Consider the following 115,343-nt stretch of genomic DNA (forward strand, 5'->3'; position numbering starts at 1 on the left):
TGGCACCTATCACACGCTTTTCAGACACATCCACCACATACTTGCCTTTTAGCCAGTTACGGCCGATCAGCAGCTTGTAATCCATGTGACCTCTGTCTCTGAGGTTTACCTTGACCTTGCGGGTCTCACCGGCAAAACCGACGTGCATCTCCACCATGTAACGGGTCTCAGTACCCTGAGAGTTGCTGACGGTGGAGGTTTTAACTATCTTGGCACTCAAACGCTTACGCTCACCGGCAACATTTTCTGTGGTAAACCAGATGGTCTTACCCACATTGTCAGCCATCTTCTTGGCGCTGCCCCCTTGGATCTCAAGGTCGAAGGCATGCAAGGAGGTATTACCTGCGCCGGTATCGATACGGGCTTGATAGACGAGCCCGGCTTCATCGACCGTCATCATGGCAGTCTGGCCAATAACGGCTTTATCGTCGCCATAGGCTGGCGCCAGCAGAAATAGTGCCACTAACGTTAATGCTTTGGTCAACGCTTTAGGGCTCAATGTTCTCAAGGTCAACATTCTCAAGGTCAACATTCTAATCATAAAAAAGATCCTAAACCCAATGAAACGAAGCCGACTGAGTGTCGGCCTATCTACAATCTTAATCCGGCAAACTCTCACCCAGCCAGCGCAGCGCCTCATCCGCCGCTTGCCGGGCAAATACCTTCACCGGACAGGGCGCCATATAGGCCATCACTTTGGCAGTATTGGCCACCCACTCACTATCTGTGATGATGGCGACTCTGGAAAAGTCCGTCAAATGAAAGAATCCTAATTTGGCATCATCCCACAAGGTTTCAACAGAAACCCCTTCAAATTCTTCACTAAATTCATACCAGAGCTTAATGGTTGAGTGATCTTGCAACTTGGTCTCTATCGCCGGAACCAAGGTCTGGTCATAGTCGGCCCGAGAGAGCACGCCTCTGGCTTTAACCGCCACGGTATCATGATGAAATCCCGACAGTAGTTCTATCATCAACCACTCCTTTTGAACTAATAAACAAAATGATAGACGAAGAGACAAAATAGCGTACAGGTACAGACACAGTGCACCAGGTGCTCGCTGATGTTGGGTCCTAATCGTATGTATCTGTAATGGCGTACAAACTGTACCCCCAGCCAGACCAAGATGAAGGGCACAAAGGGCAAGGAGATGACAAACGGAATGAACCCCCAGCCAAACGCCAAGGCGTTAGCACTAAAGATCTGAAATATGACCCAAAACAACACGAGTACCGCATAGATAACAAAATGTTGTTTACTGATAGAGGTTGCAGACATGCACACAAACTTCCCAATTTCGCACTTATGCTAACAGTAGGAATAAAGGCTGACATTCTCAAGCAGTGAGTTGTAAACACCTGTTTCGGATTGCAAAACCTAAGCTTGCATCTTGGCAATTTCTTGATCAAACAGATTTTTGATCAGTCCCGAAAACTCGGTAATAAACAGGGTCTGCTCTTGGGTGGCATTGTGGTTAGCCACCTTGGCTAAGATCTCTTCTAAGTCATAGACGATAGCGTCGACTTCGCGAATCACCATGTTGCGTTCGGCAAAGGTTAAGGAAGGATTTTGACCACACACCATGATGATCTGCGCCGCCAACTGCTCTTCGAACAACTCCATGACGGTGTCACCCGCTACCCCACCTGCTTCGGAGGCCTCAAACAGGCCTAGATGCTCGGTAAGATATTGTATTAGATGTATGTATCCGTCTTTATCAGTAACCATTTTTTACCCTAAACACACGACTTATATATGAGCATGGTATAGCCCATGCTCAATATCCAGTTTCTACCGCCATTATGATATAAATCGAGTATCCAATCTTGTTGTTAGTGCACGTTTTTCTATCGCATTAAGGTTAACACGAAAGAAACCGGTACCGCCTTGCTGATGGCTGGCAGACCGGCTATTTCTCTGAGCTTCTCAACCCCAGGTGTCAGGCCAAAGTCACCAGCATTGACCACCAGTGGCGCCTCACTGGCCACCATCAACTTATCACCGGCCACCTTGGCTACACTCACCATCACAGGTAGAGTCTGGGTCTTACCATGCAGGCTCACCTTAGCATCAACACTCATCGACATTATGGTGCCGACACTGGCTTTGTCGATCGCCTGTCCGTCGAGACTGGCAGTTAATTCGACGCTCGGATACTGAGCGGTTTCGAACAGTATCTCTTTCATGCGCTGGTCGCGGATCTCCACATTGGTGACCACGCTGTTAAGGGGAATAGACAGGCTAAAGGCGCCGGCGTCGCTAAGCTGGCCCGAGACTTGGGTAAAGTGATGCACCTCTGCGATATCGCCCTTCTTGATTGAGATAAAGTTAATCCGTGAGCCCTGGTTACTCACCAGCCAATCGGCCGAATAGGCGTTTAAGCTTAAGATCCCAAGTCCTGCTGCCATGATCAGTGTTTTCATTTTACGCTCCATTTATAACCCTAAGTCCGTCGAAACCTCTGCGATGAAACCCAGCTAGTTTAATGATTAGCAAGGTAATCTTATCTATATTAGCCTAATACAACAGATTATGAACCACTAATATTTATCCCAATAAAAAAGCCCTAACTCAGTTAGGGCTCTTGCTAGATAAATGACATGCTGTCAGTTAGGCTTTCTTCTTCGCCTTTGGCTTAGCCTTGGCTTCGCTTACCCACTTACCGCCGACAAACTTGGCCGTCCAACCGGTCGCCTTACCATCGATTTCGGTTGCCACATACTGCTCCTTGGTCTTACGGCTAAAGCGCACAACCGCCTTATTACCGTCTTCATCCGCTACAGGGGCATCGGCTAAATATTGATACTTGGGCCATAAGAGCTCACGGTACTTCACCAGCTCTTCCACCAGAGGCGCGCGGGTTTCACGGGATTTAGGGAAGGTGCTCGCGGCCAGGAAGATGCCTGCGGCGCCGTCTCTGAGCACGAAATAGCCATCAGACTTGGTGCATTTCAGCTCTGGCAGGTGGATCGGATCTTCCTTCGGCGGAGCCACTTCACCATTTTTCAACAGTTTACGCGTATTCTTACACTCACTGTTGGTACAACCAAAATACTTACCGAAACGGCCATTCTTCAGCTCCATATCGTTGCCACAGCGGTCGCATTCGATAATCGGCCCTTCGTAACCCTTGATCTTAAACTGCCCTTGCTCGACTTCGTAGCCGCCGCAGATGGGGTTATTACCACACACATGCAGCTTGCGCTTCTCATCGATAAGATAGCTATCCATGGCCGTGCCGCAAACATCACATCTGTGCTTGGCGCGCAGTGCATCGGTTTCGGCATCTTCGCTGTTCTCGCTGACGGCCTCTTCGCCCGGCGTCAGGTTCATGGTCGTCTTACAGCGCTCTTTCGGTGGCAAGGCATAACCTGAACAGCCCAGGAACACGCCGGTAGTACCGGTGCGAATGCCCATTGGGCGTCCACAGGTGGGACAGGCGATATCGGTCAGCACCATCTCGTTAGGGCGCATGCCGCCCTCTTCTGGCGGTAGCTCGGCCTTTTCAAGCTGAGCGGTCAAGCCTTTATAGAAGTTATCCAGCACCTTCTTCCATTCGAGCTGGCCCTGAGCCACGTTATCTAGGGTCTGCTCCATGCCGGCGGTAAAGTCGTAACTCATCAGCTCTTCGAAGCTGCCGATGAGGCTCTCGCTAACGATCTCACCCATCTTCTCGGCGTAGAACCGACGATTCTCAACCTTCACATAGCCACGGTCTTGAATGGTCGAGATGATGGTCGCATAGGTCGATGGACGACCAATGCCACGCTTCTCAAGCTCTTTCACCAGTGATGCTTCGCTATAACGCGCGGGCGGTTTAGTGAAGTGCTGCTTAGGTAACAACTCTTCTAATGCCAGCACATCGCCTTCGGCAACCATCGGCAGCGTGTTGTCTTCCTCGTTTTTCTTCTTAAGCGCGGTCTGAACCCGAGTCCAACCGTCAAACTTAAGGGTACGGCCACTGGCCTTGAGTTCGTAATCCCCTGCGGTCACGGTCAAACGCGTCGCATCATATTTGGCTGGGGTCATCTGACAGGCAACAAACTGGCGCCAGATCAACTCATAGAGACGCTGGGCATCTCTTTCCATATCGCTAAGGCTGGTGGCACTAACGTTCACATCGGACGGACGAATCGCTTCGTGAGCTTCCTGTGCTCCCTCTTTGCTGCCATAACGGATCGGCGCATCGGGCAGATACTTATCGCCATACTCCTTGCCGATCATGTCACGCACACTGTCGAGGGCTTCCTGACTCAGATTGGTCGAGTCGGTACGCATATAGGTGATATGACCCGCCTCATAGAGACGCTGGGCCATCATCATGGTCTTCTTCACGCCAAAGCCGAGACGGGTACTGGCCGCCTGCTGAAGCGTCGAGGTAATGAAGGGCGCCGAGGGCTTACTAGAAGTCGCTTTGACTTCACGGCTAGAAACCTGGTACTTGCTGTCTTTTAGTGCGTTTACCGCAACCATGGCCTGCGCTTCGTTTACAGGGTTAAAGTTATCCCCCTTAAACTTAGCCACCTGCATCTTGAGCCCTTCGTTACCTAGGGTAGTCAGCTCGGCATGAATGTCCCAGAACTCTTCAGGTACGAACGCCTTGATCTCGCCTTCGCGCTCGACCACAAGACGCGTTGCTACCGATTGCACACGCCCTGCAGAGAGGCCACGGGCCACTTTTTTCCACAGCAGAGGTGACACCATGAAACCCACTACGCGATCGAGAAAACGTCTCGCCTGCTGGGCATTGACCATATTGGTGTTGAGCTGAGACGGATGGCTGAACGCCTCTTGAATTGCGCTCTTGGTGATCTCGTTAAAGACCACACGCTGATAGCGCTCCGGATCCCCACCAATCACTTCTTGAAGATGCCATGCAATTGCCTCCCCCTCTCTATCCAAATCGGTTGCGAGGAAGATATGATCTGCATTTTCAGCAAGTGACTGTAATTCTTTGACAACTTTCTCTTTGCCCGGAAGCGTCTGATACTTGGCTTTCCAGCCTCGCTCTGGGTCGACGCCCATACGCGCAACCAGGGCTTTCTTCGCTTTGTCAGCCTTATATTTAGCCTTCTCTTCGGTGGACATCTTGCGCACTTCGGCGGGCGATTTAGTCGACGAACTGGCGTCACTGGAGGATGAGGTAGGAAGATCACGGATGTGACCCACACTCGATTTTACGATGTAATCTTTGCCGAGATATTTGTTAATAGTCTTGGCTTTGGCCGGTGATTCGACAATAACTAGCGATTTACCCATAGAATGATCTGCGCCAAAAAGTCTCAAAATTCTGTAAATTGGCTCCATATATAGAGGGTTGTATCAATAGTTTCAAGCTAATCCCTGTTTTATTTGTTACGGCGAGCCAATTTTTAACCGTTTTTGAAAAAAATGTGAAAAATAATATTGCGTAATTAAAAACTAATATTTCATTATTCCCCAACTAGCAAGTAATACTTATGCATTTCTGAGCCAATATCACAGATAAGGCACCATTCCCCTAGCTTGTTATGCCCCAAAGCTCAAGTATACTGGAGCACAAATTCAACGAATTACGGCGCCACCTCAGCCCTGTGTTGACGCCCTATTAAAGCAATAATAACTTGAAGGATATGCAATGAAGCATTACGAAGCGAATTTTGATGGACTCGTCGGACCGACTCATAATTATGCGGGCCTGTCATACGGTAATGTGGCTTCTTTAAATAACGCCGCCGCAATATCCAGCCCTAAGGCGGCTGCGAAACAAGGCCTCAAGAAAGCCAAGGCCCTCGCCGATTTAGGCTTGGCCCAAGGGATGCTTGCCCCTCAGGAGCGCCCAGATCTTCACACACTGCGTCGAATTGGTTTTTCTGGTACAGATGCCGAAGTATTAAATAAAGCCGCCAAACAAGCCCCTGCGCTCCTTAGAGCCTGTTGCAGCGCCTCAAGTATGTGGACGGCCAATGCGGCAACTGTATCACCAAGCGCCGATACCCATGATGGCAAGATCCATTTCACCCCGGCAAACCTGGTAGACAAACTCCATCGCAGCATTGAGCCGGTGACCACAGGTAACATACTGGCCGCCACCTTTAATAATTCGCGTTACTTCCACCACCATCAACACCTGCCTGAACACGTGAGCTTCGGCGACGAAGGTGCGGCTAACCATACGCGTCTTTGCAGCGAATACGGTCATGCTGGTATCGAACTCTTCGTCTACGGTCAGGAGGCTACCAACCCTAACGCACCAAAGCCAAAGAAATACCCGGCGAGACAGACTCTCGAAGCCTCACAAGCCATCGCCCGTCTGCATCAGCTCGATGATGAGAGCAGCGTCTTTATCCAGCAAAACCCAGATGTCATCGACCAAGGCGTGTTCCACAACGATGTGATTGCCGTGGGTAACCAGAATGTGCTCTTCTACCACGAGCAGGCCTTTGTCGATACACAAAAGAAACTGGCCGAAATCCAAGATAAATTCAACGGTAAAGAGCTTCACTTTATTGAAGTCCCTACCGCCAAAGTCGGCATTCAGGATGCAGTAAAGAGCTATCTATTCAACACCCAGATAGTCACCCTACCAAACGGTGAGATGGCAATTATTGCGCCGACAAACTGTCAGGAAAATGAGGCGGTATATGCCTACCTTAACGAACTCGTCACCTTGGGCACACCGATCAAGCAGGTGCACTATTTCGATGTGAAGCAGAGCATGCAAAATGGTGGTGGCCCCGCCTGTCTGCGCCTGCGCGTCGCCATGAACGAGACCGAGCTTGCTGCCGTCAACCCCAACACCTTGATGAATGATGAGCTGTTTAACAGGCTGAACCTCTGGGTAGAGAAACACTATCGTGATGAGCTCGCCATCGACGATCTCGCCGATCCACAGCTCATCGTCGAATCGCGCACCGCGCTGGACGAACTGACACAGATCATGAAGCTCGGCAGCGTGTATCAGTTCCAGAAATAGCGATTAATTACTAAGTTAAAACTGAAAAGCCATCTGAAAAGATGGCTTTTTCACTTAATGCTAATATCAGGTGCTTACAATCCCTTGTCTAAATTTCTCCCATAGTGACGTAATTCTAGCCCAACATCTCACATAAGAGTTTAAATCAATATAATCAATAAGTTAGCCGATTTCGACCCATGATTTTTATAGTTAAAGCACCTTCTATAACTTACCATCAAATTATATTTTTACTTCAGACGATTTCTATTTTTAAATCAACTCTTTGGGATGTAAAAATCCACCTGCATAGCAGGTGGATTTGCTTTTGAGGTACTCAATAAGGGTGCCATAGAGATTTTAGTGTTCTCTATGACCTACTTTCGTCTTCAGCAACATTATTTTAGTTTTCACTCTTCCTCAATCATTCCACCACAGGCAATACCTAAACCAGAATAATCACAAAATTATTCAAACACTTAACAACAAAGATGTTTTGAGTAAATAGGGAAAGATTGAAAATACGAGAGATACTGTCTAGGAGAAAGTACGGGCATAGCCCAGAAGGAACGATCACCACCTCCATAGGAGGTGGTTTCAGATTGCCCAAAAAAAAGCGCACAGTAAACTGCGCGCTTCTATAAATAACCAAATTCAATTTAGTGAATCGTGATTGGAATTTTTGCCAATTCACTAATATCACCCTTAGGCGTTGTTGCTTCAATTATAAGCGTACCCGCATCTGGTTGATCGGCACCTTTAATAGTCACACTATAAGGTTCCGCTCTATTAACATTGGTTGATGTAACCGTATAGCTTCCCTTACTTGCCAAGCTACCTGCTGATGGAGTAAAAGTTATTACTGTTCCCTGTGGCAGTGGTTGGTTGTGAAGATCACCGACAATGATCGACACACCACCCGTTGACTTGCCCAGGATATCGATCGTTTGGTTTCCATTAAGACCTTTACAAGGATCGTCAGTAAGTGACGCATCTTCAGTACAGCTATCCACAATAATAGGAGTGGACGCTACGGCAGTGCTTCCTGACATAACTAAAACCAAAGAGGCTCTTACGTCTAACGATTTCTTCACCGAAGAACACCCCGCGTGCGGCGCACCAGTTTCATCTAAGGCGCACAAACTACCATTATATAGACCATCAGCTACATCAAACTCTTTGTTATTATTAAAATCAACAAAAGTTTCGGCATCACCACCAGCTTCGCCATCGAACTTTGGATTGTATAATCCATCTTCATTATGGTCGACGAAAGCTTCATCTAAATCATAAGGGTTACCCGATACGTCCTGTTTAGTTTTAAAGTCTTCAAATTCAACTAAATCGAAACGACCATTTCCGTTAAGATCGGGGAAAGACTCTTCACCGATTGCTCTCGCCAAAATAGTCACGCGTCCGCCATACGGTTGCCCAATGTCGGCTCCCAGCGTAGGTTCTTGGCCAAGTTCAAAAAGTGTCTTACCAGTAGGTCTTGGGTTTTGGCTCTTCCACTTCACCGAACATACACCATCCTGTGTCGTACACGATGAATCAATTACGCCACCCTCTGTTGTAAAGGAGACCGCAGTGCCATCAGGTACAGGGTTATTAAATGCGTCCGCCAAACGCGCAGTTATGTTAACTTCGACACCATCATAATCCCAACCTTCGGGGTTAAGAATATCAGCAGAAAGCGAAAAACTATCCTGATCCGGTAAACCTGTCGATATAACCAATAAATTAGATTGACTTGAAATCTCAGGTGAACTGCCGTCAACAACCGCAGTTACTCTAACAGATGTAGCAACGGTACCAGAGTTAACCACTGTTTGCGCTATACCTTGGCTGTTAGTCGTTGCAGTTGTCGGATCAAGTACAATATCACCAGTATCCGAGTTAAGCGAAAAATTCACCCTTTGATTGCTGACAGGATTACCATTCTTATCCATCACCTGGAATTTAACTGTTGATGATTCAGCGCCTCCAGTTCCCTTTAATCGAATAAGTTCAGGTATTGCTTCAACAAACTTAATACTTCCTACACTAGCCGACAAAACGTTGAGTGTAGCCTTGGCTGACAACGATTTACTACCAACGACTGCATTCACATTAATAGCATCGTCACCCACACACCCCTTTGCAAGGTAAGTTGTGGTCGCTACACCATTTACGGCTACAACAGGAGAACTGATTTCTGCTTCTGCTGGTGTTTTATTTGCACAAACAGATGAAAACTTAACTTCAACCGGCTCGCTAAAAAGATTACCGGCATCATCTTGAAGCGTAACAGAGATACTCGCCGTACCGCCTGCAGAGACAACAGCAGGCGAAACAGCGGCTACTTCAGATTGGAACGGATCACCACTTCCCATCAACACATTTGTCGCCCCAACTTTAAAGACTAATTCAGCCTTTTCCCCCGTTACAAGTGTTGCAGTGGCAATGCCCGCACCAGGCTGAGAACCAGCTAATATCTGTACATAAGCTTTACCATCTTCTGTGGCAGCGGTCTCAATAGGTAGTTCGCCAATATCACTAGTGAACTTAACAATCGTTGCTTTGGAAATTCCCGTTACTGTAGCGACCAAATAACCTGGCGATAATGAGGATATAGTGCTAATCGGAGTCATAGTGGCTAAATCGTCAACTAATATCAGAGCAACTTGCGCACCACCTGTTGCTGCGCCGCCATCACCTTGAGTATTAAAAGAAACGGAAGCTTCTACTGTCGTACCGCCTATAGTTTCATAGGATGCGGTTATCTTACCTGACCCCAACTTATCTCCAGGAAGTACATCTATCGAGACTTTACCATCAGCATCACTAACACCACTATCAGGAGTAAGCACCCCTTCCCCTTGAAGTGAAAAAACTATTCTGCCTCCAGATAAAGGAGAACTATTTTTAGTTAGGGTTGCATATAACTTCCCAGGTTGAGCATTGGAAATGTCAGTAGTTGGTTCACCACTTCCATTAACTAACGCAAGCGACAAACTATAAGAGTCCTCACCTGGAGTCGGCGTACCGCCACCACCATCTGTGACATTTCCCCCGCCGCTACAGGCGACAATAAAAAGCAAAAATAAATATGAGGTAAAAACTTTAAACGCTGACTTCATTGTCAGACTCCCTGTTACTCAGATTATCATTAAAAGCATCTGCTTATTACTTATAGGCTAACATTACACAATTTTCCCATAACTTTTCCATCACTAATCGCAATTAAGGGCGTAAAAGTGACAAAAACTTTAACTATTTAGCCGTTTCATCACCTAGGGTTTCTTGCTAGGCTTTAGGTGCAAATTGAAAAGCATAAAAATAATACAGGAAGCACTATGGCTGGCACGCAAAACAAAAAATTAGGCCTCACCGGAAAAATACTCATTGGTATGGCCGGAGGCATTTTAACCGGGCTACTGCTACGCAGTTTTTTCCCCGGTAGTGAGTTTATCGAAGAGTATATTACTAACGGCTTATTGAACGTGGTCGGCAGTATTTTTATCTCAAGTTTACAGATGTTGGTCGTCCCTCTGGTCTTCATCTCTCTGGTATGTGGTACCTGCTCGCTAAGTGACCCATCATCCCTTGGCAGGCTAGGCGGAAAAACCATCGCTTTTTATCTGTTTACCACGGCGATTGCTCTTTCTATGGCCATTTTGGTCGCGCTGCTCGTTCATCCAGGTAATGCCTCGCTAGCGGCAGAGAACATGCAGTACAGCGTTAAAGAGGCCCCTAGCCTTTCGGACGTATTGATCAACCTGGTTCCCCGCAACCCGATACAGGCAATGACAGAGGGGAATATGCTGCAGATCATCATCTTTGCAGTGATCTTTGGCTTTGCCATTTCCCATATTGGCGAGCGCGGCAAACGTGTATCGGCACTATTTAATGACTTAAATGAAGTGATCATGCGTGTGGTTACCCTCATCATGCAGCTAGCCCCCTACGGTATATTTGCCCTCATGGGTAAACTCGCCTTAACCTTAGGTCTCGAGACATTTGAAAGCGTCGTTAAATATTTCATGGTAGTACTGGCGGTGTTATTAGTGCACGCCTTCGTGAGCTACCCTGTGCTATTAAAACTCTTCTCCGGACTCAGTCCCTTTACCTTTATTCGTAAGATGCGTGATGTGCAGCTGTTCGCCTTTAGTACGGCCAGTTCAAATGCCACGCTGCCAGTGACACTAGAGACCTCTGAGCACCGTCTAGGGGTGGATAATAAGGTTGCCTCTTTCACTCTGCCGCTGGGCGCCACCATTAACATGGACGGTACGGCGATTATGCAGGGTGTCGCCACAGTCTTTATCGCCCAGGTATTTGGTATCGATCTCACCATCACCGACTACGCCATGGTGGTTGTCACAGCAACCCTCGCCTCTATCGGCACGGCGGGCGTTCCAGGCGTCGGTCTTATTATGCTGGCAATGGTACTTAATCAGGTGGGTCTGCCTGTTGAGGGTATCGCCCTTATCATGGGGGTCGACAGACTGCTGGATATGGTGCGCACCGCGGTCAACGTGACTGGCGACTCGGTGGCGACTGTGATCATCGCCAAATCGGAAAATGCCTTTAACCAGGCAACCTTCGATGATCCTCAAGCAGGTAAGACGGCGGGCAGCTTCGTCGATCAGGTAAACGCCGAGCTCAAAGAATAAAAATGCTAGATATCATCAATCTGTAAAAAGGAAAAAGGCGTCCAATGGACGCCTTTTATATTTGTATACGGTAGAACTAGAATTAGCTTAAACAAGCCTTTCTAAAACTGCATAAGCCTGTTTCAAACTGCCAAAGCCTATCTTTCCCAGTAGGCTTCTTCCAGGCTGTCTTCCCGTTCAGGCAGGCCGCGAGACAGACGTGGACTGTGCTGCGCCAACACCTCGTAGGCTACACGGTTGGCATACTTACAGATCTGCGAGAAAGAGGAGTAACACAGGCCGTCGCGCTTATGCTTGCTCGAACCCGGCACATTGGCCTTATGATAGGTGTTAGAGGCAAGGTCGTGCAGCAGCGCCGCCAGCGCTCCATCACCCGCGCCATTGGTGTTACGTATGATCTCAGGACCGCCCATGTATGGCGAGATATGCGCAAATACCTTAATAGGGGTCTGACAGTCACGCTTTAGCTTAGGTCTTGAGAACTCATAGCGGTTAAACTCTGGAATTGCGCCAGGTAGCAGCGTATGACTGGTTTCGCGCTTCTCTGAGTCCTCGGTATAACCCGCTGTGTAGAGCCCCAGCGGGCCTGCCGTGGTGAGCACCATATCACACCACTCAAGCGCCGCGTTGCTGGCACTCAAGGGGTCTTTAAATCCTGTCAGGGCTTCGCCCTCATCTTCGTTCATTGCCAGTATGGTGACATTTTCCTTAATGAAATCGATCCACCACTGTGGATCTTCCTCAATAAGGAAGCGTGTTCCCAGGGTCAGTACCACAGGCACATCTGCCGCCTTGGCGTACTCTATGGCTTTTAACGCCGCATCTGTGATCTTATCGCCACCGCTTGCGCGCATCAAATAAGCGGTAAGCACTAGCGCCGACGAGGTCTGCACTATCTCTTGGTCGATATATTCCGGCGTAAGCTTATCCATCGAGCCCTTGCTGATGGCAAAGGTACGTTCACCGCACTCTGAGATCAGGGTGAAACAACGACCGATAGGCCCATCGACCGGCTGCAGAAAATTAAGATCTACCTTAGAAGAGGTGTTGCACAGATAACGATAGGCGTAGCTGCCCACCTCGATGTGGTTGCTCATCACCCCAAACAGCACTGAGCGATCGTCGGCGAGAATAGAGTAGTTGTGTACCGTGTTACCTATGGTGCCACCGGCAAATTCATCGCTGATCAGCTCAGAAGACTTCAGTTCGGTGTAAAGCTGGTGCGCCTTCTCGTCATCGATCAGCGTCGAGTTTCCTTTCGGCAGGGCGTAACGGCTAAGCAGATCGTCCCCCACTTTGGCCTCGATGTCGACCAACGTCTGATCAATCCCGCTGATATGGGTGGAAATATGCTGCGGCTGCAGGGTTAACTGCGCCAATAATGGATCGCGATTCTTAACTGGAAAGTAATGTTTCGACTTACGTTGACCGGGAAACTTCATACAGAACTCACTCTAATGCATCCATGCAGAATCAAATAAGAATAAACAGCACACTAGACCCCCTTAGTCTGCTGTCTACCAGGCCGCGTTATGGTTAATGCCACGCGGACGCCATCGCCTCAAAAAAACGGCGGCAGATCGTACCATATAAAATAGCATCGGGCAGTGATTTATGCCGTTTACCTAAGATTCTTTGCTTAAGATTTAAGCCAGCCCGCCGCCTGTTGATCGACCAAGTCCGCGAGCAGCTGCATATGCGCTTCATCCTCGTTCAAACAAGGGATGAAATGATAGTCCTCACCGCCGGCCTCGATAAAGCTCTCCTTGCCGCCAATGGAGATCTCTTCAAGCGTCTCCAAACAATCCACGGCAAAGGCCGGACAGAGAATATCCACGCGCTTAACCCCCTTACCCGGCAAACTCTCGAGCAGCGCATCCGTTGCCGGCGTCAGCCACTCCTCCTTACCAAATTTCGATTGAAAACACAGGCGCCACTGAGACTCTGTAAGCCCCAAGGCCGCGGCCAGCAGCTCGGCAGTACGTTGACACTGACGCTGATAGGGGTCACCCTCGGTCACATAACGCAGGGGCACGCCATGAAAGGACATCAAGAGGCAATCGCCCTGGCCCTTATCTTGCCAATGACGCCGCACAGAACCTGCCAGCGCCGCGATATAGGCCGGGTGCTCGAAATACTCTTTACTGAAGCGGGTCTCAGGATAGTTGCGTCTGCCCTTATAGTCACTGGCGATGGCATCGAATACCGGTGCCACGGTGGAGCAGGAATACTGAGGATATAGCGGCAGCACCACCAGGCGCTCAACACCCTGAGCCACCAGCTTGTCTATCCCCGACGACAGTGAGGGATTGCCATAACTCATCCCCAACTCCACCGGAATATCGCTACCATGACGCGCTTTTAGAATCGCACTCAGCGCTTCACGTTGGCGCTCACTGATCACCATCAGAGGCGAGCCCTCGGGCCACCAGATAGACTCATAGAGCTTGGCTACGGCCTTGGGGCGCGTATTTAATATGATGCCATTGAGTATGGGTTTCCAGATCCAGGGATTTAGATCGACCACGCGCGGGTCGCTGAGAAACTGTTTTAAGAACTGCTTTACATCTTTAGGCGTTGGTGTATCGGGTGTGCCGAGATTAACCAGCAAGACACCAAGCTTAGCGGGAGATAAGTTGTCGACTTTATTCAAGAATTACTCTACTCATATTCTCTGGCAAGGATAGCGCTAGGCTAGCACCCACCCTTGCATAAAAAAAGCCCACCTAGGTGGGCTTTTTCAAATATGAGAAGCAGCTCATATAGCGCTTCACTTTATAGCAGCGGAATTAGCCAATCGCCTTAACGATAGCTTCGCTCACAGCGCCAACACTCTGGGTGCCGTCGAACTTGTTGTAGGTCAGCTTGCCTTGTTCGGCGACTTTACCATAGTACTCAACCAGCGGCTTAGTCTGCTCATGGTAGATGCCTAGACGCTTACGCACTGTGCTCTCTTCGTCATCGGGACGAATAGCCAGATCTTCACCGGTCACGTCGTCTTTACCTTCCACCTTAGGTGGGTTGTAAACGATGTGGTAAACACGGCCAGAACCTGGGTGTACACGACGACCGCTCATGCGCTTAACTATCTCTTCGTCTGGCACGTCAATTTCGATCACGTGATCGATATCGATACCGCTAGCCGCCATGGCATCTGCCTGAGGAATGGTGCGTGGGAAACCGTCGAGCAGGAAGCCCTTGGCGCAATCGTCTTGGGCGATACGCTCTTTAACCAGTCCAATAATCAGCTCATCAGAAACCAACTGTCCTGCATCCATCACTTTCTTGGCTTCTAGACCCAGAGGCGTTCCCGCTTTAACGGCTGCACGGAGCATGTCGCCCGTAGAAATTTGTGGCACACCGTATTTTTCCATGATGAATTGGGCTTGAGTACCTTTACCGGCACCTGGGGCACCTAATAGCATAATGCGCATCTGAGAGTCCTCTTATTTCGCATAAATTTGATTATTAGTTTTATCTGGGCGGCGATCTTCGCACAAATGGGCGCCTATTTGAAGGGCCGCATGGCCAGTTTTAATTCGACTTTAGGCTGATACCACAGATACCACCTTATAAAGCGACCAGGTCAGCATATATCACTGGTATGACGACCCGATGCAGAGACTCATTAGGGGCTGTTGTACTTTCAAGTTTAATTTTCGTTCAATCTAAACGCGTTTTGCACGAGGCGAGAGTCATGAAGCATAGTTACTCTATGTGAATGGCGAACAACCAAGAAATCGTCTGGAACGATTTCTAACAGCATTGCTGACCGCCCACGGTGAAAGGCAGGAAGCCTTTCATAAAGTGCAGTGCGTGTTTAGATGAACCCATTGGGCAGTGTTTGTAGGCCATTTTTACAGCGTTATCGCCCGTTTGTGTAACTCTGGTTTATAAAAACACTACACGCACAGGCTATGCCTTGTATAAATCACCTACAAACTGCTGCAAAAACAAACAGCAAAGATCAACAGGCCCTAGTAGAGCAAGGTGTATAATTTGCGGCGATATTGATTGGCCACGGCATGTCCCTGACCTAATGCGGTGAGGATCTCCATGAAAAGCTGCTTGATCTCACCTTGCTGGGCCTGCAGATCTGTCTTTAATACCAGATAGAGACGCTCGAGCGCTTCTTCATCGCGCTTGGCGCCATGAAGCGCCTTGGCAAGGGACAAGAGCTTGGCATAATCGCTGGGGTCTTGTTCGACATCATCCAGCAGACTTCTAATCTCCGGCGTATCGGCGGCGTCCAGCGCCAGGGAGAGCTTGGCCTTGAGGCTCTGATAGTAGGCGTCTTGATCGGCAAGGCCGACACCATCGAGCAGCACCTTAGCCTGGTTGATATCGGCAACGGCCAGCAGCGCGTCGGCATACACTAAAGATACCTCGGCCGTCTGGCACTCCTGATAGGCTTGCTTGAGCAGCGGCAGCGCCCCTTCGGCATCGCCCTCGGCCAGTTGCGCCTTGGCCTGATTAAGCGCGACTTGCCAGGCCTTAGGCAGATGCTGGTCGAGTAAGGCCTCGATTTGCGCCGCCTCTTGCAGGCCGGCAAAGCCATCGACCGGCTTACCCTCTTTTAGCACCAAAGTAGTTGGCAGACTCTGGATCTGAAAATAGTTGGCTATCTCCATCTCCTGATCGCAGTTGACCTTAGCCAGCAGGAAACGTCCCTGGGCGGCGATCTGGGTCAGCATCTGCATCAGCTGCAGGCTCTCTGGGCTCTGCTGGCTCCAAAACGTCATGACCACTACCTGCTGCATGGAGGCGTCGACCACTTGCTGAATGTTCTCTTTGGTTAAATCCAATACTGAATCCATAATATCTCTTTTATCGAGAGCATCTCTTTGTTTGAGAGAGCTTGTCTCTGTTAATGAGTTAGCGATAAGTAGATAGCATAAGAGGCAGTCAAACTGCCTCTTACTAACTCTAGCTTAGATTTACTTAACGCTGGCTAACAACATCTTGTTCATCAGTTTGATGAAGGCTGATGGGTCGGCCAGGCTACCTTTCTCAGACAGCTGCGCCTGTTGCAGCAAGAGCTCGGCCCACTGACCAAACACCTCTTCATCCTGCTCTGTGTCCAGACGTTTCACCAGCGGGTGCTCGGGGTTAAGCTCAAACACAGGCTTGCTCTCCGTCACGGCCTGGCCGGCGGCCTGCATCAATTTAATCATCTGCGACGACATCTCACCGGCGCCGGCGACGACACAGGCTGGGGTGTCGGTTAGACGACTGGTTACCTTCACCTCGGCCACCTTATCGCCCAGCACCTCTTTGACGCGTTTCACCAGGCCTTCAGACTCGGTTTCCAGCTTCTCCTGAGCCTCTTTCTCGGCGGCGTCTTCCAGCTCGCCCAGTTCGAGATCACCACGGGTCACCGAGTGCAGCTGCTTGCCGTCAAACTCGGAGAGATGGTTGATCAACCACTCGTCGATACGCTCTGACATCAAGAGCACCTCGATACCCTTCTTACGCAGTAGCTCTAGGTGTGGGCTGTTGGCCGCCGCTTCATGACTGTCGGCAACGATATAGTAGATCTTGCTCTGACCTTCCTTCATGCGCTCAACATAGTCACTCAGTGAAACGGTATGAGCCGCCTCGTTGGTGTGCGTCGAGGCAAAGCGCAGCAAGCCGGCGATCTTCTCCTTGTTGGCGAAATCTTCCGCCGGACCTTCTTTCAATACCTGACCAAACTCGGCCCAGAAGGTTTGATACTTCTCAGGATCGTTCTTAGCCAGCTTCTCTAGCATGCCAAGCACGCGTTTGGTCACCGCAGTACGCAGCGCCGTGGTGATCTTGTTGTCCTGCAAGATTTCACGCGAGACGTTCAGCGGCAAATCGTTTGAGTCGATAAGACCCTGCACGAAACGCAGGTAGCTCGGCATAAACTGCTCGGCATCGTCCATCACGAACACGCGCTGCACGAAGAGTTTCAGGCCATGTTTACGGTCGCGATTCCACAGATCCCATGGGGCTTTCGATGGAATGTATAGTAGGCTGGTGTACTCCTGCTTACCCTCGACGCGGTTGTGGCTCCACAGTAACGGGTCGGCAAAATCATGGGAGATATGCTTGTAGAACTCTTGATACTCTTCGTCGGTGACATCGCTCTTGTTACGAGTCCACAGGGCAGTCGCCTTGTTCATCGCCTTCCAGTGACCTTCGGTAGCAGGAATGGCTTCACCGCCCTCCTCGGTCGCTTCCTGGGCTGGCGTGCCTTCTTGCCACATCTCTACCGGTACCGAGATATGATCTGAGTATTTGGTGATGATAGAGCGCAGACGGTAATCGCTCGCAAACTCTTTCTCTTCTTCGCGAAGGTGCAAGATGATCTCTGTACCACGACTCTCTTTGACGATGTTTTCGACAGTGAACTCGCCTTCACCGGCTGATTCCCACTGCACCGCCTCATCTGCCGCGTGACCGGCGGCGCGAGTGCGTACGGTCACCTTGTCGGCAACGATGAAGGCCGAGTAGAAGCCCACACCAAACTGACCGATCAGCTGTGAGTCTTTAGACTCATCGCCCGATAGATTCTTGAAAAACTCTGCGGTGCCCGACTTGGCGATGGTACCCAGATGCTCTATCACGCCATCGCGGGTCATACCGATACCATTATCTTCAATGGTCACTGTACCTTTCTCGCTATCGGCACTGACGCGTACGCGCAGCTCACCGTCGCCTTCGTAAAGCTCATCTTTAGTCAAGGCTTCGTAACGAAGTTTATCGGCCGCATCGGCGGCGTTAGAGACCAATTCACGCAAGAAAATCTCTTTATTGGAGTATAAAGAGTGGATCATCAAATTGAGTAGTTGTTTGACTTCTGTTTGAAAGCCATGGGTTTCTTGATGTGACATGGATGTTTCCTTCTCTATTTCACAAAAACGCTTATGGCTTTAGAGATGGGGCTGGATTTTCGCTTTTCAAGCCAAAAACAGACAAAGGGTTTTAATTGGTCAAAAAAAATCCAGCTCAAGATGAACTGGATTTTATTGTAGGACTTAAAAGAGCCTTATAACGGAATGCGTCCATTAAAGGAGAGCGCCAGCGTGGTGCTGTCGACATACTCCAGCTCGCCGCCCACGGGCACACCATGAGCGATTCGGCTCACATTGACCTCATGCTGCTTGGCCATATCGGCGATAAAGTGCGCTGTCGCGTCCCCTTCTACCGTCGGGTTGGTGGCCAGGATAAGTTCGCTTACCTCACCACTGGCCAGGTGAGTCTCGAGCAGACTCAAGCCCAGCTCGTCCGGCCCCACACCATCGAGCGGTGACAGATGCCCTAAGAGCACAAAATAACGCCCCGAGAAATGACCACCGGCTTCGATCGCCAATACATCGGCGGGCGTCTCGACCACACAGATCAAATCTGAGTTACCACGACGACTACTGGCGCAGATAGGACACAGGCTCTCTTCGGTGAAGGTACGACAGCTGCTGCAGTGCCCCACATCACTCATGGCGCTCGACAGCGCCTGGGCCAGCTTATGACCCGCCTTGCGATCGCGCTCTAGCAGTTGAAACGCCATGCGCTGCGCCGATTTGGGGCCAACCCCGGGCAGGCAGCGTAGCGACTGGATCAACTCGTCGACCAGGGGACTAAATTTCATCTTTAGAAAGGCATCTTCATGCCAGGTGGCAACTGCATGCCGCCTGTGACTTCTGCCATCTTCTCTTTCTGACTCTCTTCGACACGACGCGCCGCATCGTTGCAAGCTGCCGCGATCAGATCTTCAAGCATCTCTTTGTCATCTTCTAGCAGGCTTGGGTCGATCTCGACCTTACGTACACTGTGAGAGCCTGTCATAGTGACTTTAACAAGACCCGCACCGGCTTCACCGGTGACTTCCATACGTGCGATCTCTTCTTGCACCTTAGCCATCTTGTCTTGCATCATCTGGGCCTGTTTCATCAGGTTGCCCATACCGCCTTTTCCAAACATATCGAGTTCTCTTCAATATTAAAAAAACTGGCTAATCTTACTGAATTAGCACCAATAAGCAATCAAAGCTGATCACCAATCTTAAAACTTATGACCTGCGAGCCCTTTCGCACCGCTAAACCAATTCATTCCATCGAGCTCACTGCGTTTGCTGAGGACATTAGCAAGTCGTACTAACAACTGACTCAAGCTATCGCTCATGTAAGCGATAACTCGCGTGAGTTAAGACTCCTCTGTCGCCACAAAGTTCGACTTATCGATAAGTGCTATCGTCTGGCCCCGCTTACCCAGCAGCTCCGGCAGATAACTTAAGCTGTCTGGCTCCATCTCTGCCTGCATCACCTGTGTCAGCCATTGAATGTTTTCATCTTGCAATAACCCCTGATGCGCCTGCTCGAGCAGTTCGCGATGGAATCGCTGACGGATCTCTAGCGGTGTCTCACGCTCAGGCTCGACCCCGACGCTAAACGCCACCTGGCAGCTGCCGCCTAACGCCTTAGACAAGGCATCTTCGAGCTGACTGATGGCGCCTGGCGCCGCCAGGTGCTTCTGATTGGGCTTAAGCACCAAAGGCAGAGGCTCACTAAAGGCCTTACATACGGCGTTGACCGCCAGCTGTCTTACCCGGCCGCCGATCTCCAGCGCCGACATCAAGCGATACCATTTAAGATCCGTATCGTGCCCTGTGATCTCATCGGCCACAAAGGCCACTTGTGTCGTCTGGCTGACGGGCTCAGTGACGGCTGAAGGTGCCGACACTTCCTGCGCTGCAGGACTCTGGACGGGATGATTGCCGAAAGCACCGCTTTCATTTGAGCCTTGGTCATCCGAGTTGAGGTCCTCCGAGCTTTGGTCATCCAAGCTTTGGTCATCCAAGCTTTGGTCATCCAAGCTTTGGTCCTCCAAGCTGAGTTCATCCAAGCCTTGTTCTATCTGAGCAGCTGCATCGGCGCGGGCGTGTGACTCAGATTGAGTATCGACTTGCCCAGCAAGATTAGGCACTTCATCACTTGGTGCGGTAACTGCCTGCAGGCTCGGCTCTGGCGACACCCAAGGCGGCCTGTCTTCATCATTTAGGTACGCATTAGGCTGCTGCGCAGAATAATTGTGCTGCGTCTCAGGCGCTTTCGTCCCATGCTCAGTCTTCCCAGCCTCGTTCGTCACAGCCGTGTTCGAGACAGCTTCGACGATCAAGGCATTATCTTGAGCGTTCTGGGCTGTCTCACCAAAGCTCTGAGAAGTTGCTTCTCCGCTCGGGGCTGTTTCTACGCTCAGGGCTGCTTGCTCTGGCCGTTTGGGCGGCACATAAGGCTCTGCGCCAGACTTATTCTCTTCGCCCGCCTGCTGTTCGCTACTCGCTTGAGCCTGGTTAGCCCCAGGCTTCTTAGCGCCGACTAGGGGCTTTTTTGATGCGCTCTCCTTAGCCGCGTCCTCCTTAGCCGCATCTTCCTCAAGATCGCTAAGCAGGCTCTGACGCGCATTCAATACGGCGTCGAGCAGATCATCTTCTAACAGGTTGGGCGTGGTGTCTTCACTTGCCAATCCAGTATCGGGAGTCAAACCGCCAAGTGGTGCATTTTCATTTACCGGAGCGCTACTAACCTGGGCACTGTTGTCAACAGGCCTTGTCGCCGCAGAGGAAGAGATATCGCCAGATGCCTGACTATCCTGTCCCTGCTGATAGGCTAGGTAGGCTTCATAGTCGCTTGGGTCGCCAGACTCATCGTCATCTGAACTGAAATAGAGGTCATCGTAAAAACTGCCACTCTCGTCTGCTGACGAACTGGCTTGCTCGGCTATTGAAGCTGTTTGCTCGACGCTTTCTGCCGGCATTTTTGGCTCGGTTGACAGAGCCGCTTCACCGCCCTGTGCTGTCGCAGCACTCGTCGACGCATCCACTTTAGACTCGGCAGATGCTTCGCTTACGGGACTTTTATTTGCCGAGCTTGTTTCTTGCGGGCTCGGCTCAGGGCTAGATTCAGGCTCAGGGCTAGGCTCAGGACTATGGTTAGTGCTAAGCTCAGCGCTAAGCTCAGGGCTGTGCCCTTTGCTTTGGGCCTGGCTCAAGATCAGCTGCTGCTCGGCAAACAGATCGAGTGCACCCTCATCCTCTTCAAGCGCATCCTTTTCTGTCGAATCAGCTTCAACTAAATCCACTGCAACTAAATTCGCTTCAAATGGGCCGTCAGTATCGCTTAACTTGTTCGTCTGCTCAGCAGTGGACGCTTGCGCATCGGACAACATTGCCACACTTGCTTCATTGCTGGCCTCGACCTTAGCTTTTTCTTCAACCTCGGCCTTGTCTTCAACCTCGGCTTCCGCCTGACTGTTTAGCACAGACTCAGCAGGTTTCACCGGCTTAACTGTTCCATCTGGCCTAGCAGAGGTTGGCGCAACATCTTCACCCTTGCCCAGTTCTGGTAAGGGAGTGTCAGGCAAGAGGATCTCGCTGCCGGCCTCGCCCATCCAGCGTTGCACAGGCGCCTCGGGCACGAAAGCGATGGCGCGCAGCAGCGCCATCTCCAGGCCTGACTTAGGGTCGGGCGCATGGGGCAGATCCTGCCGACCGTTTAGCAATAGTTGATAATAGAGCTGTACCTGCTCGGGCCTTAGCTGTTTGGCGAAGGCCTTGATCTGCTCGGCATATTGCGACAGCTGAGCGGCGCTGGGTGCAAACTGGGTCAAGGTGATCTGATGCAGCAATTCCAGCAGGCTGCGCAGCACCTCATGGGGATCGGCGCCGAAGGATAAAACATCCCCAGTCACCTTCATGAGCAGATCCACGTCGCCATCGCACAGGGCTTTGAGCAAGACAATCACATGATGCTCATCTATGGTGCCCAGCATGGTCTGCACCTGAGTGAGCCTGACTTGACCTGCGCCGAAGGCTATAGCCTGATCCGTTAGACTCAAGGCGTCACGCATACTGCCGTTGGCCGCCTTGGCGAGTAGTTTTACCGCGCCATCATCATACCCCACCTGCTCCTGAGCCAGGATGTGGCCAAGCTGCACGCAGATCTCGTCAAGTGTCAGACTCTTAAGGTTAAATTGCAGACAGCGGGAGAGTACGGTGACGGGCAGGCGCTGGGGATCTGTGGTCGCCAGCAAGAACTTAACATGCTCTGGGGGCTCTTCCAGCGTCTTCAACAGCGCATTGAAGCTGCTGCGCGAGAGCATGTGCACCTCATCGATAAGATACACCTTGAAGCGGCCGCGCGTGGGGCGATACTGAACGTTGTCCAGCAACTCGCGGGTATCGTCAACCTTGGTGCGCGACGCGGCATCCACCTCGATAAGATCGACAAATCGCCCCTGGGCGATCTCGACACAGCTGGCACACTGGCCACAGGGCGTGGCCGTTACCCCTTGCTCACAGTTCAGTCCCTTGGCAAATAGCCTAGCCAGACTCGTCTTACCTACCCCTCGGGTACCGGTAAACAGATAGGCATGATGTAGACGGTTTTGCGATAAGGCATTGGTTAGGGCATGCAGCACATGTGACTGACCGACAACTTGCTCAAATGTTGCAGGGCGCCATTTTCTGGCTAACACCTGATATGACATGGAACTCCCCAAGGTTGGTAACTAGTACGAAGCACACTTCATTAATCAGCAAACAATAACATGCCAAGGTCCATCTCGCTAGCAAGCTAAGCGCTTAGCGCGCCTTAATTTATCTTTGTTAAGCCAGCTTGCTTCATGTTTAACCTATCACCCGCTTTGCCCGCCCAGATGAGGCCTAATGCTAAGCCATCATGAGCCACTCTTTAGCCAGTCTTTAGCGAGTTGACAAGGCAATGTTAGCCATCGCCCTCACCCATCAGCCGCATGGGACAGACAGCAGGCTCACATATCTCATCGCCTAACATCACAGATGCCCAGATAGCAAAATGCCGCGGCATAGCCACGGCACTTATATAATCGACATGAGCGATCAATTAGACGGAATTACTCGCCTTCAAACTCACACAGGGTCATCAGAGAAAGACCCATCTCGGCTAGACGATGCTCGCCGCCAAGCTCTGGCAGAGAGATCACAAATGCCGCATGCTCAACCTCGCCGCCCAACTGACGGATAAGCTTTACTGTCGCTTCGATAGTGCCGCCTGTAGCCAGCAGATCGTCGACAACTAATACCTTGTCGCCCGGCTTAATGGCATCCGTGTGGATCTCCAGCATGTCATGGCCATATTCCAGCTCATAACTCTCAGAAATGGTTTCGCGGGGCAGTTTACCCGGCTTACGCACAGGCACGAAACCTACGCCCAACTCTAACGCCAGCGGCGCGCCGAAAAGGAAGCCACGCGCCTCTGTGCCCACCACTTTGGTCACGCCAAGATCTTTATAGCGCTCAACAAACAGGGCAATCGTCGCCTGATAGGCCGCTGGGTCTTCCATTAAACTGGTTACATCGCGAAACATGATCCCTGGTTTCGGATAATCTGGAATTGTCTTAATGCTCTGCTTGATCAAGGCTAACTTGTCTGTATTCATTACTACCATCTTTTTCGTTTGAGCCCTTAAAAAGGACAAACTGGCCATAGGGCCAGTTTTGACTAGAATTTTCGGCTAAAGCTTAAGCTCCTTTGATATGGGTTGCAACAGCGAATGTCACAAAGCTTAACCAAACTCACCGCCAAGGTTCACAACCTAAGTTCACAATCAGTCGTCTAATTCGGGAATTTGCCTGAGATAAAGCAGCAAGCCTGTTAACATGGCCAGTAGCATCAACTTCACCCAAAGCAGCGGCACCAAGATGATACTCACGCTAAAACTTAAACAGGTGGCGATATAGGCCTTGCGCTTCAAGCCACGGCGAATGGCGCGCTCGCTATGCCAGTTCTGCAGCGCATCGGCAAACCAAGGGTGGGTCATCAGCCAGTCATGCAGGCGCGAACTCGAGCGGGCAAAACAAAAGGCCGCCAGCAAGATAAAAGGCACGGTCGGCAGTAGCGGAAGGGCAATGCCAAGCAGGCCGAGAAACAGACTGCTAAGGCCTAGGAGTAGATAGAAGCCCCGCTTGATAACCATGAATTCCTCGCATAAAAAAACCACTCAAGAATGAGTGGTTAGTATACCCGACTTAGCCCGCTAAGCTAGTTGCTTAACCGCTTAAGGCTAATGCTTAAGAGATCAGGTTTAGGTGTTTCAACCATGACAGGGTAGCTGGCAGCGTAGGCAACATCATTACCAGCAAGAAACCAAGAAAATAAACAAAATTAAACGGGTCTTTAAACGGCTGACTCATACTTTCCTCACTCATGATTGACAACTTTTATTGATCTAGATCAATTTTTGCCGCCATTATAGTGACAAGCCAGCACGATAGAAAGGCCTAATTGGACAAATTTTATCTCGCGGCGACCACTATGCCCCGCTGAGCCATATCCAGCAGCAACTGCCGACAACCCTCTACTATCTGAGGCCTCGGCATCTGCTGATAAAGGGCTGCAATCCAGTCACATAGCGCAGCAAACTCCACACCATCTTGCTGCTCGATATAGGCCAGCACCTGTGCCGTAAGCGGATTAAGCTGCAAGAAACAGACTTCATCGTCAGCATCCCGGTAGATACAGAAAAAGTTTGGCTGCTCGCTAGGCGCCTCGGGGCGATAGTCGGGGCTAATGCGCTGCACCTCAAAATGGTATTGGGCCACCCTGGCGGCCAAGCTTAACCCCAGGGGCTGGGTTTCCAGGCTTTGCTCGTCAATACTTTGCGATTGTCTGTCATCGGGCGCCGTAGCCACCACCAGCTCCAACCATTCGTAGTGAGCCAGCTCTAGCATGAAGGCGGGATCTTGCTCGCTCAGCTGATACTCGTTTTGCAAGAACAGCAAAAACTCCTGGGCGATTTCGATAAAGATCGGCGTCTGACAATCATGGGTCACAAAAAACTGCTGCACCAGCGCCTGCCAGTCATCTTCTTCATACAAGGAGCAGAGCACGGGAAAACCACTGGCGACAAACCCCTTCACATTATTAAAAAACAATTCGCGATAGATCCCCATACGCCTTTCGTCCGTCCCCTGAGGCAGGGGCGATGAAGGGTCTTTGATGTAATCGATAAACGACTGCTGGACTTGGGTAAAACTCATCTAGGCGCTCCGATGGCTGGGCTGTAATGCCTTGGTCTGATAGCCATGTATCTTGTTGATCTCTTTGAGCAACTCATGGGTGGCAGGAATATTAAAGTCACGCTCGAGCAAGGTTGGAAACACACCATGGGTCTGATAACAGATCGCTAACAAACGCCAGACGGGGTCGATCACCTCGCTGCCATGGGTATCGACCTTAAGATCTTCCGCCTCATCGTAATGACCGGCAATATGCAGGTAGGCGATACGCTCGCTGGGCATGGCCCTTAAGAAGGCTTCGGCGTCATATTGATGATTGATCGAGTTAACATAGATGTTGTTCACATCCAGCAGCAGGCGACAATCTGCCTCTTCAAGCACGGCGCTGACAAACTCACACTCGCTCATCTCGCTCGCGGGCGAGGCGTAAAAGGATACGTTTTCCAGAATAAAGGGACGCTCTAAGATATCCTGTACCTGCTCAATACGCCTTGCCACGTGGCGCACCGCCTCATCAGTAAAGGGGATTGGCATCAAGTCATACAGATGGCCCTTGCCCGAACAGTAACTTAAGTGCTCCGAATAGATCTCTATGTCGTGATGGTCTAGAAAGGTTTTAATCTGCTTAACGAAACGCGTATCTAGGGGCTCTGGGCCACCGATAGAGAGCGACAGTCCGTGGCAGAAAAACTTGTGCTTCTCGGTTAACTGCCTAAATTGACGGCCAAACTTACCACCAAGTGTCATCCAGTTCTCGGGCGCCACCTCGAAAAAATCGATGGCACCGGGGACAGACTGGCAAAACTCATCTAGCATCTCGCGGCGCAGGCCGAGCCCCACCTTAGCTTGTGTCATCATCACTCCACCTCTAGTGAACAAATTGACGCATTTACCTTATGTAAAAAGAATTAGGCCAGTATTCACTGGCCTAATCGACATGGGCAATTGCCTTAAGGCCTATTACTTATGGCCGCCACACTTGCCTTCTTTGCCCTTCTTCATATCTTCGCCGCACTTGCCCTCTTTGGCCTTCATGTTCTCGCCACACTTACCTTCTTTGGCTTTCATGTTTTCGCCGCACTTACCCTCTTTATGGGCCTTCATCTGGGCGCCGCATTTACCTTCGCCACACTTACCTTCTTTGGCGCCTTTCTTCATGCCTTCGCCACATTTACCCTCTTTGGCTTTCATGTTCTCGCCGCACTTACCTTCTTTGGCGCCTTTCTTCATGTTCTCGCCGCACTTGCCTTCGCCACACTTACCTTCGCCATCGGCGATCTGGTAACCAGCTTGCATTTCACTGTAACCAAACGGATTAGCTTGAGCCTGCGCCGCAAACGCGCTACCAACAAACACAGTGCCTAACGCTACAGCAACAGCAGTATTCTTAACTAATTTCATAATCTCTTCCTTTGTTGATCTCTTATATGCAATGGTTTGCCAACATCAGTGCGTTGCTGGCTCGGATAATATGACCCGGCCCCCTAGATTTTTATTTCAAAAAACTTATCAGGCATCACATTTATGACCCAAATTATGTGTTAGTGCAAGCATCTAAACAGCAGTAATCGATTGATCTCAAGTCTTTATTGACTAGAAATCGATAAGCCAGTCATAGACAACAAAAGATACTCGCATCTGACTCATAAGTTTGGCTGGGCAGAGCCGTTATCCCCACACCTTCCCGCACGCACACAGGCTTTGTATCTGCCAGGCGCTTGACGTAGAATAAGCGCCCTTTTACCCTGCCTGGCAATGCAGTACTCAAGCAGTACGTACACCATGGCCGACAGGTTCACCTTTTTAGGCTCTGCGCCTTGAATTAATGAGAAAACGAGAATCATGCGTGTCATCTTAGCCCCGATGGAAGGCGTTGCCGACGCCCCGATGCGAGCCCTGCTAACCAGCGTTGGTGGCTATGACATGGTGATCAGCGAATTTATTCGTGTCGTCGATCAATTACTGCCGGAAAAAGTCTTCTACCGACTCTGCGCCGAGCTTAAGTACCAATGCAGAACCGCCTCGGGCACTCCGGTGCGCCTGCAATTGCTGGGGCAGGAGCCTAACTGGATGGCCGAGAATGCCATTCGCGCCGTCGAGCTCGGTTCTCGCGGCGTCGACCTTAACTATGGCTGCCCTGCCCCTATGGTTAATCGCAGCAAGGGCGGCGCGGCGCTGTTAAAAGAGCCCGAAACCATCTACCGGGTAACCCAGGCCGTGAGGCAGGCGGTGCCCAAGGACAAGCCAGTGTCGGCCAAGATCCGCCTGGGGTGGGATGACAAGAGCCGCTGCACAGAAATCGCCCAGGCTATCGAGGCGGCCGGCGCCACCGAACTGACGGTGCACGCCCGCACCAAAGAGGAAGCCTACCGACCGCCGGCGCACTGGGAATATATCGCGCAGATAAAATCTGTCACTCGCCTGCCCATCATCGCCAACGGCGAGATCTGGGGCAGAGAAGATTACCTCAAATGCCGCGAGGCCAGCGGCTGTGATGATGTCATGCTCGGCCGCGGTGCCCTGACCATCCCCAACCTGGCCCACGTAGTAAAAGGCGAGCAGACGCCCATGCCCTGGCCCGAGGTGCTGGCGCTGCTGCTGCAATATTCAGAATTTGAGATAGTCAGCGAGAAAGAGAAGTACTATCCGGCGCGCATCAAACAGTGGCTGAGGTTTATCGCCCGCCACTATGAGGAGGGCGAAGCCCTGTTCCGCCAGGTACGCGTACTGAAAGATACCCAGAGCATCTTGTCCCTGCTACGCAGTTGCTAGCAAGATACTTGTGCCTGACGGTAGCATCTGTAGGCTCTATGATGCTTCAGGGCATCAGGCACTGCTAACCTTCAAGCCTTCCCTATCTCAAGGCGCGACAAATAGCCAGTCTGGTCGCGCCTTAACTGGTCTGATCTTCACATCCCTCAACGCGATTCACCATAAAAGTCACCGACTTTTGATCTTAGTCATAGCCAATACGCCCAAGCGGTTTAGACTGATTATCTAAGAATATCAACTAGGCAATGATTTGTGAGCAGATCCCATATCAGACATGAACTGTCGGTGCTTGAAGCGAATCTCAGGAAAGAGTTAGGTACCCTGCTGGCATTACATCAAATAACACTCGATACCCAGCAACTCTCGCTGACCTCCCTCATCGACGAGATGACCGCGGCCAAACTGGCCGACGAGCCCTTATTTATCAAACTGACCCAACTCGATGCGGCGCTGTGCCAGCTGGATCTGGGTCTCTACGGCTTGTGCTCAGACTGTGAGGCCGATATCGAAGCCGAGCGGCTCAACGCCAATCCGCTCGAGCAGCGCTGCACCCAATGCGCCGCCGATTACGCCCACGAACACAGGCACGAGCTCAGGCTCACACACTAAGCACACATCCCTAAGCGGGCTGCTTGCTAATCGAGCAGTTCGCTCAATCGCGCCAATTGAATTAGTGAGCTTGTCGCGTCAGCCGAATTAATCACGCCAGTCACGATAGCCGCGCCAGTCGACAACTAATTTAAAAGACAGTCCACTTAATAACCCCCATAAAAAAGCCTCCTGAATCAGGAGGCTTTTATCGTTAAGTCACAGGGAGGGTGAATAACGATTTAGAACTTCTGGTTAATACGCAGATAGAAGGTACGACCCAATACATCGTATAGGTTGGTGTTCACATCGCGATAACCCGCATAGTCATACCAAGTCGGTGCTTTTTCGTCGAACAGGTTGTTCACACCCACTGTGATAGTACCGTTCCAATCATGGGTATAACCCACCTGGAAGTTATGCTTGAAGTAGCTTGGTGTGTCGATGATGTAGTCGTAACCAAGGTCGCGCCACATTGCACCTGACTGACTACCGATATACACGGTTGTCCAAGCCGCGCTGAAATCGTTGTAGTACCAAGCCGCGGCGAAGTTACCACGCCAATCAGGATAGTCTTGCGTACCTGAGTAATCGATCTTCTCAGATTCGGCATCGGCCTGCTCTTTAAAGTCGAGGATGTGAGTAACATCTAGCTTAAGGTTGAAGTCACCGAAGCCTGTCTCGAAGTTGTATGAAGAAGCAAAGTCAAAACCAGACGTTTCCAGCGATGCCTTGTTCACATAACCACTTTCAAGGTACTCAATCTTACCGTCTGGGCCACGAGTCACGAAGTCAGAGCCACCGTTGATCTTCTCATCACGGATCACGTCTGATGCGCTAACGGCTTCAATTTTGTTGTCATAAGTGATTGAGTAATATGATAGTTCAACACTCCACGCATCGGTCACGTTCCAGACGCCACCCAATGTCAGTGAGTTACCCTCTTCCGCTTCTAGATTCGGGTTACCACCAAACCAAGTCTTGTGCTGGTTACCTGTAGCACAGTAGTTGGCGTCAGAATTGTTGTTGGCTTCACACCAAACCGAATCGTAGGCTTTCTCGAAACTCAGAGATTGCGACGAGAACATCTCACCCATATTTGGTGCGCGGAATGAATCACCGTAGCTAGCACGAAGCAGCAACGAATCGACAGGGCGCCAGCTCAAACCAAACTTAGGTACAACGGCATCGAATGTAGAAGAGTTAGTCACCTGACCTTCTGCACCCGTCAAGGTACCTTCCTGCTCATAACGCTCATAACGTAGCGCCGCTGACAGTTCGAAGTTGGCAGGCAGTGCCATCTGGATTTCGGTATAGGCAGACTGACGTGTACGCTCAGCATCAACATCGTCACCACCCGAACCACCAGAGATAATGCCAGAAGCCGACTCTGGATCAGAGGTTTGCTTGAAGTTGATCATCTCATACTCTAAACCACCTACGATGGCCAATGAGAAATCACCTTGTTCATACAGCATGGTGCTGGCAAGGCCGTCGATCTGCGTGCTGTCGAACTTACCTTGGTATACACCAGTGTGGTTTGCGGCAGAATAGAGTGCAGTCATCTGCTGCTCCCACTCTGCATAGCTCATACCCGAGGTATTGAAGACATCATAGTTGCCAGTATCGATCTCGCTCTGAATGATGTTGTCGTTGATCAGGTTGTAGTTAAAGGCGTTAGTGGTCGACGCAGAGTGCTGTGCGTTCAGCTCCCAATCGATACCATTACCCACGTCGGCATAGCCTACGAAGCCACCTAGAATGTCGAAACTGTTTGTTTCTGTTAGGGTGTCACGCTCACCAATCTGAACAGAGCGCATGTACAGCGTCATGTCCTTACCCGTTGGGTTATATTGGTTATCCGCGCTCATCACAGGATAGTTAGTCGATACAGGTGTACCGGCATAACGTGTGTTGGTTTCGCTCAAAGATGCGGTACCACGACCACGGAAGCGAATGTTATCCGTGATGTCATAGTTAAAGTTGGTCATGAAAGAGTTGCGGGTCATGTCGCCAAATAGCTTGGTTACCGCGCCATAGCTGTATAGACAGCGACCATTGTTCTGACCATCTGTGGTATCGGCAACGTTATCGGTATCGGCACACATCTCAGAGTTTGAGTAGAATGCATAGATATCATCGCCATCGGCATCTTTCTCGCCGGTGTTATAATAGCCATTCGGCACAGAGCTAAAAGAGCTGTAGTCACCATAGCTAGGATCATCCATGTTCCAGATGTCACGGTCCATCACAGCCTTAGTGTCATAGTACTCATAGGTAAAAGTCACATTACCTTTCTCAGAGTTGAAGCCAGCCGCAATAGAGAAACGATTGGCATCACCGCCTTCTACGCTAGGCTGCTCTGTGCTGAAGTCGACTTGGAATCCATCAAACTCTTTCTTGGTAATGATGTTAATTACACCTGCTACGGCGTCTGAGCCATAAACTGCAGATGCACCATCACGTAGGATCTCGATACGTTCAACGATTGCTAGTGGAATCTGAGATGTATCTGCCTCGGCACCCGAGCTAGAGCTGGTACCAGGCATACGACGGCCATCAAGCAATACCAAGGTAGCCTGAGAACCTAAACCACGCATGTTGACTGTTGAAGTCGCACTCGCACCCGAACCATAACCCGAAGTACCACGCCAAGAACCAAAGGCGTTGATAGAAGAGTTATTCAATACGTCGGCAACAGTTTTTTCACCGGTCAACGCGATATCTGCCGCACTTAATACAGTCACAGGAGACGAAGTCTCCATATCAACTTGCTTAATACGCGAACCAGTTACTTCGATGCGTTCAACTTTATCGCTTTGCTCTTCAGCAATTGCGATACCAGAAAATGCAATGCTAGATGTCGCGGCGGCAAATAAGCCTACGCGAACCGCTTTTGCTGTTAAGGTCAAAGAGTTCATATGTTTCCCTCACAATACGAAACCAGACAATCTGAGTTTCGATCATTAATTTATTTTTTATTTTTAAAATAAGAAGAATGTCCTTCGGTGAAGATATTGTGAAAAAAGATAAAATAAGTCAACGCAGTTAACATGAAAATAACCACAATGATAAACATTGATACAACTCGATAATAAAAACCGATAACCCTCAACCGCCAAAAACAACACACACACTTGATTTACAACGAGTTTTCATAACAGCCAGGATTATCAGAAAATGTAAAAATGAAAAAACAATCAGACGATACAAATTAATACGTCTGTACCAAATATGTTTAATAGTTTAACGAAAGATCAATTAAATATAAAAAACAACCACAAAAGTAACAATGTAAAATAATGTATCTCGATAGTAAGAAATGGTAAACAACAATTTTAACAACAAAAACATTAAAATTTATCTATTACGCACCTTAACCTTTACCTTAAAAATAAATTAAAAATCCACAGAATTAGAAAGAATTGACATTCAGGATATTTGACTAAACAAAATGCGAAAATACAGAAGTGATAAAGACCAAATGATGTCTCACTCGGTCTTAAATAGGTTAAAGGGCAATTTTAGCGAAATAAATGGCGCAGTCGCCTTCGTGGGAGGAGTAATAACTGACCATCAAGATATTGTCACTGAGCACGACACCGGCATAACTGGTGTCGCCGCCCGAAGGCAGGGTGAGCAACTCCGCTATTTGCGCGCTTTGTCTGTCGATCGCCACCAGAGCGGTACGCACACGACCATCATAGAGGCGCACCACGCCATAAAGCTGACCTTGATAGAGAAAGGTTACGGGTCCCCCTACGCGGCAATTCGCCGTTTGCCAATGCCACTGGGTATATGGAGGCGCTGACTCGCCCAGCAATGCACGCTCATCGGTCAGCCACAGTGGATCCCGGCGCAGCAGACAGATGGCTTTGTCTTCCTCGTCGAACACTAAACCAGACTCATTGACATAACCGGCCTGACTAAGCTTCTCCACCAGGGGATAAAAATCGGTATTAGCGTCACTCTTATACAGCGCCGCATAGCCATCATGTTCATGACAATAATAGGCTATGCCATAGAAGTAGCCCTTGTGGGGCGTGATGCGCCACAGCCACTCTCTCTCTTTCACCAGCGCCCTTGGCGCAGACCAATGTATCCCATCATCAGACTGCCAGCAGTAAGAGCGCATGCCCTCACCCTTGCCCTCATGCATAGCGGCGCCGCCAAACAGAAACAGGCTATCCCCCTCGATCACCAGTTTACCGTCCCTAAGGTCGGCAAAATCGGCCTCGATGAGGGCAACACTATGCCAGTCTTGTCCATCATTATCGGTGCATAGGATCCGCAGCGCGCCATCAGGTGACACATGGGCACTGGCTTCCCTGAATACGCAATAGAGCTTGCCGCGATAGAGAGCAAGATCGGTAAAGGCATTGTGAGCCGACTTATCCCATATTTTGGTGACTGAGCATAATTTCATCTTGCGCTTCCTGAAGCTAATAAGCTTCATCATGGCTGACGACGACAGATGACTCAAGTCTGTGAGGCTTAGGGAAGGTGCGAATAAGTCCCGTGCTTGCTCTGCGTGTGCTTAAAGTGGGTAGATGCAAGGCACAGTTTGCAGCGAATGGTCCTAGTCCTTCGCAAGAACTGTAACGCAGTAAATACCACTGTAAGCCTCGCCCTGCGGGGCTTTGCGACGACTTGTTCGCACCTTCCTTAGGCAACACTAGAAAAAGGCATAAAAAAAGCCGCACGAGGCGGCTTTTACTACACACTTTTTTAGCTGCGTTGACGCGGCGTTTTACCCGCTGTGGTCTTGTGCTTACGCACGGCGCGGCGGATCTTGGCGCTTTTCACCTTGGCGCGGGCCACACTGTGTTTGTCTGTACCCAGCAGGGTGCGCGTCTCCTCATCCATGCCGGCCAGCTTACGCAGATAGTTCACCTGCTCAATTGGCAGCTCGACCCAACCACCTCGAGGCAGGGATTTAGGCAGATCTATCATGCCGTAGCGAATACGGATCAGGCGGCTCACCTGCACTTCCTGTGATTCCCACAGGCGGCGAACCTCACGGTTACGGCCTTCGGCCAGCGACACATGCCACCATTTATTCATGCCCTCGCCACCGGCTGGCTTTATCTTATCGAAATGCGCCGGGCCATCTTCCAAGGTTACGCCGCTGCGCAGACGCTGAATGCAGGCATCGGTCACCTCTCCAAAGGTGCGCACGGCGTATTCACGCTCCACCTCATGAGACGGGTGCATCAGGCGGTTGGCCAGCTCACCGTCAGAGGTAAACAGCAACAAGCCTGAGGTGTTGATATCCAGACGACCTACCGCAACCCAGCGAGAATCTCGGGTCTTAGGCAGACGGTCGAATACCGTCGGGCGCCCTTCGGGATCTTTGCGGCTGCAGATCTCCCCTTCAGGCTTGTGATAGGCGATCACACGGCACACCAAGTCGTCTTCCGACTTAATAGATACCGTACGACCATCGATACGCACCTTGGCATCGGCCTCGATACGATCACCAAGTTTGGCAATTTCACCGTCTATACTAACTCGACCTGCAGCAATCCATGCCTCCATCTCACGACGGGAGCCATGGCCTGCACGGGCCAAGACTTTCTGCAATTTTTCACTCATTAGTAGACTCTTCATCGGTTTGAGGCGCTGTGTTGTCAGGGGTCGAGTCGACCGCCTGGGTTTGTCCAAACAGCGCCGCTAGTGACTCGGCATCGGATAAGGGAGGAAGGTCCGCTATCCTGTCCAAGCCAAAATAGGCTAAAAATTCATTTGTGGTCGCATAGAGCGCGGGCCTGCCCGGTACCTCTTTATGACCGATTATCTTAATCCAATGTCTATCGGATAGACTCTTTATGATGTGGCTTCCCACCGCCACACCACGAACAAACTCAATATCGGCACGAGTAACCGGCTGACGATAGGCGATCACCGCCAGCGTTTCCAGCGTCGCTCGCGAATAGCGCGGCGCCTTCTCCTGCCACAGAGGCTGCAAATAAGGGCTCAAGGTCTCGATGGACTGAAAACGATATCCGCCCGCCACCTTGACTAACTCTATGCCGCGCCCCTGATAATCCTGCTGCAACTCCTCAATGGCCGCCTTCACTTTGGCGCGGGAGACGCTAAAGTTGGCCAGCACACTCTCATTTAGGTGCTTGATAGAGACAGTCCTAGCCATCACAAACAGACTGGCTTCAATCAGCTGTTTGAGCTGATCCGGATTTATTTGCAGTTTCTTACTCGACAATCAATAGGCCCTAACATGTATGGTCGACAGCGGCTGCGCCTGGATCAGATCGACCAAAAGCTCTTTCACCAGCTCCATCAGCGCAAGAAAGCTCACCACCACGCCAGCTCGCCCCTCAGAAACATCAAATAGCTGCTCAAAAGGCACATAGGACTTGCCTTCTAGCATAGCCAATATTTGCGTCATGCGTTCCCGTGTCGACAGATGCTCACGCTGCACATGGTGATGCTCTGTGGCCTCGACCCGCTTTAACACGGCGGCAAAGGCACCGGCCAACTCCACTAGAGAAACAGACGGCGGCACTAACACAGGCTTGATATCAGGCGCCGGCAACACCTTAGCCTGAAACACATCTCGCTCGAGTCGCGGCAAGGCATCTAGCCTTTGCTGCGCGTCTTTAATCACCTCGTAGGCCTTAAGCTGTCTGATCAGCTGGGCACGGGGATCGGCCTCATCTTCCTCTGCAAGTTCGGGTCTTGGCAGCAAGAGGCGCGACTTGATCTCGGCCAGGGTGGCGGCCATCACCAGATAGTCGGCGGCTAGTTCCACCCTGGCCCCCTGCAACAGCTCGATATACTCAAGATATTGATCCGTCACCGGCGCAATGGCCATCTCGACCACATCCAGTTTCTGCTTACGGATCAGATAGAGCAGCAGATCCAGCGGGCCTTCGAAAGACTCGAGAAACACCTCTAGCGCCTCGGGCGGAATAAAGAGATCCGCCGGCAGCTCCTTAACGGGCTCGCCCCTGACCACGGCCAAAGGTAAACTTTGCTGAGTCCCCTGCATCCGCTCTCCAAGTCAGCAGACAGGCATTTGCCTGCCACAGGCTAAAGGTTAGATAATAACGATAAATTACCGCCATTTAGGGCGAATAATCACCGGTTTCTGGCGAGGCTAATCGACACCAAACGCGCGATTATACCTGCAAATTTGACCAATAGACAGGGCTTTAGCCAAACTGGCTAACATCACCTGCACCTTCACGTAAGATCTCGATATCGCCCTCTGAGAGATCGATAACCGTAGTCGGTTTCTCACCCAGATAACCGCCATGAATAATCACGTCTACCTGATGCTCGAGGATGTCACGGATATGCTCGGGATCTGACTCGGTAAACTCTTCACCCGGCAGGATAAGACTGGTAGACATCAGCGGTGCATCGAGCGCCTCAAGCAGCGCCAGGGCAATCACATTGTCTGGCACGCGAATACCAATAGTCTTCTTCTTCGGGTTCTGTAGGCGCTTAGGCACCTCTTTGGTGGCCTTGAAGATGAAGGTAAAAGGACCAGGGGTGTTGTGCTTAAGCACGCGGTAAGCCTGGTTATCCACCCTGGCATAGGTTGCCAGCTCAGACTGATCACGCACCATCAGCGAGAAGTTATGGTCGTTCTCAATCTGACGAATACGCACTATGCGGGTCATCGCATCTTTCTCACCCAGCAGACAACCTAGGGCATAGCCAGAGTCTGTGGGATAGACCACGACTCCGCCCTGCTTGATCACATTGACCGCCTGATTAATCAGACGAACCTGAGGATTTTCCTCATGTACATAAAAAAATTGACTCATGGGTTTCCCATCCAATTATCCATTTGCCACACCCAATCGACACCTTGGGGTTGGAACATATTTCTACCTAACTCGAGCCAGCTACCGGGAAAATGAAAATCGCTTCCCAGCGAGGCATGCAGTTCATTTAGCCGACTCAAGGCTATTAAGTTGTTACGATCGTCCAGGGTCTGCTGCCCCAGCACCACTTCCATGGCATCGCCACCGGCGGCCTTAAATTCACGCACCAAACGCTTTAACCATTTGGCCGACAACTTGTAGCCGCTAGGATGTGCCAGCACGGCGACGCCGCCCGCCTCATGAATGATGGCGATAGCGGTTTCCATGTCAGACCAATTGTTTGGCACATAGCCTGTCTTGCCCCGGGCCAGGTATTTCTTGAACACGGCGGCAGCATTGGTAGCATAGCCGTTGTCCGCCAGCCAGCGTGCATAATGGCCACGACTCAGCGCAGCACCTTCGGCTAACGCCTTAGCCCCTTCATAGGCGCCGCTGATGCCCGCCTTCTCCAGGCGCACGCCTATCTCCATCGCCCGCGCCTCACGCAAGGCCCTCTGCTGGGTCAGGAAGGTATCCAGCCCCTGATGTTCAGGGTCAATATTCAAGGCGACGATATGAATATCGAAGTTATTCCAGCGGGTAGAGATCTCGCAGCCGTTAATCAGAGTTAGAGGCTCTGCTTGACTGTCGTTGAAGCTGTGGGCTTCCTTAAGACCGGCTAAGGTATCGTGATCGGTAATGGCCAGCATCTGCACCCCATTATCCAGGGCACGGGCCACTAATTCTGACGGGGTTAACTGGCCGTCGGATGCCGTGGTGTGGCTGTGAAGATCGATTAAACGCGTTTCATCTGTCATCCCTTTATTCTACTCGACTTTGTTATTAGAAACATCTAATTGGATGAAAATGGACGAAATTGCATGAGATTCGTTAAATCTCCTCGGTAATCACTACAGATTGTGATCTTAAAGTGCTAAATAACAGCCAAATAGAAAAATATTCAATTGACAAGGCTGCGGGGGGGATGTTTTTATATAGCCATCAACAAGATTTTACCTTTACATGAGATAGACACTGAAATGACGACGCAGCTATTCAACAACATCAACTGGTGGTGGCACTTCCCAACATAGCGGGTGGTGTGAATTTCTGTGCTCATGTAAAAGAGACAAGATTTAAACAAAAAGCCCGCACTCGATGCGGGCTTTTTGCATTTAATCGCCTAATTTTATTAATAGATTTATAAACGACTAACCCAAATATATAAACAAGTTAGTCCAATATCGGCAAGTAGGAGCGCAAATATGGGGCAAGAGTTTCTGGCCAGCGTCAACACGATAAAGGAGCGGATCACCTATCATGATGATCCTCTCCAGCTGTATCAGCACCTGACGCAGGATGCGGCACATACCATGTTGCTGGAGTCGGCTGAAATCGACAGTAAGGACCACCTTAAAAGCATCATCATGACCCACGCCGCCCTGGCCATACGTTGTGAAGGTTACCAACTCAGCTTCACCGCGCTGAGCGACAATGGTCAGGCGCTGCTGGTCCCCATCGCCTGCTTCTTCGGCGAAGATGAAAACTTAGTCGATGGCAAGGCGTTGACCTTAGGCCTGCAAAAAGACACCTCCCTCCTGGATGAAGATGCCAGATTAAAATCTACCTCACCGCTCGATGGCCTGCGCAGCCTGATAAAGCATATCGACATGGGCGATGATGCCCAGTTTGAGAGCCTGTTCCTCGGCGGCGTGCTGGCGTTCGATCTTATCGACACGGTAGAGCCGCTCCCCAAGGTGAGTCAGAGCGCCAATACCTGCCCTGATTACCTCTTCTATCTGGCCGAAACCCTGATCCTGGTCGATCACCAAGCGCGCAGCGCCGATATCATCAGCCATAACTTTACCCAACAGGCAGAAGTTAAGGCGGCATTGGCCGAGCGAGTCACCCAGCTGCACCAGGCCTGTAGCAGCCTTCCCGATATCGCCCCGCTCTGCCCTGTGGATGCCGAGACCCAGGTTAATGTGTCAGATGATGAGTTTAAGAACATAGTGACAGATCTTAAGTCTCATATCGTCGCCGGCGATATCTTTCAGGTGGTGCCATCGCGCAGCTTCAGCCTGCCTTGCCCGAATGCCCTGGGCGCCTACCGCGCCCTGAGACTGACCAATCCCAGCCCCTACATGTTCTACTTCAGAGGTGATGACTTTACCCTGTTTGGTGCCTCACCCGAGAGCGCCCTCAAATATGAGGCCAGCACCAACCAGGTGGAGATCTACCCCATCGCCGGTACCCGCAAGCGCGGCAAGACTGCGAGCGGCGAGATCGATTTCGATCTCGACAGCCGCATCGAGCTGGAACTGCGTCTGGACAAGAAAGAGCTGTCCGAACATTTGATGTTGGTGGACTTGGCCCGCAACGATGTGGCCCGCATCAGCCAGAGCGGCACCCGCAAGGTGGCCGAGCTGCTGAAAGTGGATCGCTACTCCCATGTGATGCACCTGGTCAGTAGGGTCACCGGCCAGCTTAGATCCGACCTCGATGCCCTGCACGCCTATCAGGCCTGCATGAATATGGGCACCCTTACCGGTGCGCCCAAGGTGAGCGCGGCCCAGCTTATTCGCGGCGCCGAAAAGACACGCCGCGGCAGCTATGGCGGCGCGGTGGGCTATCTCAACGGCCTTGGTGACATGGACACCTGCATAGTGATCCGCTCCGCCTTCGTTAAAGAGGGTACGGCGCATATTCAAGCTGGCGCGGGCGTGGTGTATGACTCAGATCCCCAGGCCGAAGCCGACGAGACCCGCCAGAAGGCCCAGGCGGTCATATCAGCCATCAAGATGGGAGGCGGACAATGAAGCTCTACCTACTGGATAATTTCGACTCTTTTACCTACAACCTGGTGGATCAGTTCCGCAGCTTGGGCTTCGAGGTGGTGATCTACCGCAACGACTTAGATGCCCAGTTTATCGCCGACAAGCTACTGCAAGAGCAAGGCAAGGCGGCGCTGGTATTATCCCCCGGCCCGGGAGCGCCCCATGAGGCGGGCTGCCTGATGGCGCTCATCGGCCTGTTAGCTGGCAAGGTGCCTATGCTGGGGATCTGTTTGGGCCACCAGGCGATGATCGAACACTTCGGCGGCAAGGTGGAGCGCGCCAAGCAGGTGGTCCATGGCAAGGCCAGCCCGACTATTCACAACTGCCAGGGGATCTTTGCCGGCCTGCCCTCGCCGCTCCCCGTCGCCCGCTACCACAGCCTGGTGGCAACGCAGGTGCCCGACTGCCTCGAGGTGATCGCCACCACGGAGGAGATGCCCATGGCCATCTCCCACAAGAGCGTCAAGGCGGTAGGCTTTCAGTTCCACCCAGAGTCTATCTTGACCACGCTCGGCAGCCAGTTGCTGACCCAGACATTGACCTACCTGACCCAAGATGCCCAATTAAGCAGCGGCCAAGGAGTATAGTAATGAGTGAACTACAGCCGATTTTCGACAGGCTTTATCAGGGGCAAACCATCAGCCGCGAGGAGACCAAGGCGCTGTTTAGCGAGATAGTCGAGGGCAAGATGGATCCCGTCGCCATGGCCGGTATGTTGGTCGCGATGAAGATGCGCGGCGAGACCATAGATGAGATCTCCGGCGCCGCCGACGCCCTGCTGCAAGCCGCCAAGGCGTTTCCCGCCCCCAGTGAGGCGACACGCACCCAGGGCATAGTGGATATTGTTGGCACAGGTGGAGACGGTCACAACACCATCAACATCTCGACCACCTCAGCCTTCGTGGCCGCCGCGGCGGGCGCTAAGGTGGCCAAGCACGGCAATCGCAGCGTATCGAGCAAGTCTGGCTCGTCTGATCTGCTGGCGCAGTTTGGTATCGATCTCACCATGGCGCCCGAGACCGCAAGAGACTGTCTCGACGACTTGGGGCTCTGTTTCCTGTTCGCGCCCCACTATCACGGCGGCGTGCGCCACGCAGTGCCGGTACGTCAGGCGCTGAAGACCCGCACCCTGTTTAACGTCTTAGGTCCATTGATCAATCCGGCCAGACCCGACTACATGCTACTGGGGGTCTATGATCCTATGCTGGTGCGCCCTATCTGTGACGTGCTTAAGGCGCTGGATGTCAAACGCGCCATGGTGGTTCACGGCAGCGGCCTGGATGAGGTAGCGGTACACGGCGAGACCTTAGTCTGTGAGCTGAAACAGGGTGAAATCGTCGAATATTACCTCTCACCCGAGGCCCTGGGGCTCAGCCGCGCCGCGATAAGCGATCTCGCCGGTGCAGGCCCTGCAGAAAACGCCGAAATCACCCGCGCCATATTGCAAGGCCATGGCGAGTTGGCGCACACTGAGGCGGTAGCTGCCAATGCGGGCTGCGCCCTCTATGTATCCGGCTGCTGTGACAGTCCACAGCAAGGCACGGCGCTGGCGCTACAGACCCTCGCCAGCGGCAAGGCATACATCCTACTCCAGCAGCTTGCTAGCGCGAGCCAAAGTGACAACCTAGGAACAAACTGATGCAAGCGAGTGTAAACAGTCAAACAGGCCCGTCGAACACAAGCAGCAATGTGCTGACCCGTATCGTCGACACTAAACCGGCTCACATCGCCGCGCTGAAACAGCGCTTCCCCGAGGCTTCGCTAGCACCCAAGGTGTCGGATCGCAGCCTGTATCAGGCACTCAAGGCGCCCAATGCCGGCTTCATCTTCGAGTGCAAGAAGGCCAGCCCCTCTAAGGGCCTTATCAGGCAAGCGTTCGATGTCGAGGCTATCGCCGATGTCTACAATCATTATGCCGCGGCCATCTCGGTACTGACCGACGAGCAGTTTTTTCAGGGTGACATGGATTACCTGCCCAAGGTACGCGCCCGGGTGAGCCAGCCCATCTTATGCAAAGATTTCTTCGTCGATCCCTATCAGGTGAAACTGGCGGCCCACCAAGGCGCAGATGCCATACTGCTGATGTTGTCGGTACTGGATGATGACCATTATCGCCAGCTGGCAAGCCTGGCAGCCCAGTACCAGCTGGATGTGCTGACCGAGGTCAGCAATGAAGAGGAGCTCAAGCGCGCCATCGCACTTGACGCCGCCATCATAGGGATCAATAACCGCAACCTGAGGGATCTCACCACAGATCTGGCAACCACAGAGGCGCTTGCCCCGCATATCCCGGCAGACCGCGTGGTAGTGAGCGAATCAGGCATCTACACTCAGCAGCAGGTGAGACGCCTGAGCCCCCTGGTAGATGGCTTCCTGGTAGGCAGCTCGCTGATGGCCGAAGCCGATCTGGATCTTGCCTGCCGCGCCCTGACCCTTGGCCATAACAAGGTGTGCGGCCTGACCCGCAGCGAAGATGTGCGCGCCGTCATTGACGCCGGCGCCCTCTACGGCGGACTAATCTTTGCCAAGAAATCGCCTCGCTACGTGAGCCCAGAGCAGGCACTAGACTTAGTCGAGCAGCAGCGAAGCAGTGGTAAGGGGCTGAATTTTGTCGGCGTCTTCGTCAACGAAGAGCTCTCCACCATCGCCGAGCTGGCCAAACGTTTAAACCTGTTTGCGGTGCAACTTCACGGCAGCGAGAGCGAATACGATATCGATCAGCTCAGATTTAAGCTAAATGAACTTGATTGCCAGACCCAGATCTGGAAGGCGGTAGCCGTCAGCGTCGATAGCGACGATTGCCAGGCCCCCTCTACGCCAGCCAATGCCGATCGCCTGCTCTACGACAGCAAGACAAAGGCGACAGACGGCGTGCAGTTTGGTGGCACGGGCCATGCCTTTAACTGGCAGCAGCAACTGCCGAACAAGGCTGATGCCATGTTGGCCGGAGGGCTTAACGCAGGCAACGCCTTCGACGCCGCCCGGCAGGGCTTCTTCGGCCTGGACTTTAACTCGGGCCTCGAGTCGGCTCCCGGCGTCAAGGATGCGGAGCTGATCAAGCAAGCCTTTACCGCCCTTAGAGAATATTAACGTTTTGCGGCGCACCTTAACGGCGCCGCCCCATACAGAGAGAGCTTTATGATGACTAAGCTGGACCCTTATTTCGGCGAATATGGCGGTATGTTTGTACCGCAGATTTTGATGCCCGCCCTCAAGCAGCTCGAAGCCGCCTTCGTCGATGCGCAGAACGATCCGAGCTTTCAAGCCGAATTTACCGATCTGCTGAAAAACTACGCCGGCAGACCGACCGCCTTGACGTTGACCCGTAACCTTAGCCCTAACCCTCTGGTGAAGATCTACCTCAAGCGTGAAGATCTGCTCCATGGTGGCGCCCATAAGACCAACCAGGTATTGGGTCAGGCCCTGCTGGCCAAGCGTATGGGCAAGAAAGAGATCATCGCCGAAACCGGCGCCGGACAGCACGGCGTCGCCACGGCCCTGGCCTGCGCACTATTAGGCCTCAAGTGTAAGGTCTACATGGGCGCCAAAGATGTCGAGCGTCAATCGCCCAACGTGTTCCGTATGCGCCTGATGGGCGCCGAGGTGATCCCGGTCACCTCAGGCTCAGCCACCTTGAAAGATGCCTGTAACGAGGCGATGCGCGACTGGTCTGCCAGTTATGACAAGGCTCACTACCTGCTAGGCACCGCCGCCGGTCCACATCCCTTCCCCACCATAGTGCGCGAATTCCAGCGCATGATTGGCGAAGAGACCAAGGCGCAGATCCTAGAGCGTGAGGGTCGTCTGCCCGACGCGGTGATCGCCTGTGTTGGCGGCGGTTCAAATGCCATCGGTATGTTTGCCGACTTTATCGACGAGCCTTCGGTAAAGCTTATCGGTGTCGAGCCCGCAGGACTCGGCATAGATACCCCTAAACATGGCGCGCCGCTCAAGCACGGCAAGACGGGGATCTTCTTCGGCATGAAGGCGCCGCTAATGCAAGATAAAGAGGGCCAAATTGAGGAGTCTTACTCCATCTCGGCAGGCTTGGACTTCCCGTCAGTGGGGCCACAGCACGCCCATCTGGCGGCGACCGGTCGCGCCACCTATGAGTCGGCCACAGATGACGAGGCCTTAGCGGCCTTCCAGCTGCTGGCCCGCAGCGAGGGGATCATCCCGGCACTGGAGTCGGCCCATGCCCTAGCCTATGCCATCAAGCTGGCCGAGGCCGCTACCGAGGAGACGCTATTGGTGGTCAACCTCTCAGGCCGCGGCGACAAGGATATCTTCACCGTCGCCGACATCTTAGAAAAACAACAAGCAAACAACGAGGAGAGCGGCAATGAGTAACCGTTATCAGGCAGCATTTGCCGCACTTAACGCAAGCGGGCGTGGCGCCTTCGTGCCTTTCGTCACCATAGGCGATCCCAACAGAGAATTGTCGCTGAAGATCATCGAGACCTTAGTAGAAAACGGCGCCGATGCCTTGGAGCTGGGCTTTCCCTTCTCCGATCCCCTCGCCGACGGCCCGGTGATCCAGGGCGCTAACCTGCGCGCCTTAGCCGCGGGCACTACGCCGGGTGGCTGTTTCGAGATCATCACTGCGGTGCGCGCCAAATACCCAGAGCTGCCCATCGGCTTGCTGCTGTACGCCAACCTAGTGTATGCCAACGGCGTCGAAGCCTTCTACGCCAAGGCCAAGGCCGCCGGCGTGGATTCTGTGCTTATCGCCGACGTGCCAGTGGAAGAGGCAGCGCCCTTTATCGCCGCAGCCAAGGCCCACGAGGTAGCGCCTATCTTTATCGCGCCGCCCAATGGCGATGCCGAGACACTGCGCCAGGTCGCCGAGCAGGGCCAGGGCTACACCTACCTACTATCACGCGCCGGCGTCACGGGCACAGAGTCGAAGGCAGGCATGCCGCTGGATGATATCCTGGCCCAGCTCAAGGCCTTCGACGCGCCGCCGCCCCTACTGGGCTTTGGCATCGCAGAGCCAGATCAGGTCAAGGCCGCCATCGACTCGGGCGCAGCGGGCGCCATCTCGGGCTCTGCCGTGGTGAAGATCATCGAGACCCACCAAGACGATGAGCAGGCCCTGCTCAGCGCCCTGGGTCAGTTTACCCGTGAGATGAAGGCGGCAACCTAAGCCTTAACGCCTACCCCCCCTTCTCATCCAATCTAAAATCCCCGCACCAGCGGGGATTTTTTTTATCCACGACTCCCCATTGCTGATCCATTAGTCGCCGGGCGCCGTATCACCTCAATCAAACCAAATGAGAGCTGGCGCTTGAAACGCTCGCTAATGTCAGCCCTGACAGGAGTGACAGGCGGCTACTGGCTATACTTATAGCTATTAAGCCAGCGACTTTTTTAACATCGGCCTTCTTAACAGCAGCCTTCTTAACAACAACCTTCGCCTTCAATCTAGATAAGGACACGCCATGCAGAGCTTTAATAACTTGTTTAAGGGAGTGATCTTCGACCTCGACGGCACCTTAGTGAGCAGCTCCCTCGACTTTAAGGCCCTCAAGCAGGCAGTTGGCTGCCCGTTAGACCAGGATATTCTCGCCTTCGTGCAGCAGCTGCCAACAGAGCGTGCCAAGAAGGCCCATAAGATCATCACCCAGGCCGAGCACTTAGATGCCCTAAGCGCCAGGGCGATGAGTGGCGCCTTAGCCCTGCTGGACTTTCTGCTACTGCAACAGATCCCAACGGCAATCGTCACCCGCAACAGCCGCCAGGCGGCCGAATTAAAGATAGAGCGCTGCGCTCTGCCGATCGATCTCATTCTCAGCCGCGACGATGGCCCGGCCAAGCCAGATCCCAGCTGTCTGCTAGCCCTAGCAAAGTTGTGGCAGCTGCCGCCATCGCAGATAGCCTATGTGGGCGACCATCACTATGATATCCAGGCCGCCAAACGGGCAGGCATGCCATCTGTGCTGCTCAGCGAGCAGAGAGCTCATGGCGAGCAGAAAACCTATGGCGAGCAGCATGGCGCCAGCTACATCTTCAGGGATCTCATGGCGCTGCACAGGGCCTTGCCCTCCATCTCTCTGTGCGCCTGAGCTTGCAAACAATAAGCAGCGCACATGAAGATGCTACTTGGCTTGACCTTGCTAGGCCCTTACCTTCTCACTGTCCAAGGAGTCGATACTAAGATGGAAACATTAGCCTTACTGACTCACCCAGGTCACTGGCAAATCGTCAACGATGGGGTAATGGGAGGCCGCTCCCAGAGCGAGCTGAGTGAGTTCCTCAACGCCAATCAGCAATATCGCCTGCGCTTTAGCGGCAATGTCTCCCTCGAGAACAACGGCGGCTTCGCCTCTGTGTCGCGCACCCTGAGCCAGGAGGAGCAGCAGATTTTACAACAGGCTCATCCTGGCGGCATTCGCCTCACCACCTTAGGCGATGGCAAGCACTACCAACTCAGGCTCAAAGTGCTTAAACAGGGCGAACTGGTCAGCTACAAGGCAAACTTCGATACCCAGGCGGGCAGGCTCGAGCAGTGGACATTTGCCCCAGGGGAGTTTATCGAGACCTTTCGCGGCGCGGATTATCCAACGCGACCCTACCCAGACCTGACGCAACTGGTCGCCGTTGGTCTCTTGATTGGTAATGGCCAAGCGGGAGATTTTGAGCTGCAACTCGCCGAGCTGGCCATTCAATACACACCGGCCTCTCAGTAAGCAGGGCAATCTGAGTAATCCGAGCAATCTAAATCATCCCGGCAATCTCAATGATCCCGGAAAGCCCAATTAACTCAGGTCGTTAAAGGGCTAGGGGTTAAATGAGCTAAGGGCTAAAAAAGCTAAGGCGTTAATAAGCTAGCGCTCGTCCAATAAACGCTAGCCCTCGTGGGAGAGAAACTCGATGATCTCATCCATGTCGAGGTCGAAATCATCGGCGCGCACATTCTTGACTATGATGTCGTCACGCATCGCCGCCAGATCGATATTGGCGGAGATCTCGAAATGATTGGGATTCAGGCTGTAGAAGGGCTTCACCTTGGGGCGGATAGGGTCTTGATGGTTATGACTCTCGACGATCGCCAGACGGTTAGATTCCAGCTGCACCAGAGAGCCCACGGGATAGACCCCCATGCACTTGATGAAATGATCCACTAACTCGGCGTCCAGCTCGTTATTCTCCCCTAGGGCGCGCAGTATGCTAAAGGCCTTCACCTGAGGATAACCCGCCTTATAACAACGATTGGCGGTTAAGGCGTCGAAGATGTCGCAGATGGCGATCATTCGGCCAAAACGGGAGATCGCTTCGGCACTGACGCCAAAAGGATAACCCTTGCCGTTGAGCTTCTCATGATGCAGCCTGGCGACCTCAAGGCTCAGCGGGCTGATGTTGGGCGTATTCTCTATGATGCGGATGGAGTGATTGGCATGGGTCTTCATCACCTCGAACTCCTCGGTCGTCAACCGACCCGGCTTGTCGAGAATGCTTGGGGGGATCATGATCTTACCCACATCGTGCAGGAAGGCGCCTATCGCCAGCTCACTCACTATCTCTTTATCTATCTTGAGATAGCAGGCAAAAATCGTCATCAGCACAGAGACGGCCACCGAGTGTTCCAGCAGATATTGATCTTTATGGCGTATGTTGATCACACAGGCCAGCGCATCGGGATTATCGAATATCGCCTCGATAGACTGATCCGTGACCCGTCTCACCGGCTCCAGCGTCAGGGGCACACCAGCTTGGGCATCGTCAAACAAGCGTCTCTGTATCGCCTTAGACTCGTTGAACAGCTGCTTGGCCTGGCTCAGTCGCTGTTTAAATAGTCCAGGCGTTTTTGTTAGCTGGGCAGCTTGTTTATCCATGGTAGCTTGATTGACCTTGGCAGGCTCACTAGGCTGTGGGCGTCGCTTGCTGCTGTCGACTAACAGCTTCTCAATGCCTTTACGCTTAAAGCCATCGATCACCTGCTGTTTAGTGATCCATCCCTGCTCCGCCAGTTGAAACTTGTTCTTGGGCTGAGTGATCTCAACCACATACATGCCAACGGCCAGTTCAGAAACATCCAGTTCCACTTTCATATGCTGTACGCCTGCCCCCAGGAGGAAATTCGCTGCTTGCTCTGAGACACCAAGGTTTTCAAAAACCTACTTGGCATCACCTGCAAAAATGTAACACAAGCTTAAACAAAAAACTGCGCCTCAATAGCATCAAGATTTGAGACAAATCAAAAATCTCACCAATAATCATTAACATACAAACAACAAATATCCACTAAGGCTAGCCTGACTGCGCAAAAGAGCAACAGCCTGGTCACTTAATTATCAAACACCAGATGTGCGCTAGCCCAGATTAAAGGAATTTCATCCCAATTGCGCCGCTTTCACCGCGCCCCAACGTTTGCCCCACTCAAGAGGCATGTTACACTGCCAGCCATCTATATCCCTTGTTTGGTGAACTAGCCTACATGAAACAACTGCTCGACTTTTTACCTCTGGTGATCTTTTTCGCCGTCTATAAATTTTTCGACATCTATATCGCCAGCGGCGCCCTGATCGTGGCCACCGCACTGCAGTTGGTAGTCACCTATCTGCTCTATAAGAAGATAGAGAAGATGCACCTGATCACCTTCGCCATGGTGAGCTTCTTCGGCACCCTCACCTTGGTCTTTCACGACGATGCCTTTATCAAATGGAAGGTCACTGTAGTCTATGCCCTGTTCGCCCTGGCGCTGGCCCTGAGCCAATATCTGAAGAAGCCGATCCTCAAGGGGATGCTAGGTAAGGAGCTTATCGTCGCCGACAAGATATGGTCGCGGGTCACCTGGTATTGGGTCACCTTCTTCCTCGCCTGTGGCCTGGTTAACATCTATGTCGCCTTTAACCTGTCTCAGGAAACCTGGGTCAATTTCAAGGTGTTTGGCCTCACGGCCCTGACACTGATCAACACAGTGATCACTGTGGTATACCTCTACAAACACATGCCTGAAGAACATAAAAAGGAACTCAAATAATGTGGTACATGATCTCATCTCAAGATGTTGAAAACAGCTTAGAAAAACGCCTTCAAGCCCGTCCTGACCACCTAGCACGCCTGCAGGAGCTCTCTGACGAGGGTCGCCTGATGATCGCAGGTCCACACCCAGCTATCGACAGCGACAACCCAGGTGAAGCCGGCTTCACAGGTTCACTGGTAGTAGCCGAGTTCGACTCACTGGAAGCGGCGCAGGCCTGGGCAGACCAAGACCCATACGTGGCCGCCGGCGTTTACCAGAGCGTCATCGTAAAACCCTTTAAGCGCGTACTCCCTTAACCCAAATCGCAGGAAGCAAGCACTTGAAAATAGTTTCATTTAACATCAATGGTCTCAGAGCCAGACTGCACCAGCTACAGGCGCTGATCGACAGCCATAGCCCGGATATCATCGGCCTGCAGGAGACCAAGGTTCACGACGAGGCCTTCCCCCTTGCCGAGGTCGAGGCCATGGGCTATCAGGTGCACTACCATGGTGGCAAGGCTCACTATGGCGTCGCCATGCTCTCCAAACTGCCACCGGTCAAGGTACAGAAGGGGTTCCCCACAGATGATGACGAGGCCCAGCGCCGAATGATCATGGGCACCTTTACCCAAGCCAACGGCCGTCAACTGACGGTGCTCAACGGTTACTTCCCCCAGGGCGAGAACATCAGTCATGAAACCAAGTACCCGGCCAAGCGCAAGTTCTACCAAGATCTGATGCACTATCTGCAGCAGCACCATAGCCCAGATGAAGATATCGCCATCATAGGCGACATCAACATCTCGCCAATCGATTTGGATATCGGCATAGGTGAAGTCAACGCCAAGCGTTGGTTGAAGACGGGTAAATGCAGCTTCCAGCCCGAAGAACGTGAGTGGCTACAGACGCTGCTGGATTGGGGATTAGTCGACACCTTCCGTCAGCTGCATCCAACACGCAGTGAGCGCTACTCCTGGTTCGACTATCGCAGCAAGGGTTTCGATGATAACCGCGGCCTGCGCATCGACGTGATCCTGGCAACGCCGTCACTGGCTGAACGTCTGACCGAATCTGACGTAGATTATGATCTGCGCGGTATCGACAAGCCTTCCGATCATGCACCCATCTGGAGCTGCTTCAAAGATTAGAGCGTGATGGATCGAAAAAGGCGCCGAGGGCGCCTTTTTTATTGAGTCACTTTTATAGACTATTAATTCACCTAGCTACTGCAAGCGGTATTGCGACAGAATGCCATCCAGCTCAGTGGAAGATTGCTGCAGCTCGCTCGCCAAGACCACAGAACGCTCGGCGGTCTCCTTGATGGTCTGCGACTGGTCACGGATCTCATTGAGCTGCGAGGCGATATCCCGCGCCGACACGCTCTGCTCCTCCGCCGAAGCGGCGATCTGCGAGCTCATGTCGAACACCTGATCGATAGAATCGGCCATGGTATCCACATCGCTGCCCACTGACTCTATGGCCGCACGGCCAAGCTCGGCCTGCTCGACAATCTCATGGGTAATATCCGCCAGCTGACCCGAGCCCGACTGCAGCCCCTCGATCATCGACTGTATCTCCACCGTCGCCTGCTGGGTGCGTCCCGCCAGGGTTCGAACCTCGTCGGCCACCACGGCAAAGCCACGGCCCTGCTCACCGGCACGCGCCGCCTCGATGGCCGCATTCAGCGCCAGCAGATTGGTCTGCTCGGAAATACCGTTGATGGTGGTCACCACGGCACCAATCTCTGTGGCGTTGCCCGACAGCTGATCCACCGCGCTGGATGCCGCATCTATCTGGCCAGTCAACTGGCCGATACGGCGCACCGCCTCGGCGATACGCTGCTTGCTGTCGGCCGCGGCCGTCGCATTATGCTTGGTATGATCTGAGGTGTTGGCCGCGTTATGGGACACCTCTTCGATGGCGGCGGTCATCTGATCCATCGCCACGGCGACGGTATCGAGAAACTGATGCTGGAACTGCGCCAGCTCATCGTTCTGTTTCGCCTGCAGATTAAACTCATCGGAGGCATTAGCGAGCGTCCTGGCATTGTTGCCTATGGCTTTGACCATCTCGCTCATGTTGTCCGCGTTTCGGTCGATCTCCCGGGCGATAAGACTGAAGTCATCCTTACCGAAGAAATTGAGTCTGAAGGAGAGATCGCCATCGGCCAGCCGCTTGATAGCGATATACATGTCCCACAGACCGCCGCCCAGGGAGGTGGAGATCCAGTAACTCAGCTGATACAGCGGATAGAGGGCGATAAGGGCGACCCACAGCATCCACCAGGCATCGCTCTTGCCTTCGGCTTCCCAGGCGGCAACGTCCTGGCTCAGCTGCAGATATTGACCGGCGACCGGCGCGCTAGCGGTCACGCTATCACCGCGGCGCGACTGCTCATCACGAGATGCCAGCCTCAGGCTGTTGTCCTGGGCAAAACGCGCCAGCGCCTCACCACTTAAGCCCATCTGGCTCGCCACCTTGGCATAGGCATCGACGCTCGCCTGTACCCGGGCCGCCGAGCCGGCGTGCAATTGATTGTTGGCGGCATTTAAGTTCAACAAGGCGATGGTCAGGGTAATGGCCGTCACCATAGAGCAGACCACCCAAAATTTACCGTTAAGACTGAGTTTGATCAGCAAGGCATCTATCTTTCTAAACTGGATAGCTTTCATGGAAACCCACTTGTTTATCAGGCTAAATTGACAATTTCTTTCGACCTACAGCATCAAGTTAAGCACAATTTTTATTGTTGAGCCTTGATTAGACGTAACTTTATGGCAGGTATAGTCTTGGCGGTAAAAGCCACCATCTGTCCCGTTAGGAGTGTCATGGCATAACCCAACAGCGCACCTATCACGAGTGGCGGCAGTATGCTTGCCATATCGCCACCGAGGGCGAAGGTGATGCAGCAGCCGATGAAAGCGCCGGGAATAAAGGTGAGTCTTTGATAGCTGGCTTGCAGGCACATCAGGCTGGTAACGATACCCGTCAGCAGATAACCCACAAGCGGCGTATCGAAATAGCTACCACCGGAGATCACCACCCAGGCCCAGAACACGCCAGAGAGATTAGTGAACCAAGTCATTAACACCCCTTGAAAACCCTCCTTTGGCTGAGCGAAGAAAGTGCTACACGCGAGAAAGCCAACCCAAGTGACTAAGTGAAATGCATCGGCGACCCCTGCCCAAACGGCAGCAAGCAGCCCTGCAGATAATGCGACCTGCATACGATTTTCCATGTATGACCCCTCATTACATTGGAATATTATTTTTGGTTAAATTACTCCAAATTGAATGACAAAAACAGGATCTAGGCCAAATAAACCGGATTAAATGTTATTGAATTGAAAAACCGGCACCATTTGTAGTAAAAGAACCAAAAATCGTGTCACAAATGCATAAGAACGGCGAGAAAAAAGCCAGTCGATATAACGACTGGCTTTAATGGTCTACAGCCTATCTATGGATAGCGGCTAGATCTTGAAATGATCGCTCAGGGGCAGATCGCGAATGCGCGTGCCACTGGCCGCATAGATGGCGTTAACGATACTGGGCGCGATGGGCGGTACGCCCGGCTCGCCCACCCCGGCGGGCGGCGCCATAGATGGCACTAGGATGGTCTCTATCTCGGGGCATTGACTCATGCGCAGCAGCGGATAGTCATGAAAGTTAGACTGCTCTACACGTCCATCCTTAAAGCTAATGCGCCCCATCAGGGCGATGCTCAGACCAAACATCACGGCGCCTTCGAGCTGAGAGGCCACCCGGTCGGGGTTGACCAGGGTGCCGGCGTCTATGGCGATAACCGTCTTAAGCACCTTAAGCTGCTTATCCTGAGTCACCTCAACTAGGCTCGCGGCCGCCACATAGGCGGTAAAGCTGCGGTGCACCGCAAAGCCCCACCCCTGGCCTGCTTCAGGCTTAGCCATCTGCTTCACCTCCTGCTCCACCGCTGAGATCACCCCTTTATAACGGGCGGTGTCCACAGGGTGACGCTCTAGTGTCTCGCCATAGTTGCCATAGTTGAACTGCTGATCGCTAAAGGTCTCCTGCCTGTCCTTACCCAGCAACTCGCGCCACATGGTATAGGTATCCAGGCCGCGTTTGTTCGCCAGCTCATCGACAAACACCCCTATGCCGAAGCCATGCTGAATGTTGCACACAGAGCGCATCCAGCCGATACGGGTATGGGCGCTGGCTTTTACCGACTCACAGCGCAGGCTATCGATGGCCAGAGGCACATCCACGAAGCCCAGATCCAGCTCGGAGGCGCTGGGTTCATCCACACCCTCGGCGAAGGTAGAACTGATACTGGGGAAGCCAGTGCGCTGCAATATGGCCTCGACCGCCTTGTCGCCGACTCTGGCCTTGAAATACTGGGCGCTGATGGCATGCAGGTAACCATTTTGCAGCTCATCTTCCCGGCTCCAGCACACCTTGACCGGCCGCCCTGTTTTTTGGGACAACAGCGCCGCCTCGACGCAGAAATCTGGCTTAGACTTGCGACCAAAGCCGCCCCCCAGCAGGGTCACATGCACTGTCACCTGCTCGGCCTGCAGCCCCAAGGCTGCGGCAACTGTGCCCTGGGCACTCTGAGGCGTCTGGGTCGATGCCCAGATCTCGGCAGTCTTATCGGTCACGCTGGCGGCCGCCGCCGGTGGCTCCATCATGGCATGGGCCAGATAGGGCACGCTATAGACCGCCTCTATGGTCTTGTCCGCCGGCCAGCTCTGGCTCTGCTCGCCGAGCTGCCTGACGGGCTTGCCGCTCTTCTGCACCGCGCGCTTCAGCTGCGCCAGATAGGCGCTAGAATCGTGCCCATCGTTTGGCGAGTCACTCCAGCTAACCTTAAGCGCCTTGCGCCCCTGGGCCGCACTCCAGGAGTTAGTGGCCAGCACGGCCACGCCGCCCAGCGGCTGAAAGCTTGGCGCGCCCTGATGTCCCGGCAGGGGAATAACATCCACCACTCCGGCGACGGCGCGGGCCGCCTTATCATCGAGCTTGTCCACCTTACTGCCCAGCACCGGCGGGCGTACTATGCTGGCATAGAGCATGTTTTCCAGATGGATGTCGTAACCATACTCGGCGCTGCCGTCTAAAATCGCCTCCATATCCACTATGGTGTGGCCCTTGCCGATATGGGTAAAGGCCTTCGCTGACTTGAGCTTAAGGCCGGTCACCTCAGGCAGCGGCAGCTTGGCGGCTGCCATGGCCAGCTCACCGAAGCTGAGGCTGCGGCCGGAGGCCGAGTGAGTGACCTTGTTATCGGCTGTGCTCAGCTCGGCAACCGGCACCTTCAGACGTTCGGCCGCGGCCTGCTCCAGCATGGTACGCGCCATGGCGCCCATCTCGCGCATCTTGTCGAACCCCTTGCGTATGCTGCGAGAACCATCAGTATTCTGACTGCCGTAGCGTTTGTCGGCCAGCCCCTGCACCACCACGACCTTGTCCCAGTCCGCGCCCAGCTCGTCCGCCAGCACCTGAGGGATGCCGGTGCGGATCCCCTGCCCCATCTCAGAGCGGTGACAGGTAAGGTAGACCCTGTCATCCTCGCCGATGGCGATGAACAGGTTGAGGCGCGCCTCGCCGTTTTGGGCCAGCGCCATCGGGCTCCAGGCAAGGCCACTGGCTCCCAGGGCCAGACCGCCACCGGCCGCGCCGAACAGCTTTAACACATCCCGGCGACTGAAATTTTGTACCGCGCTGAACTGACTCATGCCTCAATCTCCCTTAAGCTCTGCTCCCTTTCATTCAGATCAAGCTGAGCCGATGTGCCGCTCGCCTGTTTGATCGCCGCCTTGATGCGGGTATAGGTGCCGCAGCGACACAGGTTGCCCACCATGGCCTCCTCTATCTGAGCATCGTTTGGCTGAGGATATTGACTCAGCAGCGCCGCCGCCGACATCAACTGCCCCGCCTGACAGTAGCCGCACTGGGGCACATTATTGTCGCGCCAGGCCTGCTTGAGGCCATCGGCCGCCAGCCCCTCTATGGTGGTCACCTGCTTGCCCTGCACCTGCTTTAGGCTGGTCAGACAGGCCCTGGCGGGCTCGCCATCGACATGTATGGTGCAGGCGCCACAGAGACCGGCGCCGCAGCCATACTTGGTGCCCGTCAGCCCCAGGAGATCTCTGATAGCCCAGAGCACGGGCATATTGGGATCGGCATCTAAGGTGTAATCTTTTCCGTTTATCTTGAGTCCGAGTTTCGATTGGGACATCAGTTTCTCCTTGTTGACCAATAGGCTATGGTTAACGGCCTTGCTTTAATTTGAATAGCTTTAATTCGAGTCGGTTGTGTCATTGGGCGCCCGCCTTGCTCCTCGCTAGGTACGCCATTAGCTGAGATCGGGTATCGATATCGACGCTAGCATCCTCCATCGCCATGGCGATGAGGCTGCCCTCCTGGTAGCGCCGGGACAAGAGGGCCTTGGCGCCGCGATCGCCGCTCAGATTAGACAGCGCCTCAAAATCGTCGAAATGAAACAGCGCTGGCGCCCCCAGAGTTAACTCATAATAGGCACAAACCCGGGTGTTTGCCCGGGCGCGGGCGCGAAACAGCCCGAGGTAATCATCGGTCTCCAGCAGCAGCTGATCCCCAAGGGCGATCAATAGCGTCTCGGCCAGCAGCGCCCTGGCCTCCTTGGCCGCCACCGCGATGGAGTGACCAAGCCCCCCTTGCCAATCTGGGTTATGCACTAGCTTAGCCGATGGCGGCAGACAACTGGCCACCGCCTCATGGTGGGCACCGGTGATCACACAAAGACTCGCGCCCAATCTGGCTGCCACCTCGCTGAGCGCGCTATATTGATGACCTATCAGGGTCGTCGGGGATGGACCGGCAACGAAATGAGCCACTATGTTTTTAGATTCAGTGGGCTTAGGTTCTGACGAAGCGCTTGCTAGGTCATTAGCGATTAAATCATCACTCGCCAAGTCATCATTTGTTAGGAACTGCGCCAGCTTCACGCCGCCGAAACGTCGGCTCTCCCCCGCCGCCAGCAGGGCGATCATCACCTTACCTTGGATACAGGTATCAGGCTTCACGCCATCACCTCTTTAAGGGCGACCCGCTTGGCGCCGTGCAGCACGCCGTGACATTCGGACAATATGGAGAGGGCTATCGAGGATGGCAGCTCGCCCCCTAACGCCAGGCCGGCCGGCGCCGAGAAATAGGCACCAAAGCTTGCGACCTCGAGCCCGGCAAGGGCCAGCACCCTGTCACGCCTATGGCCAGGGCCCAACAGCGCCAGGTAGCTAAGCTGCTTTGCGTGTTGATGAATTGCCGCCAGGGCCTTGGCATCCAACTCCAGGTTGTGTTGCATGACGATGGCGCCATCGAGACGGGTCCAGAAATTCTTGGGCAGCTCACTAACCGGCAGCTTGATGATGTTGGCGCCGACAAAATCATACTCCCTTGCATAGCTGGTGCGACGGTCGACCACATCCACTCGCCAACCCAGCTGCTGGGCAATCTGACACACGGGCTGGGCATCCAGGCCGCCGCCGAAGATAGCGATGCGATGATGCTCACGCAGGGGAACGACTAAACTCGCAGACTCACCTTGCACCGACTCATCTTGCAAAGATTGGCCTCGCACCGTTTCGCCCTGCATTGACTGGCCCTGTAAGATGCCCGGGCGGGGAAAATCGCTCAGTTGCCAGCCCGCCTTGGCATCATCCAGGGCCTGCTGGCTGGTCCACACCTTAGCGCCAAGGGAACCGGGCGATAATGATTCATCGGTGAGCATTAACTGATAATGGCATCGCCCCTGGCTGGCGAGCGCAGCCTTGAGCGCCTGAAAGTGCAGATAGTGATTGGCGGCGCACAGGGGCAGCAGCATGAGATGAACGAGTCCGCCACAGCCCAGCTGATAGCTGGCATCGGCCTCGTCGGTGGCATCGTAACAGACGCTGGCGGCCTGCCCGGTCTGGATCACCTTCTGGGCCCGGCGGCGCAGGTCGGCCTCCAAGCAGCCGCCGCTCACCAGGCCGACACTCTTACCCATACCGTGGATCAGCATCATGGCGCCCACCTTGCGATAGGCCGAGCCCTCCACATGGGTCACCACGGCCAGCACCCAATCATCTTGGGGCGCCGCCGACCAGGCGTTGAGCAGATCTTCGATGTGATGTGACATATCCCTGTGTCTCTTAGGCAAAATTAAGGACTAATGCCTTAACCTAGCAGACACAGAAATAAAAAACAGACTCAAAGCGTTGCAAAAGATTTCACAACGAAAAAACGGCGATTCGAATGAACCGCCGTCTTAAAACAAGCATTTAGAATCCTGATTATCAAGATTAGTTAGTGAGATCAGTTCAGCAGTTGATCCGCTACGAAGGGGTTTTGCTGCCGCTCGGCGCCGAAGGTCGAGATGGGGCCATGGCCGGGAATAAAGCTAACCTCACGGCCCAAAGGCCAGAGCACCTGAGTGATGGAATTTATCAGATCCGTATGACTCGACTGGGGGAAATCAGTACGGCCGATAGAGCCCTTAAACAGCACATCACCCACCCAGGCCAGCTTGTCGGCCTCACTGTAGAACACGATATGGCCCGGCGTATGCCCAGGGCAATGCAGGACTTCCAAGGTCTGCTCGCCCACTGTGACACGATCGCCCGAAATAAGATACTGGGCCGGCTCGAAGGCGGCAACGGGCAGAAACCCAAAGTGCTTGCTCTGTTGCGGCAGGGTCTCCAGCCAGAAGGCATCGTCCTTATGGGGGCCTATGATGGGCACACCCGCCGCGTCGGCCAGCGCCTTAGCGCCACCCACATGGTCGATATGCCCATGGGTGAGCAAGATCTTCTCCAGGGTCAGGCCATGATGGGCCAGCTGCTGCTGGATCCGCTCTATGTCGCCACCCGGGTCGACCACGGCCGCCTGTTTGGTTTTTTCACACCAGATGATGCTGCAATTTTGCTGAAATGGCGTCACAGGCACAATTTGATACTTCATCTTATTCTTTCCACTTTCATCCACCCCGGCATAGGTTAAATCATCGGGTTGGGATTCTCTAACGGCACTGACAAAAAGATTGATCTAGGATAACCTATCCGCGTCATTTAGTACCCTATTGCCTGACATTAGCGCACATTTATTCATCAAAAAGCATTACCAACAAGAATCAATTAAAGGCTCATCATGTCCGATCTACAACGCCTCGCCGGCATCCATTGCCGCAAACACTTTTTTTCGCTGCCATTGGATCACCAAGCCCCAGATGGCGAGTGCATCACTGTCTTCGCCCGGGAGTTAGTGGCGCCTGAACACACAGATAGCAATCTGCCTTATCTGGTCTACTTCCAGGGTGGTCCGGGCTTTGGCGCCATCAGACCCGCGGCCAACGGCGGCTGGATAAAGCGCGCCCTGCAGGAATATCGCGTCTTGCTGCTGGATCAGCGCGGCACAGGCCTCTCTAGCCCGATCAACTATGCCTCACTGGCCCATCTGGACTCACAAGCCCAGGCCGACTACCTCAGCCATTTTCGCGCCGACAGCATCATCCAGGATGCCGAGCTTATCAGGGCACAGCTGATTGGCGATGAGAAGTGGAGCATACTCGGTCAAAGCTTCGGCGGCTTCTGCGTGCTGAAATACCTAAACGATGCGCCCCATGGCCTGCATGAAGCCTATATCACGGGCGGCATCCCTTCGCTGACCCGCAGCGCCGATGAGGTCTATCAGGCCACCTACAAGCGAGCGCTGGCCAAGAACCAGGACTTCTTCGCCCGTTTCCCCGACGCGCAAGCTCTGGTTAAACGCCTGGCCGCCTACCTGCAACAGAACGAGGTGCGCATCGCCACCGGCGAGCGCCTCACTGTGGAGATGCTGCAGCTTCTGGGGATCAATATCGGCATGGAGCAAGGCGGCGAGCCCGTCTATTACCTGCTGGAACAGGCGTTGATAGAGACGGCCAAGGGCACTCAAGTCAACCCACTGTTTTTGGCTCACTTCTGCCAGCTATTGGACTTTAACACCAACCCCATCTTCGCTCTGCTACACGAGAGCATCTACTGTCAGCAAGAGGCGTCGAGCTGGGCGGCCCATAGGGTAAGACAGACCTATGAAAAGTTTAACTACCAGGCGGACAAGCCCTTCCTGTTTACCGGCGAGATGGTCTACCCCTGGTTCTTCGATCAGTTCACCAACCTCAAGCCGCTGAAACACGCGGCGCACCTGCTGGCAGACAAGGCCGACTGGCCCATGCTGTACGATCCCGCCAAACTGGCCGACAATCAGGTGCCGGTAGCGGCGGCCATCTACAGCGAAGATATGTTCGTGGAGATGAATTACAGCCTGGAGACGGCGGCTCAGGTGGGTAACCTGAAGTACTGGCTCACCTCTGAATATGAGCATAATGGCATCCGTATGGATGGGGAGCATATTTTGGATAGGTTGATTGGGATTAATCGAGGGGAGAGACTCAGGTAAATCTTCTCGGGGCGTATCGCTCGCCCCTTTTCCCCTGCTCTATCTCTTGATCATTTGCTGTTTCATTCGGCGGCTCGAACATCGAGGCTATTTCGCATGTCTAGCATAATTATTTTAGCCGTTGGTGGTGTTGGCTTTTGTTAGGGTGTTTTGAAGGTCGTACCTTCATTGCTGTTAATTGCCTGCGGCAGGCTTATGTGCAGATACGCCTGTGAGACGCCGTGAATAAATCCCTTTAGGCTCTACCGAAACATCCCTGTTTCGGAAGCTCACCGGCGTATCTACACTCGGTATCCAACATCTCTTCGATTTGGCTTCATTTGTTACGAGAAGTAATTGTAACTGTTCATCTGTTAAGTGAGTTGGGAGTTGTACCTTCATGGCAATCTAACGCCTGCTCCGGCGGGTGCTGTACATGGAAGTACAAATGTCGTGATCACATGGATGTGAAGGAGCGACGGATGTGCAGATACGCCTGTGACACGCTGTGCGCCTTCTGACCTACATGGATGTAGGGAATGCCAAAAAATGTAGGGAACATTTTTGGCCTTGGCCGCTCTACGGTTTCATCCCTGAAACCGAAGGTCACTTGCGTATCTGCACTCAGTATCTAACGTCTCTTCGATTTAGCTTCATCTGTTACTCGTAGATCCAAGCTATTATTTTTAAAGAAAAAGTGCATTAAAGTATGACGAGGCATGTTGAATACCAACTACAAGGTAGACTAAAATATCACCAGTCAAGGACAGAGCTAGGCCAACTCGATTCAAACATCGACTACGCCATACAGGGAATGAAAAAACCAACAAGCACCAATCAAATCCCTCAATAAGTTAACTCTGACCCTATTTAATTGGGAAAACAGCCGGAATCACGCGATCGTACTTTATGGAAATCTTGGCACCAGGTCTGGACAGATGGACAAGTCATAGACTAGGCGATTGTTGGAATGCTGAAATGGAGTGTTGGCAATGAAACTCATTAATTTGATTCTCACCTTGATACTGTTTATTTTGACAGGTGCATCTATGGCGGCGGATGTCGCCACACCATTCCAACAACTGCGAATAAATAAATTCGCTGCCATTCAAAATGGACAGTTCGTCGCATCGTTTAAAGTTCCGAGAAGTGCCGGCTTTACCCTGATCATTCCGAATGCGGACGATTTCTTAACCAACAATATTTCGATCATGACTCCCGATAATAAGGTGTTAGATGCAAGCAACTTTGCTGCATTCGGGGTTGAGTTCAGTCAATTTTCACCTGATAATGAGCTCACCGCCTTCTTGGCGACAGGCAACAGCTGGATCATTAAATTCTCGGACGTCATTCCTGGCTCTTATACCGTCAGAGGGGTGACCTCATCCGCAAAGTCGCATCTTCCCATCAGGGTCTTAGTTAAAAATTCGGATATTGCTCTCCATCTGGTAATAGGCTCTCCCTCCAATATACCTATGGTAAATCATCATCTTCCCATTTCAGTGTTAATGGTTGACGGTGACCTTCCATACATTAATGGGAATGTATCCTTCGAAATTTTTAAGGATGGGGAAGCGCTGCAGCACGCCAACATACGCGATGACGGTGTATATCCGGATTATCAGGCAAATGACGGCACTTATTCGACGCTTTTTATGCCGTTATCCGCTGGAGTTTATGATGTGCTTATCAATATTTCCGGCAGGAATAAGAATGGTGACAAATTTGAGGCGCAGATATTCAGATCTTTCAAGGTACTTCAGGATAACGTTTATCTTACCGGCAAGCATAGCGAAGTGCTTATCGATGAGGATGGCGACGGCTACAATGATGCATTAATGCTTGAGTTTGAAACCGGCGGAGTGTTTCAAGAAGAGGGAGTGTATTATATCACGGTGAACTTGGAGACGAATGATGGAAGAACTTTGGTGGCTCATCAACGCATAGAATCACCAGAGAAGAAATTTTACGTTAAGTTTGATGGGAAGTATCTCGGAACTCTGGATTATTCAGGGGCATTCAAGTTTTTTAGCATCGTAATTGAATACAATGACAGCATTATTCATCTGAATCAGTCTTTTGGCAGTACCTCATACTATGACCATGACTCTTGGGAACGTGACGACTTACTTTACTTAGGTAATGTGACATTCGAGCCCATTTACAGCGCGGATGGGCGTTTCATCGAAATGATAGACGTCTCTTTTGAGGTGGATACGCTTCCAACGGCAGCAAGGTTTGGCTATTCGGCCACAATAACCACTGTCGGTAATGAGCATGTCGGAGTCTATGGCAATCCTGACATCGAACTGAAGAAAGGGATTAACAGAATTACATTCTCCATTCCTGCAGCTGATTTTGCAAAACTACAATCAAACACGGCATTGAAAATAAGCCAATTAACCATGTATCCCTTGATAAAGGGTGGCAATGTTATATCTAAAAGGAATGTGGCAACCAGTGAATTATATTCCTGCTGGGACTTTCGAGGCTGTTCAACGGCCGAGAATGCCATTCCCGTTGCGGTAGACGATGAGGTCACTTCTACTGGAAAAGCCATGTATATACATGTAGCCCAAAATGACTATGACGGTGATTTGCTCAAGGTTAGCGATCAAAAGAAAGATAATTTTGGCACATTAACACAGTGGAGCATTCAGTTTGATTAAGTTAAGAATATTTAGAGGCGTTGTGTTCGCTATTATTCGGCGCTGCACTGTTTTACAGTGCAGCGCCCGGGGATACTGGTGTCTCTTTTTTCCCTATGTTGCTGGATTTAGAGCCGCTCTACATATGCTTTGCTATCTGGCTGATATTGTCCGGTCTTATCGCTTGGTATTTCGGGCCTGTTAAATGGCCGAATATGTTGGTTTTTGGAACCATAGGCATGTTGGTTGTTGTCTTGTTATATCCTGTTGAAAAAAGAGTCTCTCAGCCCCCAAGCAAGATAGTTTCCGCGGCGAAACAGTATTTGGATGACGACAATGTCTTATATAGCGATTTTAGTGTAGTTGCACGGACTAGAAGCTTGTTTGATCCATTTAGACCTCATTATTGGACTATTAGTGTTTACGCCAATAATAAATTTCCCAGTGAAGTAGAAACTGATGTTTCTTGGGATCTAGAAAAGCATGGGCGGTTTGCGGTGTATGTTAGAGAATCATTTTGGGGAACTCTGGATATTAAAAATGGAACATGGTCATCCGATCCCTCATTTTTTTGGCATAAGAAATAAGTCGCATAAAATATGGATACCATCCAACAACACTTCAACATCATTCAAGCCCGTCACTAGAGCGCAAAAGAAATTAATCGGGCTAGCCATATGATATGTGGAGTCAGTGATATGTGGGGTCAGAGTATACTTTATTTGATTACCATATTTTTCCTCACCCCCAGCTTTAGAGTTCATGCTCTATCGCATTTCTAGCATGATTACTTTCGCCGTTAATGGGATTGGCGTTTGTTAAGGTGATTTGAAGGTCGTACCTTCATTGCTATCTAACGCCTGCCCGGCGAGGGATGTGCAAGCACTCTTTTGGCACGGTGAGTGAAACAAAGCTTCGAGCTTACGAACGAGAGGCATGGATGCCGAACTGGCAGTTAAACACGGAAGTTGTTGGAGCACATATATGGACACCTCGGATAGATCAAACATTTTGTGAGTAACAGAAAGTAATACTGCGTACGTATATCCGACCTGTTTGTGAGCATCATTGTGCTCTGGCCTTAATGAGAACCGCGCCTTCGCTGCTTATCGTCCGTTCGGTGTTACAACACCTTGTGCTCTCTCAGCATTTACGAAGGCCGGTATTACCTGTTACTTCATTAATTGTGTTCGGTTTTTAGGGTATGTAATTGTTCTTGTTGTTTAGCTAGGTCTGTACTCCGTTTTGTAGTAAAGCATCGCCCAAATTATCCTGGCGAGTTTGTTGGCCACAGCTACCGCCGCTTTCTGTTTGCCTCTTCGTTCAATGACCTTTCTTGCCCAGACAGATAACCTGTCGTCATTATTCTTTGCATAGCGTATGACAGACCAAGCACCTTGAATCAGCTGTCGTCTTAGATAGCTGTTTCCCCGCTTGGTGATAGCTCCTAATTTCTGTTTTCCACCACTTGAGAATTCTTTCGGTACCAGCCCCAAATTTGCCGAGAAATGTCGCCCATTTTGATACCCAGAACCATCACCAGCGAACGATACCGACGCCGTAGCAATAATTTCAGCGACACCTCGTATGGCGGTTAACCGCTTGGTATCTTCATGATTTCTTGCCTGTAGTCGAATCTCTTTTTCCAGTGCTTTAATCGAAGCATTGATGGCATATAGCTCATCAAGTAACTCTCTGATATACCTGCGGGCGGTGGTGGTTAGTGAGTTATCGGCATCTTCGAGTAACTCAGGTAGAGCAAGGTTGAGCGGGTCGCGGCCTTTGGGAATAACAATGCCGTATTCACTCAACAATCCACGTATTTGATTGGTCAACGCGGTTCTGACACGAATACGACGCTCGCGAATTCGATGGGAAATAATGATATCGACCTGCGCTAAGGTTCTTGGCTTAACGAAGATAATGTTGGGGCGCATCGCAGCCTCACAGATTGCAAAGGCATCATTGCGGTCATTTTTATTGCCTTTCACGAAGGGCTTCACATGCTGTGGTGGGATAAGTTTTACCTCAAATCCACGCGACAACAGCTCTCGGCCCCAATAATTTGAGCCACTACAGGCTTCCATGGCAATCACTGCATCTGGATACTGAACGAGCGTTTTCAACAGTTGAGTGCGTTTAACGGTGCGATTAAAGAGCGTTTTACCGACTTGATTGACACCGCAAACCTGAAGAACATTTTTTGCCAAATCGATACCAATTAGAGTAACTTTCATAGTGGACACCTTTTGTTGACATTGAACCTTGTAAATTCAATATGGCGCTTTTGACGCCGACTTCACAAGAGGTGTCCATCTCATCATCCGTGTGGGCTTCACGGCGGCGTCCATGCCGCCGAGAGCCAAAAGCGTGCTTACACCTGTATCTAAACGTTTCTTCGATTTAGCTTCATTTGTTTCTCGTTGATACAAGCTATTATTTTTAAGACAGAAAGCGCATTAAAATGTGACGTGGCATGTTGAATACCAGCTACAAGATAGATTAAAGTATCACCAATCAAGGACAGAGCCAGGCCAACTCGATTCAAACATCGACTTCGCCATTCAGGGAATGAATAAACCAACATGCACCAATTAAATCCCTCAAAAGTTAACTCTGACCCTATTTATTAATAAGCATTTAAGATACAACAATTTAACGAATTGATAGGGAAAATCTTGGACAAATTAACAATTAATGAAATTGAGCTGCATCGCTTCAAACGTTATAGACAAAAAACTATAAAGACACCTGATGGTTTTTGCCTACTTGCTGGTTCAAATAACTCCGGAAAATCTACATTCATGCAAGCTTTTGCTCTATGGGAGTTTTGTAAGTCAGTTATCCAATTGGAACAAGGTGACGACGCACTAATCGATGAAAATATAGGAAAAAAACAAGGTGTAGGAGTAAATGGAGAAGATTTTCTTCCAATAAGCATCCCCTCTTTAAAACACCTTTGGACAAACCTCAGGGTTACAAGAGAAAAAGACAATAAGGGAAGCAAAGAACCAGATGGATATACACTTTGGATAGAGGTTAAATGGAAAAATGAGACAATCAATCAAGATCGTCATTTACGATTCTCCTTATCACTAGCAAATGAGCGTCTCTTTATTAAAACCACAAAATCCAATGTAACAGCCTCTGAATCAATACCTAAAATTGCTTATATTCCGCCTTTTGCCGGGATACTAAACCGCGAGCCATACCATACAAAAGCGGTAAGAGCCAAATTAATTGGACAAGGATTGAGCGGTTCTGTCATGAGAAATACGCTCCTAGAACTCTATCAAGTAAATCAAAAGGAAAGAGAAAGATTAAAGGGTGATTTAGAAAGAATATCTAAGCTAGATCTATCAAATCTCCGTAAAAATGATCGGTGGGAGCATTTACTTGATGTCATGAGAGAACTTTTCCAAGTTGAGCTTATAGTTCACGACTTTAACGAAGATTACCACAGCTCAATTAAAGCAGAATATTGGAAAGGTCGATACAATGAAAAACGAACGAAATTCATAAAACACCCAGGATTCAATCGGCGAGATATTATGGTGGAAGGTAGCGGATTACTCCAACTTCTCAATGTTTTATCTCTATCACTTGATCCTTCATACCAAATTGTTTTTCTTGATGAGCCTGATGCTCACCTACATCCAACTTTACAATTCGCACTTTTAAAAGAGTTGAATGTCTTAGCAGAAAAATATGAAAAACAAATTTTGTTTGCGACTCATTCTACGGAGCTTATTGCTTCTCAATCTCCTGATAAAATTCTAAAGTTTGAAGCTAGCAAAGTAACGCTGCTATCTGAAGAACATCAAAAAATTGGGCTCATCACTGGTCTTGGTTCTGAATTTTCTCCTCAGCTTCACCAACTACAACGAAATAAAAAAGTAGTCTTTGTTGAAAATGAGTCTGACTCGAACACATTAAAGATGATTGCGAGAACATTAGGAACACCTATTTCAAATAATATTGTAATTTGGCCATGGCCTGGCAAACATGTTGAACGACTGCAATTATTTAATCAGCTAAAGCGTGAAATTAGCGGTTTAAAAGGTTTAAGTATTCGAGACAGAGATAATCAAGACTACAATACTATTACGAATACACTAATAGACAAAAACAATACAGGTTGTGATAAAGATGGTCTTCAGGCGAGAACATGGAGATACCGTTATATAGAAACCTACTTGTTATGCCCCATTTCAATTGCAAGTGCAGCAAATATACCCACAGGAGAGGTAATTAGAGATGCTCGAGGTTTTGGTATAGACCTAACACCATTTTGCACACAAAATATCATACCTGGATTAAAAGATTTTACGTCAAAAGAGCTTCTTACTGAAGGAGAAAATTGTCTTACCAAACGGTACGGGATTAATAAATATGACGTAATTAATAGAATGAAAAAAGAAAATATTCATATCGATTTAGTAGAGTTAATCCAACAAATTAATAGTTTATAAACTCCCCCCTCCGGGGAAGGGGGCACTCCAATAGTCACTCGAGCCAGGCGTAGGTGTAGAGGGCGAGGATTTGTAGTTCGATGCTTTGGTGTAGTCGTAGTGGGGGCTTGGTGGCCTCATTAACCCCTTCGCCCTGTCCTGCGCCTAGGGCGACGTAGAAGGGCATCAGGTGTTCTATGCTGGGGTGGTTGAATCTGGCGTGTGGGGCCTGGCGCTCGACATCCAGCAGTGCGGGCAGATCCCCTTGGGTCAGCTTATCGGCGATCCAATTGACGAAGCTCTGCATCTTCTCTACCTTTTGCGGGTCGCCGGGGCGGCGAAACAGCTCGCCCAGGTTGTGGCTGATGCCACCCGAGCCCAGTACCAATACGCCGTCAGTGCGCAGGGATTTTATCGCCTGGCCCAGACGGTAGTGATAGCTGGCGCCCTGGCGGCTATCGATAGAGACCAGCACCAGAGGGATATCCGCCGCGGGATAGAGACGGCACAGCGGCGTCCAGAGGCCGTGATCCCAGCCAAGCTGCTCATCTAACTCGGCGTCAAACCCGGCGGTTTGCAGAAGATCCGCGACCTCGGTGGCCAGCTTAGGCGCGCCAGGGGCCGGATAGTTAACTTGGTAGAGGGCGTCGGGAAAGCCGTAGAAGTCGTGCACTGTGCGCGGGGCCTCGCTAGATGCGATACGCACCTTGCCGCCCATATCTGTGTGGGCCGAGAACACCAATATCGCCTTGGGTCTTGGCAGCACCTGACCCAGCTCGGCGAGAAACGCGGCGTTGTCGCTGTCATCCAGGGCCAACATGGGCGAGCCGTGGGAGACGAACAGGCTGGGCATTACACCTGCACTGGTTGCAGTCTTTAGCTGCTCACTCACCTCAGGGGAGATCTGTCTTAAGCTCTTACTTCCGCTCATATTTGTACTCATGCTTTGACTCGCTTTTAAACTCTTTACTGAACTCATAAGCTAACCTGTGGGCCGACAGGCACTATGCCTGTTGGGTTAAGGGCCTTGATCGAATAGTAACCCTGCTTGATATGCTCGATATTGACCGTGGCTCCGATGCCATCGAGGGCATAGATGCGCTGCAGATAGGCCTGTAGCTGCGGCTTCTGGGCGATCAGCTCACGGTTGCACTTGAACAGGCCATAGTAGGCGACATCGAAGCGCACCAGGGTCACGAAGGCGCGAATATCCGACTCGGTCAGTTGCTCGCCGAGCAGGTAGGATCGACCATCGCTCAGGGTCAACTCTAATTCATCGAGCAGGCTAAAGACGCCCTGATAGGCCTCTTCGTAGGCAAACTGACTGGTGGCAAAGCCCGCCTTGTAGACGCCATTATTTAACTCATGATAGAGACGCTCATTCAGGCTATCGATAGCTTGATGCAGCCCCTGTGGATAGAGGTCCAATGCCGGATTTAATGCCGAGTCGGTAAGGTGATCGAAGGCGGTGTTTAACATGCGTATGATGTCTGCCGATTCGTTATTCACTATCACCTGGCGCTGCTTATCCCAGAGCACGGGCACGGTCGCCCTGCCGGTAAAGTGTGGATCCACCTGGGTATAGAGCTGATGTAGATACTTGTGGCCATTGAGGATGTCGCTGTCTCCAACTACCTTGCTATCAGGCGCGCCGCCAAACTGCCAACCCTGCTCCGAAAGCACGGGGTTGACCACGCTGACGCTGATATGCTCATTAAGGCCCTTGAGCGCCCGCACCATCAGGGTACGTGAGGCCCAGGGGCAGATATAGGCGACATAGAGATGATAGCGACCAGACTCCGCCTTAAAACCGCCCTCACCCGTAGAGCCAGCCTCGCCTGTCGGCGTTATCCAGTTGCGAAAGCTAGAGATCTGACGCACGAAGCGCCCCTCATCGTCCTTCGCCTGCACCGGCTGCCAATCTCCATTCCAACGACCCTCGACTAACATCTGCTTCTCCTTCTAAACCCGTAACAGGATGCGGGGCATAGTCTCCTACACCCGCCCCTACCGTAAAATTGGCTAACCTTAGAGACGACCGGTTAGTAGCTTGTCGACCGAGTAGCGTCCACCGCCCTGCACCGCCAGAGATAGCGAGGCCGCCAGCAATATCAAGGCAAACTCGTAGCCGTTGTTAGAGACAAACAGGCCGTTGCCTACATGCAGCGTCATAGCCACCGCCATGGTGAAGGCGGTCAGCGCCGCGGCGGGGCGAGTCAGCAGACCCAGCACCAGTGCCAGACCACCGAAGAACTCGGCGCTACCGGCCAGCAGGGCCATCAGGTAACCGGGTTCGAAGCCGACGCTGGCCATCCACTGCCCTGTGCCTTCCAGGCCATAGCCGCCAAACCAGCCGAACAGCTTCTGGGCGCCGTGGGCGGCGAAGATGAGTCCTAGGGGTAGACGCAGTACCAAGGGGGCCAGTCCTGCATCGCTGTTAAGTAGTTTGATTAATGTTTGCTTGTTCATAGTGCTTTCCTCAAAGATGTTGGGGTTGCAGCCTTTGGCCTTTGACTTTGATTAGGTATAAGTCATTAGCCATTCGCTGCCGATGAGGTAAATGTAGCTCTCAACGTTAAATTGATAAACATCACTATCATTTAATGATTAGCAACAAAATGACGACAATCAACCTAGATGGCAGATGAGCTTGGGCGCGGAAAGCTTGAGGACGAGAAAGCTGGTTAATGCGAGAAAGCTAGCTAGAGCGAGAAAGCTGATTAGCGCCAGCTAGTCGTCTAGCGCATCCCAGTAAGGGGTCTTGCCATAGTATTGGCTCAAAGCATCGACGAAACAGCGCACCTTGCTGGCGAGAAACTTACGGTGCACATAGACGGCGTACAGGCCGAAAGGCTCTGGGGTATAGTCGGTGAGGATCGCTTTGAGCTTGCCACTACGAAGGGCCTTGCTCACCAAGAAGGTAGGCTGCACCACTATGCCACGACCGGCGATGGCGGCCTCCACCAGCATGTCGCCGTTGTTACAGGCCAGATCGCTTGGGATCTTCAGCGCTGAGAAGTGCTCGCCGAAACGACCGAAGGCCGCGCCCAGATCCGAATAACTAAAATGCAGATAGTTGTGATGGATAAGATCCGCCGGGGTCTTGGGCTCACCGCGCTCGGCCAGATACTCGGGGGAGGCGCAGACAACCAGCTTGATCGGGGTTAGCTTCTTGGCGATAAGCGAAGAGCTTGTAAGCTGACCGATGCGCAGCGCCACATCGACGCCATCCTCCAGCAGATCCACCTTCTTGTCGGTCAGGGTGATATCCAGCCTGACATCCGGGTGTTGCTGCTGAAACTGCACCAGGGCACTGGGCAGATGGTGAATGCCGAAAGACATGGGGGCGCTGACCTTAAGCAGACCCGAGGCGGTCTCGCTGAGGTTGGTCAGGGCGTTGTCCATCTCCTCGATATCGATAAGCACCTGCTGACAGCGCTCGAAATAGGCCCTGCCCGCCTCGGTCACGTTGACCCGCCGCGTGGTGCGATTGAGCAGGCGCACCTTGAGATGCTCCTCGAGCTGAGACACATACTTGCTCACCAGCTGTGAGGAGAGCCCAAGCCTGTCTGCCGCCTTGGTGAAGGAACCCTCCTGCACCACGGCGGTAAAGGCCTTCATGGTATCGATTCTATCCAAGGCCATCTCCCCTATTCGCTCTTAATTAGTCGCCAAATTAGTCATCAGATGTTGATAATCAAAGACAAATTAGCTTATTTAATCGAATAACTGAAGGTAATAGCTGGGAAATTGCGGGAAAGAGGTAAAGAAAAAGCAAAGAAAAAGGCCACAGCAGCGGGAGCGTGCGCTGTGGCCCTTGTCCCCAGACTCGGCACTGGGCGCCCTAGCCTAACTTGGCTAACGTTTCATCTTAGGGTACTTAAACTCATGACACTGGTTACAGTACACCTTGCTCTCCTTGTGCTCCTGATGACAGTAGGTACAAGGAAGATCGCTGCCATAGTGCAGGCTGTCGTGGGGATTCGGCTCTACGCTGTGGCCTGCCCCCTCGGGGCGCTTGGTAAGCTCGGCCATCTCGGCCGCCGTGCCGTGGCAAGACTCGCAGGCACTCATCTTAGGTATGCTCTTGCGTTTCGCCTCGCCATGACAGGCGCTGCACTCCACCTTGCCCTGCTCGTTGGTCATGATCTCTTTATGATAATCTTTCAGCTTCATGGCCTGTGCACCCGGCGCGCTCAGTAGCGCCGCCAAACAGAGGGCCGATAATACTCTTAACATCTTGAATCCTTAATGTGGGGCGACCAGCGCCCCAGCTAATAACTTGCTTAGGCTAATGCCCAAGCCATCAGTACTTGACGATGAAGTCGTGTGACGCCTGAATGTCTGGCGTAAACGGACGGTCAAGCTCGACGAAAGGCACCTGTTGACGATACGCCTGGTACATGGCCTGGGTCGCCTTACCTAGCTTAAGGTCGGCGTTGGCGGCCTTGCGCAGGTCGATCGCCTGGGTAGAGTGCAACAACTCCAGGCCATACATGGTGTTGATGTTGTCGACTATTTGGATCAGGTTGTCGCTCGCCAGCTTAAGGTTGGTGAAGGTGTCTTCGATGTTACCGGCGATCTGAATGCCGTCGAATGACACTGGCGTCGCCAACATCTTGTTACGCACCTGCATGTCCACGAAGGTCTTCTGGATGGCGCCGAATGCGTGACCATTGTTACCCGGCGCGCTCAAAAAGCGTGGCAGATGGGTAAAGTGATCATCCGACAGGTGAATGGTACGCATGGCGCTGTTGTGAGACACATGAGTCAGGGCCACGCTCAGTTGCTGCACCGCCAGAGCCACGGGGAGCGGCTCGAAGTTGGTGGTTGGGAACACACCGCCCTTGCCTTCTACCAGATACTTGGCCACCTGAGAGTTTTCGGCGTACTGCTTGCTCGCGCCCAGGATCACCCCAGGGTTATCGTCTGAGTGGTTGATCTGAATGTCGATCACCTGGCCCAGATCCGACAGCGCCTTCTGGGCACTCGCCAGGGTATAGGCGGTGGTGCGGTAGCTCAGCGGGTCTTGCAGCGGACGCTCGCTGTTGAGATCCCACAGGTAGCTGCCAGAGAGTGAGCCCAAGATATCCTCTGTGGTCGCCTTCAGATAAGGGAAAGGACGAATGTCATTGGTCTGTGGCAGGAATGGCGCCACGTTACCGTTTAGCCCTTCCAGGCTCAGGCCAAACACGGTTGGCGAGACCTCTAGCAGATGCTCGGCGTCCTGATAACCTTGCATGGCGTAGGCCACGGCGACCGAGTTGTTCGACAGGATAGAGAGCGCATCTTTACCGATAGGCTTAAGCGGCTTCACGCCTGCCTTGCTCATCGCCTCGACACTGCTCATGCGCTTGCCTTGATAGAACACATCCCACTCGCCGATCATCGCCAGTCCCACGTGGGATGCCAGCAGAATGTCCGCCTCGCCTACTGTACCCAGCGATGGAATCACAGGGGTGATCCCTTGGTTCAGGTAGGCCTGATAGATCTCGGCCACATAGGGCTGCACGCCGGTGTGACCAGACAAGATGGTGTTCAGGCGAACCGCCAGGGCGACACGGGTGAGTCTTACCGGCATCGGCTCGCCAACGCCCGCGCTGTGTGCTCTTAGGGTGCTGTAGTTAAAGGATTTAGAGGCCGCCATCACTTCGGCGCTTAGCTCGCCATTGGCATCGAACAGCTTGTGGTCCTTGTTCAGGCCAACGCCTACTGTGAGACCATACACAGGCTTACCCAGACGCGCCGCTTCCATCAGCAGATCGTGAGCCTTCACCAAAGCGGAGGCCGCCTGAGGCGCGATATCTACCTTAGCGCCATCGGCGATTGCCCAGGCCTGAGCCTGAGTCAGATGCTGACCGTCGAGTACCACGGTATCGCTTGCCATAGCGGCGCCAGAGGTCATCGCCAAGGCGCTAGTTGCCAGGGCTGTAGTTGCCAACAGAGTATTTACTTTTTTCATCATCAATTCCTTAATATTTTTCTCGGCTGCACACCTGTGCTAAGCCTGTTTTAATTCGATTGCCGCGCTCGCCGCGCAGATACGACCGGCGTTTCTGCCCGTCACCACACCTTCTGCCACGGCGCAGGCGCCGAGACGGCTCGCCCCATGGATGCCACCCGTCGCCTCACCGGCGGCATACAGGCCGTCGATCGGCTCGTTGCTCACCAGGTGCAGCACCTGAGACTGAGTATTCACCTTCACGCCGCCCATGCAGTAGTGCACCTTGGGCCACATACGCACGCCATACCAAGGGCCCTCTTCCAGCGCCATGGCCTTCTGCATGGGGCGACCAAACTCCTTGTCTTCGCCGGCTTTTACCGCGTCGTTCCAGCGCGCCACCTGGGCTTTCAATGCCTTGGCGGGGATCTGATACAGGGCCGCGAGTTCTTCTAATGTGTCCGCCTTCTGGATCACCTTGTACTTAAGACCCCACTCCAATGTCTGGGCCTGGGCCGCGCCCTTGGCATTGGTAAAGCCCACGGGATAGACGGGATTACCCTGGTCATCACGGCGGGTCATGATGGCGTCGGCGCGGGCCTTACGGTCAGCCAGCTCGTTGAAGAAACGCTCGCCGGTACGCACATCCACCACTATGCCGCTGGGATAAGTAGCGATGGTGTTGAACTGAGAGGCGGTGCCGAAGCCCTTCTCGTCCGGTGATGCCCAGGGACCGAGCTGGATCTGATCCAGATGGATCGGGTTGGCGCCGATCAACATCATCTGCTTGAGGGCCTCAGAGGTCGCGCCGGGATGGTTGGTCGAGTCGAGATCGCCATTTAATTCAGGCTGCTGCATCTGACGATACTCGAGATCGCGAGAGAAGCCGCCGGTGGCCATGATCACCCCTTTGCGCGCGCCGATAAGCCGCATTTTACCCGTGCGCTCCTGCGGGAAATAATAGCCATCGCGAACTTGGACACCGATCACGCGACCGGCCGGATCTTTCACGAAAGATTCGAGCTTGGTCTGATTTCGCATCTCGATACCATGTTGCTTAGCCGCCTTGATCAGGGGACGAATGATGCCGGCGCCAGAGCTCTGCACCGTCTGCAGCACACGTGGCAGCGAGTGACCACCGAAGTGCTGCACAAAAGGCTTCCACTCGACGCCATAGGCCTCCAGCCACTGACAGGACTCGGCGGTGCCGTTACACACCAGCTTGAGCATCTCGACATCGTTCATGCCGCGACCCGCCTTGAGCATGTCGGCCACCATGGTATCGACCGAATCCTTGATCCCCTCCTTGGCCTGCAACTTAGAACCGGCCACCGCCATGGCGCCGCCATTGATGGTGGAGTTGCCGCCAAACACGGGCATCTTGTCGATCACCATGACGCTGGCACCGGCCTCTTTGGCCTGCAGCGCCGCCGACATACCGGCGAAACCGCTGCCGATCACCAAGACATCGACTATCTCGTCAAAATGGGGCGGTTTATCGCCACTACACTCGGCCGCCTGGGCGCTCATGGCGCCCAGTCCCGCCACACTGACGGCCATCGCGGCGCCGCCTTTTAACAGCTGGCGACGACCCGGGCTTATCAGATCTTTCTGTTTCATTTTTAATTTTCCTTTCGACCATTTGAGCAAAGTAGAATCGGGGGAATTCGCCTCGATTTCATGCAGATAAGATTGCACCCGGCATGCCAACTACCTAAAAAGAGGGGGGATAAGGAACAATTTATGAAGGGGGGCACAGAATCACGAAATATGATGATCTACAATCACGAAACTTCGTGATCACCGTGACATTTCAATGCAAAAACAATTCTATTTCGAAGCCACCCAGCGACTGTGCAGCAGCCTGGAGCTGGAGCAGTCCCTGCGGGCCTACTTCGAATATGTCAGGCAGCACCTGCCTATCGACGGCATCTACCTCAACATCTACCGCCCCGAATATGGTGACATCCAGTTTCTGGCCCATGTGGATGAGGCGCAGACCACGGCGCTGAATAAACAGGTGAAGATCTCCGCCGAGATGGAGGCCCTGCTGAGCCAGCCCGACCGTCCGGTGATCCGCATCATCAACGATCTCGAGCACGATCAGGTGACAGGCTTCGTGGCGCCTCAGGTGATCCCCAATATCCAGTCGGTGATTCTGCTGCGCATGCTGAGCGGTAACACCCATCTGGGGGTGGTGGGTTTCTATGCCAAGCAGAAGGCGCAGTTTTGTCATCGCCACGCCGAGCTTATCGAGCCCCACAAGGATACCCTGTCGCTAATCACCGCGTTTAATCTCAAGGGGCGTAACCTGCTCAGGGCCAATCAGGCGCTCACCCAACAAAACCGCCTACTCAAACAGGCCTTCAACCCCTGCGGGGTGATAGGTGCTGACTCTGGCCTTAAGCGGGTGATGACCCAGGTGGAGGCGATCGCCAAGCTGCATACCAGCGTGTTGATCCTGGGGGAAACCGGCTGTGGTAAGGAGGTGATTGCCAACGCCGTTCACTGCAAGTCACAGCGGGCCGACAAGCCCTTCATCAAGGTCAACTGCGGCGCCATCCCAGAAAGCCTCATCGACTCTGAGCTGTTTGGCTATGAGAAAGGCGCCTTCACCGGCGCCGAGCATCGCAAGGCAGGTTTCTTCGAACAGGCCAACGGCGGCACCATCTTCTTAGACGAGATCGGCGAACTGCCCCTGTCGGTACAGGTGCGGCTGCTGCGGGTGCTGCAGAACGGCACCATCACCCGGGTGGGCGGTTTCGATGCCATCAACTTGGATATTCGGGTGATCGCGGCCACCCACAGAAACCTGCAGGCCATGGTGAAGAAGCAGACCTTTCGTGAAGATCTCTGGTACCGCCTGGCAGTCTTTCCTATCGAGATCCCTTCGCTGCGTCAACGCCGCTCGGATATTCCCCTGCTGGTGCAGCACTTTATCGAGGTGCTGGCGGCCAAGTTTAATCTGGACAAGCTCCCCAGGGTCAGCAGTGAACAACTTGACAGTCTGAATCACTACCATTGGCCGGGCAACGTGCGTGAGCTGATCAACGTGCTGGAGCGGGCGATGATCGAGGCCCCAGAGGGGCCGCTAAACTTCAACCTTACTCAGGTGGACAAGGTGGAGCCCGCGGCCAGCGGCAAACATGAGACCATCATTATCGATCCCAGCCACGCCAGCGATAAACTGGTGCCCCTGGATGTGATGGTGAGTAAGTATATCGCCCATGCGATGCGGATCACCGGCGGTAAACTCTATGGGCCGGGCGGCGCCGCCGAGATGCTGGACATCAACCCCAACACACTGCGCAGCAAGATGAAGAAGCTGGGGCTGTGCTAACTGCCAGTGTTAAAAGCTTGGTGCTTAATACTTGGTGTTAAGTGCTTAGCGTTAGAAACTGGCGCTAAGCCTTTAAATATCAGAGACCAAAAAAAGCACTCCGAGGAGTGCTTTGAACCTTGCAGGGAACAATCAAACTAGAAGAAGTAGCGGATACCGACGGCGTAGCTGTTGTCTTGTGCCGCCTCGAAACCTTTGTCATCCATGTCGCTGAAGTCGAACTTGGCTTCGGCAAACATCACGGTATCTCGGCTGTAGCGATAGTGCAGGCCTAGCACGGCAAACTGACGTGTCCAGTTACCCTTGATGGCCGTAGTCTCGTCGGTATCCAGATCCTGATAAGAGATCAGGAAGCTAGGCACGAAACCATTGTCATAGTGGTAGGCCACCAGGAACTCGGCGCCGGTAGAGTCATAAAGCTGACCGGCCACCAATTCGTTTTGCTTGCTCTGATGGGCGTTGAAACCGACATAGAGGCCCTTGGCGTAGCGGCCAGGCGCATACTGGTAGAAGGAGCCATACTGGGCGCCGATACCTATGATCTCGTTGGTATCATCGACGCTAACTCCGGCCAGCTCACCCTCGAAATCGCCGCGGTTAAAGCCGGCAAGTACCTTAAACTTATCGGTCACATGATAGGTCAGGTTGGCACCATAGCTGGTGTCGAAGCTCAGGTGAGAGCCATCGTCCACCGCCTGACCATTCTTATCAAACAGGGCGACGTCACCATTTTGCTTGGCGGCGTATTGCAGCGCGATATCCAGATCGCCGAAGCTGTTACGATAGATGAAGGCTGAGTCGGCACGGCCCGCGCCCGTTAGGCCACCGTCACCGAAGGTATAGGCGCCGACCGAGTAGCCGGTATAGACGTTGAGCACGTCTGTGGTGTACGCCACGTCATAGTAGGCGCCCCATTGCTTACCAAAACTCAGGCTACCCCACTTGGCGTGTGACAGGCCGACATAACCTAAACGGTTAAACAGGAAGTCTGATGTCTTCTGCGCGCCCAGCTGGCCGCCCACATATTTGAGCGAGTCATCGCTGGTGACCATGTTGATGCCCCACTCGGTGTGAGCGAAGCTGCGCCAGCCGTTCTTCTCCTGGCGGTCGAATCGGAAGCCGACACGCGAAAAATTATCAACCACGGCGGTGTCATCACCATCGTTAACCGCGGCGAAACCAAGCCAGCCCATCATATTCAGAGCATTGGTTTGATCCTTGTATAACTCGATAGCCTGCGCCGAGCTGGCCATCAATACAGATGGGATCAACAGAGCCAATAACTTCTTATTCATCACATTTTCCCTTTATCAGTGTTTACGCTGTTTTTTTGTTAGCTTGGGTATTCCCAATGACCTCTCTCTACCAGCAGCTAACGTGCCAGCACTGGATAAAAGGGCTGTATCGACAGGAAGTTAGAATAAGATCAAACGTTCACGAAATATCGTGATACGTCATCACTAAATATCGTGTTAACAGTTAAATATCGTTGTAAATAGCTATGGAAAGAGGTGTCATCAAAGGGCTGAGCCGAGTAACAGCGCCGTTGTCAGCCCATAAAAACTGGGCTAAACCTATAACAGATGCATACTCAGATGCAGGAGGACGAGATGGATTACCACTTAACCCAGCTAAGCGGCGATATTCTGGTGGGCATAGTCAACGAGCAGCTCAGGCTGAACTGTCATGATAGGCAAGACCTCTTCTACCAGCTGGACATTCCCAGTGCCCAGCTGGAGCAAAAGCTGGCCGCCTCAGGGTTCGAATATGACCCCATCAGCAACCAATACAAGGCCTGCAAATAGCGATTATCCTGCCAGCGAGTTAAGAAGCTGTTTAGCTATATCCCCGGGGATTGCGACACTGCCAGCGCCAGCTGTCTTGCATCATCTGCGAAAGATCTCTCGCCACCCGCCAGTCGAGCTCCCGGGCCGCCTTATCTGGGCAGGCATAGCTGGCGGCGATATCCCCTGGGCGGCGCGGCGCCATATGCAGCGCAATGTCTTTACCGCTCGCCTGCTCGAAGGCCCTAACCATCTCAAGCACAGAATAACCCTGCCCCGAACCCAGATTAAAGGTATGACAGCCCGCCACCCCATGTAGGCGCGTCAGGGCCGCCAGGTGCCCCTGCACCAGATCCATCACATGGATATAGTCGCGCACGCCTGTGCCATCGGTTGTGGCATAGTCGCTACCAAATACAGACAGATAGGGCCGATGCCCCATGGCGACCTGGGTGATATAGGGCAATAGATTATTGGGCTCCCCCTTGGGATCTTCGCCAATCAGTCCGGATTCGTGGGCGCCGACTGGATTAAAGTAGCGCAGCAGGATCACGCTGACATCTTGCTTTGCGTTAGCCCACTCGGCGCACATCTGCTCCACCACCAGCTTGGTCTGGCCATAGGGGTTAGTGCTGGAACGGGGTGCCGCTTCCATTATGGGCAGCGGCGGATTGGCCCCATAGACGGTGGCCGAGGAGGAGAAGACCAGGGTCTTCACCCCGTGGCGAGTCATGGCGCTAAGCAGGCGCATGGAGCCGACCACATTGTTGTCGTAGTATTCCAGTGGCAGCCGGGTCGACTCCCCCACCGCCTTGAGCCCGGCAAAGTGCATCACGGCATCGATATGGTAATGGGAAAACAGGGCATCCAGCGTCCGCTCATCGCGAATATCCCCCTCGACGAAGGTAAGTTTGGCCGCGGTGATCTGCTCGACCCGCGCCAGGGACTCGAATTTGGCCCGCGACAGGTTATCCAGCACCACCAACTGATGCCCGGCGCTCAGCAGCTCGACGCAGGCATGGGAGCCGATATAGCCCGCGCCACCCGTGACTAAGATGCTCATCTTCTCCCCTTTCATCTCTGGCACCTCCTTACCACCAGGTGACATAGAGAAAGTTGAGGATCACCACCACCCCGAGGGCGCTGACGTTGAAAGCTCTGCCCGTCTTGAAGCTGACGCCGCCTAGCGCCACACTCGCCCCCTCTTCGAGCGAGCGCCCCATGAGGGAAACCAGCACGCTAAGAGCCAGACAGAGCAGGAACACCAGGCCGATGCGATCCATGAAGGGCAGCTCGGGCCAGTAGAACCTCAGGCCGAAGGAGAAGATGGCCGAGCCCAGCGCCGCCGCCAGCGCGCCTTGAGAGGTCGCCCTGCGCCAGAACATGCCCGTTAGGAAGATCACCACGATCCCTGGGGTGAAGACCCCGGTAAACTCCTGAATATATTGAAAGGCCTGCTCGAACTCACCCAGCAGCGGCTGGGCCATCACCAGGGCGATCAACAGGCTTATCAGGCTAGAAAGCCTGCCCACCAACACATAGTGCCCCTCGGATTTGGCCGGGCGCAGCATGGCATAGATATCCATGGTGAATATGGTCGAGATGCTGTTGGTCATGGAGGCCAGGGAGGAAACGATGGCCGCCACTAGCGCGGCAAACACCAGCCCCTTCACCCCGGCGGGCATCAGGGCCATCATGGAAGGATAGGCCTGATCCGGCGACTCCAGCCCGGGATAGAGGAGCACGGCGGCGATCCCCGGCAGCACCACGATGAGCGGCATCAAGAGCTTAAGATAGGCGGCGAAGGCGATCCCTTTCTGCGCCTCGGCCACGCTCTTGGCCGCCAGGGCGCGCTGTATGATGTATTGATTAAAGCCCCAGTAGCTGATGTTCATGATCCACAAGCCGCCCACCAGCACAGAGATCCCCGGCAGGCTCATGTAGTGGGGGTTACTCTGACTCAGGATCATCTCGAAATGTTCCGGCAAGGCGCTGGAAAGCCTGTCGAATCCGGCCAAGACGCCCTGCCCGTCGGCGACCCTATCCAGCGCCAGATAGCTGAGCAGCAAGCCACCGAAGATCAGCAGCACTACCTGAATGATATCCGTGTAGGCCACCGCCTTGAGGCCACCATAGAGGGAGTAGGCCAGGGAAAACAGCGCCAGGAACACCATGCCATAGAGCCAGTCGATCCCCGCCACCGTCTCGATCGCCAGGCCGCCGAGCCAGAGCACGGCGGTGAGGTTGACCAAGATGTAGACAGATAACCAGAACAGCGCCAGTGTGGTCTTCACCCGCTTGTCGAAGCGCTGCTCCAGGTACTGGGGCATGGTGTAGATCTCGTTCTTGATGAAGATGGGCAGCATATACTTGCCCACCAAGATCAAGGTGATCGCCGCCATCCACTCGTAGGAGGCGATGGCCAGACCGATGGCATAACCAGAGCCCGACATGCCGATGATCTGCTCGGCGGAGATGTTAGAGGCGATGAGTGAGGCGCCGATCGCCCACCAGGGCAAGGCCTTGCCTGCCAGAAAGTAGTCCTTTGTGTCTCGCTCATGACGTTTGTCCTGGCGGGAGATCCACAGCGCCAGCCCCAGCAGCCCAAGGGCGTAGACCAGCAAAATGCCAATATCCAGTGTCTCTAACATAGTCGTCTTCTCTTATTCTTATCGTTTTCTATGGCGAGCCTCTGGCCCGCCCCCAAACAGGCTTAAGCACTTAGACGCTTAAGCGCTTAGGCGAAGGCCCCCGCCCCGCTTTGGCACAGATAGATATCCGCCGTCAACCCTGTCCTTGCCTGATACTCGACGGCGATTGTCTCGCGCACCTCGGCTATCTTGTGCTCCGGCAACAGAGCGACCACGCAGCCACCGAAGCCGCCGCCAGTCATGCGCGCGCCGCCATCCATGCCCAGCACCTCGCTAACCAGCTCCACCAGACAATCCACCTCTGGGGTGCTCACGGCAAAATCATCTCGCAGCGAGCGATGAGAGGCGGCCATCAGACGGCCGATGTAAGCGTTGTCGCCTGCGCTTAGCGCCTCAGCCATCTCAAGCACCCGGGCGTTTTCACTCACCACATGGCGGGCACGCCGAAACAGGGTCGGCTCGAGCGAGGCTTCTGCCCGACACAGCTGCTCATAGCTCACCTGCCGCAGGGAGCTGACGCCGAAATGCTGCGCCACCTGCTGGCACTGCTCGCGCCTCAGGTTATATTCGCTGCCTACCAGCGTCCGCTTCACGTTAGAGTTGATGATCATCAGCCTTAGCCCCGCTGGCAGCGGCACCTGTTTGATAGCGAGATCGCTGCAATCGATCAGCATGGCGCGCTCCGCCTCTCCCATCGCCGAGATCAGCTGATCCATGATGCCGCAGTTACAGCCAACGAATTCATTCTCCGCCTGCTGGCCCAGCTGCGCGGCTTTTATGCCGTCGACCTTGAGATCGAACAGCCCGGCGAAGGCCTTGATAAGCGCCATCTCAAGAGAGGCCGATGAGCTAAGCCCCGCTCCTTTAGGTAGATTGCCGCTAATCATCAGGCTGGCGCCCCTGAGAGGTGGCTGACCCGTCTCGGCCAGATAGGCGCTTAGCATCTTCACCGTACCGCGCACATAGTTGCTCCAGGGCGAGACGCTATCCAGTGGCATCTGCGCCATTGCCTGGTCATCGAGCGAAAAGCTAACCTTCTCGTTGTCCATGTCTCTCGCCACCACCTGGATCTGGCTATCATCGCGCTGTGATGCAGCCACCGAGGTGCCCCTGTCGAGCGCCACTGGTAATACCCAGCCCAGGTTGTAATCGGTATGATCGCCTATCAAATTGACCCGCCCCGGGGCATAGGCCACCAACGCTGCTTCTTGGCCGAAGGCCTGGTTGAAGGCATAGGGAAGGGCTTGAGTTAGCTCGCCATTTTTCATCTTTCTGTCCTTTTATTTAAAGCCTGGCTTTATCTGTGTTTTTATTGGCTCTGCTTGTTGTGGCTGTTCTTGTAATGGCTACTCTTGTAGTGGATTGGGGATTGTTCCCTCAGACGTGCGGCGGCCTGCTCTGGGGTGATGTCCCGCTGGATCTCGGCCAGCAGCTCGTACCCCACCATGAATTTTTTCACGCTGGCGCTACGCAGCAGCGGCGGATAAAAATGAGCGTGCAGGCACCACTCGGGGTGATCCTGGCCATCAAACGGCGCGCCGTGCCAACCCATGGAATAGGGAAAGGCGCACTGGAACAGGTTGTCGTAACGCACGGTGAGCGCCCCTATGATCTCCCCCAGGCTTTCACGGGTTTCGGCGGTCAGCTCGGTCATGCGCCTAATATCAAATCTTGGCAGCACGAGGGTCTCGAAGGGCCAGCTGGCCCAGTAAGGCACAAGCGCCACCCAATCATGGTTGCTTACCACAATGCGCACTTCTTGCTGTAGCTCGCGCTCGACATAGTCGCCCAGGAGGTTGCTGTGATGCTGCTGGTAGTAATCCGCAAGGCGCTGCTGTTTCGTCGCCACCAAGGTGGGAAGGTGGTTATGGGCCCAGATCTGCCCATGGGGATGGGGGTTAGAGCAGCCCATGGCGGCGCCCTTGTTTTCAAATACCTGCACCCAGAGATACTTCTTCCCCAATAGCTCGCTCTGGCTCTGCCAGGCGGCGATCACCGCCTGCATCGCCTCGGGGTCGAGCTGCGCTAGCGTCAGGCTGTGATCCGGTGAGAAGCAGAGCACGCGACTCTCCCCCTCTACCGTCTCGAAGCGAAACAGCGGGTCCTCCCCCTGAGCTTTGGGACCGTCACTATTGAGGGCCGCGAAGTCGTTTTGAAACACGAAGGTGGTGTCGTACTTGGGGTTTTGCTCGCCATTGATGCGTTTATTGCCAGGGCAGAGGAAGCACTCGCTGTCGTAGCTGGGCGCCGTGGTCAGATCCAGCGCCTCGGTCTGTCCCTGCCAGGGCCGCTTACTTCTATGTGGTGACAGCAACACCCACTCGCCGGTGAGGGGATTGAAACGGCGATGGGGGTGTTCATCGGTTGAAAACTGCGACTTAGCCTGGGTCTTTTGAAACATAATAGCGATCTACATCCTTGGTTCTTAAGTGATCGCTATGCTCGGCCAGTTGCCCCTGCTTCGTCATTCCTGAAAAGGGGCTTTTGTTTCCCATTTTCTTGCCTGATCTGCATGAGCCCCTCTCTACCGCGCAATCTTAATTCGATTCCGTGCAAACAAAATGACTATCTTAGCCCGACAATCGCCGCCAAAACTTTACGACCAAAACGTTGCGGTTAAAGCTTTGCGGCCGGAGCATAGCGGGCCAACTATTGGCGGCAAAATCAGGCTGGCAGCAAAAGGTGTTAAAAAGCCCAAAACTGATTTTTCAATAATGATTGAGGTATTTTCGAGGTGATCCATTACAACTTGGGATGCTTGGATAGTCTGGCTTATCAAAAAGAAAGCCACCGATAATTATTGCATAGCCAAACTGTTGATTCGGCTGAAGTTGCTGAGGTTAATCATCATGTATAAATGACTCATCAGGAGTTTAACAATGAAAATAACCCCAAGACCCTGTGTAACTCTCACCCTGGCTATCGGCCTCGCGCTGGGCACCCTACCCAAGGCCGGTCTGGCCGATGGCCTGATCCGCGACCCCAGGATCAGGCCAGACACCCAGATCACAGTTAGCTCCAGCGATCCTCAGCTGGATCTCGCCATCGCCCGTTCGGTCGATTACATCTACGACTATCTGGTGGTCGGCCCTCAGCAATACCCCACCACGGAAGAAGCCGCGCGGATCACTAAGTTTCGCGACGCTGGGGTACCCGCCGTCCCCTCCCTGTGGGGCAGCTACCACGGCACACCGACGGCCAATGCCACAGGCTACAGAGAAAACTTCTGCCTGCGGGATGTCGCCCATCAGACAGAGGGGGCGGCCCTGCTGAGCCTCAACGAAGAAAATATCGACATGCTGACCCGCTTCGCCTTCGACGCCCTGCAGGATAAGCGAGTTGAAGTCAGCGACCCCAATCTCGACCCCTTAGACCCCTGGGCCTCGGCGCGCCCTAAGAGTTTCTGGCAGGAATACTGGACCCTATGGTCCTACAACTTCTACGGCGCACCTTACTATATGGATGCAGGTTTTCAGGAACTGCCCGCGCCGCTTGAGCTGTTAGAAAAAGTCTATCGCATGTATCGATTTACCGGCGATGAGCGCTGGTTATCCCAGACCTTCATGGACTATGGTGAGCAGCTGCTCAATGAGTTCGCCAGTCGTTACGACTTTAACGGCAACGGCATAGTCGACAACCGCGGTAACGAAGGGATACTGCCCACCCTGTGGGAGTTTGAGGGCGCCAGCCATATCGGTGACAACGAACTCAGCTTTAGCCTGTCGGCGGATCAGCAAGGCGGCAGTCTCATCATAGACAAGGGCTACTTCGCCCGACTCCATGTGCAGGACATGAGCCTTAAGGTGAGATTTAGAAACGGCCGCGACGACTACCTCAGGGTCAGAATAAACAACCTGACTTCCGCCACGGGCGAGGCGCCTATCCTCTCTAACGACTACCTGTTTATCGAAAATACCCAGCCGACCCAAGATCTGCTGCTCAGCTTTAACCGAGCGCCCGGCGTTACACTGACCAAACTCACCGACGGCAAGACCCCCTTGGTGCCGGGCAGTGACTACAGCATCAGCGGCAATCAGGTCGTCATCAGCAAGAGCTACCTGGATAGGATCATAGGTAACAGCTCCTATCGCTATAAGTTCTCCTTCGGCTTCCAATTTAGCGACGCCAGCCAGGCCCGCCTGGTGGTAGAATCTGGCTCCCATAGCTACGCCGATGCCATCTTGAGTCAACGCAGCGTCACCCTGGACTGGAACAATCTGCAGGATGTAAATCTAACACTGGATTTCAGCCAGACTCCCACGGAAAACCGTGACCTCTACCGCATCGAGAACAACATGAACCGTGTGGTCGAAGCCGGCGATACCCTGGGGGTTCAGTACCAGGCCATACTGGCCTATGAGCAGATGCTGCGCGCCAAGGCGCAACTGGTGAACGACAGCCAGGAAGCCGCGACGCTTATCGCCAAGGCCGACCAGTATCGGGCCAGTGCCCAGTCACTGCTGAGCGATTTCCAGACCCGCTGGTACGACGATAAACAGATGACCTATGCCAGGGCATTTGACGGCTATGGCAACGCCATCTTCGGCTGGGGCCATGAAAACAGCTTCTTCATGCCGATGAAAGATCTGCTGGAGCCTGGGGCTAAGGCCGACGCCTATCTAAGCTTTATCCACGATAACTCGGAAAGCCTCAACGAAGAGGCCAAAACCTACCTGCCTGAGGCCTTCTTCAACTACGGCCAGAACGACCGCGGCTGGTATTGGATGCAGGCAGGGCTCAAACGCTTCTTCGCCGATCGCGGTGACGATCAGGTGATCAAGACCTATCCGGAGATCGCCTTTACCAACGTCTCCAACCTGGTGACCCATATGATGGGCTTCGAGCCCAATGTGCCCCAGCATAGCATCAGCACCCTATCGCGCCTGCCGGCGAGCCTTGGGCATGTCGAGGTAGCCAACCTGCCCCTTGGCCAGAGCCTGATGCAGACCGGCGACTATCACAGGGAGATAGACAGCCTGCTCACTCTGCGTCACGACAGTCAGCACAGCACGACACTGAGCCGTAGCGCAGGTAGCGGCGAGCCCCTGACCTGGCGTGCCCAGTTTATCGGCAGCTACCCAAGTCTCTATGTAGATGGTCAGGCCCTGACTGCCAGCCAGGCCAGCATCAACGGCGTCACCATCTCCTATGTGGATCTCGACCTCAACGGCGGCCAGAGCATTGTTGTCTCGACCTCAGAAGATGGCACCGAGCCGCCGGTCGAACCACCGGTAGAGCCGCCTGTTGCCTGGACACCACTGATAGATCTTACGCCCGTCAGCCAGCAGAGCGACTGGGGCAGCATCAATCTTAATAAGAGCGTGGACGGTAACCCCCTGAGAGTCGGCGGTCAGCAATACGATAACGGCATAGGCACACATGCAAGTGGCGAGATCATCTACGACCTGCAGGGACAGTACCAAGGCTTTACCGCTCTGGTGGGGGTTGACGATGAGGTGGGCAGCAACGGCTCGGTGCGCTTCAAGGTCTATCTTGACAATCAGCTGGCGTTCGACTCAGGCGTGAAGACAGGCATTGACGCCGCCAGTGCGCTCGATCTGGATGTCGTGGGAGTCTCGCAGCTTAGGCTGGTTATTGAGGATGGCGGCGATGGCATCAACAGCGATCACGCCGACTGGCTACAGCCCCGCCTGACCCGGAAGGTAACAGTGCCGCTGACCAGCCTCACGCCCCTAAGTGCCAGCACAGGTTGGGGCAACATGCAGTATGACAGGAGCATAGAGGGCAATCCGCTCACCCTGGGCGGCCAGACCTTTGCGACTGGCATAGGTACCCACTCCACCAGCGAACTTGTTTACGACCTAAAGGGCCTCTATAGCGACTTCGAGGCCAAGGTCGGCGTTGACGATGAGACCGGTAGCAATGGCAGTGTGGCCTTTGAGATCTACCTCGACGGCCAGCTCGCCTACGACTCTGGCGCACTGCTTGGCAGCGATTCACCCCATGCCATCGCCGTCGATGTCAGCGGCGCCCAGCAGATGCGTCTGGTCACCACAGACGGCGGCGATAACATCAACTTCGATCATGCCGACTGGGCCGTGCCTGTGCTGATTCAAAACGGCCATTAATCTTCAGACGGTATTGGCCATTTGGCGAGTGCGGCGATTGTCTCACTCGCCTTTTTACTGACTAACAAGCACAGGCATGAACATAAGACGATAACCATTCAGTGTTTAGTCTCTCGCTGCTCCAGCTCAAACTCCTGCCGCTCGACACTTTTCGCCTCCATGCGGCGAAAAGCCAGCACACCGGCGAAGATGATGATCACCCCAAGCAGCTGCAGCGGATTGACCGCCTTGACCACAAGGTCGAACAGCACGCCGCTCAGCAGCTGACCCGAGATCACCAGCAGGCTGCAGAGGGTCGCGCCCAGCCTTAGGATAACCAGGGTGTTGAGCACCACAAACACCGCACCCACGACGCCGCCTAGCCAGGCATAGAGGGGGGCATCGAGCAGGACCGCGATGGGCGGAGTCGGCATAGACACCAGCAGTAGACTCAAGAAGATAAAGCCCACGCCATGGTTCCAGAGCGAAGCATAGTAGGCATCGCTCGCCTGACCCAGACGACCATTGAGGATACGGCAAAGACCGATACAGACGCCGTTAAGCAGCGCAAGCAGAAGAAGCGTTAGCATCACGCGCCCTCCTGAGCCAGCAAGACAATCAGGGCGCCAAGGGTCATCACGGTCAGAGCAGCACCCTGCCCCCTACTCAGGCGGCGCCTCGCCATGCCAAACAAGCCCAGGCTATCGCACACCAGGCCGAAGAGGATCTGCCCCGCCATGATGAAGGCGATGCTGGCGCTCAGCCCCAATGCGCTGTTGACCGTCATGGCTCCCAGCACCACGGTGAAGGCGCCGGGCAAGCCTCCTAGATAGGCCCACCAGGGCGCCGCCTCGTTGCGCCTTGTAAGCGCACCTTGTCTCAGGCGCACCGCGCCCAGCAGTAGGAGGGCTACTAGAGTGCCGACCCCATGGGCGACCCAAGAGGCCAGCAGCGGCGAGCCATACTTGGCCAGCTCGCTGTTTAGGGCGATCATTACTGCCAGGGCCACTCCGCCCAGCAGCCCAAGCATCAGATTTAGTGGCGTGCTTACCTGTGGCTTAAGGTCAATGTGAGCCTGGCCTGTCGGTTCTTGTGGCATAAGTTGTGGTATTAGCTCTTTCGTCATCGTCTCGTTCCACGCTAAATAGCGTCTTATTAGTCATCTTAATCTCGATGGCGCCACTTTAATCTGTTTCTATGAAATAGATAATCCGTTATATTCGAAACTCTTTGTTGCCATAATGGAAACTATATTTGGACATCTACGCCAACATTCCCCTGTTTGTCTCAGTCGTCGAACTGGGCAGTTTCTCCGAGGCCGCAAGGCGTTTAGGCATCAACAAGTCGGCGGTAAGTAAGCGCATCAGCGCCTTAGAGCAAGCCTTAGGGGTCAAGCTTATCCAGCGCACCACCCGCAGACTGCACCTCACAGATGCCGGCAGGCAGTATTATGAATATGTGCACCAGGCGGCCGCCCTGATGCAGCAGGCCCAGGATGCCCTGGCCAGCCAACAGGGGGCAGTTCAGGGCAGCTTAAAGGTGAGCCTGCCCAACGTCTTCGGTCAGCGTCATATCGCGCCGCTGCTGAGCGAATTTAGCCGCCAATACCCCACCATCAACTTAGAGGTGAGCCTGGACGATCGCGTGGTGGATCTGCTTAAAGAGGGCCTGGATATGGTGGTGCGAATAGGCGATCTGCCAGATTCCAGCCTGGTTGCGGTAAAGCTCGCCCCCTGTCACAGCCTGCTGTGCGCCTCCCCCGACTATCTTGCGCACCAGAGCCATCCCAGAAGCCTTGCGGATCTCAGGGGACACAACTGCCTCTTCTATTCGTACTTTCGCGGTGGACTGGAGTGGAGTTTTGAGCGGCGCGGCGAGGTGAGCCGAATCAAGCCCCGGGGCAACATCAAAGTGAATAACAGCGAGGTGATCCGCCGCCTGCTGCTCGATGGCATGGGGATCGCCCTGATGCCCAGGTATCTGGTGGAAGAGGAGTTGGCTGCGGGCACTCTGGTGCCAGTGCTCAGCGATTACCAGGCGCCGACACATGGCATCTACGCCCTCACCCCGGAGCGGCAACATATGCCCGCCCGGCTCAGGGTGTTTATCGATTTTCTCAAGCAGGCGTTGGCGGAGCGCGGGGCGAACTGGTAACACCTTTCCAGCCTGACCTCGCTTAAGCCTGATATTCGGCCAAAGATAAAGCCTGAGAGTAACCCTGAAAATAGCTCTGAGATTAGCCCTGAATTAACGCCCGGATGAAGGCCCTGTGATCCGGCAGTTTCTGCGCCAGAAAAGCCTTGGCGTGGGCGATCTTATCCAGCTGCGCCCAGGCCTGCTGGCGCGCCGCGTCATCGAGCGCCTTGGGCTGCGTACTGAAGCCCATGCCGTAGAGCAGATAGAGGTAGTTATCCACGCCAAACACCTCGAACTGAGAGAAGAAGTCGTCGGGATGGGGCGTGAAGTGTTGCCACAGGGCGAGTCGCCGCGCCAGCTCCTCGGACGCCGGCTGTGCACTCAGATGAGTACGATAGTCGCGCCAGAAGGCTGAGTCACTGCGATCCGACAGCTGATAATGCAGCGCCACGAAGTCAATCACTGCCTGCCAGGCGTGACCAACGATTCGATTAAACCTGGCCTCAAGCACTGGCAGTGTCTCACTGTCTGTGGGAAATTTGCGCGCAAGTAATGACGCGGCGAAGTCAGTCAGCAGGATAGAGGTCGCCTCCAGGGGCTCGAGAAAGCCCTGGGCCAGCCCAAGTGCGACGCAGTTGCCCTGCCAGAACTTTTGCAGGTGGCCTACCCGCATGGTGAGGCTGCGAAACTCGCCGGCACTTGGCAGCTCGTCACCCAGATACCGCTTGAGCTTTCGGCGAGCCTCATCGTCGCTCAGGTAGCGATCACAATAGACCAGACCCACGCCTCGCCGCTTGGGCAGGGCGATATCCCAGATCCAACCGGCCTGATGGGCGCTCGCCTGGGTATAGGGCGGCAGCGGCGCATTGGGCGCGCTGGCCACCTGAGTTACTAACGCCTTATTCATCCAAAGCTTATCCGCAAGGGAGATGAATTCGACGCCGAGGGCTTTCTCCATCAAGAGGCCGCTAAAGCCTGAGCAGTCAAGATAAAAGTCGAAACAGCGGCGACCGCCCTCTCTCAGGTGCAGCGCCACTATCTTCTTATCATTTTTACTTTCATTGCCCTCTGTGAGCATGTCCGTTTCTACACTGTCTGTCCCACGCCTGCCCGTCTCAAGCCTGCCTGTTTCGACTTCGAGCAGGTGATCTTGGATATGCTCGACGCCGAAACACTCTATGGCGTTCTCCCTGAGCAGCTCGGCAAACTTGGCGGCGTCGAAGTGATAGGCATAGGCGTGGGCCCCCTGATAGGGTGCGGAGGCGAGCGTCTTAGGCGCCTTTTGCGCCTCGCAGCTATATCGCTGGGGCGACAGGGCCTCATCGAACCCCATGGGGTTCTCACCCTTTGCGAGCCCATCGAGCCAGAAGTCGCTGAGATCCACACCAAAGGGACTGGGCGGGTCGAACAGGTGATGAAAGGCGCTCATCTCGCTGCCAGGCGCGCGGTGGCGCCAGTTGATGAACTTGATCGATTGCTTGAAGCTGGCATCACAGCGCCTGAACAGCGCCGTCTCCTCAATGCCGAACGCCTGCAGGGACTTACGGATCATGGGCACTGTGCCTTCCCCCACCCCTATGGTGGGGACATCGGGCGATTCGATAAGGGTAATGCTCACCTTAGGGCTACTTCCCTTGAGCGCCAGGCCCAGATGGTTGGCGGCCAGCCAACCACTGGCGCCGCCACCGACGATGGCAATGGATAAGATGCTCACAGCTAGGGCCTCCGATTTCGGCTAAGGCGATTCGAACCTGACTTGCAACAAGTTGAAGACGCGCCCTTCCGCCCCCTTAAAGGCCAGAAAGGCGCTTGTTAGCGATAACAGCTTAGAGCGAGAGCAACACAGGTCCCTTGCCGTCCCAGCTAAACTTCTGCTCCTTGCCGCCTGGCTGCTGGACGCTGATCTGATAGGCATCATCGCCTTTAGCCTGAGTGCGATTAACGCAGAGATCTACCTTGCTGTTGAAGGCGCGGATCCCCCTTAAACACATGTTATCCCAACCGGTCGGTAGATAAGGGGCGACCTTGAGGCGATTAAAGCCTGTGGGTTCCATGCCGAAGATCCCCTCGGTCACGACCCGGGCGTAAAGGGCGCTCTCGGCCGAGAGGTGGCGCTGGTTACCCTCGGGCCAAGCCTCGACCGCATAGGGCACATGCTCACCCAGCAGGCGTTTGCGCGAATAATACTTAAAGTAGCGCATGGCGGTGTCTGTCTCCTGGGCGCTGAAGATCCCCCTGAAGGCATACAGGGTCGCCCTGTCCCAGAAGGTCTTGTTTCCCGCCTCGCTGTAGATCCCTTCTGGGCTCCACAGGTAGTCCGACAGCAGGGCATCCAGGGTCGCCTGCTTACGGTCGAAGATGCCGAAGGTGAGCGGTAAGGCGATCCAGGCCCTCAGCTTGTCGTTGCCTTGATAATACTGATAGGTATCGAACCCCTGCACGTTCGCGCCAAAATAACCCTCGATGGCGGCCTTTAGCGCCTCGGCTCGCTGGCGATAGTCGCTGGCCAGTTCCGTGTGGCCCAGCTCCTGATTCAGGTAGGCCGAGGAGATCAGCGCACCATAGGTCAACATGTTGGTGCTGAGGTTCACCTCTCCTGCGGGGAAACGTCCCTCCAGCTCATCGCTGTCGGAGGCGATTACCCCATCTTGGGTCTGCTTCTTGTAGCTAAAGTCGATACACCAGTCGATGAGAGGCAGGAGCGCGCGGGCCTGCTGCTTGTTGCCATAGGCCAGGGCGAATCGGCTGGCACCATAGGCGATCATGGCACAATCGCCCCTGTCACCGGCGCCGTTCCAGTAATCGTCACCCTCGGCGATGATAGAGGATGGGATCGCCCGTCCCTCATCGTTCATGTAACGGGCAAAGTGGGCGAAGCTGTTGATGGCCGACTCGTTGCCGCGTTTATCCCCCAGGAAGGGGAAGAAGGGGTTGATATACTCCGCCTGATCGTTGGCCCAGATCGCCGCGTAGTAGCGACCGCCGCCGGGGCCATGCATCAGGCCGCCCTTGGTCCTGAAGATAGACTCGGCGCTGCGCAGCTTGGCAAACTCGAACATCTTGTTGAGCACAGGATCTGGCGTCTCCAGACGAAGGTTTTGATTCAGCTGGGCCACATAATCCTTACGCGCGGCTATCTCTTGTGCTGGAGAGAGCTCCTGAGCTGGCGTTAGCTCTTGTGCCGGCGTTAGCACGTTCGCTTGAGTTAGCGCCTGACCAGGCCCCGCCTCACCTACTTGCTTGTCGGCTCTGTGGGCCTCAAAGGTCACGAAGAGCTCCAGGTCGCTGCCGGGCGCCAGGCTGAACTGCCCAGCCTTGTCGCTGCTGGCCTGGATAAGATAGCGGCCATAGACCCCCTTATCCGCATCCGTCTCGACCCTGTAATCTAAAGGCTTAAACTCCAGCGTGACGGCCTGCTCGCCCTGGTTAGTAAACCGCAAGCGCTCGATCATCTTAGGCCCTGTGGTGCTGGGCGACAGGGTGCGACTGAGGCGTACCTTGCTGCCCTGGGCATCGGATAGCTGGCTGGTTAGATTAAGGGTGCCATCTATGGTCACACGCGCAAGTGACTCTTTCGCAAGCGGCATACCACCAAGCATGATCTCGGGCGAGACGCTCAAGGGAAAATCATGGATCAGGCTGGCATGGGTGTCGTTAGGAATGGTGCGTAGCATGGGCCAGACCAGCTTACGCTTCAGGGTCAGCTGTCCCTGCTCGTCGCTGCCGTAGTAGATGATGGCCGAGATCTGCTCGCCGCTCATCTCGATATGATCCTCATGCTTGTCCTGTACCTGCCAGGTGATCCCCTCATCGCCTAACTGCCAGCGGTCATTCAGAGTATTGGCCAAGTCGTTTAACTGCACCTGATCGTTTAACTGCATTTGGGCCTGAGGGGCTTCTGGGGCGACTTGCTGCTCGCCTGAACGGGGCGCTTGGTGAGAACAGGCCGATAGGATGGAGATTGCGCATGCCGATAATAAAATGCTTTTTTTCATACTCTTCTCGGTATTAATAACGTTTTTATCTTGTGTCATTCGAATATTTGGCTATTTATAATAGTCAAAATATAAAATAAGCCGATAAGGCTTAACCTAATAATCGAAGACACTCGGTTATTACTATTCAGTATTATTTTTTATAAGTGGCTCGTGCCGATAAATATCCAAGGAAATAGAGACTCTTGTTAAATAGCCTTCTCTATTTACCCGCCAAGCCTTTATTCGCTGCGCCTTTGTTGATTAGCCAGTCTGGACGGGCTAAGCGCGAGCGCTTTACAGATTGAAGCACGCGAGCGCGGCAACAGGCTTACTAAAAAACAATGACACTTTCTCGAAAAATAACCCTCATCCCACCCGGCGACGAAACTCCAGCGGCGACATGTTGAACTCACGCTGAAAGATGTCATAGAAGCGGCTCACCGAGCCAAATCCCGCCTCCAGTGCTATGTTCAGCACAGGATTCTCGGTATCGATCAGCAAGGCCTGGGCATGTTGCAACCGTAGCTGGTTAATATATTGTTTTATTGAGACTTTCATTACGCGATTGAAGAGCTTCATCGCATAGTTCTTGTGCAGCCCGGTGGACATGGCCACGTTTTCTATGGTGATCTTCTGATCATAATGGTCGGCGATATAACGCAGCATGGTCTGGATATGGTTAAGCCCACCAAACACCGGCTTGTCGACCCCATGGCCGCTACGATGGGCCAGATTAAAGGTGCTGTAATGCTCTATCGCCATGCGGCGGATACGGTTGCGGATCTCGTTGATCACCTGGCTGGCGAGCAGAGGCTCCTGGCTGGCGATATCCGCCTCCCAGATCTGCGTCAGCTGGCGATCGCACACATAGAGGCTGTCCGACACCATCACCTCGCCGTGGAGCAGTTGGCTGACAAACTCCCCCGGCAGCATCCAGGTGAGGAAGGCCTGCAGCGGAATGTAGATATTGACTATCTCACCGTCACCATGACAGGCGGTCATCTGATGGGGGATCGAAGCCCAGAAGATGATCATCCGTCCCTCGGGCACAGAGATCTCCTGACCGTTAATCAAATAATCCGCTGAACAATCAAAGAGGTAGTTAATCTCTATGTGTCCATGCCAATGGCTGTGGGCCATCACCTCTGGCCGCTTGCGATGAAAGCCAAACTTATTGTCCTGCGCCTGCGCCGTTAACGGACTGGCTTCACTAAACGAAATTTTCTCGACCCATTCGAACATAAGGATAACCCCGGTTAACCCACCTTTAGCGAAGCTAACCCAAATACATTTGATTAACAAACATAAGTTATTTTTCGGGAAGTTATACCTGATTTTCAGGAATGTTCAGAGTGAAACTTACTCAAGTAGTGAGCATGAAAATACCTGATGTTAAATATTCGTTAGGATATTTTCTGGAAATCATAGGCACTATTTCGGGAAGTTTCCCTTCCAGTCTCGGGGATATAAATATCAGGGTGAACTGATTTCAAAAATTAGTTTATTGAGCCTGATAAGAATTAATTCAGCCCAAACAATAAAGCTCAAAAAGCCTGAAAACACGAAGGGAACACTATGAAAAGAAATTATCTTGCCTTTGCGATTAGCCTTGCATTGGCCTCTTCACTTCCCGCCTACGGGGCCGACGACGAAGAGAAGCAACAAAATGATGAGACCGAGATGGAAGTCATCGAGGTGCGGGGGATCTTAAGCAGTCTGAAAGAGGCGCAGTCGATCAAGAAGGAAGCCGACAATGTGGTCGACGCCCTGGTCGCCGAAGATATAGGTAAATTCCCCGACAGCAACGTCGCCGAGGCGATGCAGCGTATCCCAGGGGTAAGCGTTAACCGCCTGCGCGGCGAGGGTCAGAGCGTTACTGTGCGTGGTCTGAGTGGCGACTACAACGTCACCACGCTCAACGGCAGAAAGATCGCCTCGGAAACCGTGGGGCGCGACTTTAACTATGATCTGATCGCCGCCGAGCTGATTGGTGGCATTCAGGTCAACAAGACCCAGCAGGCCTCTCTGCCCGAAGGCGGCATAGGCGCCATCATCAACATCGATACCCTCAAGCCCCTCAACGTGGGCAGTAAGGTAGCCGGCTCTATCGAGGGCTACTATAACGAGCGCGCCGGTGAGACAGATCCCCAAGCCTCGCTGCTGATCAGCGAGACCTTTAACGACGACGAGCTGGGGATCTTGATCTCCGCCAACCACACCTCCTCCTTCACCCGCTTCGACAGCCACAGCGCACAGTGGGGCTGGAACGAGTGGAGCGAGGCCGAGCTGATGCCAAACGGCGATCCTAACGTGTCGGGCCGCTTCCCCAGCTGGCCTAACATCATGGTGAGCACGGATCAGCGCGAGCGCAGCGGCGGTACGCTGGCGCTGCAGTGGCGCCCGACCCCGAACCTGGACATCAACTTTGATGCCCTTTATACCAAGTATGAGATTGAATCCACGGGGAACATGATCTCCCTGGCCCTGTTTGAGGGCACCAACCTAGACAACATCCAGGATGTGCAGTTTGGTGCCGACGGTCACACCAACAGTATCACAATCGGTGAGCCGGGCAACATGGACTCGCCGGCCATCGCCGAGCTGCTGGAATCGCAAAATCCCCGCGACAGTGATGCCATGCAGGTGGGGCTGAACCTCAACTACATCTGGGACAACTTTAACTTTAACTTCGACCTGGCCTACTCTGAGGCGGAAGATGCCTCGGCGGCAGTCAGCTGGGTGGTGGTGCGTACCGCCATCGACACCCTCACGGTCAACTGGGATAACGGCGAGCAGGTGCCCGACATCTCCTTTGGCGATACCGTGCTGGATGAGAACATCGACTATGGCGCCTGGTATGCCCGCATCGACGGCGACAAGGTGAAGGACAAGACGGGTAACTTCAACTTCAACGGCACCTATGAGCCGGACGATGGCATCATCAGCAAGGTGCTGTTCGGCACCGGCTATAACATGCAGGACAAGGGCAAGACCTACTGGAGCCAGGAAAACCCCAGCGCCTATACCTTCCGCAACGGCGTCACAGAGAGCGAGTGGATCAACGCCCCCGATAGCGAAAAGGTGGATATCGCCGGCAACACCCTCTGGGGACCGTTACCGGCAACAGCCCTCAATCCGGGCAACTTCGACGACTTCATGGGTAGCTCAAACGCCATGCTGCCCAACACCTGGGCGGGGATCAACATTCCCGGGCTGTTCGACTATTATCGATCCTTGGACAGCGAGGCATTCGATCAATACTTGGTGCCCAGACCTAACCTCACCGGCGGCAACACCTATGGGGTGAAAGAGGAGACCATCCACGCCTACGCCGAGCTGATCCTCGAAGATGAGATTGCCAGCATGCCCTATATGCTCGACTTCGGTCTGCGCTATATAGACACAACCGTCACCTCCTGGGGCTACTCACAGGATCCCGCCAACATCGCCTTCGATGAAAACGGCCTGTTTACCGACGCAGTGGATACCGTCGGCCTGGTGGAGTTTGAAGGCAACTACAACAAGCTGCTGCCGAGCTTCAACGGTAAGCTGGGGCTGACCGATGATTTGGTCTGGCGTCTGTCGCTGTCACAGGCGATCTCTCGTCCGCCGCTGACCAACCTGTCGCCTGTCACCTCTATCTGGCAAAACGAGGAGAAGACGCCGCCGGAGAACTTCATCTATGAGAATGACCCAGGCCTGGAGCCCTACTACGCCGATCAGCTCGATACCACGCTGGAGTGGTACTACAGCGACAGTGGCACCCTTAACCTGGCCTTCTACTACAAGGAGCTGCACGGCTTCGTGATCTACGAGCCGACGCGGGAAACCATCAATGGCGCCAGCTTCGAGGTCACCCGCCCCTACAATGACGATGAAAACCAGTCGCGTATCCGGGGTTATGAGCTGAACTGGCTACAGACCTTCGACGACTTCCTGCCTGATGCCCTGGCGGGCTTCGGTGTGCAGGCCAACTATACCTATAACAACAGCGAGTCGGGTGAATACACGGACGATGGCGAGCAGTTGCCGTTCAAGGGATTGTCTGATCATCAGTACAATGTGGTCGCCTTCTACGAGAACCATGGGCTTAAGGTCAATGTGGCCTATAACTATCGCTCCGAGTACAGCCTGGGCAAGCAGTGGTATTGGTCAAATGCCCTCAACGACTGGACCTCAGAGACCCTACAGGTCGACGAATGGGGCCAACTGGATATGCAGGTGGGCTATGACGTCACAGACAATATCACCCTCACCTTCGAGGCCAACAACCTTCTTGACCCCGATTATGTGCAGTACCTGAACGGGGACAAGAACCACGTAGACTATATCTCCAGCTGGGGTCGTAGCTATCGTGCGGGGGTTCGCTTCAAGTTTTAATCTCCCTTGTTAAATGATTCGCTCAAAGACAATTTAGGCAATCGTTTTGTTCGCCCATTACCACTAGGTGATGGGCTTTTTTTATCCCCATTCCCCGCCGCAAAACTTAACTTATCCAGCTGATATTCCTGAATAATTAATAGTGTTTCTCGAAAACTACTCAAGGGCTGATTAGCCCTTGAATGGGTCAGCCTGGATGGCTTAATTTTTAGTCGCTCATGGATATCAATCCATCACCAACACAATCACCTACTTCTTCATCGACAGGGAGATTCTTCACATGGAAAGACATTTAAGCAATAAGCCAAACAGGCAATTAAGCAATAAACCAAACAGGCAGTTAAGCAAGCACGGAGCATCCACCCTACTGAGCCTACTCTTCTTAGGTGTCATAGGGCTCAGCCTGCCGGGCTGCGGCTCAGGTGGCGATGACGGCAAAACTAGCGAGCCAGCGGTTACACCACCGGTAGCCACACCGACACCAGAGGGGAGTCTCACAGTATCTGCTAGCGAGAGCGGCGCTGCCATCTACCTAGATGGGCGCTTCACTGGCAAGCTGACCCCGGCCGAACTCACCCTCGAGCCCGGCGAATACACCATAGGCGTGGGGCTCAACCAGAGTGAGCAGTATCTTAGACGCACGGTTCAGGTAGAGGCCGACCAGACCATTAGCCTGGCGCTGGATGAGAGCGATCGCCAGACGCCCAAGGCCTGGAAGGCGCTGTTTATCGGTGTGGCCAAGGTGCAGGCTCAGGGTGATAGTTGTGTCAGCCAATACCAGACCGAGCAGCTCGACGCTGGCTTTGACTTCTTTCGCTGGAGCTTTAAGGAGCGCGTCGAGCCCTACAGCTATCACACCATGGATTGGCAGTTTGAGCGTCTGGATATCACGGATGAGGTGGTGACCCTCAGCAATGACAAGCTCATCGGCCCGGCGGAGATCGAGCCCTATCTGACGAACGTCGACAAGGGCGACTATGACCTCATCGTCAGTTTCTTTCGCGGCGGCGCCGGCAGCGATGACTGCTACATAGACGACTTCAAGGGCATCGCCTGGTATGACTATCGCGTGCTCAACTCAGACGCCTCCTACTACACGATACGCTTCTATGATGATGTTAGCGGGCGTATCGAGGCGGCCAAGGCAAATGACAGAGATCCGGGCATGTACATCCACGAGTGGCTGCACACCACGGCGGAGTGGTTCTTTCCCGATCAGGGCTATGCCCAGCCCAGCAGCGACGGCCAGGTGGTCCACGCCGCCGAGGTATACGGCTACAGCTGGCCCTGGATGAGTTGGTATCGAGACCTCATCCGCGGCCAGGTGAAACAGCAAGCCAGCTATGTGGGCATAGGCCCGGACGCCCTGCTCGGCTGTAGCGTCAGCGAAGACGCCTTAGGCCTGTGTTCGAGCGCCGCAGGTCAAGCAGCATCAGACGCCTCTAGTCAGGTGGCGCCAGAGGCCTTTATTCAAACACCCTTGATCTATGACAAGAGCGCCGGACAACAGGTGCCCTGGCAGACGGTGAGCCGACCCTATCGAGATGGCCGGGTCTCATTTGGTCAGATCCCGTCCGGTGAGCAGCTCTGCCTCAATCGCCACACCGTCAGCTACCTGCTCGGCGATGGCACCCTAGCACTCACCTTAGATGAAAGCCTCTGCGGCGAGCCGTCCAGCGCCCGTCTCAGCTTTACGCCTTGGCTAGCAGAGGAGCAGTCGTCGCGTGTAATCACGCTGCCCATTGACCAAGCCAGCAGGCTTTTAGCCAGCAAAAAACCCTTTATTGAAGGTGAGCACCTCAGCTTAGATGAGATCTTAATTGAGCTAAGAGCACTGATGGCGCACTCGCTCTAGGAGTATCTATCTAACACGCAGCAGGCGGGGCGAAACAGAGGTTATTTTTCGGGAAACATTAGCCCCGTTTTCATGCGCCCGGGCGTCAATCGACATGCTTCAATGACTTACCTTCGGGAATTTCCCCGTATGAATCAGGAGTAATGAAACATGTTGCAGCGTTTTTTGACGGCGCCCCAGGCGTATAAGCAGCTGATGTTGGCCGGAGTGCTAACGCTTCCCTGCGCACTGGCCATGGGCGAGACCTATCAACTCAGCTCCCCGGACGGCAGCATCTTGGTCGATGTCATCGCCGAGGAGCAGCTCAGCTATCGCGTCAGCGTCGACGGCCAAACCATCCTGGCCCCATCACACATCGCCATGACCTTTGCCGATGGCACGGCGCTCGGAAAGTCGCCTCAAGTGGTTGAGGTCAAGCGCAGTGCCATCTCAGAGCAGCTCACCCCGGTTATCAAGGTGCGTACCGCCAAAATAGACAACCAATACAACCAGTTGAGCCTGAGCTTCAAAGATAACTACCAAGTGGATTTTCGCGCCTTCGATGAAGGAGTCGCCTATCGTTTCAGCGCCCAGCAGTCTGGCAAGAGTGCCCTCACCTCTGAACAGGCCGAGTTTAACTTCGCCAAAGGCGCCTTCGCCTACTTCCCCTTCGAGAAGAAGTTTGCCAGCGCCACCCAACCCAGATTTACCCCCATCGCCGCCAAGGGGATAGACAAGGACGAGCTGGGTAGCCTGCCGGCCCTGTTTGTGGTCAATGGCGTCAATGTGTTGCTGACCGAGACAGACCTGCAGAGCTATCCCGGCCTCTGGCTAAGGGGCAAGGGCGATGGCAATGTCTATGGCGTGCACCCATTCGAGCTAGATAAAGATGAGCAGTACACAAAGGATCTTGGCATAGTCAGCAAGTCTCGCAGCTATCCCTGGCGCATCCTGGCCATCGCCCGCAGCGACGGTGAGCTGCTCGACAATCAGATGAGCTACACCCTGGCCGAGCCGTCACGCATCGAAGACACCTCCTGGATCAAGCCAGGCAAGATCGCCTGGGACTGGTATAACGAAAACAACCTCAAGGGGGTCGACTTCAAGGCGGGGATCAATACCGAGACCTACCAGTATTACGCCGATTTTGCCGCCGACTTTGGCATCGAAAATATCTTGATCGACGATGGCTGGTCGTCACAGGAGGATGTACTTAACGTATTGCCGGGGATCGACATGCAGGCGATCATCGCCCATGCCAAGGCCAGAGGCGTCGGGGTACAGCTATGGGTGCCCTATTCGGCGCTGGACAAGAACCTGGAAGAGGCGTTTAAGCTCTACGCCAAATGGGGGATCAACGGCGTCAAGATAGACTTCATGGACAGCGACAGCATCAAGCGGGTGGATTTCTACTGGCGCGCCGCCGCCATGGCCGCCAAGTACAAGCTGATGGTCAACTTCCACGGCGCCTACAAGCCCGCGGGGATCCACAGAACCTACCCCAACGTGATGACCCGCGAGGGGGTCAGAGGATTGGAGAACAACAAATGGTCAGAGGTGACCTCTACCCACAACCTGCATCTGCCCTTCATCCGCATGATAGCGGGTCCGCTGGATTACACCCCGGGCGCCATGGCCAATGCCCAACAGAAGAACTTCAACAAGGTCTGGTCTCGCCCCATGAGCCTCACCACCCGGGCGCAACAGATTGCCATGTATGTGATCTACGAGAGCCCGCTGCAGATGCTCGCCGACACCCCCACCAGCTACCGCGCCGAACCTGAGATCCCGCGCTTTATCGCCGCCATTCCTACGGTATGGGATGACTTTAAGGTGCTGCATGCCAGCATAGGCGAGTATTTCACCATAGCGCGCCGCGCAGGTGATAACTGGTACATAGGCGCCATGACCAATACCCAGGCGAGAAGCCAGCAGATCAACCTGGACTTTCTTGGAGATGGTGAGTATGAGATGCAGCTGCTGCAAGATGGCATCAACGCGGGTAACTTCGCCGAAGACTATAAGCTCATCAAGAAAACCGTTACCAAGGGCGACAGCCTAGATCTCAACATGGCGGCCAACGGCGGCTATGCCATACAGCTGATCAAACGTTAAACGTCCCACTCCAAGGGTCTGAGTCGCATCACACTCCATGCGTTCAGGCCCTTGCCTTTTCTCTTGCTTCCGCCCTTGTCTATGCTCTGACTTATGTTCTTGCTTAGATTCTTGCTTAGCCTCTTAATTAGGCGCTTGTTTTAGCCCTTGTTTTAGACGCGGCTCTAGCCGCAGTCTTTTTCGCCCCGCTAGCCTTGCCTTTGGCACCTGTCGCCGTGCCGCGTCGATTGCCATAGCCACGTTTCTTAAACGAACGCTTAGGCGCCTCGACACCTTGCAAGGCCTTGGGCAGCTGGGCACCGGCCTGCATGATAAGCCCATTGAGCGACTCGACTAGCGGCGCCATGAAGCTCAGGTACTTGGCCTCTTTACGGCTGATGGCGTCAAGGTGACTCTCCCACAACGCCGTCATATCAGGCGTGGTAGCGGACTCCGGTAGGCTATTGATGAGGCCGCGACCGACCGGGGTCGAGACGATAGACTTCCCCTGGCGGGCCAGAAAACCACGCTTGAACAGCAACTCTATGATCCCGGCGCGGGTCGCCTCTGTGCCCAAGCCGTCGGTTTCCTTGAGGATCTTACGGATCTCTGGGTTGGTCACGTAGCGGCTGATCCCCGTCATGGCGCTCAGCAGGGTGGCATCGGTAAAGGCCTTGGGCGGCTGGGTCTGCTTCTCGATAAGCTCTCCCTGGCCAGAGTGCAGCATCTGTCCCTTATGTAGCGGCGGCAGCTGGGCCAGGGCCTCGTCGCCCTCGCCGTCTGTTTTGTCATCGCTGCGCTTAGGGAACAGTTGCTTCCAGCCTAGGGCGATCTCCTGTTTGGCCTTGGTGTGAAAATGGCCGCCGGCGATCTCCACCTCAACCTGAGTCTCATGGTAACGATAGACGGGGTAAAACTGCGCCAGATATTGACGGGCCAGTTGCAGGTAGATCTGTTTCTCGGCCTGAGTCAGGGCACTCAGGTTGGCCACCTTCTCGGTGGGCACTATGGCGTGGTGGGCATCCACCTTGGCATCGTTCCAGGCCTTGGAGACTATCTTAAGATCCGGCGCGGCGCACTGGGCGGTGAGTTCGCCAGCCCCCTTGAGCACGGCGCCGATCACGCTGGGCGCCAGGGCCAGCTGCTCCTTGGGCAGATAACGGCTATCGGAGCGCGGATAGGTGATCAGCTTATGTTTCTCATACAGTGACTGACAGGTATCGAGCACCGTCTTGGCACTCATGCCGAATCGCTTCGCCGCATCTATCTGCAGCGACGACAAGTTATAGGGTAAGGGTTGCCCCTGCTGCTTATCTTTGGCCTGCAGATCTGTCACCTTGGCGGGCTGCTCTGTGATCCGCCCCACCACGTTTTCCGCCAGGCGGCGCGACAGCACCCGCCCCTCCTCATCCATGTAGGGCTGACAGGCCTCGCTGGGTTGCCACTTGGCCTTAAAATGCGCCTGTTCCTGGGTGTAGAGATTGGCCAGCACCTCATAGAAAGGCTTGCTGACAAAATGTTCAATAGCCTCATCGCGGCGCACCACCAGGCCCAGCAGGGGGGTCTGCACCCGACCGACAGAGAGCACTCCCTGATAGCCCACCTTGCGCCCCTGCAGCGTATAGGCGCGGGTCATGTTCATGCCATAGAGCCAGTCGGCGCGGGAGCGCGCCAGCGCCGAGGTCGACAGGGGGATAAACTCGCGGTTGCTACGCAGCTGCCCCAGGGCACGCTTAACGGCCTGAGGGTTGAGGTCGCTCACCAGCAGACGCTGGGTCTGCTCTAGCTTATCGCCCTTGACCCCCAGATAGGCGATCACCTCATCCACCAGCAGCTGACCTTCACGGTCAGGATCCCCGGCGTTCACCAACTGACTGGCCTGCTTGACCAATTTTCTCAGCACGCTGAGCTGACCGCGAGTCTTGCTCTTAGGGGTCATCTTCCACTGCTGCGGCACTATGGGCAGATGGTCGAACGACCAGGACTTAAAGGCGGGATCATAGCTGTCGGGCTCGGCCTGCTCCAGCAGGTGGCCTATGCACCAGGAGACGGTATCGCCATTGGCCGCCGTGATATAGCCCTCGCCCTTCTTGTGGGGTTTAGGTAACACATCGGCGATTGCCCGCCCGAGACTGGGCTTCTCTGCTATGTATAAGATCATACTGACATCAATTACTGTATAAATTAACAGTAACTTTAAACCACTCGCGGCCCTGGCGCAAATAGGAAAGGCGATCTCATGCTTACGTGTAAATTTTGTTGAGAATCATTCTCACTAAAGGCTAGTCTAAGGGCCATTCACGGAGGCCGACATGCACACACGACTCAAGACATCTTACCGACCCGAACGCCTACTGATTTACGCCACGCTGATGACGACGGCGCTGCTGTTACTCTCGCTGTCATCCTCCCTCTTTCCCTGGCGCCTGGATCCCTTGGTGCAATTTAGCCTGCTGCTGTTGCTAAGCTGCGCCAGCACCCTGTTTGCCCTCGCACGCCATGGCGCACACCATAGACCGGCCCTTGGGCTACTCTTCGGCCTCTGGCTAATGGTATGGGTAAGCCAGGGATTGCTCATGCCGGTGTGATCGCTAACGTGCGCTTGCCCCTCTAAGCTAAAACTTAGCTCTGCCGCGGCCCCTGCCACAGCCACGGCCGTGCATTCGATGCCGTTGCCATCTGACCACAAAAAAGGCGCCTCCCAAGAGACGCCTATATTACAGATATGAAAACCTCTGCTTTAGGTCTTTAACTTACCCAACTGCTGGTGTTGCTGCTCCACCAGGCCCGCCAGGCTGGCACTGCTCTGCTGGGCCTCGTCGGCGAGTCTCGCCAGCTCGGAGGCGGAATCTGAGATGCCTGTGATATTACGGCTGACCTCTTCGGTCACGGCACTCTGCTCCTCGGCGGCGGTCGCGATATGGGTCACCTGGCTGGAGACCTCCTGAATTTGATTCACTATGGTGTTGAGTGAACTCAGGGCCGACTCTGTCTGAGCCACGGCGCGCTGGGCACCATCCACCCCTTGGTCGATGATCTGCGAGGCGCTGTTGACCTCACGCTGCAGCGCCTCGATCAACTTGCCTATCTCATCGGTCGAACTCTGGGTCTTGGAGGCCAACGCGCGTACCTCATCCGCGACCACGGCGAAGCCCCGGCCTTGTTCACCGGCGCGGGCGGCCTCGATGGCGGCGTTAAGCGCCAGCAGATTGGTCTGCTCGGCGATGGCGCTGATCACCTCGAGGATCTTGCTGATGTTGGTGCTGCTTTCCGCCACCTTACCCACGGCCTCCTTGGCCAGCAGGGATTCCTGAGACATATGGGTCACATAGCCCATCGCCTGGCTCAGGCTGTCCTCACCTGCCTTGACGTTGAGGGTCATGGCTTCGGTTTCCGAGGCCGTCTGCTCAGATGCCTTGGCCACCTCGAGCGCCGTGGCGCTCATCTCATTAACCGCGGTCACCACACTCTCGATATCGCTGTACTGACGATTGACGCTGTTGTGAGTCTGCTGGGCTATCTCCGCCGCCACCTGACTCTCGGCCTGCGAGCGTGATGCCAGCTCCTTAAGCTCGCCAATTAGCAGCCTCAACTTATTGATAAAGCCGTTGATGCCACCGCCCAGGGCGATGAGTTCGGCGTGGGACTCCACTGTGACCTGCTGAGTCAGGTCTCCTTCGGCACTGGCTAAGTTTTCCACCCGGCTCTGAATCACCTTCAGCGGCGCGACAATAGAGCGGATCACCAGGCTGATGGTAACCACGGCGATCAGCGAAACGATGACGCCTACGATCAGCAGCAGGCTGCCCAGAGAGCTGGCCATCGCCGACATAGCCTTATCCATGGCATTTGCCGCCTGATAGGCATCGGCCTTGGCCACCTCAATCACCAGCGACCACTGCGCCTTGGCGAGCGGGATCTCGATAGGATAGGCAACTATGATGTTATCGCCCTGCTCCAGATAACCGCCCTGGCGATGCAGCCCGGTCAACTGACTGGCGAGCGACGGGGCGATAGACTCGCCCAGTGGCCGCGCCTTCTTATCATAGTGACTGGCCGCCACCACCAAGCCCTTCTGGCTCAGCAGGGTCACCTTGGCCTTGCCCTGATACAGGCTAGCGGAGAGCTCGTCGATCAGCTTCTGAAACACCGGCAAATTAACATCCACGCCGATTACACCGCGAAAGCTGCCGCCAACCACCACAGGCACGGTCAAGGAGGTCATCAGCGCCGTGTTGCCCGGGCTTATCTCATACAGGTAGGGCTCCATCAGACAGGGCTGCTTAGTATCCTTGGCGCACAGGTACCATTCGGCCTCGCGCACGCCAAACTCCTTGAGAGTGGCATCATACTTCTCGCTGGCGTCATCCACCTGCTGATGCTCGACGCTGCCATCGTCGCTGCGGGTGTAATAGATCTCCAGGGTACCCACCTCGGGTACGCTGTGACTGATCTTCTGGGTATAGTCGCCGTCGCGGCCATCGTAGCCGTTGGGCTCAAACTGGGCATACATAGAAGAGAGCTGACTGTTTTTTCGCAGCACGCCGGCCACCGACTCCTCTACCCCTTCTCGGGATAGCGGCTGGCTAGCGGCGCTCTGCTCTATCATGCCGGCAAACGAAAAGGGGATCCGATAGGCCTCATTGATAAAACCCGCCACCCGCTCGCCATACTCACCGGCCCGGGCACTGAGGCGCTGGCGAGTTTCATCATGCAGCGCACCTTGCACCTGGCCCGCCAGTTGCGCGTTTTTATCGCTGAGCGACCACCAGAGGCTGAAGGAGAGGATGGCGACTATGATCAAAAACAGCGCTGAGGTGATCCAAAGCAACTTAGTACTGATGGACAAGTGTTTCATTTATCACTCCTAGGGATGACGGCAGGTTTGAGGCTTAATACTTTCACTCATTAAACATAGCACTAAAGCATTAAAACACCATGCTATCAGGTATTTAATTAGCCTTGCAGGGTAAGAGATGTAGCAAAATGCCCCATAAAAAAACCGACCACTAGGGGTCGGTTTTTAGCTGACGCATGTGCTATCCCTTAGGGATGACAGACGTTATGTAGCTCTAAGTTAGTGCCGATATCCTTGATGCGATTGGCCTTGGCATCGTCGTTACGCAGCTGGGTCAGGTGATCCAGATAGGCCTGATCCACGTCGTTGGTAATATAGTTACCGTCGAATACCGAGGTCTCGAAACGTTTGATATCTGGGTTTTGCTGACGTACGGCTTCAATAAGATCTTGCAGGTCCTGGAAGATGATGCCATCGGCACCAATCAGCTTGTTGATCTCTTCCGCGTCGCGACCGTGGGCGATCAACTCGCTCGAGGTTGGCATGTCGATACCATAGACGTTAGGGAAACGGATCTCAGGGGCCGCCGAGGCGAAGTAAACCTTCTTGGCACCGGCTTCACGGGCCATCTCGATGATCTGCTCTGAGGTAGTACCGCGCACGATAGAGTCATCCACCAGCAGCACGTTCTTGCCCTTAAACTCGGCGTTGATGGCATTTAGCTTGCGGCGAACCGACTTCTTACGCTCCTGCTGACCCGGCATGATGAAGGTACGGCCGATGTAACGGTTCTTCACGAAGCCCTGACGGTATGGCAGGTCCAGGTTACGGGCGATCTCTAGGGCGATATCGCATGAGGTTTCAGGGATTGGGATCACAACGTCGATATCGTGATCTTCCCACTCTTTCTTAATCTTCTCACCCAACATGGTACCCATGTTGACGCGGCTGCCGTAGACAGACACCTTGTCGATGGTCGAGTCTGGGCGGGCGAAGTAAACGTATTCGAAGATACAAGGTGAATAGCTTGGCGACTGGGCACACTGACGGGTATAGAGCTGACCATCTAACGAGATATAGATGGCTTCGCCTGGAGCGACATCACGTACCGTCTCGAAGCCTACGGCATCAAGGGCCACGCTCTCAGAGGCCACCATATATTCGGTGCCCTGCTCTGTCTCGTTCTTACCCAGTACCAGTGGACGAATACCGTAAGGGTCACGAAACGCCACCAGACCCTGGCCGATGATCATCGCCGCCACGGCGTAGGCGCCGCGTGTCAGCTCGTGTACCTTAGTGACCGCCTCAAACACCTCGTCGGCAGTGAGGTACTGGCTCTTGGTGTGTTGCAGCTCGTCGGCCAACAGGTTAAGCAGGACTTCAGAATCTGAGGTGGTGTTAACGTGACGACGTTGCTTCACCAGACGCTCGTGCAGCTCGACCGTGTTGGTCAGGTTGCCGTTGTGCGCCAGAGAGATCCCGAAAGGAGAGTTAACATAGAAAGGTTGCGCCTCAGACGCGCTCGAGCTACCCGCAGTTGGGTAACGCACGTGACCTATGCCGGCGGTGCCCTGCAGGCGCTGCATATGCTTAGGTTCAAATACGTCTTTTACCAGACCATTGGCCTTACGCAATCTAAACGCATTGCCATCAACGGTGACAATGCCCGCGGCGTCTTGGCCACGATGCTGTAGCACTGTGAGTGCATCATAGATTGTCTGATTAACCGATGTTCGGCCAACTATTCCGACGATACCACACATGGGTAGGTTTCCTCATTTTAAGATGTTCTGATAATTATTATCTGCGGCCATGACCTGAGGTTAAGGCACGCCTATGCTTACGCATTCTTATATTTTAGGTACAAAGCTTGAGGTGTTTTCCACATAGTCAAAGAACCACTGGATAACCACTCCGAATTCGGGAACCAGTTGCGAGCTGGCCCACCAGTCTGTCTTGGGCGCCCCGGTAAAGGCGTCCAGGAAAAAGAGTATCGCGCTAACGATGAGTGCGCCGCGCAGGGCGCCGAAACAGAGGCCCAGCACCCTGTCTGTGCCAGACAGGCCCGTCTTGACCACAAGTTGGCCGATGAGATAGTTAACTAAGGCACCGAGAATAAGGGTCGAGATGAACAGGATGGCGATGGCGATGCCGTTACGCACCATTTCATCTTGCATCTGGGTCAGGTAGACGGCGAGATCTTCATAAAATTGACTCGCCACGAAGAAGGCGGCAAACCAGACCACGAGTGACATGGCTTCCTTAACGAAACCACGAAGCAGACTAATTAAAGTCGAGATTGCGATGACCGCAATAATGGCATAATCGATCCAAACCATTGAATAAGGTGATCCAGCATTAGCATTAAGACGGCGGGATTTTACCAGAGACTGAAGACATTCTCACCCCCTAGCCTGATTTAAAAGTGATTTAGTTTATCCGCAATTACGGACACTGAGTTCTGACTTGAGGCTATTTTCACCCTGTAGCGCAGACAAAAACGCCCAGGACAAAGCCTGGGCGTTTGGAAGTGATAACGGCAAATCAGTGCTGTGGATTAGAGCAGCGGATTGTAGTCGACCACCGCGGACTTGAGGCCGGTAAACTTATCCAGCTTGGTCTGCAACTTCTGTAGCTTGCTCTTGGAGATATCCGGGCCGACAAACACCTTAGTCAGCTGACCATCCACCGGCTTTTGCGGCACGGTATAGGCACGATAACCCTCGCCTCGCAGACGTTTAACCAGGGCGTTCACATTATCGGCATTCTTAAAGCTACCCAGTTGCAGAGTATAGGCTGAGCTTGCGACCTCAACCTTAGATTCAGTTGCCTTAGCTTGCGTGACTTTCGCAGGGGTTTGCCTAGCTTCACTGGTTTTAGCTTCACTGGTTTTAGCTTCACTGGTTTTAGCTTCACTGGTTTTAGGCTCGCTGGTTTTAGCTACGTTGGCACTATCAGCTTGACTGCTCACCTGCTGGTCGAACTGAGCCTGCTGCTCACTCAGGTCTATAGCCGTAATACTTTCCTGCTCATCGAGGCGGGACTCGGCTTGGGGCCGCAGTGGGATCTCGGCAAACTGCTCTTCCTGATGCTGCTTCTTACCATCTAAGATATCGGGCAAAAAGATCACCCCCAGGGCCACCAAGACTATGATGCCCACCAGACGGTTTTGAAACTGGCTCGATACCTTCTCTTGTTTGACTTCTACTTCATCCACCTGCATTTAACTTAGGTCCAATTGCTTAAACTCTGCCACAGTGTAAAAGGAGCCAAACACAATTACCACATCGGATTGGCCAATCTCTGGCTTTAACGCTTGGTATGCCTGCTCAACCGAGGCAAACCCATAGGCAGCTTTGTCGCCGCTCAGATAGCTGAGCAAGTCCTTCGCCTTGGCGCTGCGTTCACAGTTAAGGTCCGTCAGATACCAGGCGTGGATCTGATCCTCGAGCAGCCCAAGCACGGCGCGGCAATCCTTATCTTTTAACATACCGCACAGGGCGAAGATACGCTTACCCTTGTACGCCTCGAGTCGCTGGGCCAGATAGGCCGCCGCATGGGGGTTATGGGCCACATCTAAGATGATCTTAGGCTGCTCGCTGACCACCTCCAGACGACCGGTCAACTTAGCCCCGCTTAGCCCGGCATCGATAGATGTGCGAGCCGCTTGAGTCACAAACTGTTCTGCCAACAATTGCTGCACCACAGCCAGGGCGGTTGCCGCATTAGCCAAGGGTAAGGTTGGCAGTGGCAAGCCAGACAATGAAAATTGGGGCACAGACGATTGAGGCATATCACCTAGCTCAAAACGCCAGTCAGTCTCGCTCGCCTGGTAGCTAAATTCGTGATTTACCCTTACCATCTTGGCGCCGATAGACTCGGCGTATTCAACCACGCTTGCCGGCAAGTCTGGGTCGCCAATCACCACGGGACGGCCAGCGCGCATGATCCCCGCCTTCTCGCGGCCCACCAACTCCCGGGTATCGCCCAGGTATTCCTGATGGTCGATGTCGATGGCAGTGATCACCGCGATATCGGCATCGATAATATTGGTAGCATCCAGGCGTCCACCCAGCCCCACCTCGAGTAACACGAGATCCAGCTTCGCCTGCTTGAACAGGTAGAGTCCGGCCAGGGTGGCATATTCGAAGAAGGTCAGCGAGATGTCGCCGCGCGCGGCATCTATGGCACAAAACGCCTCGATAAGCGCCTCGTCGCTGGCATCTACCCCATCGATACGTACCCGCTCATTGTATTTGAGCATGTGAGGCGAGCTGTAGACACCGACGCGTTGCCCGGCTTTTCTCATGATGGCTTCTATCATGGCGCAGGTGGTTCCCTTGCCATTGGTACCGGCAACGGTCACCACCTTGGTGCCCTCGAGGCTATCAAGCCCCATGACCTTGGCAACGGCCGCAACGCGGCCAAGGCCCATATCTATCTCTGTGGGATGGATAGCCATCAGATGATTCAGCCAGTCGTTAAGGCCAGATTGTGCGTTGGGTACAGGCGTCATATCAGAATCTTTTTAACTCTTTGTTATTCAGTGTCGTTGTTGTTCAGGATCTTGGTTATTTGGATTAGTCGAGCATAAACAGAGGCCCCAGGGCCAGCTTAGGTAAGGCATAGTGCTCGGGATAGGTCACATCCACCAGGTAGAGACCGTTAGGCTTAGCAGTCGCCGCCGCCTGAGTGCGATCCTTCAGCGCCAGCAGCTCCTTAATCCAGCTCACAGGTTGGCGACCATAACCCACCTCGAGCAGGGAGCCGACGATATTACGCACCATGTGATGCAAGAAGGCGTTGGCCTTGATGTCGACACAGATATACATGCCCTGACGGGTCACATTGACCTCGTGAACGCAGCGAAATGGGGTGTTCGACTGGCATTGAATGGCGCGAAAGCTGGTAAAGTCCTGCTCACCCAGCAGGAACTGGGCCGCCTCATGCATCTTGGCCTCATCGATCTGCCCCGGATAGTGGCTCACTCCAGAGCGGAGAATGCCGGGTCTAAACTGATGGTTATAGATCATGTAGCGATAACGGCGGGCGGTGGCGGTAAAGCGGGCGTGGAATTCGTCATCCACATCCTTGGCCCAGCGCACGGCGATATCATCCGGCAGGTTGACATTGACCCCTAGGGTCCAGGCACTCTCTTTACGCACGGCATTGGTCTCGAAATGCACCACCTGGCCCGTAGCATGAACGCCTGCGTCGGTACGTCCGGCGCACTGAATCGAAATAGGTTCGTTGGCAACGAAAGATAGGGCTCTCTCGAGCTGGGCTTGTACCGAATCTACCTCGGCCTGACGTTGCCAGCCAAAATAACGGCTGCCATCATATTCGATACCTAATGCTACGCGCATGAAATACCTGTCCTCATGTTTAATTACTCATGTATAAATAAATCTGTTCGCTAGGCGGCGGATTCTAGCACAAGCTAGGTGTTAACTGGATAGTAAATGGTGCGTTAACTGGATACTGGATAGTTAAGGAGAGAGTTAAGTAGAGAATCAACTATCCCGATATTTACCGACCTGGCTCGCCGCCATAAAAAAACGGCGCCTAAGCACCGTTCTTCAAATCGCTTTTCTAGACTAAATCTCGTATAAATTAGAGCTCGTCTAGCAGCTTCTTGGCTTCCTGCTGCTGACGCTCGTTGCCGTCCAGCTCGACCTCTTTAAGCAGCGCCTTGGCGCTGTCCATATCGTCGATCTCGATATAGGCGCGGGCCAGATCCAGCTTGGCATTGACCGCATTCTCTTCGTCGTCCACATCGACCATGGCGGCGTTGCCCATCAGGCTATCGAGCTCGCCCATGTCGACATCCAGCTCCTTATACTTATCGACATCCAGCTGCTCCTCGTCGGCCTCATTGAGCAGCCTGTCGATATCGATAAAGCCGTTGTCTTGCTGGAAGGCGGTCAGGTCGTGCTCGGGCACGGCTCTGGCGGGACGCTTCTTCTCCGCCGCATCAAGGGCAGCCAAGGCCTGATCTACGGTCAGATTATCATCATCGTCCAGCTGCAGCGAGATACCATCGTCATCATCCTCAACCGGCGTCTCTTGGGCGCTTGGCGCGTCGCTGGTCAAGGCTGATTCCCACTCCAGCATGTTATCGCTGCTACGCTTGTTCCCCTTGAGATCACCGAAGAAGCCCGATTCGCCCTTTTCGACCTTAGGCTCTTCCGCCTCTTCGACCGATTCGAGATCGGCGAGCAGTGCGTCGAGATCCACCTCGCCGTCATCTTCGGCCTTAATCTCTTCCTCTGCGTCCGCCTCTACAGCCGGCTTATCTTCACCCAGGTCGAACTCGAGCGGCGCGTGACCGGCCGATTTGCTCTCTTCCTGCTCTGCGGCTAACTCGGCTGCAACGTCAAGTTCTGGCCCTGTCTCCTCAGGTGCAGTCTCCTCAGCTTCATCCTCGGCAAGCTCTAGATCGGCGACGTCGGCTTCTGGCTCGCTTGCCGGCGCAGCAGGTTCGAACTCGGCCAGTAAGGCATCAAGATCCGCCTCTTCAACCTCATCGTTTTCTTCCTCAAGCTCGGCGGCGATCTGACGAGCAATCTCATCATCCTCGCTATCGGACGCTTGGGCAGCGGGCTCGGCATCGAATCCTGCCAGCAAGGCATCGAGATCTGTCTCATCGACATCGCCCTCATCGCCCTTGGCCTCGATCGCCTCCTCAAGCTCCTGAGCGATCTCATCGGCCAAGGTTTCCTCGGACGCTTCAGGCTCGGCGGCTTCTTCTGGCTTAATCTCTTCTAAGCTAGTCTCTTCTGCGCGAATCTCTTCTTCTACGTTAGTCTCGTCGTTCACAGTTTCTGCCGGCAGGTCAAACTCCGCCAGCAGCGCATCCAAGTCTTCCTCTTTGGCGTCTTCGCTTGGTGTTTCTTGCTCAAATTCGGCCAGCAGTTCGTCGAGATCTGTCTCTGGGGTCGCCTCTTCCTCAAGAACTGGCGCCTCGAAGGCAGTCTCTTCGATGCTCTTCTCTTCGACATGCGTCTCTTCGATTGGCGCTTCTTGCGGTGCGTCTAGTTCGGCAAGCAGACTGTCGAGATCATCTTCCTGGGTTGCCTTAGCTTCTTCCTGCTCCTGTTCACCCATGGCCTCGGCCCAGAGATCGTCCAATGATTGGCCTTCATCTTCAACCGGTGACATCACCTGCTCATCACCTGCATCCACTACCATCTCGGCAGCTTCTTGGGGCAGCTCGTCACTCAGATCCGCCTCAGGTTTTAACTGGGTCTCGTCGACCTTCATCAAGGAATCCAGCGAATCGGCCTCATCATCTGTATCCAGATGCACAGCCATCATCTCTTCGCTATCTTCAGGCGCTGGCGCGACAGGCTTATCGTCCATCGGCGGCGTTACGGGCGTGCTCGACTCTACCGCTTCGCTCTTGTTGTTGCGACGCTTGATGAATAACCATACCAATACCAGCAGCAATAGCGCCGGAATGGCAGCGAACAGACCGAGATAGAGGGGGTTATCCATCATGGTGCGCCAGCTGTCGTCCACCTCTTTAGGCTTTGCCGGTTGGGTCGCGGCGGCCAGCTGCTGACGAAGCTGCTCGACCTCACTGTTTAGCTGCGCCTTCTGCTCTTTTTGAACCAGCAGCGCTTCTTCCAGCTCGGCGATGCGGCTGCTTTGTTCGTCTATCTTAGCCTGCAGCATCTCGCTGTCGTTGTTGCCCAGGTTTAACTTATCCTGTGCCCTGGCCAGCTCGTCGGTGAGCGACAGGTTCTTGGCCTGCTCAGCCTCGAGCTTGGCGGTTAACGCCTCGATCTGCTTCTGCTGCTCGGCGCTAGGCTTATCAGCCTGAACCATCTCTGGCTGACTAGCTTCTGACGCCTGAGCCTGTTTAGTCTGTGTCACTACCGGCTTAGGCTTTGCTGCCGTCTGCGGCTTCTGACGCCAGCCTTTATCGTTACTCTCTGCCTGCTGTTTGGCCAGGCTCTTAGGAATAGCCAGCATCACCTCTTTAGATGGGATCAGCAGGATCATCCCCTTCTCTAGGCTGTTGTAGTTGTCGCTGGTAAACGCATGAGGATTGGCTTCATAAATCGCTGCCATCACCTGATAGATGGTCACACTCGCATCGGGACGGGTTTTCTGTGCAATACTCCAGAAGGTATCGGATGCCGTGGTCGGCCCGTATTGACGCAGAGTCTGGCGACTTTCGCCATCTGGGCCGGTAATATTGAGAGGTTCTGCGGCAGATAAAAGACCCGAAGTCGACGAGAGAACAAGCAGAGCGCTGGCTAGCAAACCAGCAAGATGCGATGTGCGAAAGTTCATCAATTCTTCCCTTTCAAGCGATGATGGACTGCCATTTGGCAGTGTGCTTTAGGCAATTGTATTTATTGAGATTACTATAAACCAGTTTTAGATGGCCTGCTACTGTTCACATTTCAAAAACAAGTGATCACACAAAAAAAGCCTGCAAACTGCAGGCTTTTTCTCCACTTATGCGCTACTTAGCCCGTCAGGGCCAGGGATCAGTAGTAGTCTCTGACCAAGACTTCGGCGATCTGCACGCTGTTGAGCGCCGCGCCTTTTCTAATGTTATCAGACACAACCCAGAGGTTGATGCCGTTAGGATGAGAGATATCTTCGCGCACGCGGCCCACGTATACAGGATCGGTTCCTGCCGCCTCGGTCACCGCCGTTGGGTACTCTTCGTTAGACTCGAACAGCTCCACGCCCGGCGCATCACGCAACACGGCCTTAACATCCTCGGCGCTCACCGGCTGTACAGTTTCGATATGCACAGCTTCAGAGTGACCATAAAATACCGGCACACGCACCGCGGTTGGATTAACCACTATCTGGTCATCGCCGAAGATCTTCTGGGTTTCCCAGACCATCTTCATCTCTTCTTTGGTGTAGCCGTTGTCCATAAACTTATCGATCTGCGGCAACACGTTAAAGGCGATCTGCTTTGGATAGGCCTTAGGCTCTACCGGTAGCCCCTGAAGCAGCTTGGCGCACTGATTAGCCAGCTCTTCGATAGCCTGCTTGCCCGAGCCAGATACCGACTGGTAGGTCGCCACATTGATACGTGAGATCCCATAAGCATCATAGATAGGCTTAAGGGCAACCAGCATCTGGATAGTCGAACAGTTCGGGTTGGCGATGATGTTGCGATTACGGAAATCGGCGATCGCCTGTGGGTTCACCTCGGGAACGACCAGAGGGATATCGATGTCGTAACGGAAGTGTGAGGTGTTATCGATCACCACACAACCATGCTCGGCGGCGATAGGTGCCCACTTGGCCGACACGTCACCGCCCGCCGAGAAGAAACCTATCTGCGCCTGAGACCAATCGAAGGTCTCCACATCTAAAATTTCGACCTGTTTACCATGGAAAGTTACCGTGTCGCCCGCACTACGACTACTGGCCAAAGGATACAAGTTGGCAACGGGAAAGTTGCGCTCTTCGAGGATCTCAATCATTGTTTGACCCACGGCTCCCGATGCACCTAAAACGACGACGTTAAATTCCTGCGACATAATTACAGACCGACTCCTGAAAAACCTAATTCGAGCAACCAATCTACATCAGAACCCGCGGTATTGGCTAGCATTAACGCGCTAAATTCACGTCGATGCTTATGATTTTTTCTCATCAGGTCGAAGCCTTTGTTATTTTGAAAGCGCTGGCGAAACAGTTCGTCGTCATCGCGCAGGTCATAGACCAGGCGCACCAGGCAGAGCAAGGCCTTTTCATCGGGCACAGACAAGGGTGACAACTGATGACTCCAGAGCGGTGGCAACAGGCTGGCAAGCGACTTGTCGACCGCCCTGCCCAGCTGAGCCATCAAGGCCTGATACAGCATGAAGGTGCCTCGAGCCTTGCCCTCCAGGCTATAGCCAGCTATGTGTGGGGTGGCTACCTCAACCAGTGGCACCAACTCAGGCATTGGCAGCGGCTCCCCCTCCCATACATCAAGCACCAGCTTGAGATCGCTGCGCTGCTGTTTCACCTCGATAAGCGCGCGGTTATCGATCACCTCACCGCGGCAGCAGTTCAGCAGCCAGGTGTCTTCGGCAAGTGCATTCAGGCGCCTCTTATCAAACAGATAGTGGGTGGGATGCTCGCCATCTCGAGTCAGTGGCACATGCAGGGAGATCACATCGCAGCGCTCAATAAGCTCATCTAACGAGACAAACTCTCGCTCATCGCCGCTTTGTTCAAGTAAGGGATCGTTAAGCAGG

Annotated in this window: 89 protein-coding genes (2 of these 89 running past the window's edge); 27 read left to right on the forward strand and 62 right to left on the reverse strand. The window is 53.6% G+C overall.

Annotated elements, in window-relative coordinates; genetic code table 11:
* The 5 genes from SHEW_RS11500 to topA form a co-directional block, all read right to left on the reverse strand.
* Positions 1 to 541, reverse strand: partial view of a putative ATP-dependent zinc protease gene (locus SHEW_RS11500; RefSeq protein WP_011866017.1) — the 5' portion only. 386 nt of this gene lie to the left of the window's left edge; 541 of the gene's 927 nt are visible here — the first part of the coding sequence; it begins with the start codon at positions 539 to 541; its stop codon lies beyond the left edge, outside the window.
* 58 nt (positions 542 to 599) lie between these two features.
* Entirely contained in the window at positions 600 to 974 is a 375-nt protein-coding gene (locus SHEW_RS11505) for a SpoIIAA family protein (RefSeq protein WP_011866018.1), read from the reverse strand.
* A 404-nt stretch (positions 975 to 1,378) separates the two neighbouring features.
* Positions 1,379 to 1,729, reverse strand: coding sequence for a DUF3802 family protein (locus tag SHEW_RS11515; RefSeq protein WP_011866020.1), 351 nt, complete (start codon positions 1,727 to 1,729; stop codon positions 1,379 to 1,381).
* A 119-nt stretch (positions 1,730 to 1,848) separates the two neighbouring features.
* Entirely contained in the window at positions 1,849 to 2,424 is a 576-nt protein-coding gene (locus SHEW_RS11520) for a YceI family protein (RefSeq protein ID WP_041406644.1), read from the reverse strand.
* 187 nt (positions 2,425 to 2,611) lie between these two features.
* On the reverse strand, positions 2,612 to 5,260 hold the full coding sequence (gene topA / locus SHEW_RS11525) for a type I DNA topoisomerase (RefSeq protein WP_041406645.1): 2,649 nt from the start codon (positions 5,258 to 5,260) through the stop codon (positions 2,612 to 2,614).
* 358 nt (positions 5,261 to 5,618) lie between these two features.
* Between topA and astB the strand changes: the two genes are divergently transcribed.
* The gene (gene astB / locus SHEW_RS11530; RefSeq protein WP_011866023.1) at positions 5,619 to 6,956 is read left to right on the forward strand and encodes an N-succinylarginine dihydrolase; all 1,338 of its coding nucleotides are present in this window, start codon (positions 5,619 to 5,621) and stop codon (positions 6,954 to 6,956) included.
* Between the two features lie 638 nt (positions 6,957 to 7,594).
* On the opposite strand, the gene SHEW_RS11535 is transcribed toward astB, so the two are convergent.
* Entirely contained in the window at positions 7,595 to 10,054 is a 2,460-nt protein-coding gene (locus SHEW_RS11535; protein WP_011866024.1) for an Ig-like domain-containing protein, read from the reverse strand.
* 216 nt (positions 10,055 to 10,270) lie between these two features.
* Here SHEW_RS11535 and SHEW_RS11540 point away from each other — a divergent pair, with 216 nt between their 5' ends.
* A complete protein-coding gene (locus SHEW_RS11540; protein ID WP_011866025.1) occupies positions 10,271 to 11,590 on the forward strand; it encodes a dicarboxylate/amino acid:cation symporter in 1,320 nt (439 codons plus the stop codon).
* A gap of 137 nt (positions 11,591 to 11,727) precedes the next feature.
* On the opposite strand, the gene SHEW_RS11545 is transcribed toward SHEW_RS11540, so the two are convergent.
* From SHEW_RS11545 to SHEW_RS11605, 13 genes are all read right to left on the reverse strand, one after another.
* On the reverse strand, positions 11,728 to 13,032 hold the full coding sequence (locus SHEW_RS11545) for an inosine/guanosine kinase (protein WP_011866026.1): 1,305 nt from the start codon (positions 13,030 to 13,032) through the stop codon (positions 11,728 to 11,730).
* A 197-nt stretch (positions 13,033 to 13,229) separates the two neighbouring features.
* Positions 13,230 to 14,243 carry a ferrochelatase gene (gene hemH, locus SHEW_RS11550; RefSeq protein WP_011866027.1) on the reverse strand — a complete coding sequence of 338 codons (1,014 nt, stop codon included), beginning with the start codon at positions 14,241 to 14,243 and terminating at the stop codon, positions 13,230 to 13,232.
* A 136-nt stretch (positions 14,244 to 14,379) separates the two neighbouring features.
* Positions 14,380 to 15,024 carry an adenylate kinase gene (gene adk / locus SHEW_RS11555; RefSeq protein WP_011866028.1) on the reverse strand — a complete coding sequence of 215 codons (645 nt, stop codon included), beginning with the start codon at positions 15,022 to 15,024 and terminating at the stop codon, positions 14,380 to 14,382.
* A gap of 543 nt (positions 15,025 to 15,567) precedes the next feature.
* Positions 15,568 to 16,407 (reverse strand): co-chaperone YbbN, encoded by an 840-nt coding sequence (locus SHEW_RS11560; RefSeq protein WP_011866029.1) that lies wholly within the window; start codon positions 16,405 to 16,407, stop codon positions 15,568 to 15,570.
* A 120-nt stretch (positions 16,408 to 16,527) separates the two neighbouring features.
* Positions 16,528 to 18,447: a molecular chaperone HtpG gene (htpG, locus tag SHEW_RS11565; protein WP_011866030.1), complete on the reverse strand. Its 1,920-nt coding sequence runs from the start codon at positions 18,445 to 18,447 to the stop codon at positions 16,528 to 16,530.
* Positions 18,448 to 18,602: 155 nt separating this feature from the next.
* Complete coding sequence (gene recR, locus SHEW_RS11570) at positions 18,603 to 19,202, reverse strand: recombination mediator RecR (protein WP_011866031.1); 600 nt, start codon at positions 19,200 to 19,202, stop codon at positions 18,603 to 18,605.
* Positions 19,203 to 19,204: 2 nt separating this feature from the next.
* Positions 19,205 to 19,534, reverse strand: coding sequence for a YbaB/EbfC family nucleoid-associated protein (locus SHEW_RS11575; protein WP_011866032.1), 330 nt, complete (start codon positions 19,532 to 19,534; stop codon positions 19,205 to 19,207).
* Positions 19,535 to 19,756: 222 nt separating this feature from the next.
* Positions 19,757 to 23,098 (reverse strand): DNA polymerase III subunit gamma/tau, encoded by a 3,342-nt coding sequence (gene dnaX, locus SHEW_RS11580; RefSeq protein WP_011866033.1) that lies wholly within the window; start codon positions 23,096 to 23,098, stop codon positions 19,757 to 19,759.
* 384 nt (positions 23,099 to 23,482) lie between these two features.
* Complete coding sequence (gene apt, locus SHEW_RS11585; RefSeq protein ID WP_083764354.1) at positions 23,483 to 24,037, reverse strand: adenine phosphoribosyltransferase; 555 nt, start codon at positions 24,035 to 24,037, stop codon at positions 23,483 to 23,485.
* A gap of 159 nt (positions 24,038 to 24,196) precedes the next feature.
* Positions 24,197 to 24,565 (reverse strand): YbaN family protein, encoded by a 369-nt coding sequence (locus SHEW_RS11590; RefSeq protein ID WP_011866035.1) that lies wholly within the window; start codon positions 24,563 to 24,565, stop codon positions 24,197 to 24,199.
* A 319-nt stretch (positions 24,566 to 24,884) separates the two neighbouring features.
* Positions 24,885 to 25,628: an HvfC family RiPP maturation protein gene (locus SHEW_RS11595; RefSeq protein ID WP_011866037.1), complete on the reverse strand. Its 744-nt coding sequence runs from the start codon at positions 25,626 to 25,628 to the stop codon at positions 24,885 to 24,887.
* Complete coding sequence (locus SHEW_RS11600) at positions 25,629 to 26,465, reverse strand: HvfB family MNIO-type RiPP peptide maturase (protein ID WP_011866038.1); 837 nt, start codon at positions 26,463 to 26,465, stop codon at positions 25,629 to 25,631. It abuts the gene before it with no gap.
* A 102-nt stretch (positions 26,466 to 26,567) separates the two neighbouring features.
* Positions 26,568 to 27,008: an HvfA family oxazolone/thioamide-modified RiPP metallophore gene (locus tag SHEW_RS11605; RefSeq protein ID WP_011866039.1), complete on the reverse strand. Its 441-nt coding sequence runs from the start codon at positions 27,006 to 27,008 to the stop codon at positions 26,568 to 26,570.
* 441 nt (positions 27,009 to 27,449) lie between these two features.
* Here SHEW_RS11605 and dusC point away from each other — a divergent pair, with 441 nt between their 5' ends.
* Positions 27,450 to 28,379, forward strand: a complete 930-nt coding sequence (gene dusC, locus SHEW_RS11615) for a tRNA dihydrouridine(16) synthase DusC (RefSeq protein WP_011866040.1) — start codon at positions 27,450 to 27,452, stop codon at positions 28,377 to 28,379.
* 252 nt (positions 28,380 to 28,631) lie between these two features.
* Positions 28,632 to 28,988 (forward strand): TraR/DksA family transcriptional regulator, encoded by a 357-nt coding sequence (locus SHEW_RS11620; protein ID WP_011866041.1) that lies wholly within the window; start codon positions 28,632 to 28,634, stop codon positions 28,986 to 28,988.
* Between the two features lie 221 nt (positions 28,989 to 29,209).
* Here the strand turns inward: SHEW_RS11620 and SHEW_RS11625 are convergent, their stop codons facing one another.
* From SHEW_RS11625 to rnm, 7 genes are all read right to left on the reverse strand, one after another.
* Positions 29,210 to 31,888, reverse strand: a complete 2,679-nt coding sequence (locus SHEW_RS11625) for a TonB-dependent receptor (protein ID WP_011866042.1) — start codon at positions 31,886 to 31,888, stop codon at positions 29,210 to 29,212.
* A gap of 590 nt (positions 31,889 to 32,478) precedes the next feature.
* Positions 32,479 to 33,393: a hypothetical protein gene (locus SHEW_RS11630; protein WP_011866043.1), complete on the reverse strand. Its 915-nt coding sequence runs from the start codon at positions 33,391 to 33,393 to the stop codon at positions 32,479 to 32,481.
* Positions 33,394 to 33,695: 302 nt separating this feature from the next.
* A complete protein-coding gene (gene rluB / locus SHEW_RS11635) occupies positions 33,696 to 34,562 on the reverse strand; it encodes a 23S rRNA pseudouridine(2605) synthase RluB (protein ID WP_041406648.1) in 867 nt (288 codons plus the stop codon).
* The gene (gene scpB / locus SHEW_RS11640) at positions 34,555 to 35,172 is read right to left on the reverse strand and encodes an SMC-Scp complex subunit ScpB (protein WP_041407221.1); all 618 of its coding nucleotides are present in this window, start codon (positions 35,170 to 35,172) and stop codon (positions 34,555 to 34,557) included. The genes rluB and scpB overlap by 8 nt, the downstream gene beginning before the upstream one ends.
* A gap of 15 nt (positions 35,173 to 35,187) precedes the next feature.
* Positions 35,188 to 35,976: a segregation and condensation protein A gene (locus SHEW_RS11645; protein WP_011866046.1), complete on the reverse strand. Its 789-nt coding sequence runs from the start codon at positions 35,974 to 35,976 to the stop codon at positions 35,188 to 35,190.
* Between the two features lie 163 nt (positions 35,977 to 36,139).
* Positions 36,140 to 36,760, reverse strand: a complete 621-nt coding sequence (locus SHEW_RS11650; RefSeq protein WP_011866047.1) for an L-threonylcarbamoyladenylate synthase — start codon at positions 36,758 to 36,760, stop codon at positions 36,140 to 36,142.
* Entirely contained in the window at positions 36,757 to 37,617 is an 861-nt protein-coding gene (rnm, locus tag SHEW_RS11655) for an RNase RNM (protein WP_011866048.1), read from the reverse strand. The genes SHEW_RS11650 and rnm overlap by 4 nt, the downstream gene beginning before the upstream one ends.
* A gap of 447 nt (positions 37,618 to 38,064) precedes the next feature.
* Between rnm and SHEW_RS11660 the strand changes: the two genes are divergently transcribed.
* From SHEW_RS11660 to SHEW_RS11695, 8 genes are all read left to right on the forward strand, one after another.
* Positions 38,065 to 39,618 (forward strand): anthranilate synthase component 1, encoded by a 1,554-nt coding sequence (locus SHEW_RS11660; RefSeq protein ID WP_011866049.1) that lies wholly within the window; start codon positions 38,065 to 38,067, stop codon positions 39,616 to 39,618.
* Positions 39,615 to 40,223 (forward strand): aminodeoxychorismate/anthranilate synthase component II, encoded by a 609-nt coding sequence (locus SHEW_RS11665; RefSeq protein WP_011866050.1) that lies wholly within the window; start codon positions 39,615 to 39,617, stop codon positions 40,221 to 40,223. The genes SHEW_RS11660 and SHEW_RS11665 overlap by 4 nt, the downstream gene beginning before the upstream one ends.
* 2 nt (positions 40,224 to 40,225) lie before the next feature.
* A complete protein-coding gene (gene trpD, locus SHEW_RS11670) occupies positions 40,226 to 41,275 on the forward strand; it encodes an anthranilate phosphoribosyltransferase (RefSeq protein ID WP_011866051.1) in 1,050 nt (349 codons plus the stop codon).
* Entirely contained in the window at positions 41,275 to 42,726 is a 1,452-nt protein-coding gene (trpCF, locus tag SHEW_RS11675; protein ID WP_011866052.1) for a bifunctional indole-3-glycerol-phosphate synthase TrpC/phosphoribosylanthranilate isomerase TrpF, read from the forward strand. The genes trpD and trpCF overlap by 1 nt, the downstream gene beginning before the upstream one ends.
* 51 nt (positions 42,727 to 42,777) lie before the next feature.
* Positions 42,778 to 43,986: a tryptophan synthase subunit beta gene (gene trpB, locus SHEW_RS11680; protein ID WP_041407223.1), complete on the forward strand. Its 1,209-nt coding sequence runs from the start codon at positions 42,778 to 42,780 to the stop codon at positions 43,984 to 43,986.
* The gene (gene trpA, locus SHEW_RS11685; protein ID WP_011866054.1) at positions 43,979 to 44,782 is read left to right on the forward strand and encodes a tryptophan synthase subunit alpha; all 804 of its coding nucleotides are present in this window, start codon (positions 43,979 to 43,981) and stop codon (positions 44,780 to 44,782) included. The genes trpB and trpA overlap by 8 nt, the downstream gene beginning before the upstream one ends.
* A gap of 295 nt (positions 44,783 to 45,077) precedes the next feature.
* Positions 45,078 to 45,701 (forward strand): HAD family hydrolase, encoded by a 624-nt coding sequence (locus tag SHEW_RS11690; protein ID WP_011866055.1) that lies wholly within the window; start codon positions 45,078 to 45,080, stop codon positions 45,699 to 45,701.
* Positions 45,702 to 45,794: 93 nt separating this feature from the next.
* On the forward strand, positions 45,795 to 46,325 hold the full coding sequence (locus SHEW_RS11695; RefSeq protein ID WP_011866056.1) for a CIA30 family protein: 531 nt from the start codon (positions 45,795 to 45,797) through the stop codon (positions 46,323 to 46,325).
* Between the two features lie 159 nt (positions 46,326 to 46,484).
* On the opposite strand, the gene SHEW_RS11700 is transcribed toward SHEW_RS11695, so the two are convergent.
* Positions 46,485 to 47,687: a cyclic di-GMP phosphodiesterase gene (locus SHEW_RS11700; RefSeq protein ID WP_011866057.1), complete on the reverse strand. Its 1,203-nt coding sequence runs from the start codon at positions 47,685 to 47,687 to the stop codon at positions 46,485 to 46,487.
* 386 nt (positions 47,688 to 48,073) lie between these two features.
* On the opposite strand from SHEW_RS11700, the gene SHEW_RS11705 reads away from it, so the two are divergent.
* From SHEW_RS11705 to xthA, 3 genes are read left to right on the forward strand one after another with little or no spacing between them, the layout of a single operon-like run.
* Positions 48,074 to 48,619 (forward strand): septation protein A, encoded by a 546-nt coding sequence (locus tag SHEW_RS11705; protein WP_011866058.1) that lies wholly within the window; start codon positions 48,074 to 48,076, stop codon positions 48,617 to 48,619.
* On the forward strand, positions 48,619 to 48,918 hold the full coding sequence (locus SHEW_RS11710) for a YciI family protein (protein WP_011866059.1): 300 nt from the start codon (positions 48,619 to 48,621) through the stop codon (positions 48,916 to 48,918). Before SHEW_RS11705 ends, SHEW_RS11710 begins: the two co-directional genes overlap by 1 nt.
* A 23-nt stretch (positions 48,919 to 48,941) precedes the next feature.
* Positions 48,942 to 49,751: an exodeoxyribonuclease III gene (xthA, locus tag SHEW_RS11715; protein ID WP_011866060.1), complete on the forward strand. Its 810-nt coding sequence runs from the start codon at positions 48,942 to 48,944 to the stop codon at positions 49,749 to 49,751.
* A gap of 75 nt (positions 49,752 to 49,826) precedes the next feature.
* Here the strand turns inward: xthA and SHEW_RS11720 are convergent, their stop codons facing one another.
* The 7 genes from SHEW_RS11720 to SHEW_RS11750 all read right to left on the reverse strand — a co-directional run bounded on the left by SHEW_RS11720 (position 49,827) and on the right by SHEW_RS11750 (position 57,563).
* Positions 49,827 to 51,275, reverse strand: a complete 1,449-nt coding sequence (locus SHEW_RS11720) for a methyl-accepting chemotaxis protein (protein ID WP_011866061.1) — start codon at positions 51,273 to 51,275, stop codon at positions 49,827 to 49,829.
* Between the two features lie 71 nt (positions 51,276 to 51,346).
* Positions 51,347 to 51,841: a DUF1097 domain-containing protein gene (locus SHEW_RS11725; protein ID WP_011866062.1), complete on the reverse strand. Its 495-nt coding sequence runs from the start codon at positions 51,839 to 51,841 to the stop codon at positions 51,347 to 51,349.
* 234 nt (positions 51,842 to 52,075) lie between these two features.
* Positions 52,076 to 54,319, reverse strand: coding sequence for a xanthine dehydrogenase family protein molybdopterin-binding subunit (locus SHEW_RS11730; RefSeq protein WP_011866063.1), 2,244 nt, complete (start codon positions 54,317 to 54,319; stop codon positions 52,076 to 52,078).
* Complete coding sequence (locus tag SHEW_RS11735) at positions 54,316 to 54,822, reverse strand: (2Fe-2S)-binding protein (RefSeq protein ID WP_011866064.1); 507 nt, start codon at positions 54,820 to 54,822, stop codon at positions 54,316 to 54,318. Before SHEW_RS11735 ends, SHEW_RS11730 begins: the two co-directional genes overlap by 4 nt.
* 79 nt (positions 54,823 to 54,901) lie before the next feature.
* Positions 54,902 to 55,648 carry a nucleotidyltransferase family protein gene (locus SHEW_RS11740; RefSeq protein ID WP_011866065.1) on the reverse strand — a complete coding sequence of 249 codons (747 nt, stop codon included), beginning with the start codon at positions 55,646 to 55,648 and terminating at the stop codon, positions 54,902 to 54,904.
* Positions 55,645 to 56,742, reverse strand: coding sequence for an XdhC family protein (locus SHEW_RS11745; RefSeq protein ID WP_011866066.1), 1,098 nt, complete (start codon positions 56,740 to 56,742; stop codon positions 55,645 to 55,647). Before SHEW_RS11745 ends, SHEW_RS11740 begins: the two co-directional genes overlap by 4 nt.
* Before the next feature lie 176 nt (positions 56,743 to 56,918).
* The gene (locus SHEW_RS11750) at positions 56,919 to 57,563 is read right to left on the reverse strand and encodes an MBL fold metallo-hydrolase (RefSeq protein WP_011866067.1); all 645 of its coding nucleotides are present in this window, start codon (positions 57,561 to 57,563) and stop codon (positions 56,919 to 56,921) included.
* A gap of 186 nt (positions 57,564 to 57,749) precedes the next feature.
* Here SHEW_RS11750 and SHEW_RS11755 point away from each other — a divergent pair, with 186 nt between their 5' ends.
* The 3 genes from SHEW_RS11755 (at position 57,750) to SHEW_RS11765 (ending at position 62,253) form a co-directional block, all read left to right on the forward strand.
* Positions 57,750 to 59,039 carry an alpha/beta fold hydrolase gene (locus SHEW_RS11755; RefSeq protein ID WP_011866068.1) on the forward strand — a complete coding sequence of 430 codons (1,290 nt, stop codon included), beginning with the start codon at positions 57,750 to 57,752 and terminating at the stop codon, positions 59,037 to 59,039.
* Between the two features lie 971 nt (positions 59,040 to 60,010).
* The gene (locus SHEW_RS11760) at positions 60,011 to 61,687 is read left to right on the forward strand and encodes a choice-of-anchor X domain-containing protein (RefSeq protein ID WP_049766523.1); all 1,677 of its coding nucleotides are present in this window, start codon (positions 60,011 to 60,013) and stop codon (positions 61,685 to 61,687) included.
* Positions 61,688 to 61,782: 95 nt separating this feature from the next.
* A complete protein-coding gene (locus tag SHEW_RS11765) occupies positions 61,783 to 62,253 on the forward strand; it encodes a hypothetical protein (protein ID WP_223294711.1) in 471 nt (156 codons plus the stop codon).
* Positions 62,254 to 62,889: 636 nt separating this feature from the next.
* On the opposite strand, the gene SHEW_RS11770 is transcribed toward SHEW_RS11765, so the two are convergent.
* Positions 62,890 to 63,903: an IS110-like element ISSlo1 family transposase gene (locus SHEW_RS11770; RefSeq protein ID WP_011864733.1), complete on the reverse strand. Its 1,014-nt coding sequence runs from the start codon at positions 63,901 to 63,903 to the stop codon at positions 62,890 to 62,892.
* A gap of 441 nt (positions 63,904 to 64,344) precedes the next feature.
* Between SHEW_RS11770 and SHEW_RS11775 the strand changes: the two genes are divergently transcribed.
* Positions 64,345 to 66,138, forward strand: coding sequence for an AAA family ATPase (locus tag SHEW_RS11775; RefSeq protein ID WP_041407231.1), 1,794 nt, complete (start codon positions 64,345 to 64,347; stop codon positions 66,136 to 66,138).
* 34 nt (positions 66,139 to 66,172) lie between these two features.
* Here the strand turns inward: SHEW_RS11775 and SHEW_RS11780 are convergent, their stop codons facing one another.
* The 7 genes from SHEW_RS11780 to SHEW_RS11810 form a co-directional block, all read right to left on the reverse strand.
* Positions 66,173 to 67,060, reverse strand: coding sequence for a DODA-type extradiol aromatic ring-opening family dioxygenase (locus SHEW_RS11780; RefSeq protein WP_190272388.1), 888 nt, complete (start codon positions 67,058 to 67,060; stop codon positions 66,173 to 66,175).
* A 32-nt stretch (positions 67,061 to 67,092) separates the two neighbouring features.
* Entirely contained in the window at positions 67,093 to 68,067 is a 975-nt protein-coding gene (locus SHEW_RS11785) for a glutathione S-transferase family protein (RefSeq protein WP_011866073.1), read from the reverse strand.
* Between the two features lie 78 nt (positions 68,068 to 68,145).
* Positions 68,146 to 68,586, reverse strand: coding sequence for a DoxX family protein (locus tag SHEW_RS11790; RefSeq protein WP_011866074.1), 441 nt, complete (start codon positions 68,584 to 68,586; stop codon positions 68,146 to 68,148).
* Between the two features lie 261 nt (positions 68,587 to 68,847).
* Positions 68,848 to 69,756 (reverse strand): LysR family transcriptional regulator, encoded by a 909-nt coding sequence (locus SHEW_RS11795; RefSeq protein ID WP_041407233.1) that lies wholly within the window; start codon positions 69,754 to 69,756, stop codon positions 68,848 to 68,850.
* Between the two features lie 219 nt (positions 69,757 to 69,975).
* Complete coding sequence (locus SHEW_RS11800; protein ID WP_011866076.1) at positions 69,976 to 70,356, reverse strand: cytochrome c3 family protein; 381 nt, start codon at positions 70,354 to 70,356, stop codon at positions 69,976 to 69,978.
* Between the two features lie 67 nt (positions 70,357 to 70,423).
* Positions 70,424 to 72,082 carry an HAL/PAL/TAL family ammonia-lyase gene (locus tag SHEW_RS11805; RefSeq protein WP_011866077.1) on the reverse strand — a complete coding sequence of 553 codons (1,659 nt, stop codon included), beginning with the start codon at positions 72,080 to 72,082 and terminating at the stop codon, positions 70,424 to 70,426.
* A gap of 36 nt (positions 72,083 to 72,118) precedes the next feature.
* Positions 72,119 to 73,678 carry a flavocytochrome c gene (locus tag SHEW_RS11810; RefSeq protein WP_011866078.1) on the reverse strand — a complete coding sequence of 520 codons (1,560 nt, stop codon included), beginning with the start codon at positions 73,676 to 73,678 and terminating at the stop codon, positions 72,119 to 72,121.
* A 196-nt stretch (positions 73,679 to 73,874) separates the two neighbouring features.
* On the opposite strand from SHEW_RS11810, the gene SHEW_RS11815 reads away from it, so the two are divergent.
* Complete coding sequence (locus SHEW_RS11815; RefSeq protein ID WP_011866079.1) at positions 73,875 to 75,398, forward strand: sigma-54 interaction domain-containing protein; 1,524 nt, start codon at positions 73,875 to 73,877, stop codon at positions 75,396 to 75,398.
* 137 nt (positions 75,399 to 75,535) lie between these two features.
* Here the strand turns inward: SHEW_RS11815 and SHEW_RS11820 are convergent, their stop codons facing one another.
* Entirely contained in the window at positions 75,536 to 76,693 is a 1,158-nt protein-coding gene (locus tag SHEW_RS11820) for a porin (RefSeq protein ID WP_011866080.1), read from the reverse strand.
* A 315-nt stretch (positions 76,694 to 77,008) separates the two neighbouring features.
* Here SHEW_RS11820 and SHEW_RS11825 point away from each other — a divergent pair, with 315 nt between their 5' ends.
* Positions 77,009 to 77,203 (forward strand): DUF4250 domain-containing protein, encoded by a 195-nt coding sequence (locus SHEW_RS11825; protein ID WP_041407236.1) that lies wholly within the window; start codon positions 77,009 to 77,011, stop codon positions 77,201 to 77,203.
* Positions 77,204 to 77,234: 31 nt separating this feature from the next.
* Here the strand turns inward: SHEW_RS11825 and galE are convergent, their stop codons facing one another.
* From galE to SHEW_RS11845, 4 genes are all read right to left on the reverse strand, one after another.
* Complete coding sequence (galE, locus tag SHEW_RS11830; RefSeq protein ID WP_041407238.1) at positions 77,235 to 78,245, reverse strand: UDP-glucose 4-epimerase GalE; 1,011 nt, start codon at positions 78,243 to 78,245, stop codon at positions 77,235 to 77,237.
* Between the two features lie 28 nt (positions 78,246 to 78,273).
* Complete coding sequence (locus SHEW_RS11835) at positions 78,274 to 79,833, reverse strand: sodium/sugar symporter (RefSeq protein WP_011866083.1); 1,560 nt, start codon at positions 79,831 to 79,833, stop codon at positions 78,274 to 78,276.
* A gap of 86 nt (positions 79,834 to 79,919) precedes the next feature.
* Entirely contained in the window at positions 79,920 to 81,101 is a 1,182-nt protein-coding gene (gene galK, locus SHEW_RS11840; RefSeq protein ID WP_011866084.1) for a galactokinase, read from the reverse strand.
* Positions 81,102 to 81,142: 41 nt separating this feature from the next.
* Positions 81,143 to 82,234, reverse strand: coding sequence for a UDP-glucose--hexose-1-phosphate uridylyltransferase (locus SHEW_RS11845; protein ID WP_011866085.1), 1,092 nt, complete (start codon positions 82,232 to 82,234; stop codon positions 81,143 to 81,145).
* Positions 82,235 to 82,712: 478 nt separating this feature from the next.
* On the opposite strand from SHEW_RS11845, the gene SHEW_RS20140 reads away from it, so the two are divergent.
* The gene (locus tag SHEW_RS20140; RefSeq protein ID WP_011866086.1) at positions 82,713 to 85,922 is read left to right on the forward strand and encodes an NPCBM/NEW2 domain-containing protein; all 3,210 of its coding nucleotides are present in this window, start codon (positions 82,713 to 82,715) and stop codon (positions 85,920 to 85,922) included.
* A 98-nt stretch (positions 85,923 to 86,020) separates the two neighbouring features.
* Here SHEW_RS20140 and SHEW_RS11855 read toward each other — a convergent pair whose 3' ends face one another.
* Positions 86,021 to 86,491 carry a DMT family transporter gene (locus SHEW_RS11855; protein ID WP_011866087.1) on the reverse strand — a complete coding sequence of 157 codons (471 nt, stop codon included), beginning with the start codon at positions 86,489 to 86,491 and terminating at the stop codon, positions 86,021 to 86,023.
* On the reverse strand, positions 86,491 to 87,027 hold the full coding sequence (locus tag SHEW_RS11860; protein ID WP_011866088.1) for a DMT family transporter: 537 nt from the start codon (positions 87,025 to 87,027) through the stop codon (positions 86,491 to 86,493). Before SHEW_RS11860 ends, SHEW_RS11855 begins: the two co-directional genes overlap by 1 nt.
* Before the next feature lie 128 nt (positions 87,028 to 87,155).
* On the opposite strand from SHEW_RS11860, the gene SHEW_RS11865 reads away from it, so the two are divergent.
* Complete coding sequence (locus tag SHEW_RS11865) at positions 87,156 to 88,055, forward strand: LysR family transcriptional regulator (RefSeq protein WP_011866089.1); 900 nt, start codon at positions 87,156 to 87,158, stop codon at positions 88,053 to 88,055.
* 82 nt (positions 88,056 to 88,137) lie between these two features.
* Here the strand turns inward: SHEW_RS11865 and SHEW_RS11870 are convergent, their stop codons facing one another.
* The 3 genes from SHEW_RS11870 to SHEW_RS11880 all read right to left on the reverse strand — a co-directional run bounded on the left by SHEW_RS11870 (position 88,138) and on the right by SHEW_RS11880 (position 93,256).
* Positions 88,138 to 89,751: a tryptophan halogenase family protein gene (locus tag SHEW_RS11870; protein ID WP_011866090.1), complete on the reverse strand. Its 1,614-nt coding sequence runs from the start codon at positions 89,749 to 89,751 to the stop codon at positions 88,138 to 88,140.
* Positions 89,752 to 89,863: 112 nt separating this feature from the next.
* A complete protein-coding gene (locus SHEW_RS11875) occupies positions 89,864 to 92,032 on the reverse strand; it encodes a glucosidase family protein (protein ID WP_041407245.1) in 2,169 nt (722 codons plus the stop codon).
* A 348-nt stretch (positions 92,033 to 92,380) separates the two neighbouring features.
* Positions 92,381 to 93,256, reverse strand: a complete 876-nt coding sequence (locus tag SHEW_RS11880; protein ID WP_011866092.1) for a helix-turn-helix domain-containing protein — start codon at positions 93,254 to 93,256, stop codon at positions 92,381 to 92,383.
* A 333-nt stretch (positions 93,257 to 93,589) separates the two neighbouring features.
* Here SHEW_RS11880 and SHEW_RS11885 point away from each other — a divergent pair, with 333 nt between their 5' ends.
* The 3 genes from SHEW_RS11885 (at position 93,590) to SHEW_RS11895 (ending at position 100,343) form a co-directional block, all read left to right on the forward strand.
* Positions 93,590 to 96,394 (forward strand): TonB-dependent receptor, encoded by a 2,805-nt coding sequence (locus SHEW_RS11885; protein WP_011866093.1) that lies wholly within the window; start codon positions 93,590 to 93,592, stop codon positions 96,392 to 96,394.
* A gap of 280 nt (positions 96,395 to 96,674) precedes the next feature.
* Positions 96,675 to 98,249, forward strand: coding sequence for a PEGA domain-containing protein (locus tag SHEW_RS11890; RefSeq protein WP_011866094.1), 1,575 nt, complete (start codon positions 96,675 to 96,677; stop codon positions 98,247 to 98,249).
* Positions 98,250 to 98,399: 150 nt separating this feature from the next.
* The gene (locus SHEW_RS11895; RefSeq protein ID WP_011866095.1) at positions 98,400 to 100,343 is read left to right on the forward strand and encodes a glycoside hydrolase family 97 protein; all 1,944 of its coding nucleotides are present in this window, start codon (positions 98,400 to 98,402) and stop codon (positions 100,341 to 100,343) included.
* 127 nt (positions 100,344 to 100,470) lie between these two features.
* On the opposite strand, the gene SHEW_RS11900 is transcribed toward SHEW_RS11895, so the two are convergent.
* Positions 100,471 to 102,483 (reverse strand): DNA topoisomerase III, encoded by a 2,013-nt coding sequence (locus SHEW_RS11900; RefSeq protein ID WP_011866096.1) that lies wholly within the window; start codon positions 102,481 to 102,483, stop codon positions 100,471 to 100,473.
* Positions 102,484 to 102,634: 151 nt separating this feature from the next.
* Here SHEW_RS11900 and SHEW_RS11905 point away from each other — a divergent pair, with 151 nt between their 5' ends.
* Positions 102,635 to 102,910, forward strand: coding sequence for a hypothetical protein (locus SHEW_RS11905; protein ID WP_011866097.1), 276 nt, complete (start codon positions 102,635 to 102,637; stop codon positions 102,908 to 102,910).
* 152 nt (positions 102,911 to 103,062) lie between these two features.
* On the opposite strand, the gene SHEW_RS11910 is transcribed toward SHEW_RS11905, so the two are convergent.
* From SHEW_RS11910 to SHEW_RS11950, 9 genes are all read right to left on the reverse strand, one after another.
* Positions 103,063 to 105,180, reverse strand: a complete 2,118-nt coding sequence (locus SHEW_RS11910; RefSeq protein WP_011866098.1) for a methyl-accepting chemotaxis protein — start codon at positions 105,178 to 105,180, stop codon at positions 103,063 to 103,065.
* A gap of 188 nt (positions 105,181 to 105,368) precedes the next feature.
* Positions 105,369 to 106,883 carry an amidophosphoribosyltransferase gene (gene purF, locus SHEW_RS11915; RefSeq protein WP_011866099.1) on the reverse strand — a complete coding sequence of 505 codons (1,515 nt, stop codon included), beginning with the start codon at positions 106,881 to 106,883 and terminating at the stop codon, positions 105,369 to 105,371.
* A gap of 87 nt (positions 106,884 to 106,970) precedes the next feature.
* Positions 106,971 to 107,459, reverse strand: a complete 489-nt coding sequence (locus SHEW_RS11920) for a CvpA family protein (protein WP_011866100.1) — start codon at positions 107,457 to 107,459, stop codon at positions 106,971 to 106,973.
* A 218-nt stretch (positions 107,460 to 107,677) separates the two neighbouring features.
* Positions 107,678 to 108,343, reverse strand: a complete 666-nt coding sequence (gene dedD, locus SHEW_RS11925) for a cell division protein DedD (protein WP_011866101.1) — start codon at positions 108,341 to 108,343, stop codon at positions 107,678 to 107,680.
* A complete protein-coding gene (folC, locus tag SHEW_RS11930; protein ID WP_011866102.1) occupies positions 108,344 to 109,636 on the reverse strand; it encodes a bifunctional tetrahydrofolate synthase/dihydrofolate synthase in 1,293 nt (430 codons plus the stop codon).
* A 64-nt stretch (positions 109,637 to 109,700) separates the two neighbouring features.
* Positions 109,701 to 110,486, reverse strand: a complete 786-nt coding sequence (gene truA / locus SHEW_RS11935; protein ID WP_011866103.1) for a tRNA pseudouridine(38-40) synthase TruA — start codon at positions 110,484 to 110,486, stop codon at positions 109,701 to 109,703.
* 247 nt (positions 110,487 to 110,733) lie between these two features.
* Complete coding sequence (locus tag SHEW_RS11940; RefSeq protein ID WP_011866104.1) at positions 110,734 to 113,421, reverse strand: FimV/HubP family polar landmark protein; 2,688 nt, start codon at positions 113,419 to 113,421, stop codon at positions 110,734 to 110,736.
* 200 nt (positions 113,422 to 113,621) lie between these two features.
* Positions 113,622 to 114,638 carry an aspartate-semialdehyde dehydrogenase gene (locus SHEW_RS11945; protein WP_011866105.1) on the reverse strand — a complete coding sequence of 339 codons (1,017 nt, stop codon included), beginning with the start codon at positions 114,636 to 114,638 and terminating at the stop codon, positions 113,622 to 113,624.
* A 2-nt stretch (positions 114,639 to 114,640) separates the two neighbouring features.
* A protein-coding gene (locus tag SHEW_RS11950; RefSeq protein WP_011866106.1) for a 4-phosphoerythronate dehydrogenase crosses the window boundary here: on the reverse strand, positions 114,641 to 115,343 show its 3' portion. Its footprint extends 428 nt past the window's final position; the window shows 703 of its 1,131 coding nt (coding positions 429-1,131); the start codon falls outside the window, past its right edge; its stop codon occupies positions 114,641 to 114,643.

The organism is Shewanella loihica PV-4 (assembly GCF_000016065.1).
GTDB lineage: Bacteria > Pseudomonadota > Gammaproteobacteria > Enterobacterales > Shewanellaceae > Shewanella > Shewanella loihica.

What these genes read in the sequence shown, in the direction of transcription:
- SHEW_RS11590 (WP_011866035.1), bottom strand. Translation starts at nt 24,565, where the DNA reads ATGGTTATCAAGCGGGGCTTCTATCTACTCCTAGGCCTTAGCAGTCTG.
- dusC (WP_011866040.1), top strand. Translation starts at nt 27,450, where the DNA reads ATGCGTGTCATCTTAGCCCCGATGGAAGGCGTTGCCGACGCCCCGATG.
- apt (WP_083764354.1), bottom strand. Translation starts at nt 24,037, where the DNA reads ATGGTAGTAATGAATACAGACAAGTTAGCCTTGATCAAGCAGAGCATT.
- SHEW_RS11790 (WP_011866074.1), bottom strand. Translation starts at nt 68,586, where the DNA reads ATGAACAAGCAAACATTAATCAAACTACTTAACAGCGATGCAGGACTG.
- SHEW_RS11750 (WP_011866067.1), bottom strand. Translation starts at nt 57,563, where the DNA reads ATGAAGTATCAAATTGTGCCTGTGACGCCATTTCAGCAAAATTGCAGC.
- adk (WP_011866028.1), bottom strand. Translation starts at nt 15,024, where the DNA reads ATGCGCATTATGCTATTAGGTGCCCCAGGTGCCGGTAAAGGTACTCAA.
- SHEW_RS11645 (WP_011866046.1), bottom strand. Translation starts at nt 35,976, where the DNA reads ATGCAGGGGACTCAGCAAAGTTTACCTTTGGCCGTGGTCAGGGGCGAG.
- SHEW_RS11780 (WP_190272388.1), bottom strand. Translation starts at nt 67,060, where the DNA reads ATGAGTACAAATATGAGCGGAAGTAAGAGCTTAAGACAGATCTCCCCT.
- SHEW_RS11575 (WP_011866032.1), bottom strand. Translation starts at nt 19,534, where the DNA reads ATGTTTGGAAAAGGCGGTATGGGCAACCTGATGAAACAGGCCCAGATG.
- SHEW_RS11625 (WP_011866042.1), bottom strand. Translation starts at nt 31,888, where the DNA reads ATGAACTCTTTGACCTTAACAGCAAAAGCGGTTCGCGTAGGCTTATTT.
- SHEW_RS11535 (WP_011866024.1), bottom strand. Translation starts at nt 10,054, where the DNA reads ATGAAGTCAGCGTTTAAAGTTTTTACCTCATATTTATTTTTGCTTTTT.
- SHEW_RS11505 (WP_011866018.1), bottom strand. Translation starts at nt 974, where the DNA reads ATGATAGAACTACTGTCGGGATTTCATCATGATACCGTGGCGGTTAAA.
- dnaX (WP_011866033.1), bottom strand. Translation starts at nt 23,098, where the DNA reads ATGTCATATCAGGTGTTAGCCAGAAAATGGCGCCCTGCAACATTTGAG.
- SHEW_RS11860 (WP_011866088.1), bottom strand. Translation starts at nt 87,027, where the DNA reads ATGACGAAAGAGCTAATACCACAACTTATGCCACAAGAACCGACAGGC.
- SHEW_RS11805 (WP_011866077.1), bottom strand. Translation starts at nt 72,082, where the DNA reads ATGATGAAAAAAGTAAATACTCTGTTGGCAACTACAGCCCTGGCAACT.
- SHEW_RS11885 (WP_011866093.1), top strand. Translation starts at nt 93,590, where the DNA reads ATGAAAAGAAATTATCTTGCCTTTGCGATTAGCCTTGCATTGGCCTCT.
- SHEW_RS11940 (WP_011866104.1), bottom strand. Translation starts at nt 113,421, where the DNA reads ATGAACTTTCGCACATCGCATCTTGCTGGTTTGCTAGCCAGCGCTCTG.
- truA (WP_011866103.1), bottom strand. Translation starts at nt 110,486, where the DNA reads ATGCGCGTAGCATTAGGTATCGAATATGATGGCAGCCGTTATTTTGGC.
- purF (WP_011866099.1), bottom strand. Translation starts at nt 106,883, where the DNA reads ATGTGTGGTATCGTCGGAATAGTTGGCCGAACATCGGTTAATCAGACA.
- SHEW_RS11710 (WP_011866059.1), top strand. Translation starts at nt 48,619, where the DNA reads ATGTGGTACATGATCTCATCTCAAGATGTTGAAAACAGCTTAGAAAAA.
- SHEW_RS11815 (WP_011866079.1), top strand. Translation starts at nt 73,875, where the DNA reads ATGCAAAAACAATTCTATTTCGAAGCCACCCAGCGACTGTGCAGCAGC.
- SHEW_RS11910 (WP_011866098.1), bottom strand. Translation starts at nt 105,180, where the DNA reads ATGAAACACTTGTCCATCAGTACTAAGTTGCTTTGGATCACCTCAGCG.
- SHEW_RS11730 (WP_011866063.1), bottom strand. Translation starts at nt 54,319, where the DNA reads ATGAGTCAGTTCAGCGCGGTACAAAATTTCAGTCGCCGGGATGTGTTA.
- trpCF (WP_011866052.1), top strand. Translation starts at nt 41,275, where the DNA reads ATGCAAGCGAGTGTAAACAGTCAAACAGGCCCGTCGAACACAAGCAGC.
- SHEW_RS11745 (WP_011866066.1), bottom strand. Translation starts at nt 56,742, where the DNA reads ATGTCACATCACATCGAAGATCTGCTCAACGCCTGGTCGGCGGCGCCC.
- dedD (WP_011866101.1), bottom strand. Translation starts at nt 108,343, where the DNA reads ATGCAGGTGGATGAAGTAGAAGTCAAACAAGAGAAGGTATCGAGCCAG.
- SHEW_RS11890 (WP_011866094.1), top strand. Translation starts at nt 96,675, where the DNA reads ATGGAAAGACATTTAAGCAATAAGCCAAACAGGCAATTAAGCAATAAA.
- SHEW_RS11810 (WP_011866078.1), bottom strand. Translation starts at nt 73,678, where the DNA reads ATGAAACAGAAAGATCTGATAAGCCCGGGTCGTCGCCAGCTGTTAAAA.
- SHEW_RS11725 (WP_011866062.1), bottom strand. Translation starts at nt 51,841, where the DNA reads ATGGAAAATCGTATGCAGGTCGCATTATCTGCAGGGCTGCTTGCTGCC.
- SHEW_RS11700 (WP_011866057.1), bottom strand. Translation starts at nt 47,687, where the DNA reads ATGAAAGTGGAACTGGATGTTTCTGAACTGGCCGTTGGCATGTATGTG.
- SHEW_RS11945 (WP_011866105.1), bottom strand. Translation starts at nt 114,638, where the DNA reads ATGTCGCAGGAATTTAACGTCGTCGTTTTAGGTGCATCGGGAGCCGTG.
- SHEW_RS11770 (WP_011864733.1), bottom strand. Translation starts at nt 63,903, where the DNA reads ATGAAAGTTACTCTAATTGGTATCGATTTGGCAAAAAATGTTCTTCAG.
- SHEW_RS11650 (WP_011866047.1), bottom strand. Translation starts at nt 36,760, where the DNA reads ATGAGTCAATTTTTTTATGTACATGAGGAAAATCCTCAGGTTCGTCTG.
- SHEW_RS11600 (WP_011866038.1), bottom strand. Translation starts at nt 26,465, where the DNA reads ATGATGACACAAGCTAAGGTGGGGCTCGGCCTGCGCCGCGAGATGCTA.
- SHEW_RS11545 (WP_011866026.1), bottom strand. Translation starts at nt 13,032, where the DNA reads ATGAAGTTTCCCGGTCAACGTAAGTCGAAACATTACTTTCCAGTTAAG.
- SHEW_RS11785 (WP_011866073.1), bottom strand. Translation starts at nt 68,067, where the DNA reads ATGTTAGTCGAGGGTCGTTGGAATGGAGATTGGCAGCCGGTGCAGGCG.
- htpG (WP_011866030.1), bottom strand. Translation starts at nt 18,447, where the DNA reads ATGTCACATCAAGAAACCCATGGCTTTCAAACAGAAGTCAAACAACTA.
- SHEW_RS11845 (WP_011866085.1), bottom strand. Translation starts at nt 82,234, where the DNA reads ATGTTTCAAAAGACCCAGGCTAAGTCGCAGTTTTCAACCGATGAACAC.
- topA (WP_041406645.1), bottom strand. Translation starts at nt 5,260, where the DNA reads ATGGGTAAATCGCTAGTTATTGTCGAATCACCGGCCAAAGCCAAGACT.
- SHEW_RS11560 (WP_011866029.1), bottom strand. Translation starts at nt 16,407, where the DNA reads ATGGATTCAGTATTGGATTTAACCAAAGAGAACATTCAGCAAGTGGTC.
- SHEW_RS11880 (WP_011866092.1), bottom strand. Translation starts at nt 93,256, where the DNA reads ATGTTCGAATGGGTCGAGAAAATTTCGTTTAGTGAAGCCAGTCCGTTA.
- SHEW_RS20140 (WP_011866086.1), top strand. Translation starts at nt 82,713, where the DNA reads ATGAAAATAACCCCAAGACCCTGTGTAACTCTCACCCTGGCTATCGGC.
- SHEW_RS11755 (WP_011866068.1), top strand. Translation starts at nt 57,750, where the DNA reads ATGTCCGATCTACAACGCCTCGCCGGCATCCATTGCCGCAAACACTTT.
- SHEW_RS11605 (WP_011866039.1), bottom strand. Translation starts at nt 27,008, where the DNA reads ATGAAATTAGTTAAGAATACTGCTGTTGCTGTAGCGTTAGGCACTGTG.
- trpA (WP_011866054.1), top strand. Translation starts at nt 43,979, where the DNA reads ATGAGTAACCGTTATCAGGCAGCATTTGCCGCACTTAACGCAAGCGGG.
- SHEW_RS11900 (WP_011866096.1), bottom strand. Translation starts at nt 102,483, where the DNA reads ATGATCTTATACATAGCAGAGAAGCCCAGTCTCGGGCGGGCAATCGCC.
- SHEW_RS11800 (WP_011866076.1), bottom strand. Translation starts at nt 70,356, where the DNA reads ATGTTAAGAGTATTATCGGCCCTCTGTTTGGCGGCGCTACTGAGCGCG.
- SHEW_RS11720 (WP_011866061.1), bottom strand. Translation starts at nt 51,275, where the DNA reads ATGAAAGCTATCCAGTTTAGAAAGATAGATGCCTTGCTGATCAAACTC.
- rluB (WP_041406648.1), bottom strand. Translation starts at nt 34,562, where the DNA reads ATGAGTGAAAAATTGCAGAAAGTCTTGGCCCGTGCAGGCCATGGCTCC.
- folC (WP_011866102.1), bottom strand. Translation starts at nt 109,636, where the DNA reads ATGACGCCTGTACCCAACGCACAATCTGGCCTTAACGACTGGCTGAAT.
- SHEW_RS11520 (WP_041406644.1), bottom strand. Translation starts at nt 2,424, where the DNA reads ATGAAAACACTGATCATGGCAGCAGGACTTGGGATCTTAAGCTTAAAC.
- SHEW_RS11540 (WP_011866025.1), top strand. Translation starts at nt 10,271, where the DNA reads ATGGCTGGCACGCAAAACAAAAAATTAGGCCTCACCGGAAAAATACTC.
- SHEW_RS11825 (WP_041407236.1), top strand. Translation starts at nt 77,009, where the DNA reads ATGGATTACCACTTAACCCAGCTAAGCGGCGATATTCTGGTGGGCATA.
- SHEW_RS11630 (WP_011866043.1), bottom strand. Translation starts at nt 33,393, where the DNA reads ATGAAATTATGCTCAGTCACCAAAATATGGGATAAGTCGGCTCACAAT.
- SHEW_RS11695 (WP_011866056.1), top strand. Translation starts at nt 45,795, where the DNA reads ATGGAAACATTAGCCTTACTGACTCACCCAGGTCACTGGCAAATCGTC.
- SHEW_RS11905 (WP_011866097.1), top strand. Translation starts at nt 102,635, where the DNA reads ATGCACACACGACTCAAGACATCTTACCGACCCGAACGCCTACTGATT.
- SHEW_RS11595 (WP_011866037.1), bottom strand. Translation starts at nt 25,628, where the DNA reads ATGAGTTTTACCCAAGTCCAGCAGTCGTTTATCGATTACATCAAAGAC.
- recR (WP_011866031.1), bottom strand. Translation starts at nt 19,202, where the DNA reads ATGAAATTTAGTCCCCTGGTCGACGAGTTGATCCAGTCGCTACGCTGC.
- SHEW_RS11705 (WP_011866058.1), top strand. Translation starts at nt 48,074, where the DNA reads ATGAAACAACTGCTCGACTTTTTACCTCTGGTGATCTTTTTCGCCGTC.
- SHEW_RS11665 (WP_011866050.1), top strand. Translation starts at nt 39,615, where the DNA reads ATGAAGCTCTACCTACTGGATAATTTCGACTCTTTTACCTACAACCTG.
- SHEW_RS11855 (WP_011866087.1), bottom strand. Translation starts at nt 86,491, where the DNA reads ATGCTAACGCTTCTTCTGCTTGCGCTGCTTAACGGCGTCTGTATCGGT.
- SHEW_RS11835 (WP_011866083.1), bottom strand. Translation starts at nt 79,833, where the DNA reads ATGTTAGAGACACTGGATATTGGCATTTTGCTGGTCTACGCCCTTGGG.
- SHEW_RS11515 (WP_011866020.1), bottom strand. Translation starts at nt 1,729, where the DNA reads ATGGTTACTGATAAAGACGGATACATACATCTAATACAATATCTTACC.
- galK (WP_011866084.1), bottom strand. Translation starts at nt 81,101, where the DNA reads ATGAAAAATGGCGAGCTAACTCAAGCCCTTCCCTATGCCTTCAACCAG.
- SHEW_RS11820 (WP_011866080.1), bottom strand. Translation starts at nt 76,693, where the DNA reads ATGAATAAGAAGTTATTGGCTCTGTTGATCCCATCTGTATTGATGGCC.
- SHEW_RS11895 (WP_011866095.1), top strand. Translation starts at nt 98,400, where the DNA reads ATGTTGCAGCGTTTTTTGACGGCGCCCCAGGCGTATAAGCAGCTGATG.
- SHEW_RS11875 (WP_041407245.1), bottom strand. Translation starts at nt 92,032, where the DNA reads ATGAAAAAAAGCATTTTATTATCGGCATGCGCAATCTCCATCCTATCG.
- SHEW_RS11660 (WP_011866049.1), top strand. Translation starts at nt 38,065, where the DNA reads ATGGGGCAAGAGTTTCTGGCCAGCGTCAACACGATAAAGGAGCGGATC.
- trpB (WP_041407223.1), top strand. Translation starts at nt 42,778, where the DNA reads ATGACTAAGCTGGACCCTTATTTCGGCGAATATGGCGGTATGTTTGTA.
- SHEW_RS11735 (WP_011866064.1), bottom strand. Translation starts at nt 54,822, where the DNA reads ATGTCCCAATCGAAACTCGGACTCAAGATAAACGGAAAAGATTACACC.
- SHEW_RS11765 (WP_223294711.1), top strand. Translation starts at nt 61,783, where the DNA reads ATGTTGCTGGATTTAGAGCCGCTCTACATATGCTTTGCTATCTGGCTG.
- rnm (WP_011866048.1), bottom strand. Translation starts at nt 37,617, where the DNA reads ATGACAGATGAAACGCGTTTAATCGATCTTCACAGCCACACCACGGCA.
- trpD (WP_011866051.1), top strand. Translation starts at nt 40,226, where the DNA reads ATGAGTGAACTACAGCCGATTTTCGACAGGCTTTATCAGGGGCAAACC.
- SHEW_RS11760 (WP_049766523.1), top strand. Translation starts at nt 60,011, where the DNA reads ATGAAACTCATTAATTTGATTCTCACCTTGATACTGTTTATTTTGACA.
- galE (WP_041407238.1), bottom strand. Translation starts at nt 78,245, where the DNA reads ATGAGCATCTTAGTCACGGGTGGCGCGGGCTATATCGGCTCCCATGCC.
- SHEW_RS11690 (WP_011866055.1), top strand. Translation starts at nt 45,078, where the DNA reads ATGCAGAGCTTTAATAACTTGTTTAAGGGAGTGATCTTCGACCTCGAC.
- SHEW_RS11920 (WP_011866100.1), bottom strand. Translation starts at nt 107,459, where the DNA reads ATGGTTTGGATCGATTATGCCATTATTGCGGTCATCGCAATCTCGACT.
- astB (WP_011866023.1), top strand. Translation starts at nt 5,619, where the DNA reads ATGAAGCATTACGAAGCGAATTTTGATGGACTCGTCGGACCGACTCAT.